The sequence below is a fragment of the Cyclobacterium xiamenense genome (genome assembly GCF_900109255.1).
Taxonomy (GTDB): domain Bacteria; phylum Bacteroidota; class Bacteroidia; order Cytophagales; family Cyclobacteriaceae; genus Cyclobacterium; species Cyclobacterium xiamenense.
This window is the reverse complement of sequence record NZ_FNZH01000001.1, coordinates 922,744-1,038,086: the sequence shown is the minus strand read 5'-3', so window position 1 is coordinate 1,038,086 and position 115,343 is coordinate 922,744. Positions and strand designations below refer to the sequence as shown.

Annotated in this window: 89 protein-coding genes and 1 tRNA gene (2 of these 90 only partly in view); 44 read left to right on the top strand and 46 right to left on the bottom strand. The window is 48.3% G+C overall.

The features are described 5' to 3' along the window. Together BMW71_RS03835 and BMW71_RS03830 are read left to right on the top strand one after the other, a co-directional pair. On the top strand, positions 1-937 hold the 3' portion of the coding sequence (locus BMW71_RS03835) for a Gfo/Idh/MocA family protein (RefSeq protein WP_092169647.1). It extends 257 nt beyond the left edge of the window; the window shows 937 of its 1,194 coding nt (coding positions 258-1,194); its start codon lies off the left edge, out of view; the stop codon is at positions 935-937. A gap of 161 nt (positions 938-1,098) precedes the next feature. After that, positions 1,099-3,288, top strand: a complete 2,190-nt coding sequence (locus BMW71_RS03830; RefSeq protein WP_092169644.1) for a DUF5916 domain-containing protein — start codon at positions 1,099-1,101, stop codon at positions 3,286-3,288. Between the two features lie 2 nt (positions 3,289-3,290). On the opposite strand, the gene BMW71_RS03825 is transcribed toward BMW71_RS03830, so the two are convergent. After that, complete coding sequence (locus BMW71_RS03825; RefSeq protein WP_092169642.1) at positions 3,291-4,235, bottom strand: phytanoyl-CoA dioxygenase family protein; 945 nt, start codon at positions 4,233-4,235, stop codon at positions 3,291-3,293. A gap of 158 nt (positions 4,236-4,393) precedes the next feature. On the opposite strand from BMW71_RS03825, the gene BMW71_RS03820 reads away from it, so the two are divergent. Together BMW71_RS03820 and BMW71_RS03815 are read left to right on the top strand one after the other, a co-directional pair. Then, positions 4,394-6,886, top strand: coding sequence for a PIG-L family deacetylase (locus tag BMW71_RS03820; RefSeq protein ID WP_244891067.1), 2,493 nt, complete (start codon positions 4,394-4,396; stop codon positions 6,884-6,886). Positions 6,887-6,985: 99 nt separating this feature from the next. Beyond that, positions 6,986-8,722, top strand: coding sequence for a sodium:solute symporter family transporter (locus BMW71_RS03815; RefSeq protein WP_092169638.1), 1,737 nt, complete (start codon positions 6,986-6,988; stop codon positions 8,720-8,722). 43 nt (positions 8,723-8,765) lie between these two features. Here the strand turns inward: BMW71_RS03815 and BMW71_RS03810 are convergent, their stop codons facing one another. After that, complete coding sequence (locus BMW71_RS03810) at positions 8,766-9,614, bottom strand: DUF2911 domain-containing protein (protein ID WP_092169635.1); 849 nt, start codon at positions 9,612-9,614, stop codon at positions 8,766-8,768. 236 nt (positions 9,615-9,850) lie between these two features. On the opposite strand from BMW71_RS03810, the gene BMW71_RS03805 reads away from it, so the two are divergent. Both BMW71_RS03805 and BMW71_RS03800 read left to right on the top strand, forming a co-directional pair. Then, the gene (locus tag BMW71_RS03805) at positions 9,851-10,777 is read left to right on the top strand and encodes a 2-hydroxyacid dehydrogenase (RefSeq protein WP_092169633.1); all 927 of its coding nucleotides are present in this window, start codon (positions 9,851-9,853) and stop codon (positions 10,775-10,777) included. A 15-nt stretch (positions 10,778-10,792) separates the two neighbouring features. Beyond that, positions 10,793-11,629: a universal stress protein gene (locus BMW71_RS03800; RefSeq protein WP_092169630.1), complete on the top strand. Its 837-nt coding sequence runs from the start codon at positions 10,793-10,795 to the stop codon at positions 11,627-11,629. Here BMW71_RS03800 and BMW71_RS03795 read toward each other — a convergent pair. Next, entirely contained in the window at positions 11,616-12,314 is a 699-nt protein-coding gene (locus tag BMW71_RS03795; RefSeq protein ID WP_092169627.1) for a tetratricopeptide repeat protein, read from the bottom strand. The genes BMW71_RS03800 and BMW71_RS03795 overlap by 14 nt on opposite strands. 122 nt (positions 12,315-12,436) lie before the next feature. Between BMW71_RS03795 and holA the strand changes: the two genes are divergently transcribed. From holA to trmB, 9 genes are all read left to right on the top strand, one after another. Continuing rightward, positions 12,437-13,459, top strand: a complete 1,023-nt coding sequence (gene holA / locus BMW71_RS03790; protein ID WP_092169625.1) for a DNA polymerase III subunit delta — start codon at positions 12,437-12,439, stop codon at positions 13,457-13,459. A 38-nt stretch (positions 13,460-13,497) separates the two neighbouring features. Further along, the gene (locus tag BMW71_RS03785) at positions 13,498-16,482 is read left to right on the top strand and encodes a tetratricopeptide repeat protein (protein WP_244891080.1); all 2,985 of its coding nucleotides are present in this window, start codon (positions 13,498-13,500) and stop codon (positions 16,480-16,482) included. Next, positions 16,479-18,158 carry a porin family protein gene (locus BMW71_RS03780; RefSeq protein WP_244891066.1) on the top strand — a complete coding sequence of 560 codons (1,680 nt, stop codon included), beginning with the start codon at positions 16,479-16,481 and terminating at the stop codon, positions 18,156-18,158. Before BMW71_RS03785 ends, BMW71_RS03780 begins: the two co-directional genes overlap by 4 nt. 98 nt (positions 18,159-18,256) lie before the next feature. Beyond that, on the top strand, positions 18,257-18,946 hold the full coding sequence (locus BMW71_RS03775; protein ID WP_092169620.1) for an SPOR domain-containing protein: 690 nt from the start codon (positions 18,257-18,259) through the stop codon (positions 18,944-18,946). 1 nt (position 18,947) lies between these two features. Next, positions 18,948-19,649, top strand: coding sequence for a MotA/TolQ/ExbB proton channel family protein (locus BMW71_RS03770; RefSeq protein WP_092169617.1), 702 nt, complete (start codon positions 18,948-18,950; stop codon positions 19,647-19,649). A gap of 1 nt (position 19,650) precedes the next feature. Beyond that, positions 19,651-20,043, top strand: a complete 393-nt coding sequence (locus BMW71_RS03765; RefSeq protein WP_092169615.1) for an ExbD/TolR family protein — start codon at positions 19,651-19,653, stop codon at positions 20,041-20,043. A gap of 3 nt (positions 20,044-20,046) precedes the next feature. After that, positions 20,047-21,006: an energy transducer TonB gene (locus BMW71_RS03760; RefSeq protein ID WP_092169612.1), complete on the top strand. Its 960-nt coding sequence runs from the start codon at positions 20,047-20,049 to the stop codon at positions 21,004-21,006. A 9-nt stretch (positions 21,007-21,015) separates the two neighbouring features. Beyond that, positions 21,016-22,317 carry a bifunctional folylpolyglutamate synthase/dihydrofolate synthase gene (locus BMW71_RS03755; RefSeq protein ID WP_092169609.1) on the top strand — a complete coding sequence of 434 codons (1,302 nt, stop codon included), beginning with the start codon at positions 21,016-21,018 and terminating at the stop codon, positions 22,315-22,317. A 4-nt stretch (positions 22,318-22,321) separates the two neighbouring features. Then, positions 22,322-22,987, top strand: coding sequence for a tRNA (guanosine(46)-N7)-methyltransferase TrmB (gene trmB / locus BMW71_RS03750; RefSeq protein ID WP_092169606.1), 666 nt, complete (start codon positions 22,322-22,324; stop codon positions 22,985-22,987). Here trmB and trpF read toward each other — a convergent pair. Beyond that, on the bottom strand, positions 22,984-23,613 hold the full coding sequence (trpF, locus tag BMW71_RS03745; protein WP_092169604.1) for a phosphoribosylanthranilate isomerase: 630 nt from the start codon (positions 23,611-23,613) through the stop codon (positions 22,984-22,986). The genes trmB and trpF overlap by 4 nt on opposite strands. 51 nt (positions 23,614-23,664) lie before the next feature. Between trpF and BMW71_RS03740 the strand changes: the two genes are divergently transcribed. The 7 genes from BMW71_RS03740 to BMW71_RS03710 all read left to right on the top strand — a co-directional run bounded on the left by BMW71_RS03740 (position 23,665) and on the right by BMW71_RS03710 (position 32,352). Beyond that, the gene (locus BMW71_RS03740; RefSeq protein WP_092169602.1) at positions 23,665-24,354 is read left to right on the top strand and encodes a hypothetical protein; all 690 of its coding nucleotides are present in this window, start codon (positions 23,665-23,667) and stop codon (positions 24,352-24,354) included. Next, entirely contained in the window at positions 24,341-25,966 is a 1,626-nt protein-coding gene (locus BMW71_RS03735; RefSeq protein ID WP_244891065.1) for a S8 family peptidase, read from the top strand. Before BMW71_RS03740 ends, BMW71_RS03735 begins: the two co-directional genes overlap by 14 nt. A gap of 80 nt (positions 25,967-26,046) precedes the next feature. Beyond that, positions 26,047-26,700 (top strand): ribulose-phosphate 3-epimerase, encoded by a 654-nt coding sequence (gene rpe / locus BMW71_RS03730; protein ID WP_092169600.1) that lies wholly within the window; start codon positions 26,047-26,049, stop codon positions 26,698-26,700. Between the two features lie 120 nt (positions 26,701-26,820). Beyond that, complete coding sequence (locus BMW71_RS03725; RefSeq protein WP_092169597.1) at positions 26,821-27,336, top strand: hypothetical protein; 516 nt, start codon at positions 26,821-26,823, stop codon at positions 27,334-27,336. 90 nt (positions 27,337-27,426) lie between these two features. Next, positions 27,427-28,416, top strand: a complete 990-nt coding sequence (locus BMW71_RS03720) for a hypothetical protein (protein WP_241684905.1) — start codon at positions 27,427-27,429, stop codon at positions 28,414-28,416. A 176-nt stretch (positions 28,417-28,592) separates the two neighbouring features. Beyond that, the gene (gyrA, locus tag BMW71_RS03715) at positions 28,593-31,109 is read left to right on the top strand and encodes a DNA gyrase subunit A (protein ID WP_092169595.1); all 2,517 of its coding nucleotides are present in this window, start codon (positions 28,593-28,595) and stop codon (positions 31,107-31,109) included. A 31-nt stretch (positions 31,110-31,140) separates the two neighbouring features. Next, complete coding sequence (locus BMW71_RS03710; protein ID WP_092169592.1) at positions 31,141-32,352, top strand: tetratricopeptide repeat protein; 1,212 nt, start codon at positions 31,141-31,143, stop codon at positions 32,350-32,352. Positions 32,353-32,602: 250 nt separating this feature from the next. Here BMW71_RS03710 and BMW71_RS03705 read toward each other — a convergent pair whose 3' ends face one another. Further along, positions 32,603-34,063, bottom strand: coding sequence for an SLC13 family permease (locus BMW71_RS03705; protein ID WP_092169589.1), 1,461 nt, complete (start codon positions 34,061-34,063; stop codon positions 32,603-32,605). A gap of 228 nt (positions 34,064-34,291) precedes the next feature. Between BMW71_RS03705 and BMW71_RS03700 the strand changes: the two genes are divergently transcribed. Continuing rightward, positions 34,292-37,513 carry a PVC-type heme-binding CxxCH protein gene (locus BMW71_RS03700; RefSeq protein ID WP_092170266.1) on the top strand — a complete coding sequence of 1,074 codons (3,222 nt, stop codon included), beginning with the start codon at positions 34,292-34,294 and terminating at the stop codon, positions 37,511-37,513. 173 nt (positions 37,514-37,686) lie between these two features. On the opposite strand, the gene BMW71_RS03695 is transcribed toward BMW71_RS03700, so the two are convergent. The 8 genes from BMW71_RS03695 to BMW71_RS03655 form a co-directional block, all read right to left on the bottom strand. After that, complete coding sequence (locus tag BMW71_RS03695; protein ID WP_092169587.1) at positions 37,687-38,346, bottom strand: LytR/AlgR family response regulator transcription factor; 660 nt, start codon at positions 38,344-38,346, stop codon at positions 37,687-37,689. A gap of 1 nt (position 38,347) precedes the next feature. Beyond that, positions 38,348-39,493, bottom strand: a complete 1,146-nt coding sequence (locus BMW71_RS03690) for a 6-bladed beta-propeller (RefSeq protein WP_092169584.1) — start codon at positions 39,491-39,493, stop codon at positions 38,348-38,350. A gap of 6 nt (positions 39,494-39,499) precedes the next feature. Continuing rightward, complete coding sequence (locus BMW71_RS03685; RefSeq protein ID WP_092170263.1) at positions 39,500-40,906, bottom strand: sensor histidine kinase; 1,407 nt, start codon at positions 40,904-40,906, stop codon at positions 39,500-39,502. 637 nt (positions 40,907-41,543) lie between these two features. After that, positions 41,544-42,869, bottom strand: a complete 1,326-nt coding sequence (locus BMW71_RS03680) for a purple acid phosphatase family protein (RefSeq protein ID WP_092169582.1) — start codon at positions 42,867-42,869, stop codon at positions 41,544-41,546. Positions 42,870-43,171: 302 nt separating this feature from the next. Further along, positions 43,172-43,444, bottom strand: coding sequence for a hypothetical protein (locus BMW71_RS03675; RefSeq protein WP_092169579.1), 273 nt, complete (start codon positions 43,442-43,444; stop codon positions 43,172-43,174). 522 nt (positions 43,445-43,966) lie between these two features. Then, positions 43,967-44,188 carry a hypothetical protein gene (locus BMW71_RS03665; protein WP_092169574.1) on the bottom strand — a complete coding sequence of 74 codons (222 nt, stop codon included), beginning with the start codon at positions 44,186-44,188 and terminating at the stop codon, positions 43,967-43,969. Between the two features lie 21 nt (positions 44,189-44,209). Then, positions 44,210-44,887: a hypothetical protein gene (locus BMW71_RS03660; protein WP_143057545.1), complete on the bottom strand. Its 678-nt coding sequence runs from the start codon at positions 44,885-44,887 to the stop codon at positions 44,210-44,212. An 11-nt stretch (positions 44,888-44,898) separates the two neighbouring features. Then, positions 44,899-45,858, bottom strand: coding sequence for an alpha/beta hydrolase (locus BMW71_RS03655; RefSeq protein ID WP_092169569.1), 960 nt, complete (start codon positions 45,856-45,858; stop codon positions 44,899-44,901). Positions 45,859-46,123: 265 nt separating this feature from the next. On the opposite strand from BMW71_RS03655, the gene BMW71_RS03650 reads away from it, so the two are divergent. Then, a complete protein-coding gene (locus tag BMW71_RS03650) occupies positions 46,124-47,914 on the top strand; it encodes a helix-turn-helix domain-containing protein (RefSeq protein ID WP_092169566.1) in 1,791 nt (596 codons plus the stop codon). 16 nt (positions 47,915-47,930) lie between these two features. Here the strand turns inward: BMW71_RS03650 and BMW71_RS03645 are convergent, their stop codons facing one another. Next, positions 47,931-49,076 (bottom strand): serine hydrolase domain-containing protein, encoded by a 1,146-nt coding sequence (locus BMW71_RS03645; protein WP_092169564.1) that lies wholly within the window; start codon positions 49,074-49,076, stop codon positions 47,931-47,933. A gap of 276 nt (positions 49,077-49,352) precedes the next feature. Here BMW71_RS03645 and BMW71_RS03640 point away from each other — a divergent pair, with 276 nt between their 5' ends. The 3 genes from BMW71_RS03640 to BMW71_RS03630 all read left to right on the top strand — a co-directional run bounded on the left by BMW71_RS03640 (position 49,353) and on the right by BMW71_RS03630 (position 51,802). Continuing rightward, complete coding sequence (locus BMW71_RS03640; protein WP_092169561.1) at positions 49,353-50,438, top strand: serine hydrolase domain-containing protein; 1,086 nt, start codon at positions 49,353-49,355, stop codon at positions 50,436-50,438. 36 nt (positions 50,439-50,474) lie between these two features. Beyond that, complete coding sequence (locus BMW71_RS03635; RefSeq protein ID WP_092169559.1) at positions 50,475-51,380, top strand: SDR family oxidoreductase; 906 nt, start codon at positions 50,475-50,477, stop codon at positions 51,378-51,380. A gap of 89 nt (positions 51,381-51,469) precedes the next feature. Continuing rightward, a complete protein-coding gene (locus tag BMW71_RS03630; RefSeq protein ID WP_092169556.1) occupies positions 51,470-51,802 on the top strand; it encodes a serine hydrolase in 333 nt (110 codons plus the stop codon). Between the two features lie 798 nt (positions 51,803-52,600). On the opposite strand, the gene BMW71_RS03625 is transcribed toward BMW71_RS03630, so the two are convergent. Beyond that, positions 52,601-53,323 carry a CPBP family intramembrane glutamic endopeptidase gene (locus BMW71_RS03625; protein ID WP_092169554.1) on the bottom strand — a complete coding sequence of 241 codons (723 nt, stop codon included), beginning with the start codon at positions 53,321-53,323 and terminating at the stop codon, positions 52,601-52,603. A gap of 96 nt (positions 53,324-53,419) precedes the next feature. After that, positions 53,420-54,070, bottom strand: coding sequence for a hypothetical protein (locus tag BMW71_RS03620; RefSeq protein WP_092170261.1), 651 nt, complete (start codon positions 54,068-54,070; stop codon positions 53,420-53,422). Between the two features lie 343 nt (positions 54,071-54,413). Here BMW71_RS03620 and BMW71_RS03615 point away from each other — a divergent pair, with 343 nt between their 5' ends. After that, positions 54,414-55,460 (top strand): oxygenase MpaB family protein, encoded by a 1,047-nt coding sequence (locus tag BMW71_RS03615; RefSeq protein WP_092169551.1) that lies wholly within the window; start codon positions 54,414-54,416, stop codon positions 55,458-55,460. A gap of 108 nt (positions 55,461-55,568) precedes the next feature. Here the strand turns inward: BMW71_RS03615 and BMW71_RS03610 are convergent, their stop codons facing one another. From BMW71_RS03610 to BMW71_RS03570, 9 genes are all read right to left on the bottom strand, one after another. After that, positions 55,569-58,130, bottom strand: a complete 2,562-nt coding sequence (locus BMW71_RS03610; RefSeq protein ID WP_092169549.1) for a PAS domain S-box protein — start codon at positions 58,128-58,130, stop codon at positions 55,569-55,571. Positions 58,131-58,313: 183 nt separating this feature from the next. Further along, positions 58,314-58,526, bottom strand: coding sequence for a PAS domain-containing protein (locus BMW71_RS03605; RefSeq protein WP_092169546.1), 213 nt, complete (start codon positions 58,524-58,526; stop codon positions 58,314-58,316). A 151-nt stretch (positions 58,527-58,677) separates the two neighbouring features. Continuing rightward, positions 58,678-59,919 carry an alpha/beta hydrolase family protein gene (locus BMW71_RS03600; protein ID WP_092169543.1) on the bottom strand — a complete coding sequence of 414 codons (1,242 nt, stop codon included), beginning with the start codon at positions 59,917-59,919 and terminating at the stop codon, positions 58,678-58,680. Positions 59,920-59,975: 56 nt separating this feature from the next. Then, positions 59,976-60,848 (bottom strand): 3'(2'),5'-bisphosphate nucleotidase CysQ family protein, encoded by an 873-nt coding sequence (locus tag BMW71_RS03595; protein ID WP_092169541.1) that lies wholly within the window; start codon positions 60,846-60,848, stop codon positions 59,976-59,978. Next, positions 60,849-61,820, bottom strand: a complete 972-nt coding sequence (locus BMW71_RS03590; protein WP_092169538.1) for a phosphotransferase — start codon at positions 61,818-61,820, stop codon at positions 60,849-60,851. Positions 61,821-62,014: 194 nt separating this feature from the next. Next, entirely contained in the window at positions 62,015-63,160 is a 1,146-nt protein-coding gene (locus BMW71_RS03585; RefSeq protein ID WP_092169536.1) for an SO2930 family diheme c-type cytochrome, read from the bottom strand. A gap of 3 nt (positions 63,161-63,163) precedes the next feature. Beyond that, positions 63,164-64,465 carry a parallel beta-helix domain-containing protein gene (locus BMW71_RS03580; RefSeq protein WP_092169533.1) on the bottom strand — a complete coding sequence of 434 codons (1,302 nt, stop codon included), beginning with the start codon at positions 64,463-64,465 and terminating at the stop codon, positions 63,164-63,166. Between the two features lie 71 nt (positions 64,466-64,536). Continuing rightward, positions 64,537-65,112, bottom strand: a complete 576-nt coding sequence (locus tag BMW71_RS03575; protein ID WP_143057543.1) for a Crp/Fnr family transcriptional regulator — start codon at positions 65,110-65,112, stop codon at positions 64,537-64,539. A 300-nt stretch (positions 65,113-65,412) separates the two neighbouring features. Beyond that, positions 65,413-66,321, bottom strand: a complete 909-nt coding sequence (locus tag BMW71_RS03570) for a ceramidase domain-containing protein (protein WP_092169528.1) — start codon at positions 66,319-66,321, stop codon at positions 65,413-65,415. A gap of 359 nt (positions 66,322-66,680) precedes the next feature. Here BMW71_RS03570 and BMW71_RS03565 point away from each other — a divergent pair, with 359 nt between their 5' ends. Beyond that, positions 66,681-67,232 carry a DUF2911 domain-containing protein gene (locus BMW71_RS03565; RefSeq protein ID WP_092169527.1) on the top strand — a complete coding sequence of 184 codons (552 nt, stop codon included), beginning with the start codon at positions 66,681-66,683 and terminating at the stop codon, positions 67,230-67,232. 607 nt (positions 67,233-67,839) lie between these two features. Here BMW71_RS03565 and BMW71_RS03560 read toward each other — a convergent pair. After that, positions 67,840-68,445: an SOUL family heme-binding protein gene (locus BMW71_RS03560; RefSeq protein WP_092169524.1), complete on the bottom strand. Its 606-nt coding sequence runs from the start codon at positions 68,443-68,445 to the stop codon at positions 67,840-67,842. A gap of 234 nt (positions 68,446-68,679) precedes the next feature. On the opposite strand from BMW71_RS03560, the gene BMW71_RS03555 reads away from it, so the two are divergent. Continuing rightward, positions 68,680-70,650, top strand: a complete 1,971-nt coding sequence (locus BMW71_RS03555; protein ID WP_092169522.1) for a right-handed parallel beta-helix repeat-containing protein — start codon at positions 68,680-68,682, stop codon at positions 70,648-70,650. 166 nt (positions 70,651-70,816) lie between these two features. On the opposite strand, the gene BMW71_RS03550 is transcribed toward BMW71_RS03555, so the two are convergent. Both BMW71_RS03550 and BMW71_RS03545 read right to left on the bottom strand, forming a co-directional pair. Next, a complete protein-coding gene (locus BMW71_RS03550) occupies positions 70,817-71,956 on the bottom strand; it encodes an endo-1,4-beta-xylanase (protein ID WP_092169519.1) in 1,140 nt (379 codons plus the stop codon). Between the two features lie 12 nt (positions 71,957-71,968). Continuing rightward, a complete protein-coding gene (locus BMW71_RS03545) occupies positions 71,969-73,159 on the bottom strand; it encodes an alpha/beta hydrolase (RefSeq protein ID WP_092169517.1) in 1,191 nt (396 codons plus the stop codon). A 228-nt stretch (positions 73,160-73,387) separates the two neighbouring features. Between BMW71_RS03545 and BMW71_RS03540 the strand changes: the two genes are divergently transcribed. Continuing rightward, on the top strand, positions 73,388-73,711 hold the full coding sequence (locus BMW71_RS03540; protein WP_092169514.1) for a hypothetical protein: 324 nt from the start codon (positions 73,388-73,390) through the stop codon (positions 73,709-73,711). Positions 73,712-73,716: 5 nt separating this feature from the next. Here the strand turns inward: BMW71_RS03540 and BMW71_RS03535 are convergent, their stop codons facing one another. The 8 genes from BMW71_RS03535 to BMW71_RS03500 form a co-directional block, all read right to left on the bottom strand. Beyond that, positions 73,717-74,145, bottom strand: a complete 429-nt coding sequence (locus tag BMW71_RS03535; protein ID WP_177179564.1) for a DsrE family protein — start codon at positions 74,143-74,145, stop codon at positions 73,717-73,719. Between the two features lie 143 nt (positions 74,146-74,288). Next, entirely contained in the window at positions 74,289-77,408 is a 3,120-nt protein-coding gene (locus BMW71_RS03530) for an efflux RND transporter permease subunit (RefSeq protein WP_092169509.1), read from the bottom strand. Between the two features lie 11 nt (positions 77,409-77,419). Further along, complete coding sequence (locus BMW71_RS03525) at positions 77,420-78,583, bottom strand: efflux RND transporter periplasmic adaptor subunit (protein ID WP_092169506.1); 1,164 nt, start codon at positions 78,581-78,583, stop codon at positions 77,420-77,422. Continuing rightward, positions 78,580-80,043, bottom strand: coding sequence for an efflux transporter outer membrane subunit (locus tag BMW71_RS03520; RefSeq protein WP_143057542.1), 1,464 nt, complete (start codon positions 80,041-80,043; stop codon positions 78,580-78,582). The genes BMW71_RS03525 and BMW71_RS03520 overlap by 4 nt, the downstream gene beginning before the upstream one ends. Before the next feature lie 425 nt (positions 80,044-80,468). Further along, the gene (locus tag BMW71_RS03515) at positions 80,469-80,954 is read right to left on the bottom strand and encodes a hypothetical protein (protein ID WP_092169501.1); all 486 of its coding nucleotides are present in this window, start codon (positions 80,952-80,954) and stop codon (positions 80,469-80,471) included. A 236-nt stretch (positions 80,955-81,190) separates the two neighbouring features. Further along, positions 81,191-85,501 (bottom strand): hypothetical protein, encoded by a 4,311-nt coding sequence (locus BMW71_RS03510; protein ID WP_143057541.1) that lies wholly within the window; start codon positions 85,499-85,501, stop codon positions 81,191-81,193. A gap of 12 nt (positions 85,502-85,513) precedes the next feature. After that, positions 85,514-90,913 (bottom strand): hypothetical protein, encoded by a 5,400-nt coding sequence (locus BMW71_RS03505; protein ID WP_092169496.1) that lies wholly within the window; start codon positions 90,911-90,913, stop codon positions 85,514-85,516. A gap of 124 nt (positions 90,914-91,037) precedes the next feature. After that, positions 91,038-91,733, bottom strand: coding sequence for a LuxR C-terminal-related transcriptional regulator (locus BMW71_RS03500; protein ID WP_218145554.1), 696 nt, complete (start codon positions 91,731-91,733; stop codon positions 91,038-91,040). Between the two features lie 186 nt (positions 91,734-91,919). On the opposite strand from BMW71_RS03500, the gene BMW71_RS03495 reads away from it, so the two are divergent. The 3 genes from BMW71_RS03495 to BMW71_RS03485 all read left to right on the top strand — a co-directional run bounded on the left by BMW71_RS03495 (position 91,920) and on the right by BMW71_RS03485 (position 95,779). Then, positions 91,920-92,153, top strand: a complete 234-nt coding sequence (locus BMW71_RS03495; protein WP_092169494.1) for an MbtH family protein — start codon at positions 91,920-91,922, stop codon at positions 92,151-92,153. Positions 92,154-92,200: 47 nt separating this feature from the next. Further along, positions 92,201-94,381 carry a polysaccharide lyase family 8 super-sandwich domain-containing protein gene (locus BMW71_RS03490; RefSeq protein ID WP_092169491.1) on the top strand — a complete coding sequence of 727 codons (2,181 nt, stop codon included), beginning with the start codon at positions 92,201-92,203 and terminating at the stop codon, positions 94,379-94,381. Positions 94,382-94,468: 87 nt separating this feature from the next. Then, entirely contained in the window at positions 94,469-95,779 is a 1,311-nt protein-coding gene (locus tag BMW71_RS03485; RefSeq protein ID WP_244891064.1) for a sulfatase family protein, read from the top strand. A gap of 865 nt (positions 95,780-96,644) precedes the next feature. Here BMW71_RS03485 and BMW71_RS03480 read toward each other — a convergent pair. The 3 genes from BMW71_RS03480 to BMW71_RS03470 form a co-directional block, all read right to left on the bottom strand. Then, complete coding sequence (locus BMW71_RS03480; RefSeq protein WP_092169485.1) at positions 96,645-97,043, bottom strand: hypothetical protein; 399 nt, start codon at positions 97,041-97,043, stop codon at positions 96,645-96,647. 157 nt (positions 97,044-97,200) lie between these two features. Further along, complete coding sequence (locus BMW71_RS03475; protein WP_092169481.1) at positions 97,201-97,971, bottom strand: superoxide dismutase; 771 nt, start codon at positions 97,969-97,971, stop codon at positions 97,201-97,203. 421 nt (positions 97,972-98,392) lie between these two features. After that, positions 98,393-98,761, bottom strand: a complete 369-nt coding sequence (locus BMW71_RS03470) for a CHAT domain-containing protein (protein ID WP_092169479.1) — start codon at positions 98,759-98,761, stop codon at positions 98,393-98,395. Between the two features lie 157 nt (positions 98,762-98,918). On the opposite strand from BMW71_RS03470, the gene BMW71_RS03465 reads away from it, so the two are divergent. Further along, a complete protein-coding gene (locus BMW71_RS03465; RefSeq protein ID WP_092169476.1) occupies positions 98,919-99,299 on the top strand; it encodes a 3D domain-containing protein in 381 nt (126 codons plus the stop codon). A 224-nt stretch (positions 99,300-99,523) separates the two neighbouring features. Here the strand turns inward: BMW71_RS03465 and BMW71_RS03460 are convergent, their stop codons facing one another. Next, positions 99,524-101,050, bottom strand: coding sequence for an FG-GAP repeat domain-containing protein (locus BMW71_RS03460; RefSeq protein ID WP_092170256.1), 1,527 nt, complete (start codon positions 101,048-101,050; stop codon positions 99,524-99,526). 151 nt (positions 101,051-101,201) lie between these two features. On the opposite strand from BMW71_RS03460, the gene BMW71_RS03455 reads away from it, so the two are divergent. Together BMW71_RS03455 and BMW71_RS03450 are read left to right on the top strand one after the other, a co-directional pair. Continuing rightward, positions 101,202-101,480 (top strand): hypothetical protein, encoded by a 279-nt coding sequence (locus BMW71_RS03455; RefSeq protein ID WP_092169474.1) that lies wholly within the window; start codon positions 101,202-101,204, stop codon positions 101,478-101,480. A 160-nt stretch (positions 101,481-101,640) separates the two neighbouring features. Further along, positions 101,641-102,270, top strand: a complete 630-nt coding sequence (locus BMW71_RS03450) for a YceI family protein (protein WP_092169471.1) — start codon at positions 101,641-101,643, stop codon at positions 102,268-102,270. 384 nt (positions 102,271-102,654) lie between these two features. Here the strand turns inward: BMW71_RS03450 and BMW71_RS03445 are convergent, their stop codons facing one another. The 6 genes from BMW71_RS03445 to BMW71_RS03420 form a co-directional block, all read right to left on the bottom strand. After that, positions 102,655-103,809 carry a TIGR03364 family FAD-dependent oxidoreductase gene (locus BMW71_RS03445; RefSeq protein WP_092170253.1) on the bottom strand — a complete coding sequence of 385 codons (1,155 nt, stop codon included), beginning with the start codon at positions 103,807-103,809 and terminating at the stop codon, positions 102,655-102,657. Between the two features lie 306 nt (positions 103,810-104,115). Then, positions 104,116-105,021, bottom strand: a complete 906-nt coding sequence (locus BMW71_RS03440) for an oxidoreductase (RefSeq protein WP_092169468.1) — start codon at positions 105,019-105,021, stop codon at positions 104,116-104,118. 108 nt (positions 105,022-105,129) lie between these two features. Continuing rightward, a complete protein-coding gene (locus BMW71_RS03435) occupies positions 105,130-105,339 on the bottom strand; it encodes a hypothetical protein (protein ID WP_143057539.1) in 210 nt (69 codons plus the stop codon). Between the two features lie 559 nt (positions 105,340-105,898). Beyond that, positions 105,899-107,422: a TolB family protein gene (locus BMW71_RS03430; protein ID WP_143057538.1), complete on the bottom strand. Its 1,524-nt coding sequence runs from the start codon at positions 107,420-107,422 to the stop codon at positions 105,899-105,901. 143 nt (positions 107,423-107,565) lie between these two features. Continuing rightward, complete coding sequence (locus BMW71_RS03425; protein ID WP_394333674.1) at positions 107,566-108,105, bottom strand: N-acetylmuramoyl-L-alanine amidase; 540 nt, start codon at positions 108,103-108,105, stop codon at positions 107,566-107,568. Between the two features lie 565 nt (positions 108,106-108,670). Then, positions 108,671-108,759: transfer RNA gene (locus BMW71_RS03420), tRNA-Ser, on the bottom strand. Between the two features lie 249 nt (positions 108,760-109,008). On the opposite strand from BMW71_RS03420, the gene BMW71_RS03415 reads away from it, so the two are divergent. From BMW71_RS03415 to BMW71_RS03385, 7 genes are all read left to right on the top strand, one after another. Next, entirely contained in the window at positions 109,009-109,620 is a 612-nt protein-coding gene (locus BMW71_RS03415) for a fumarylacetoacetate hydrolase family protein (RefSeq protein ID WP_092170250.1), read from the top strand. Then, positions 109,607-111,475, top strand: a complete 1,869-nt coding sequence (locus BMW71_RS03410; protein WP_244891063.1) for a M23 family metallopeptidase — start codon at positions 109,607-109,609, stop codon at positions 111,473-111,475. The genes BMW71_RS03415 and BMW71_RS03410 overlap by 14 nt, the downstream gene beginning before the upstream one ends. A gap of 56 nt (positions 111,476-111,531) precedes the next feature. Continuing rightward, the gene (gene bcp / locus BMW71_RS03405; protein ID WP_092169457.1) at positions 111,532-111,981 is read left to right on the top strand and encodes a thioredoxin-dependent thiol peroxidase; all 450 of its coding nucleotides are present in this window, start codon (positions 111,532-111,534) and stop codon (positions 111,979-111,981) included. A 10-nt stretch (positions 111,982-111,991) separates the two neighbouring features. Continuing rightward, positions 111,992-112,843, top strand: coding sequence for a transketolase (locus BMW71_RS03400; protein ID WP_092169455.1), 852 nt, complete (start codon positions 111,992-111,994; stop codon positions 112,841-112,843). A gap of 33 nt (positions 112,844-112,876) precedes the next feature. Then, a complete protein-coding gene (locus tag BMW71_RS03395; RefSeq protein WP_092169453.1) occupies positions 112,877-113,845 on the top strand; it encodes a transketolase family protein in 969 nt (322 codons plus the stop codon). Positions 113,846-113,960: 115 nt separating this feature from the next. Next, positions 113,961-114,893, top strand: a complete 933-nt coding sequence (locus BMW71_RS03390) for a DUF6807 family protein (RefSeq protein ID WP_244891062.1) — start codon at positions 113,961-113,963, stop codon at positions 114,891-114,893. A 161-nt stretch (positions 114,894-115,054) separates the two neighbouring features. After that, positions 115,055-115,343: the 5' portion of an SDR family oxidoreductase gene (locus BMW71_RS03385; RefSeq protein WP_092169450.1), read on the top strand. It continues 443 nt past the right edge of the window; 289 of the gene's 732 nt are visible here — the first part of the coding sequence; its start codon is at positions 115,055-115,057; its stop codon lies off the right edge, out of view.

The following is a 115,343-nucleotide window of genomic DNA, read 5'->3' as shown; positions in this document are numbered from 1 at the left end:
AGGAAAGGCAGTGCTGTGCACCAAACCGCTTGGCAGAAATGCAGCGGAGGCCAAGCGCATGCTGGAAGCCGTGGAAACCGCCGGGGTATTTGCCGGCTACCTGGAAGACTTGTGCTATACCTCAAAGTTTCTGAAGTCGCTGGCAAGCGTGAATGCTGGAAGTTTGGGCAACATTCTGTGGACAAAGTCTCGGGAAGCCCATCCGGGTCCCCACAGCGACTGGTTTTGGGACAAGGAACAGTCGGGTGGGGGAGCCATCATTGATCTAGGCTGCCATTGTGTGGAGATCGGAAGGAATTTTATCGGGAAAGCGATCCGGCCGGTAGAAGTGATGTGCTGGGCAGACACCCAGGTTCACCCCATTGATGCGGAGGATCATGCCATTGGATTGGTTCGGTATGAAAACGGTGCAATCGGCCAATTTGAGGTGAGCTGGACCTTCCGGGGGGGAATGGACCTGCGGGATGAGGTGATGGGAACGGAAGGCACCATCTGGCTGAACAGCTTTTTGCGCACGGGCTTCGAAATGTTCACCACCGGCAAAGGGGCAAATTACGTCGCTGAAAAGGCGGAATCCGACGCGGGTTGGCTTTTTCCTGTTGGAGACGAGGCGCACGAACTCGGTTATCCACAGATGTTTAGCGATATGTTTGATGCCATGGAACAGGGTCGGGAACCCCAGGAAACCTTTTACGACGGGTATGTGGTGAATGCGATTCTGGACGCTGCTTTTCTTTCCGCCAAAACTAAAAAATGGGAGACCGTGCAGTTGGAGGACTGGAGAAGTGCAGCTACGGTTGCAGTGGATAAGGACTGGGTGTCCTACAACGAAACGTACTACCTGATCAAAAAAGAAATTTTGCCGAATGGGGTGGAAAAAGTGATCCTCAAAGATAAGGTTACCGGAGAGATCCGACAGGAGACGGTGGGCGACTGACCACTTATACCCTTCATCAGCAGTCAACGTAATTTTCGCCGCTTTTTCCAAAAACAGCCGGACAAAAAGTTCGCAATTCTATTTTTTAGTCTATTATTGCGCTTTAAAAATTATTTTAAGCTTGGGAGCAGGCAATTGGATGGATTGGCTGCTAATTTCGTATGGGAAAAAAAATAGGGAACGGTTGCTGCATATTGCTGGGGATTCTGCTTAGCATTCCGGTTTTGGGGCAGAAGATCAACGAGGACTACAAATTACATATCAAACGTGCGAGTTCGCCGGTAATCATAGACGGCATCGTGGATGAACAAGCCTGGAAAGATGCCGAAGTAGCCAGGGATTTTTACATGATTTTGCCCATGGATACCAGCTTTTCGCAGGTAGAGACGGAGGTGATGATGACTTTTGATGAGGAACGTCTGTATTTGTTGGTAATCAATCACCATGCCGTACCGGGACCCTACTACGTGGAATCCCTTCGCAGGGATTTTTCTTTTGGCAAAAACGACAATTTCCTACTATTTATGGACACCTTCGACGATCAAACGAACGGGTTCTCCTTTGGCGCCAACGCAGCAGGGGCGCAATGGGATGGCATCATGTACGAAGGCGGTAGGGTGGATTTAAGTTGGGACAACAAATGGGTGTCAAAAGTAAAAAATTACGAAGACAAATGGGTGTTTGAAGCGGCGATACCGTTCAAGTCCATTCGCTACAAAAAAGGCATACGGGAATGGGGAATCAATTTTAGTCGCCTGGACCTGAAGACCACTGAAAAATCTTCCTGGGCGCCGGTGCCCAGGCAGTTTCCTTCTGCCTCCCTGGCCTATACCGGCGTGCTGGTCTGGGAAGAGGCGCCGCCCGAACCGGGTATGAACGTATCGGTAATCCCCTATGTCATGGGAGGCCGGGTAAAGGACCACGAGGGTGGCCTGCCTACCGATTACCAAAACAGGGTGGGGGTAGACGCCAAAATCGCGGTCAGTTCTTCCCTAAATCTGGATTTGACGGTAAATCCGGATTTTTCTCAGGTGGAAGTGGATCGGCAGATCACCAACCTGGATCGCTTTGAATTATTTTTTCCGGAACGAAGGCAGTTTTTTCTGGAAAACGGTGATTTGTTCGCCAATTTTGGGTACGAGACCATCCGGCCCTTTTTCTCCCGGAGAATTGGCCTGAATGCCCCCATACAATTTGGTGCGCGGCTAAGCGGAAAGATCAACCGGGATTGGCGGATTGGGGCCATGAACATGCAAACCGGACAGGTGGAAGAAACGTTAACTCCTGCGCAAAATTTCACCGTCATGTCCGCTCAAAGGCGGGTGGGACAACGCTCCAACATCGCCGCTATATTTGTTAATAAAACATCCATGGGCGAACTTCCAGGCAACAATGGGGTCGATGCCGCTACAAACGGTGCCTACAACCGAAACCTGGGACTGGAATACAACCTGGCCTCTTCCAATAATCTCTGGACAGGGAAAGCCCTCTTTCTGAAATCATTTAGCCCCAATCAATCCGGGGAAAGCATGGTGCATGCAGCCAACCTCAAGTATGCCAGCGGGAACCTTACCTGGGAATGGAAACACGAATACGTGTCCCCCCAATACACGGCGGAGGTCGGCTACGTACCGAGAAACGGCTATTACCGGGTAAATCCCAACGCAGCGTATTTGTTTTTTCCCAAAAGTAAAAAAATACTGAACCACGGTCCTACAGTAAACACCTCCCTGTTTTACAACACGGGTTGGGAACAAACCGATAACATCACCGAATTGGGCTATACGATGCGGTTTCGAAGCCAAAGCACCCTGACGGCCCGGTATACCTATAACCGTATTTTATTGCAACAAGCATTTGATCCGACGAATTTTAGCGGAGATACCCTGGCAGCCTTTACCGATCATACCTGGAACTCGGTGGGGGTGCAGTACGTCTCCAAGCCCCAAAGTCTCTTTACCTACTCGATTTCCTCCCAGTACGGGGGGTACTTTGCTCAAGGCGAGCGGTTCAACCTTACGGGCGAAATTGGTTACCGGTTTCAGCCCTACGTAGGCCTTTCCCTTACTGGAAATTACAACCAATTGGACCTGCCTGAGCCCTGGGGTGACACGCGATTCTGGCTGGTAGGACCCCGGGTGGATGTCACCTTTACCAACACGCTGTTTTTTACGGCCTTTGCCCAGTACAACGAGCAGATCGATAACATTAACCTCAACACCCGGTTTCAGTGGCGTTTTAAGCCAGCTTCAGACTTGTACCTGGTGTTTACCGACAACTACCTGCCGGCTCCTTTTTATGTCAAAAACCGGACGCTGGCTTTGAAATTTACCTACTGGTGGACCTGGTAGTCTTACCAGGGGTCTAAGCCCAGGAGTTTTTTGCCCAGCGGACTCAGTTCGGCTCTGGAATATCGTGTCTGTTCCCAATTCCTGGGATCACCGGGAAAGGCATAGCCCTCGGGTGCAATCCGGTCTCTCCAGGAGGATATGCGCCAGTTTCGCAAGGCTTCGTCTTCGTTGGCTGCCGGCATCATGGTCAGGTATTGGGCCATCCGAACCTTGTTTTCGCTGTAATTGGGGCGAATGCCGTGAGGAAGCCTGCTATTAAATATTAACAAATCGCCTTCTTCCAGCCGTACTTTGGTAAGCTCAAACCCCGAAATGTCGGGTTTAAACCTGTCCCGGTCGGCCGGCTGGCTAACTTTCCAGCTGTCGTAGTTTCGGTACAATTCAGGTACACATTGGAAACCACCCACGTTCGGATCGGTTTGATCATTCAAAGCGACCAGGCCCTGCACGTTGTCCTGGCCCAACTCGGGGTCATAATCCCAATGGATAAATCCATTAAATTCAAAATCGGGACGGGCAGGTAGGTTAAGGTTGGCACGATCGATGGTCACCCATAAATCCTCCCTTCCCCAAATATCCGTGAACGTTTCGTAGACCTTGGGGTATTGGCGAATGTCCCACAGGTACTGGTGATTGTAGATTTCCACCATGCCGCTGTTGGTGAGCTCTTTCATCTGCATCTCGCCCTTTGGGGAGGCATACCAGCTTTCGGGCTGGTTGGGGTCCATCTCCTCAAATTCCCACAAGAGGTCTTGCAGACGACGGGTATAACTTTTGGGAACGGCTTTTTTAATGATCACGTACCCGTTGTCCCACCAAAAATTCCAATCTTCATCCGTAAGCACCTTGAGTGGCCTGTGACGGAATCGATCGTTCAATGTGGCTTGTTTCGCGGCCGAAGTGGACGGATTCCCCGGAATATCTTTGTGTTTTTTCGTTATGGCCATGGCAAAATTTACTTATCTTACAGGCAGAATATAGCGTAAAATAAAAACACATGCAAGGAGATAACCCGAATCGGAAAGTCTTTTTAGATTTAATCTGCTTATTTCTCCATTAATGTAATTTAGTTTTACGATCGCTGTCACAATGCTTAGCTTGAACCATGATACCTACACCAACCCGTTATTTGGCTCCCGTTTTGTCTGGGCTCTTGTATTTTATGGCATTTTTGCCGCTAGTCGGATCGGTTTCGTTCGCACAGAGTAGCTCGGAGATATACCATGAGCTGTTACGGCTCCGTGAAACGAAGCGCGTACTGTATGTAGCGGCTCATCCCGACGACGAAAATACCCGCTTGATCGCCTACCTGGCAAATGGCCTGCACGCCGAGGTGGGCTACTTGTCCCTCACCCGGGGAGACGGTGGACAAAACCTTATTGGCAAAGAATTAGGCATTGAATTGGGCATGATCCGAACGCAGGAATTGCTCAAAGCCCGCGAAACAGACGGAGGAAAGCAGTTCTTTTCCAGGGCAATCGATTTCGGATACAGCCGAAATCCTGACGAAACACTTAGCAACTGGGACAGAAATAAACTCCTTTCCGATTTGGTTTGGGTCATTCGCAATTTTCAGCCGGATTTGATTATTACCCGGTTCAATACCACCCCCGGCACCACGCACGGGCACCACACGACCTCTGCCATCCTGGCGGCTGAGGCTTTTGAACGCTCGGGACAGGCCGATGCCTTTCCCGAACAGTTACACGAGGTCGAGCCCTGGTCTGCCAAACGCATTTTTTGGAACGCTTACAGCTGGGGAAGCCAGTACGAGCCCAAACCGGATATACCCTACCATACATTTCCGGTTGGCGAATACAATGCGCTGTTAGGGACCAGTTATTCCCAGATTGCAGCGGACAGTCGCACCATGCATAAGTCCCAGGGCTTTGGTTCTACAGCAAGTATTGGCGAGGGAAAAGACTTTATCGAATTTGTAGGAGGAGAGCCGTTTGAGTCCGATCCCTTTGAGGGCATTTCCGACCGCTGGCAGCAGTTGTCCGAAGGTCGGGAAATTTTGAATCGAATAGAGGAGTTACTAGCGATTTTCGATTTTGCCACACCCGTCAATAACCTACCCGAGCTGCTGGAAATTCGAACAATGCTGAACCAGGTTCAAGAAAACTTTCCCTGGGTCAGTGAAAAACAACGTCAGGTGGAGCAACTCATTTTGGACGTTCTGGGATGGAAGGCCTTGTTTTTGGCAAATAAAGAGCTATCGTTTCCATCAGACCGGATTAATGCACGGCTGATTGTGAATCAACCCGGCGACGAACGCCTTGAGTTGGACCATTTCGAAGTATTGGGTACCCGCTATCCGATCAACGCAGGTCTTTCCAACAACCAACCTGTCGAATGGGAGCAGGAATTGCGAATTCCGTCCACGCACCCGGTCTCTCAGCCCTATTGGCTGAAAAGTCCGGCCGAAGATAATCTCTACACCGTAGCCGAGCAAAACGCTATCGGGAAGCCTTTTAACGATCCGGCCGTTAGCGGAATCCTTCGTTTTCGGCTTTACGATCAGGAAATGGAAGTACGCCTTCCCCTTCAGTACCGGTACAATGACCAGGTCAACGGGGAAATCATTCAGCCATTTACACTGGTTCCAAAGATTTCTCTGGCAGTGGATCAGGAGAACGTCTTTTTGCTCGGACAGCAGGAAGCCCGTATCGGGGTGACGGTGTCTTTTGAAGGAGCAATCGAACCTGGTGTGTTGGGAATCGAAGGATTGGAATCGGGTGATTACACGGTACTGGATAGCCTGGCTGATCCGAGCAGCAATCGCCTATTTTTTAACGTCGCATTGAGAAACCCAAATGGCGAATCCAAATCACAGCATACCGTGTTTTACAAAACGAGGGAAGGGTCGGTCTACATGCAAGGAAAAAAGCGGATCGTCCATCCGCACATCCCCAATCTGACCTATTTTCCTGAAGCTTCCTTTAATTTAATTCGCCTCAACATGGATCTCCGGAAACAGACCATTGGCTATATTCCCGGGGCCGGGGACGAAATTCCGGATATTTTGCGAAACCTGGGCTATACGGTAGAAATTCTCGAAAGCGGGAACCTGGGAGGATCGGTATTTGGAAAGTACACCACCTTAATTGTCGGCATCCGGGCCTTCAACGTTAACCAGGGGTTGGCCAACCAAACCGCTGCCCTGATGGATTACGTAAAGCAAGGTGGCAACCTTATCGTGCAGTACAATACCAGTTCTCCCTTGCTATCCCGGCAGTTGGGTCCCTATCCGCTGGAATTGTCCCGAGACCGGATTACGGTAGAGGATTCGCCGGTTTCCCTGATCCTGAAAGACCATCCGGTATTGACGCAGCCGAACACAATTGAGGAAAGTGATTTTGACGGTTGGGTCCAAGAAAGGGGCTTGTATTTTCCCGGTAGTTGGGATGAAGCGTACCAGACACCCCTGCAAATGCAAGATCCCAACGAGCCTCCGACAAAAGGATCGCTATTGGTAGCCCGTTACGGGGAAGGGACCTATACCTATTCCGGCATTTCCTGGTTCCGATTGCTGCCTGCCGGTGTACCGGGCGCAATAAAGTTATTTGTAAACCTCATCGAACAAGCCCATGAGTAAGGAGAGAGAATTCCATCACTGGAACCGATTGTACTGGATGCAGGTAGTGGTTTTGACCCTGTTAATCGCGTTTTTTTATTGGTTGACCCGCGCTTTTTCATGAGCTACCTAGACTGGTCCGTCATGTTTGGCACCTTGCTGGCGATTGCTGCGTATGGTGTGTACAAAACCTATGGTCCAAAGGACATGGACAAGTACCTGCGGGGTGGGGATGATCTCAATTGGTGGACCATTGGGCTTTCCATTATGGCCACGCAAGCTTCAGCCATTACTTTTTTGAGTACGCCAGGACAGGCCTATGCAGATGGCATGCGGTTCATTCAGTTTTATTTTGGCTTGCCCGTGGCCATGATCATTATTTCGGTGGTTTTCCTGCCGATCTACTACCGGCTAAAGGTCTATACCGCTTATGAATTTCTCGAATCACGGTTTGACCTGAAAACACGGACCCTCACGGCTGGCTTGTTTTTGGTACAGCGGGGCCTGGCTGCGGGGATCACCATTTATGCACCTTCCATTATTTTGTCCACCCTGTTGGGATGGAACCTGACCATCACCAATGTATTTATTGGCATGATGGTGATCATTTATACGGTTTCTGGCGGTACCAAGGCCGTTTCCATTACGCAAAAGCAACAAATGGCTGTGATGATGGGAGGAATGGTTTTGGCGGGTATCATCGTCATTCAACTGATCCCGGTAAAATTTACCGAAGCGCTGCACCTTGCCGGAAAGATGGAGAAATTGAACATCGTTAATTTCGAATTTGACCTTTCGGACCGGTATAATTTTTGGTCGGGGGTCACGGGCGCTTTGTTTTTGTTTCTTTCCTATTTTGGAACAGACCAGTCCCAGGTCCAACGGTACCTGAGTGGGCGCTCCCTTACCCAAAGCCGCATGGGCTTGATGATGAACGGGTTCTTGAAAGTCCCCATGCAGTTCGTAATTTTATTTATCGGGGTGATGGTCTTTGTGTTTTACCAGTTTTTTCAGCCCCCGGTCATCTTCAATACCATCCAACTGGATAAGCTCAAGCAAAGTGAATACGTCGAGCAACTGCAAGGCTTGGAGGAGGATTACAGCGAGGTATTTGCGCGCAAAAGTCAGCATATACAGGAATTGTTGGGGGCAATTGAATCGGAAGACGATCAGGAAGTTCGGCGGCAGCAAGCGCAGCTTGCGGAGCAATCCCAAAAGCAGGAGGAAGTACGCGATCAGGTGAAAGCCTTGATCGTCCAGCACGACCCGCTGGCAGAAACCAACGATACGGACTATGTGTTCATGCGTTTTGTCATGGATTATTTGCCCCAGGGTATCGTAGGGCTCTTATTTGCCGTGATTTTCAGCGCGGCGATGTCCTCTACCGCCTCCGAATTGAATGCCTTGTCGGCTACTACCACTATGGATATCTATAAGCGGTCCTTGTACCGATCCGGAAGTTCCCGGCATTACATGTTGTCCTCGAAGTGGTTTACCGCTCTTTGGGGCTTGTTTGCCGTGTTGTTCGCTACCTATGCTACCTTGTTTGAAAACCTGATACAGGCCGTCAATTTATTGGGTTCCTTATTTTATGGAACCATATTGGGTATCTTTTTGGTTGGATTTTTCTTAAAGTGGGTAGGGGGTAGAGCTGTATTTTCAGCGGCGATTCTTACGGAAGTACTGATTTTGTTGCTCCATTACTTCAACGGAACAACGGTATACGGTTGGGATATCGACGTGGGGTATTTGTGGTACAATGCCATTGGCTGCCTACTGGTCATGCTTATTTCCATGCTGATTCAGCTTGGTACGGGCGCAGGGCCACAAGGAAAACCGGCGTTAGATAAAGAATAAAAGGTAATAAGAGCTGCCGGGGGTCGGCAGCTCCTGCTGTGGATTATTTTAGCGATTCAATCAATCGTTCGTTCAAGCCGATATAATCCGGATTGTTGGCCTCTTCGGCCATGTTCATGGATTTTTTGGCCGTTTCTTCAGCTTCCGCTTTCATACCCAGTTTGGCCTGGATTTTTGCCATCAAATGTACGGTGTAGTACTTCGGGTCTTTCTCCACCGATTTGCTGATCCATTCCAATGCGGTAGTTAGGTCTTTATCGTTGGTGAAATAGTAATTGGCCGCCTGAAAATTGAGACCGGGATTGTCGTTTTCCTGGTCGATGAGTAATTCTTTAATTTGTTTCATGACAATGGGATCCACTTCCGATTCCAACCGAAACCCAATCTGGGTCTTGTCCCAGGAAAGGTTTAATGTGGCTCCGGAATCGGTTAGGTCTGCAAATGCCATGGTCATGGTTTCCACTGGCTCTTTTAGCTTTTGGGCGGGTACTTGAATCCGCAAGGCGTCGTCGCTGGAATCGTAGCCCATGGCACCCCATAATTCGGTATTTTTGGAGAAGATCACGGTCCACTGACTTTTTCCAGGGATCGAATACAAGGCGTATTTTCCTGCGGGGAGGGCTTGTCCGTTTACGGTTATTTCGGTATCGAATTCGAGGGTACTGGGATTATTGGCCCCGGTACGCCATACTTGTCCGTAAGGCACCAGTTCCCCAAAAATTTTTCTTTCCCGTTTTCCGGGACGGCTGTAGTCCAGGTGGAGTACTGTGAGTCCCATTTGCTGACTGATTTTGCTACTCGGGCTGGCCTGTGGCATGCTGATCTGCGCCGAGACAGAAAATTGCACCAATGACAAAATAGCGATTAGAAAAAGCATTTTTTTTGTTTTCATAGTTATTTTTATTTAGATTGTCTGTATGATTGCCTTGAAATTCAACTCGGGATTGCAGCCTGGGTTTACTTTATTTTAACGGTTCTATAAATGTGGGCAAAGATAGTTAAATTGCAGGAATTACGTTGAAAAATTCAATCTTCCTGCCCGGTATTCGTGTGTGTACAGTGTAGGGTTGCAGGAATTTTGGGCGATCATTTTTAACTTGTTTTATTTCTAACAGGATTATTCTTTCAATGGGACTAGCAATTGTTGCGCCAAATAAATCGGAAAAAGAAATCGCGAACTGGATCGCAGTTTTTAATGAGTTGGACCCGGGTATTGACCTTCAGGTGTATCCGGAAGTCGGCAGGCCGGAGGATGTGGAAGTGGTAGTTCTTTGGCAACACCCAAAGGGGATCCTCAAGAGATTTCCCCATTTGAAACTGATTTGTTCCATGGGCTCCGGGGTAGACCATATCCTGGCCGATTATGTGCCCGATAAGGTGCCGATCACCCGGATCGTGGACCCTCGGCTTACCTATTCGATGACCAATTACGTGGTGATGGGCGTTCTCAATTTCCACCGGCAAATCCTCCGCTACATTCGAGACAAACGGTCCAAAACCTGGGATATGAGCCAGCCCGAGATCCCGATCACGGTAGGCGTGATGGGAGTGGGTGAACTCGGGGGAGATGCGCTCGATAAGCTTGCTGGCTTAGGGATTCCGGTGGTCGGATACGGCAACCGTCCCAAGGCCGATTTCCGGCACCCTTATTTTTACGGAGAACAATTGAAGGCCTTTCTAGACAAGGTGAACGTGCTGGTCTGCCTGCTTCCGCTGACGGAGAAGACGGAGGGTTTTCTAAACAGCGCATTCTTTCAGAAATGTACGCCGGGTACCTACCTGATCAACGTGGCCCGAGGCAAACACCTGGTGGAAGCGGATCTGATCCCGGCCATTGAATCCGGTCGAATTTCAGGAGCCTTACTGGACGTATTTCAGCAGGAACCCTTGCCCCCGGAGCATCCCTTTTGGACACAAGAGCAAATTACCATTACCCCGCATATAGCCAGTATTACCAATTACCGGGCTGCAGCCCCCCAAATTATAGAAAACTATAAAAATTTGCTGCAAAACAGACCCCTGATCAATCAAATAAGTAAGACACAGGGGTATTAAACCTATTGATTCTTTATGAAAACCTATACCATCCTTTGTCCTACCGACTTTTCGGAATGTTCGTTAAATGCGATCGAATATGCCGCAAAATTGGGTGAAAAATGGAATGCAAATCTATTTTTGCTACACGTTCCGGATAAGGAAGACTACGAGAAGCTTTTTCCGGGGGCTGCGCCGGGCGAAGGCCTTCAGACAGCCAAAAAAAAGCTAGAATCCCTGGTGGCGGCGGTGCGGGAAGAAAGCCTTTCCCGGGGCCTTAATTCCTGTAGCGGACTCCTAAAAGAAGGAAAAACCATCTCCACCATCTTAAACTGTGCCGAAGTTGAAGCGGCAGATTTGATCGTGATGGGCACGGAAGGTATCAATGAATTTAAGAAAAATTACATCGGCACCAAGTCAAGCAAGGTGGTGCAAAGCGCAGACTGCGACGTTTTTATCGTTCCCAGAAAAGTCTTTTTCAAAATCCCCAGAAAGGTGGTGTATGCTACCAACTACCAGGAAGAGGACAAACTGGCCATTCAGCGCGTGGTGGATTTTGCGAAAGTCTTTGATTCGGAGCTAGATGTCGTGCACGTAAGTACACGAATTCACACCATCGACAAGGCGCTCCATTTGACTATGGTGGAAGAAGTAGAACCGTTTGTTGCCATGGAAAAGGTGAATTTTGTCCTAAAATCCTACCGGGATGACCCTGGCCTGGGACTAGAAAACTACCTCATCACGGCAAAGGGAAACGTGCTCTTTACGCTGAGTAAAAAGAAAACCTTTTTTGAACAGTTGTTTACAAAAAATTTGTCAAAAAAAATGTCCTACTTCATCAACAAGCCGCTCTACGTGATCAAGCGCCTTTGATTTTTGATCGGATGAAATTTTTAAACTCCCTACGGGTGGCCTTGTCAGTCACCAATTTATTGAGTATCGCGAAAACGTGCCGGATGGTGAGTGGTTTGGCCTTTTCTGGTTTCGGTTGAGAGTCGCTGCCCGGTAGGGACTGTTCGTTTCCATTATCCGGCTGCCGTTGTTCCGGAGGCGTATAGCCGGTTAGTCGGTCCGATTTGGAAAAGCTCTGCCGCGCTGCACCCAGGTAGCCCAACTTTTCCTCTACCAACCCTTTATTATTCAACGATACTGCATCTTCTGGATCCATCTCAATCGCACGTTCGTAATCTTCGATAGCCCCTTTCAGATCGCCGATCCGGTCCTTGAAATAGGCCCTGCTGGAATAGCGGTACGGATTCTGTGGGTCCAGATTTAGGGCCTGGTCGAAGGCTTGCATGGCTTCTTCGTTTCGCCTCAATAAATGCAAAACCACCGCACGGTCACTAATAAAGGTAGTATTGTAGGGCTCAAGTTGTAGGAGCGCATCGAAATCAGCGATTGCCTGATCCAATGCGCCCAACCGGGACTGAATGCGCGCCCGGTAATGCAGGTGCTCAGGTAGCGGCCCCTCCGATTCAATGAGCTGATTAAAGACCTTTAGGGCCTCTTCAAATTTACCCTCCTTGTAATAGGCAATGCCAATTTCCAATGATTTCAATGTCGCTACGTTTTGGTTACGCTATAGATACAAAAGTAAGGAAGGTATTGTTTCCATCCACCCTTGATAATCCTTTATTCTTTTTATATTTGAACTCTTATCGCGATATTTTTAATTCAGGTATGCCCAGTAAACCGGAAAGTATTCTCAAAGATCTGGAAGCAAATAACTTTGCACCCGTCTATTTTCTTCAGGGAGAAGAGCCCTATTTCATCGATAAAATAACCGGGTATATTGAAAACAATGCCCTTGCTCACCAAGACCGTGGATTCAATCAGATCATTCTTTACGGGAAAGAAACGAACATGGCAACTATTCTGACCAACGCCAAACGGTTTCCCATGATGTCTGAACGACAGGTAGTCATCGTAAAGGAGGCCCAGGCCATCCAGGATTTGGGCAGGGAGCAGGCCGATCAGCAACTGATCCATTACCTAAAAAACCCCCTTCCCAGTACCATCCTCGTTTTTGCCCACAAATACAAGGTCTTGGATGGAAGGAAGGCCCTGGCGAAAGAACTGGACAAGCGGGCCGTTTTTGTGAAATCCGATAAGGTACCCGAATACAAATTGGCCCCCTACATTGACGACTATGTCAAAGGAAAAGGGTTTACCATCGAGACCCGGGCCTGTCAGGTGCTTGCCGAGTCCATTGGTAACAACATGGAGGTGCTCACCAATGAAATCGATAAGATGCTTATCAACTTTGATGAGCCGGTAGCGATCAATACCGGGCACATTCAGCAGTTCATCGGAATCAGCAAGGACTTCAATAATTTTGAGTTGACCAATTCACTTAGCTATAAGGACGTACAAAAGGCGAATACCATCATTCAGTATTTTGCGCAAAACCCAAAATCCCACCCCTTGATTCCCCTATTAAGCCTGCTTTATTTGCATTTTAGTCGCCTGCTTCAGGTAAAGGCTAGTAAGGGAATGGGAGACCGTGAATTGGCCGTTGCGCTGAAAGTAAACCCCTATTTTATAAAAGAATACACAACTGCGGCAAAAAATTACCCCTTAGGCAAGATTATTGATATCATCGGATACCTAAGAGAGGCAGATTTGCGTTCCAAAGGTGTCTTAGCCAACAATCTGGACGAGTCACAAATTCTCAAAGAACTCATTTTTAAAATTCTACATTGATCCGAGCGATGAAAAGAAAACGGATAGGATTGCTAGCAGTGTATTTGGTTTTGGGAGTACAGCTGCTTGCTTCAGGACAGGCCACCCTACACCAGCAGGAGGTCGAACCCGCCTTTCAGGATGCATTGGATTTGTTCTACAAAGACCAGTTTGCCGCTTCCCGCGAGGCCTTTGAGCAGTTGCGCCTTCACGAACTGAGCCGGGAGAAATCCATTGAGGTACACTATTACCAGGGACTTTCTTCACTAAGGGGGGATTTTCCGGAGGGCACGTCTTCGCTCGAAGCCTTTGTACTGGATTATCCGGAAGAGCCCCTGGCTCATGAAGCGGCATGGGTTCTGGGTAATCATTACTTTACCGGACGGAATTACCGGGAAGCCATTGAAAATTTTGGCCGCTTGCGCGGAATTCCCCTAAGCCAGGAGCGGCATCCGGAGCTATTATTCAAAACGGGTTATAGTTTTTTTCAATTGAAAAATTACTCACAGGCCCAAAACTACTTCGAACGGGCCAAACGTTACAAAAGCCCTTTTTTAGCCAGCGCGTATTACTATGCCGGTTTTAGTGCCTTTCAACAGAAAGATTTTGAGACGGCTGTCACAAATTTTAAAGAAGCCGAAAAGTCCAGGGAATTTAGCCTGAAGGTTCCCTACATGTTGACGGCACTGTATTACCAACAAGGAGACTTGCCCCAGGTAATTGCCTACGCCGCGCCCATCATCGATAAAGCCGGACTTGAAAAGCGGGAGCAGGTGCATTTATTGCTCGCGGAGGCGTATTACGCGGATAATGCCTACGAACAAGCCGCTTACCATTACCAATCGTTTGTTTCCGCGAAAAAAGGTGCCTTGTCCCGGGACCAACAGTACAAGGCGGGAGTAGCCCATTATGAAATCAGCCAATTTCAAATCGCCAGTAATTTTTTCAAAGAGGTAGCGCTCCTAAGCGACGCTTTGGGTCAGGTATCCAGCTATTTTCTGGGCCATGCCTACATTCAATTAGAGAACTTGCCCTTTGCGGCCAATAGTTTTAGTGCGGCCTATAAAATGGCCTTCAATCCGGAGATAAAAGAAGAAGCCTTGTTTAATTACGCCAAGGTAAACCTGGAAATGGGCAAATTTCAGGAGGCGGTTACAGCGCTGGACCAATACCTGAATGATTATCCCCGGGGAACTCGTTTCGCACAAGCCGAAGACTTGCTCAGCGACGCGCTGATCAATACCAACAATTACCTGCGGGCGATCCAGCACATGGAACGCATGCAGCAGCCGTCGGCGCGTATACGGGAGGCCTACCAAAAAGTAACCTTCTACCAGGCGATGGCCTATTTCCGGGACAATAATCCCTCGGGTACCTTGCAGCTTTTGGACAAGTCGCTCCGTTACCCCGAGGACAAGTCCCTGCAGGTTTTGGCGCAATTTTGGAAAGGTGAGGCAAATGCGGTAGCGAATAAGCCGGAAGCGGCCATACAGGCGTATGAACGTGTATTGGCCATGAACCCCCCCAGCTCTGATCCTGCGCTCATTAAAACCCACTATGGCCTGGGATATGCTTATTTTAACCAGGGGAATTACGATAAGGCCGAAAGGCAGTTCAAAGCCTATACGGACAAGTTGCGAAACAACCGCGAACGCGAAAAAGAACAGTACCACGATGCCCTGTTGCGCCTGGGAGACGTGTATTACATACAGAAAAAATTTGATGCAGCAGCCACTACCTTTCAGCGAGCCATTAAGGAAAGCAGTCCGTATAGCGATTATGCCTATTTCAGGGGCGGCGTTGTGGCCAATTTTCAAAATAGAAACCTCGAAGCGATCCGGCTATTGGACCAGGTGGCAAACCGCTTCCCCAACAGCCTTTACCTGGAAGATGCGCTGTTTCAAAAGGCCCAAATTCACATGGAGGATCTAAATTACCGGCAGGGAAGGGAGGTTTTCAGTACCCTGATAGCCCAGAAACCCAATAGTCCGTTTATCCCCTTTGCGCTGGAGGGCAGGGCGGTAGCCAATTATTCCCTGAAGGAATACGACCAGGCAATTGCGGATTATAAAAAGATTCTGGACGACTACCCCAATGCTTCCAACGGAGAAACAGCCCTGGTGGGACTCCAGGAGAGTCTCTCCCTGCAAGGGAGACCCGAGGAGTTTTCTACGTACCTGTCGGAATACCGCAAATCGAATCCCAGTAGCAGTAATTTGGAAAACGTGGAATTTGAAGCAGCCAAAAGTCTGGTATTCAATCAATCGTACGAGCAGGCAATCCGCTCGTTGGAAAGCTTTCTGCGAAATTACCCGAATTCCAGCCAGGTACCCGAGGCCAGCTATTACCTGGCGGACGCGCATTACCGGCAAGGCAGTACCGACAAAGCCCTGGAGCGCTACTACCAATTGGAAAACACTTCCGATATCAACCTGAAAACCCGGGTATTCCAAAAAATAGCGATCATCGAATTTGAACGGGAAAATTATGCCAAAGCCATTCCGTATTTTGAGTTTACCGCCGAAAACGCCCGAAGTGTTGCGGAGGAATACGATGCCTATTCCGGACTAATGACAGCCACCTTTGAAATCGGGAATTTCCCAGAGGCCGTTAGTTGGGCCGATAAGATCGTTGCATTGGGCAATATTACGGTAGATGCGGTACCAAGAGCCTTGCTAATCAAAGGAAAATCACTGGAATCCAATGGTAATCCGACCGAGGCGGCAGCGGCATACCGGCAATTGGTCGAAAATTATACCTCGGAGCAGGGTGCCGAGGCGTTGTATCGACTCGCATGGATACGAAATCAAGCGGGTGAACACGAAGCTTCCAACGAACTGATTTTCAGCTATTCGCAGCCCTTTGCTTCGTACGAACGTTGGTACGGGATGCAGTTTGTGCTACTGGCAAAAAATTACATCGCCATGGATGAAACCTTTCAAGCGAAGGCAACGCTTGAATCCATTGTCGAGAATTCCTCCGTTCCGGAAGTTGTAAATGAAGCCGAAGAATTATTGCAAACCATCAACACCACCACAGAATGAAGCAGGGGAAACAGCGATTGATCTGGGGAATCTTACTGGCGGCCGTGCTTGGCGGACCCCTACAGGCACAAGATCAGCCCGAATCTCAACGGGGGGAGATTCGGGATACGGAGTTTATCATCCGAAAAGACCGGGTATTGACGCTTCCCAAACAGTCCCGGGTTTTCGAAAATAGCCCCGCATTGCCCCCGGTCTCCACTACGCCCAATTACAGCTACGAGGTAACCAACTATTTTCTTCCCCTTGCTCCGGTGGCGCTAGAAACCCAACCCTTCCAAAAGGATTTTCCCCGGCCGGAAACAGACCAAACCATGGGAACTGCCAAACTTGGATTTGGTAATTATGCCTCACCGTTGATTCAACTGGATCTTTTTCCCCAGGTCGATCCGGAGCTTTCCTACGGGCTCCACTTGAAGCACCAGGGCTACTATACCGGTCCGGTCGATGGGGAAAACTCCGCCGAGACCCATACCCGGGTACGGCTAACCGGTAGTATGTACAAAGACATCGTGGAAATCTACGGGAAGTTTGGCTACGAAAGAGATGCCTATCATTTCTATGGGTATACCCCCCAACCCGAGACACAAGTGCTTGCCGATACGATTCGGCAGGTTTTTCATACCATTCGGACACAGGTAGGTATCCGGAGAATTGAACAGACGGAACCCTTTAACTACGGAGCCAGCCTTTCGTTGCGGTTGTTTGACGATCGGTACGAAGCGCAGGAGACCGAAGCCCTGGTAAACGCAAACGTGGGTTTTCGCGCCAATGAAAACCTAAATGGGGGAATTGAATCCCTGTTGGCCTTTACTTCCCCAAGTGATGTGAATTACGAGTCCATTACCAGAAACTATTTCAAATTGCATCCCTATGCCCAGTACATTCGCGAGGGACTACAGGTAAAAATCGGGGCAAATGTGATTCACGAAAACGACATCGTTCCGAATAAGTTGAAGGAATTTTATGTGTTTCCGACGGTCTTTCTGTCGTACCACCTGCTGCCGGAGTTTGGCATTTACGGTAGGTATGCCGGTGACGTCAACCGAACCACCTATCACGATTTCGTACAGGAAAATCCGTTTCTGGGTCCCTCCGAACAGCTTCGGAATGCCATACAGAACTTTCAGGTAGATGCAGGTATTTCTGGAAAGGTCAACGATCTGGTCAATTACCAGCTGGGCTTCAAATACGGGGACTTTACCAATTTGCATTTCTTTGGAAACAACGCCATGGATAGCACCCGGTTTCAGCTTATTTACGACAATAACGCCAAGGTATTGGAGTACCACGGTACGGTCAACTATACCTACGACAATGCCTATCGACTCGATGCCTCTCTTCATTACTACCAATACACCCTGGATGAAATTGCTTCCGCCTGGCACCGTCCGGAGTGGGAGGCCCGCATAAACAATTCCTTTACCCCGGATGAGCACTGGACCATCCATGCCAACCTTCATGCGATGGGAGGTATCCGGGCCATCAATCTGGCTTCGGACACCGAACGAAGACTGGATCCCCTGCTGGACCTGCACCTGCACGCGGATTATGCATTTACCCGCCGGTTTTCCGCCTTTGTTAAAGGAAACAACCTGCTCAATCAGCGCTACGAACGGTTTAACTACTATCCCGTCCGAACCATTCAGGTTCTTGGAGGTATCGGGTTCAAGTTTTAGGTCGGTTTAGCAGGGTCATTGGTCGGGAAATATGGTGCCATTATTGCCGATTTGATCGTTTTACTTTAGCTTAGCAAATTGAAACAATCTTTTTTGATATGTCTGAAAATAAATCCAAGGATCAAAACAGCCAAGCAGATAACGATGAGGACTTTGGGTTGCCTCCGGTTTCCATCAACCCACTGGAGTCCGCACCTGCTGAAAAGCCTCCGGTAGCCCCGGCAGCGGAGAAAAAATCCGTGCCAACGAAACCGAAGATCGCAGCCACTACGGGCGGAAAAAAAACCAGTGCACCGGAGAAAAAGAAAAGCCGATCCTCCAACTGGGCGTTTGTATGGATTTTACTTTTGGTTCTACTCATCGGATTTGGGGCGTATTATTGGGGTAATTGGGAAGATTTTTCCAGCGACCAAGCAAGCGACACTCCGGTTGCAGTTGAGGAACCGGTACTGGATAACCCCGCTCCGCCAGCCCCTGTAGAGCCGGAGGAGGAAGTACCGGTTGCAGAAGACCCGGTGACCGAACCCGTGCTCACGGAGATTGATGCACGTGGGACCTCGGCCCGTTATTTTTTGGTCGTGGGAAGTTTTATTGACGACGACCTGGCAAGAGATTATTCAGCAAAACTCAATAAAGATGGACTGCAGACGTTTTTGATTCATCCGTATGGAGACATTCATTTTTACCGCCTGGCAGTTGGGCAGTACGAGAATGTAGACCTGGCCCTTGAGGCGAGGGAGGCTTCTCAAGAAGCGTATAATGAAAACTTGTGGGTTTTGAAATATTAATATGATCCTAGCACAAACGTTGTCTACCAGTGACGGCCAACAGGCCGTTGATTCACTTGCCCTGTTAGAGGGATCCGGTTCTGCGGACATTGGCCTTTTGGAATTATTGGTAAAGGGAGGCTACATGATGATTCCGCTGTATCTGCTCTTTATACTGGCCATCTTTATTTTTATCGAGCGGGTGATTACATTGAAAAAAGCCTCAAAAACACCCAAGGGTATGATCGATCAGGTCAAAATGATGGTGCAGAGCGGGAATATTGAGCAAGCAAAACTGATTTGCCAAGGCGAAGAAACGCCGGTCGCACACATGATCGCCAAGGGATTGGAGCGAATCGGTAGCCCCTTAAAAAACATCGAAGTGGCCATCGAAAATGTCGGAAAGATTGAGATCTATAAACTGGAAAAAAACCTGGGATTGCTCGCTACCGTTTCTGGTGCCGCCCCCATGATCGGGTTTTTGGGTACCGTAGCCGGTATGATTCGGGCCTTTATTGGCGTAGCCCAGGAAGAGGGGATGGTTTCCCCAAAACTCCTTTCCACCGGGATTTACGAGGCGATGATTACTACGGCCACCGGACTCGTGGTGGGTATCGTTGCCTATTTGGGGTACAATTATCTGGTAACCCAGGTTTCCAAGTTGATACATAACATGGAGTACACCACCATCGAATTTATTGATTTACTTCAGGACAAGAAATAGCATGGGCCTTCAGTCAAAAAACAAAATCGAATCAGCATTCAGCATGTCGTCCATGACCGATATTATTTTCTTGCTGTTGATCTTTTTTATGCTTACCTCTTCCTTTATTACACCCTCTGGATTGCCGGTCAACTTACCCTCCAGTGAAACCTCGGATATCGTGATGCAGGAGGTAACCGTAAGCATTACCAAAGATCTGAAATATGCCGTCAACGACCGACAGGTGAGCAGAAATGAAATTAAAAACGAATTGACAGCGTTACTAAAAGACAAGCAAGGGTACGTAGTATTGCATATCGACAAAGAGGTGCCTGTAGAACATTTGGTAGAGGTAGGTGGGATAGCGGCCTCGCTGGAAGCCAATGTCACCATCGCAACAAAACCGTTTCAGTAACCCATGGAAGTTTGGGAAGACCGAAAAGAAACCCTGGACAACAAAAAAAAGGCAGTCCTGATTACGTTTATTTTAAACGTGCTGATACTGCTCGGATTTTACTTTATCGTGGTGTGGAAGCAACCGGTGCCGCCCATGTCGCAGTTTGGTCTGGAATTGAATCTGGGCTTTTCCGATACGGGCATGGATAACGAACAAGCAGCTACCACCGCCACGAGTGCCTCCGAAGTGTCGGAAGAGGCACCCGCACCGGGTGACCCTTCTTCTCAGCCTTCTGAAAACATCGTACCCGTCAGCCCTCCCGAATCCACCCCCTCTCCGGCACAACCCAGTCCGAGCCAACCCCGGCAGGAAATTCAATCCAATGTACCCAGTCCCGTAAAGGCCGATACACAGCCTCAGCCCGCTGCCGAGCAGCCCAGGGAAACCCCCGAAAGGCCCGCAGAAACCCCCGTGACGGAAACCCCTGCCGAAGCAGAACCTGCGCCGGAGAAGGTGGAAGAAAAGAAACCGACCGTGGACCAGCGGGCGATATTTGGCGCAGGAGGCAATACCGGCTCTTCGAATCGGCCCTCCTCGGGTGATAACCAGGGAAGCTCCGGTCAGCCGGGCAACGAAGGCAATCCTCAGGGGACCGTGGATGGTCGATCCATTTTGCAATCCGGAAGCGGAAACACAGGAGACGGAGCGGGCTATAACCTGGATTTGGCAGGTTGGGATTTCGCTTCCAGGCCGCAGATTCAGGACAGACTATCCAACCGAAATGGGAGAATTGTTTTTCGGATAACGGTGAACGACAATGGGCGTATCGTTCAGGCTATCCCGCTTGAATACAACGTTAGTAACGAGGTGTTGAATTACTACCGTACCGTAGTCACCGGGCTTTCCTTTAAACGCCAGAGCGACAATCCCACCGCCGATTATTCCACCGGTCGAATTACCTTTATCATCCGGGTAGATTAATCCCTCTCCATGACGTACCAGGAATCCCTTGACTTTTTGTATCAGGCCTTGCCCATGTTTCAACGGGTAGGGGCGCCGGCCTTTAAGAAAGACCTCAGCAATACGCTTATGCTTTGCGATCGGTTGGGAAATCCCCAGCAAGCGCTTCGGAGCATTCATATCGCCGGGACCAACGGAAAAGGCAGTACATCCCATGCACTGGCCTCGGTACTCCAGACCGCCGGTTATAAGACCGGACTGTACACCTCGCCCCATTTGAAATCCTTTCGGGAACGAATAAAAATCAACGGACAGGAAATACCCGAGGCGGAAGTATGTCGCTTTGTGGAAGCCCATCGTGCCTTTTTGGAGGAGTTGAAGCCCAGCTTTTTTGAAATGACGGTTGCCATGGCTTTGGATTACTTCGTCCGGGGAGCGGTAGATTATGCCGTCATCGAGACGGGCATGGGCGGGAGGTTTGATAGCACCAATGTGGTGACTCCTTTGCTCAGTGTCATTACCAACATCGGGATGGACCACATGCAATTTCTGGGAGACAGCCTGGAAAAAATTGCCGGAGAAAAAGCCGGTATTATCAAACAAGGCGTACCGGTCGTCATTGGGCAAACCCAGTCAGAGACGGTTGCGGTTTTCCGGCAAACAGCCGCTCAAAAAAACGCCTCCATAGTATTCGCCGATCAGCACATGGAGGTGGTTCCGAAAGGCATCGTTGCCGGCCAGCTACCTCTTCGGGCGGTTTTTGAGATTCGACCAGTCGGTGGGAAAACCTGGGATCTCCCTATGGATTTGTTGGGCGATTACCAGGCCCGAAACCTTCCGGCAATCCTGCTGTCCCTCGACAGTCTGAAAAGCATGGGCCTACGCATCCGGGAGGAAGCCATCCGAGACGGTCTGGCCAACACACAGGCAAGTACTGGCTTAAAGGGCCGATGGCAAATCTTAGGAAAAAATCCGACGATCATCTGTGATACGGGCCACAATATCGATGGGTTTCGGGTAATCCTGGATCAGCTTTTGAACCTTTCTTACCGCCAGTTGACGCTGGTTCTCGGGATGGTTCGGGACAAAGATGTGGATAAGATTCTGGCATTGCTCCCGAAGGATGCAGCCTATATTTTTTGTCAGGCGGATCAACCAAGGTCGCTGCCTGCCGATGTGCTACAGCAAAAAGCGCTGGCATACGGACTTAGCGGGAGGGTTATTTCGGATGTAAACGAAGCCCTTGAATTTGCTAAAAAAAATGCCGTGGCAGATGACCTGATCTTCGTCGGAGGCAGTACATTTGTCGTCGCAGAAATCAACGGACTTTAAAAAAATGGGTAGAAAAAAACTGGAACGTTTTGCGCAAAACGAAGTCAATCCAAATGTGGTGCAACCGGGAAAGGAAATCTTTGAAACGATTAAGGGGAACTGGAAGCGCCAGCAATTTAAAAACGAGCATCCCCTGGTGGTGGAACTGGCCTGTGGCAGGGGAGAGTTTACCGTCGGTTTGGGCAGACGGTACCCCGACAAGAACTTCGTTGGTGTGGACATCAAAGGCTCCCGTATTTGGAAAGGAAGTTCTCAGGCCTCGGAAGAAGGGCTGGAAAACGTAGCCTTTTTGCGAACACAGATTGAACGATTGGAAGAATCCTTTGCTCCGGGAGAAGTAGACGAGTTGTGGATAACCTTTCCCGACCCCCGGCCAAAGGATCGAGACGAAAAAAAGCGACTTACTTCCCCTCGTTTTTTGCAGCTATACAAGCAAATCATGCATCCCGGTGGACACATCCATTTCAAAACGGACAACACAGGGCTATTTACCTACACCGAAGAACTATTTTCCAGCCGTTCCGATATTCGGGTGAAGCGACAGACCAGGGATTTTTACTCGTCCGAATGGAAGGATGCGCACCATGGAATCCAAACGCGCTACGAAAAGTTATTTATGGACAAAGGAGAAACCATCAAATACCTGGAATTCTCCTTCGTCCCGGATTAATCTTCCAGTTCCAGGGCCTCTAATATGTCTGCCAGCTCGTCAAAATCCTTGATTCCAGGCCGGATTTCGTGCCCTCCCTTCATGCTGATGCCCTTTATTCCGGTAGCCTCCAACAATTCGCCGATGTTTTCAGCATCAAATCCAAAGCCCAACAAAACCTCGCAATTTTGGGCCAGGGAGCGGATGGATTTGATATCCTCGTCCTGAAGTTCCCGGTTTGAATCGGACTCCAGATTGAGTACGATTTGTTGTTTTCCGAGACTTTTGGAAAAGGATAAGATTTCCTCCCAGTCGCCTTCAGCAGGTAAGGTATAACGATAAATAAGTCCGTAACTACTATTATCCAGGAGTTGCAGGTGGTGCTTTTCTTCCACCTGTATCCAGCTGAAGCCTTCGTAGGCAGTCAGTGTTTGCAAAATCTCGTCAGGGTGTGTCAGGGAAAACTCCGCCACGTATTCCAGGCCCGAAAGCCAGTTGGTGATTTCTTTGAATTCAACCGGCGAAACATAGTGTTCGGAATGCTCCTCCAGCGAAAACCCCATTAGGTTTACATACATCCCGGAACAATACCTGGCATCGCTTAAATTATTTACATTGCTTATCTTTACAAAAGTTTTTAAAGCCATTTCAGTTTTGCGTATTATTTGTGTAATTTCAACGGATTTCAAAGATAGAGAATGAATGGTTTGGATAAAAGGTATTGTTTTCTCCCATTCCTGATTTTTACGATTGGTTGTGAGGTGTTGCGAGAAGATCCTTCGGTGATTACGTCGACTTTTTTACCGTTGGCTGTTGGAAATTTCTGGGAATACCGCGTCGAAAATACCCGGTATTTTGGGGAAGATGATTTTGAAGCCGAGACGTTTTTTTACCGGGATCAAATAACCGATCAAACCCTCAATGCAGAAAACGAGCTCGTATTTTGGGTGCGAAGACAGCGATCCGCAGATCGGAATATCTGGGATAATGAAAAGGCATATACGCTGACTTTTTCCGGAGGAAGAGTGATTCGCCAAGACAATAACCTCCTGGAAATCATCTTGGTTTACCCCCTCCATGCGGAAAGTAGTTGGGATGGGAACACCTATAATTCGCTACCTGCGAAATTCTTTTTCGTCGAAAGTGCGGGGGATCTACTGGTGGAAAACACCTATTTTCCGGAAACGATGACCATTCGGCAGAGCGAGGAAGACGATCTCATTACCCTTCGGGACAACCGCTACGAGGTTTTTGCCAGGGAAGTTGGGCTGATAGAAAGCTACTACGAAGTATTTCGCTACTGTTCCAGAAACGACTGCCTGGGACAACAAATCATTCAGGAGGGACGTTTTACTCATTTAAAACTAATCCGCCATGGGAAAGAGTAGCTTGTTTGCATGTGTTTTTGTGCTGTTTTGCAGCGGAACCCAACTGATGGGTCAGGACCGATATGCCGTTCATTACAGCTATAAACCCACCGATCGATACAGCCTCAACCGGCCGCTGGAATTGGTAAGTGAGGCGTCCCTGGAGCGGAGAGCGAAGGAAAACAGTGCGTTGGACAGCACAGATATCCCGGTTTCCGAAAAGTACATTGCCGCAATAAGGGGCGAGGTACAGGAAATCCTATACCATTCCAAATGGCTGAATGCCTCCCTGGTAGCGGCGGATTCCGCAGCAGTGGAGAAAATTGCTTCTTTGCCCTTTGTTTCCAAGGTAGTATATGTTGGCCGTGGGGAGAAGCAACATGGACAAAACGGAACACTAAGTTACACGGGCAACGACCCCATCTTTGCGGAAACTCCCTCGGAAACGACTTTTGATTTTCAAAATCATATTCTGGGTATCCCCGAAATGCATGCGGATGGATTCAATGGGGAAGGCATCAAAATAGCCGTTTTTGACGCCGGTTTTTTAAATACCGATGCCATCGGTGGCCTGCAGCATCTGTTTAACGAAAACCGTGTCCTGGCCACTCGAGACTTTGTACGGCCTGGATCCGGCGACGTATTCCGGACCGACACCCACGGAACAGGCGCCCTTTCCTTGTTGGCCTCCTTTGATCCCAGTCGGTTGATAGGAGGAGCCTACGCGGCATCGTACGTGCTGTGCATCACCGAAGACGTGGATTCAGAATACCGAATAGAAGAATACAATTGGGTGCGGGCGGCTGAATTTGCCGACAGTCTGGGCGTACAGGTGATCAATAGCTCGCTTGGATACAATCTATTTGACGACCCGGAAATGAATTACAGCCGGGAGGACCTCGATGGCGAAACGGCCGTTATATCGATTGGAGCCGGTATGGCAGCCAATAAGGGAATACTGGTCGTCAGCAGTTCTGGAAACGAGGGAAACATCAGCTGGCAGACGATCACTGTCCCTGCCGATGCCCGGGGAATTTTGGCCGTGGGTGCGATCAATAACCGATTTAGTAAGGCTGGATTTAGCTCCATTGGCCCTAGCAGTGACGGCCGTATCAAGCCGGAATTGGTGGCGTACGGATCTGGGGTAACCCTCTGGAGGCAGGTTGAGGGTACCAGTTTTTCCAGCGGTACCTCTTTCTCCGCACCGCAGATAGCTGCTTTGGCAGCAGGGCTCTGGCAAGCCAACCCGGAGTGGACACGTGCCGAACTCAAAGACCGCCTGATACAAAGCGGGTCGCAGGCGAAAAATCCGGATTTTGAATTGGGATACGGGGTTCCGAATTACCTAAGGGCCTTGTATGGTGGGGAGGAGGGGACGTTGGTCGATGTACCTTCCCGGGTTTATCCCAACCCGCTGGATGACCAGGAACTTTTTGTGGAATTTGGGCAGGAAAATTCTTGCCAACTGACGCTCTACGACCTGCAAGGGAAAATGATCAGCTCGCTTCGCCTGGATCGTCCATTTCTACGAGACCCTTATCGGGTGGACATGGGCACCCTCATTCCGGGAATCTATTGGCTTGAGGTAGAGGACAATTCCGATGCTGCCCGCATGAAGTTGTGGAAGAAATAAGGAAAAGAAAATAATTTTTCTTTTTTTTGCAATGATTCACACCAGTTACTTTCAATTTTCAATCGAACTTCCCTGCTCCCATGAACCCTCTGATCGCCCCCTCCGTGCTCGCTGCCGATTTTGCTAATTTGCAACGTGAGGTAGAAATGATAAACGAATCCGAGTCGGATTTTATCCATGTTGATATCATGGACGGGGTCTTTGTGCCTAATATATCCATGGGCTTACCGGTAGTAGAAGCCATCAATCGTCATGCGAAAAAACCATTGGATGTACATTTGATGATTGTGACTCCGGAACGATACCTTAGTGATTTTAAAAAAGCCGGAGCGGCGCACATCACCGTTCATTTGGAAGCCTGTCCTCATTTGCACCGAACGGTGCAGACCATCAAAGATTTGGGTTGCCGGGCAGGTGTGGCGTTGAATCCTCATAGCCCTGTTTCCCAGCTCGAAGACATTATCCGGGAGGTGGATATTGTATTGCTGATGTCGGTTAACCCCGGTTTTGGCGGGCAATCGTTTATAGAAAATACCTATGCGAAAGTTCAGAAGCTCAAAAAACTGATCGTTGAGACGGGGTCCCATGCGAAAATTGAAATCGATGGGGGAGTAAGCATGGAGAATGCAAAGAAACTAGTTGATACGGGTGCAACAATTTTGGTCGCCGGTAACTTTGTCTTTTCCTCAAAAAATCCACAGGAAACCATTAAAAAGCTAAAAAATATTGGTTAAATGTAAGATTCAAGCTGTTCACATAAAAATTGGCGTATTTTTTGCGAATTAACTTGTGAAATAAGTGGATTCTAATTTAATTCGTATGTAGTAAGGGTTTTATAAACAGAAATAGAAATTATGAAAAAAGTATTTGTATTGGCTTTCTTATTGGTTGGACTGATTGGATTTCACACACAAGCCCAGGACGAAGCAGCAGAGGAAATTACCGATGAAGAATTGGCAAAGTTCGCTGCCATGGAAGATTCTGTCATGGCGTTTTACGAGCAAAAAAACGAGGAACTGGTATCCATGATTAAGGATAACGAGGTGATCGATGGTGCCGCCCGGTACAATGAAATTAAAGATGCTTGGGACGACGAAGAAAAAATGGCTGAGATCGAGGTCACCGACGAAGAAAAAGGGGCATACGAAGCAATCATGGAATTTATGGGTTCGTTGAGTAACGAAGTAAGGGACCTGAAAATAGGCCTCATTAAAAACGACGATGTGTTGGGTGTAGCTACGTACAACAAGGTCAACAAAGCCATCAAAGAAAACCCGGAGATCAAGGAAAAAGTAGATACTTTGATTGCCGAATTGAAAGAGAAGCGAAGTACCGAATCTGCAGAAGGAGAAGCAGATGCCAGCGAATAGAATCGCGATTTTTAATAAAAAAACAAAAAAAACCCTCTCGTTATGTGAGGGTTTTTTTGTTTTTTACGTTTAGTAGAAAAAAAAACTGGTATGAACGCTTCCTGGAAACGACTTCTTTTTTTTGTGGGTGGACTGCTTACCTGCCTTCTTTTTCTCCATCCTGCGGTGGCGCAGGAAGATATTTTCGGTATTGAACGTAAATTGAAGGGAAGAAAAAGCGAGAACGAACTGGGAAACGTTTTTCGAAACATGGTAAGCAATTTCTCCTTTGAACTTACCACCGGGGCAGGGTACCAACAAAAGTTGTTTGACTTTGCTAGTGAGACGCCCGGTGCCTATGCCATTAGCGGTAATCCGGAAGGAGCACTGGATCCTGCTGCCGGAGACACGCTCGCTTTCAGAAGTGCCGGTAACCTTTCCTTTCCTTTGGCAGTAGGCGTGCGGGTCAATGTGTTTGATTTTTTGACATTCGGTGCCGGCTACGGCCGGGAGACCGGCCGCATTTCTCCGTTAACCGCCTCTGGATACACGTTTGAATTTCAGGATCAGGCCTACACCTACGATAAATTGTTCGGGACGGTAGGGTTAATTCTCTGGGATGCCGGAAAACGCGGTTCGTTTTTGCGATGGCGGTACCGGAACTATTCGGAAAATAACATTTACATGCAGTCCGAATTAAAGCAGCGGGCGCGTCAGATATACCCCTGGCGGTTTATTTTGGAAGGAGAATTTGGATCCTTGTTTCTCCGAAGATCCCCCGATCCCAACCTTACTGCTCCGGATCCCTATTACGGACTCGCTGCCCGCTTGGAGTACGATTTTTCAGAGTACACCAAGGTATTTGTACGACCCGCCGTGGAATTCCGGCCGTTTACCTACACCAATCCAGCGATTCCGGAATCCCAAAGCCTGCGGCAACAAGTTTATGCCTTGCAGGTAGGGGTTGCCTTGAATCTCCCCGGTACCAAGCGCTGCAAAGTAGGGGGATGCCGGGTAGTTATGAAGCACCTGCACAATGGGGTCGAATACCGGGGAAGTTCCATTTGGCACAGGCAGCACAGAAAAGTAGGTCAATGGTAGAAAACTGTCCAATACGGGGCATTGCTCCCTACTTTTCCAAATTTTCTGAAAAAAAATTGCTCATTAACTCCATGAAAATAAATTGGATACCTGATTCCATAAATGTTAGAAAAATTATATTTTTCTAAACCTGTTCTTTTTGCTATCTTGCAGGTTATTAGCGAGAAATTTTAATTATGGCTCAAGGAGAGAACGAGAATATTATCCCGATCAATATTGAGGAAGAAATGCGCGGTGCCTACATCGATTATTCGATGTCGGTCATTGTTTCCAGGGCGTTACCCGATGTGAGGGATGGTTTGAAGCCAGTTCATCGCAGAATCTTGTATGGGATGCAGGAATTGGGTGTCAGCCACAACAAGCCTTACAAGAAATCAGCAAGAATCGTAGGAGAAGTCCTGGGTAAATACCACCCCCACGGAGACTCCGCTGTTTACGAGACGCTGGTACGGATGGCCCAGCATTGGTCGCTTCGGTATCCGTTGGTGGATCCGCAGGGGAACTTCGGATCTGTGGATGGGGACAATCCTGCAGCCATGAGGTATACGGAGGCAAGGCTGCGACGAATCGCCGAAGAACTGCTGATTGATATCAACAAGGATACGGTTGATTTTCAATTGAACTTTGACGATACGCTGAAGGAGCCCGTCGTACTGCCCGCAAAAATCCCTGCCCTACTTTTGAATGGCGCATCGGGAATAGCCGTGGGCATGGCCACCAACATGGCCCCCCATCATTTGGGGGAAGTAATCGATGGGATTCACGCCTACATTGATAACAACGACATTACCATCCCGGAGCTGATGGAGCACATTACGGCTCCAGATTTTCCTACCGGGGGAATTATTTATGGATACAACGGCGTCAAAGCCGCTTTTGAGACCGGCCGGGGTCGGATTATCCTCCGAGGAAAGGCATCCGTTGAGACCAAGGCGAATGGAAGGGAGATGATTGTCATCACCGAAATTCCCTATCAGGTCAACAAAGCCTCCATGGTTGAAAAAACCGCTCAGTTGATCAATGAGAAAAAACTGGATGGAATTGTGGCCATACGGGACGAATCCGATCGACAGGGAATGCGTATTGTGTACGAACTGAAAAAAGATGCCGTACCGAATGTCATTCTAAATAACCTGTACAAGCACACCCCGCTGCAAACTTCGTTTAGCGTAAACAACGTGGCCCTGGTTAAAGGGCGACCGTATACCTTAAACCTGAAGGACCTGATCGTTCATTACGTCAATCACCGGCACGAAGTGGTGATTCGGAGAACCCAGTTTGAACTCAAAGAAGCCGAGAAACGCGCCCATATCCTGGAAGGGTACCTGATAGCCCTTGACAACCTGGACGAGGTGATTCAGCTGATTCGGGATTCCCGGGATCCGGAAACTGCCAGGAATGGCTTAATGGAACGGTTCGAGTTATCAGAAATTCAGGCCCGAGCCATCCTGGATATGCGTCTGCAGCGTCTTACCGGAATGGAGCGGGAAAAGATCCAGCAGGAGTACGACGAGCTGATGAAGCTTATCGAAGAACTGAAGGAAATTCTTGCCAATGAGGAGAAGCGCATGCAGATCATCAAGGACGAACTCCTGGAAATGAAGACCCGGTACTCGGATGACCGAAGGACTACGATCGAGCACAACGCCGAGGACTTCAATTACGAGGACATGATCCCGAATGAAGAAGTGGTGATTACCGTTTCGCACCAGGGGTATATCAAACGGACCGTGTTGACGGAATACAAATCCCAGAGTAGGGGAGGCGTTGGTTCGCGGGGAGTAAGTACCAAGGAAGACGATTATACCGAATACCTGTTTACGGCACTCACCCATAATTACCTGCTGATTTTTACCGATCAGGGCAAGCTATTCTGGTTGAAGACCTATGCCATCCCAGAGGGTAGCAAAACGTCCAAGGGAAGGCCCATACAAAACCTGATGAATATACAGTCCGGAGATAAAATCCGGTCCATCATACAGGTAAAGGATTTGAACGACGCCGATTACATCCATAACAACAACATCGTGATGGTGACCCGTAACGGGATCATCAAAAAAACCACCCTGGAGCAATATTCCCGTCCCCGCACCAACGGGATCATTGCCTTGAATATCCGGGAGGACGACCAGCTACTGAATGTGGAATTGACCAATGGGGATTCGCACATTGTCATCGCGTCCAGTTCGGGCAGGGCCGTTCATTTTCACGAATCGAACGTCCGGCCTATGGGGAGGACTGCTACCGGCGTTAAGGCCATCAATTTGGGTGAAGAAGACAACCATGTAATTGGCATGGTTTGTGTTCACAGAGAGGATGCCACGCTCTTGGTTGTCACCGAAAAAGGATTTGGAAAGCGTTCCTTTTTATCGGAATACCGGATTACCAAGCGTGGGGGAAAAGGGGTAAAGGCCATGAATATCACCGAGAAGACCGGCGGTTTGGTAGCCATCAAGGAAGTGGTTGATACCGATGATTTGATGATTATCAATCGTTCAGGCATTACCATTCGAACGCCTGCTTCGGGAGTTCGGGTGATGGGAAGAGCCACCCAGGGCGTACGGTTGATTCGACTCAACGACAGCGACAAAATCTCCTCCGTAGAAAAGATAGAAAATATACTGGATGAAGACGTAGAAACGGGAGAAAATCCAGATAGAGCAAACGAAACGAATTCCGACACTGAATCATAAGTAAAACCAAAAAAAGAACAACACTTCGAACATGAAAAAGTTAATTTTATCTTTGGCTTTGGTGGGCATTGCTGCGACAGTTGCCTTTGGCCAGAAAAAGGTGGTTAAATCCGCCGAAAAGAACCTGAGAAAAGGCGAAATAGAAGCCGCATATTCGGATATCAAAACCGCCATCACGGACGAAGAAACCGGGAGCGAATCCGAGACCTATTTTATCAAAGGCAAAATCGAAACCCAGATGTTTGAAGCCGATTCTTCCAATACCCAGGAAACGGTGGCATTGGGTAGAGAGGCCGAGTCCAGTTTCATGAAAACTTTTGAAATGGAAAACATGGATTCCACGAGCAGCGTGAGTAAAGACCTGTTCAAGGAGGTGGTTCCCGATATGCCTGCAAACTTTCAGGGAGAGGGTGTGTATCGCTTAAAAAATGCTTCGTTTAACAAGGCGATCGAGAAGTACGAGGAAGACGACATGGAATTGTCCTACGAGTTTTTCTCATTGGCAGCGGATTTAGATCCCAGCGATACGTCGATTGTGTTTAATGCGGGTTATACAGCAAACATGACCGGAAATACCGGGGGTGCTAAAAAGTATTTCACCCATTTACTCGATATTGAAGACTACAATAAGCTAAATGCGTATTATTTTCTTATTCAAATAGCCAGCGCCGAAGAAAATAACCCGGAAGAGGCGTATCGATTGGCCAAGGAAGCCAGGGAATTGTACCCAGAGGATAAGGGGTTAGCAGAATTCGAGATTCAGTTGTTGCTTCAGTTGGACAAAATGGACGAAGCGATGGCTTCCATTGAAGAGGCACTGAAGACCGATCCGGACAATGCCGCTATCCGCTTGCGATACGGGTATTTGAAGGAGAAGTCTGGTGACATGGAAGGAGCGTTGGAGGAATACAAGCGTACTGTTGAGGCAGATGCCGAGTTTTTTGAAGGAAACTACTACGCAGGAGCAATTTACCTGGATAAAGCCAGAAATATCATCACTGAGGTGAATAATCTTTCGGATGAAGAATGGGAAGAAAAATCAGACACCATGCTTGCCGAAGCAGACAGCTTGTATGAGGAAGCGTTGCCGTACTTTACCAAGGCTTCTGAATTGCAGCCAGACAATACCGACATTATGGAAATATTATTCCAGATGCACACGCGATTGAAAAACGAAGCGAAAGCGGAGGAATACAACAAGAAGCTTTCCGACAAACTCGGCGCCGATTGGTTGGAGCGATAATCGTTCATTGCTTTAGAATTTGCAAAGGGCTTGTCCACATACCGTTGGACAAGCCTTTTTTTGTGCATTTTTATTCTTCGCAGGTTTCTTTGGTGGTGCTGTTTGATTGCGGTCGGTCGCTCAAATAAGCTTTTCTGTGGTAGCACCTGATGCTTCTGTCCTGATGCTTACCTGATTGCCTGGAGGGCTTTAAGTCCACACGGGAATTACTTGCTGCTGATTCCCCCGTAAAAACGGTGCACGTGACGGTCTATTTCCAGCCTTCCGGAAAAACAAGCATGTTGAAGTTCCAAATCCAGGGAAGGTAAAATAATATTAGCATTAAAATGAAGGCGATGGAGAGTAAATTCAAGAAGAAGCCAGTTCGCATCATAACGGGGATGGTCAGGTAGCCAGAGCCAAATACCACCGCGTTGGGAGGGGTTGCCACAGGCAGCATAAAGGCACAGGAGGCAGCCATGGTGGCACCGATCATCAGTCCGTAGGGATGCACGCCCATGGCCAGCGCCACGGCAGCTAAAATGGGTAAAAGCATGGATGCGGTAGCAACGTTTGACGTTATTTCCGTGAGGAAATTGACCGCAGCAATGATCAAAAGTAAAAACAACCAGAAAGGGAAGTTTTGTAGTTGGATAAACTGCTCGCCAATCCAGTTGGCCAGGCCCGTCTCCTGAAAGCCTTCGGCGAGTGCGAGACCGCCTCCAAAGAGGATCAAAATACCCCAGGGAATTTTTTCAGCCACTTTCCAGTCCAGTAATTGTTCCTTTTTATCGTTACCAGCCGGAATAACAAATAGTAGCAAAACACCGGTCAGGGCAATAATGGTGTCCGTCAATGCAGGAACAAATTGCTGCAACAAAAAGCTTCGGCTGATCCAGGAGAAACTGACAGCAATAAACACCCAAAGGACGCGCTTCTCCTGCCTGCTGATGGGACCGAGTTCGGTCAGTTGCCGTTTGATTTCTTCTTTACCTCCGCGTAATTTCAAGGTTTTGGGAAAGTGAAAGGCCCAATTTACCAGGTAGTACCAGCAAATTAGCAGCAGACCTAACGCAATGGGAAAGCCGATGAGCATCCATTCCCCGAAACTAATTTCTATGCCGTACGTACTTTTTACCACCCCCACCAAAATCACATTGGTGGGGGTTCCGATGATGGTAGCCAATCCCCCAATGGACGCACTGTAAGCAATGCCAAGCATCAGCGATTGTCCCAGGGTTTGTTGAACCGCTTCGTTGGATTGACTGACCTGCATCACCACAGCTATCGCAATGGGCAGCATCATCAGCGAGGTGGCCGTATTGGAAATCCACATGGATAAAAAAGCTGTGGCCACCATAAATCCCAATATGATTTTTTTTAAGTCCGTGCCCAAAAAAGAAATGATCTGCAGGGCAATGCGCTTGTGTAGGTTCCATTTCTCAATACTTACGGCAATCATAAAGCCCCCCATATAAAGTAAGACCATGGGATCTGAATACGGAATGGAGGTAGCCTTGATGCCCATGACGCCGGTGAGGGGGAAAATAACCAGGGGTAGTAGCGCAGTGGCAGCGATGGGAATGGCTTCCGTGATCCACCAAATGGCAATCCAAAACGTAATGGCCAGCAAGGAGGTGCCTGATTCGGACAGCCCTTCCGGAGAGGCAAAGAAATAGGTACCCAAAAAGGCGATTGGACCGAGGATTAAGCCGATTTTCTTAGTTTGCATAGCATGGATTAAAGCTTAAGATTAGGTATAAAATGCCCAAATTCAAAAAGAAATGTGGCAGGATTTTGCCGGTAACCTAAATTTCACACCGCCTCAAAGCCCATCTATGGAGTCCACAGGACAGTACAGGATAGAATTTCCTATTTCGTGTACTTTATTTAAGATAAATTGGAAATTTATGTTAATATTGGTTCAAACAAAGCCCGACTACAAATTAAACAGATACTGATGATCAAACTAAATTTAGATCGATTCAAACGAACAGTCACTCTCGTATGGGTGCTGGCAATTGCCTTTTTTGCTTTTCAATGTGGACCCGAGGGGCCGAAATTAGCCCTCAATAAGGGAGACCACATCATCCTTGTGGGGAACAACCTGGGTTCCCGCATGATGAATTACGGGTACTTTGAGACGGAAATGCACGTGCGGTATCCCGACTCACTACTCTATATCCGCAACATGAGTGATGCAGGCGATACACCAGGTTTCCGACCCCATTCCGGCCGGGTTTCGCCCTGGGCTTTTCCCGGAGCAGAGGAGTTTCAGGATGAACTGGCCACGCCTTCTGGTAGCGAAGGGCATTTGGAATCCCCGGACGAATGGATCAAACGCCACGAAGCGGACATCATCGTCGGCTTTTTTGGTTACAACGAGTCCTTTCAGGGACAGGAGGGCTTGGACCGGTACAAGCAGGAGCTGGAAGCCTTTATCAACCATACCAAAAACACCATTTACAATGGAGAGGCGGCGCCTCAATTGGCGCTGGTATCGCCGATCGCTTTTGAAAACCTGAGCGCGGACTACGACCTGCCCAATGGAGAAGCGGAAAACCGCAACCTGAAGCTATACACCGAAGCCATGCAGGAAGTGGCTGCGGCCAATCAGGTGCTCTTTGTAAATGCATTTGATCCTTCTGCTTCCTGGTACGCCGATTCAGAGGAATACCTGACCATCGATGGCTTTCAACTCACCGAAGACGGATACAAGAAATTCAGTAAATTCCTTACCGATAAATTGTTTGGTAGCGACAAGCCGGTAGCCGAAGACAGGCGGGAAGCCATCCGTGGGGCGGTTTTGGAAAAAAACTGGATGTGGCACAACGATTACAAAATACCGAACGGGGTACACGTGTTTGGCAGGAGGTACAATCCTTTCGGACCGGATAATTATCCCTACGAACTGAAAAAAATCCGCCAAATGACGGATAACAGGGATCAGGCCATTTGGAAGGTGAGTCAGGGGGAATCGTTTGACCTGGCAGCTGCGGATGCGAATACCATCGAGCTTCCTGCAGTGGAAACCAACTACAACCCGGAGAAAAACGGGGATTTGGAATACCTGTACGGGGAAGACGCTTTGGAAAAATTTGAGGTAGCCGAGGGCTATAAGGTCGAGCTATTCGCTTCCGAATCGGAGTTTCCCGACTTGGCCAATCCGGTACAAATGACCTTTGATACGAAAGGCAGGTTATGGGTGGCAGTGATGCCTAGTTACCCACATTACAAACCCGGAGATCCCAAGCCCAACGACAAGATCCTTATCCTGGAAGACACCAATAATGACGGGAAAGCGGACAAGCAAATTGTCTTTGCAGACAGCCTGCATCTGCCCATCGGAATGGAAATCGCCGAGGAAGGGGTCTATTTGTCGCAGGGTACCAACCTTATCATTCTCCGGGATAAGGACGGAGACGATTATGCCGAAGAGCGCGAAATCCTACTCAGCGGCTTTGACGACCACGATACCCACCACAATATTTCTGCCTTTGTGGCTGATCCATCCGGAGCCATCTACATGGGTGAAGGCGTGTTTTTACATACCAACGTGGAAACCCCTTACGGACCTGTTCGAGCGACCAATGGTGGATTTTATCGATACAATCCCGCCCGCAGGCGCCTGGAGAGAACCGCTCAACTGCCCATTCCCAACCCCTGGGGTATCGCTTTTGACGACTGGGGGCAAAACTTCTTTGCAGAGACCTCCGGACCCGACGTACGGTGGATGATGCCAGGGTCCATCAAGCCCCGTTACGGTGAGGGTACCCACAAAGGTCCCAACCTGATTGAAGACGCGCACCGCGTACGGCCTACCTCGGGTCTGGAGTTTGTCTCCAGCCGGCATTTTCCAGAGGAAGTCCAGGGAGACTTGTTGATCAATAATACCATCGGGTTTCTGGGAATGAAAATGCACAAAATGATGGAAGACGGTACCGGTTACGATAGTGAGCACCGGGTAGACCTGATTCGAAGCGACGATCGGAATTTCCGACCCGTAGATATGGAGTTTGCTCCAGATGGCTCGCTCTACTTCGTGGACTGGCACAATATCCTGGTCGGTCACATGCAACACAATGCCCGAGACCCGCTGCGGGATCACGTGCACGGACGGATTTACCGAATCACCTATCCTTCCCGACCCTTGGTTACGCCTCCGCAAATAGCCGATGCGCCGATTGAAACCTTGCTGGACAACCTCAAATTGCCAGAATTCAGGGCCAGGTACCGCACCCGTGCCGAATTGCGTGGCCGGGACAAAGGAGAGGTACTGGAAAAAATGCAGCAATGGATTAGCGCGCTGGATGCGAACGATCCCCGGTACGAACACCACCTGCTGGAAGCGCTGTGGGTAAGCTGGGGCTTGAATCAAGTGGATCAGGATTTGATGAAAACACTTTTTACTTCTGATGACCACAGGGTAAGGGCCGCTGTTGCACGAATTCTTCGCTATACCGGGCATCAGGTACCCGATCAGGTAGAGATGCTGAAAACGGCGGCGGCCGATCCTCACGGAAGGGTGCGACTGGAAGCCATCGTAGCGGCATCCTGGCTGGACAAGGAAGACGGATTGGCCATCCTGGAAGTGGCAGACGAGCATCCCAAGGATATATGGATGCAACGTCCGTTTGAAACGGCTTTGGCCCACCTAAACGATATGTCGGTGAAAAACATGGTCGTAAATCCGGATGGCAGCATCGTCTTTCAGGAAGCTGCTCAGGAAGAGAAAGCTTCCAACAGCCGCCTGAAGGGAGAGGACCTGACGCTTTTCCAAATGGGTAAAGCCATTTACAGCCGGGAAGGGTTTTGTATCACCTGCCATCAACCTGACGGCAAAGGATTGACTGCTTCCGGATTTCCACCGCTAGCGGGCACCAAATGGGTAAATGGCAGCGAGGAACGCCTGGTAAAAATCATCCTCAACGGCTTGATGGGCCCCATTGAAGTACTGGGTAAGGAATATCCCGGTCAGGTTCCCATGACCCCTTATGCCGGTATGCTAAACGATAAGGAAGTAGCCGCTGTGGCCACGTACGTTCGAAATAGCTTCGGTAACGAATCTTCCCCTATCAAACCGGAAAAAGTGGCTGAAGTGCGGGAAGCTACCAAAGGAAAACAAGGATTTTATTCACCGGCGGAATTGCTTCAGGAACATCCCATGGAAGCGGGAGAATAGTAACACAAACGAGAAAGAAGCAGGCTGCTCAGGGATTGGGGCTGCCTGCTTTTTTTTATCCGTTTTATTCAAACTGCTCGAAAAAATTCCCCTTTCCCCCTTAAAAAGGAGGAATTAGTTATGGTTGGCTTTTTAACCACTTTTTGCTCGTGCGAACTAGTTGAAAAAGAACACTACAAAAGTCCGCCGTAGGAGAGGCTCACCGGAACGGTGTATTCCCCAAGTTGCACCTGGTGTTTTTCGATCTTTTCTACCCGGTTTTTATTGACTATAAAGGAACGATGGGTGCGGACAAAATGGAAGGGAAGTAACTTTTCCAGCTCTTTAAAGGTCATGCGGGTGATGATCTTTTCCCCCTCCAGGTACAAGGTCACGTAGTTACCGGTAGCTTCACAAAACAGCAGGTCTGCAAAATGGAGCTTGATTTGGCCCTCGGAGGTTTTGATAAATACATGTCCGTTTGCTGCTGCAGGTTGCCGTTCCTTCCAGTCGCGAGCTTTTTGACAGGCTTGCAGGAAACGGCTCAATGAAAAAGGTTTGAGCAGGTAGTCCAGCGCATTGAGCTCGAAGCCCTTGACTGCATACTCCGAATAGGCCGTGGTAAATACCACCATGGTTTCAGCTTGCAACATGCCCGCCAGATCAATTCCGGAAATATCCGGCATGTTGATGTCCAAAAAAATCAGGTCAACCGGTTGGGTTTTGTGAAAGTCAAAGCCTGTAATGGCATCCGAGAAAACTGCCTCTAACTCCAGAAAGGGCACTTTTTCCGCATGAGATTTAATGACTTCCAGTGCCATGTTTTCGTCGTCTATTGCTATAGCTGTGAGCATATCAGTTGGATTTCAATTTGTGCAGTAACAACACGGAACCTTCATTTTCAAAATGACTGATTACTTCCTCCGGATAGTTTTCTGGCTGAGTATCTGACCCGAATGAAATGGGTTCGATCAATGTGACCACTTCCCCGGAGGGAGTAATCGCTGTGGGAAGGATCAACGAAGGAAAATGAACGTCAGAAAAGTCAATTTTATCAACATGTAATTTATCGGTTTTTAAATGAATAGCAAATGTCCAGAAATCATTTTTCGTACTAACAATCACGCCCAAAATCAAATTATTGGCAACCTTAACAGGTAATTGAAGGTATTGGTGATTTAGCCCTTTTTCTTTCAATTCATCAGCAAGTGTGATATCATTGACCACATGCTCCGGCAATTTACTGTCTCCAAAGTCTATTAAAATTTGTTTTTCTAGTTTTCTCGTCTCGGAAAAAAGTCGGATGGTATCGTCCGGAGGTCTATTGTATACGATGTATCCAGAAGTTTCTGACAATAGTCCTGCATGGTAATATACATTGGTATTCCCTCCGATGGCGCTGTAGCCAAAATACAAACTGTCTAACGTAAAAGACGTATCAAAACTCCCAACTTTGGGATAATTCGCAATGGCATCATTTTGATTGTCATTGTTAATGGCGAATAGCCAGCCGGTCGCTGTTTCTACAAAACCTCCCGCATTCACAGGTATGGAAATAGTCTCGACCCAATTTCCTTCAGGAGAGTAGACAATGATTCTATTCTCAAGTGCATCTAAAATCAATACTTCGCCGTTTGGCCTTACCTGGAAATCTTCAATGCCGTTTAGTTGATAGGGACCCTCTCCAAAATCACCAATTTTACGGAGAAAGGTTCCATGTGCATCAAAGACCAATACCCCGGAACTATTGATATGATCAAAAAGGTAAAACTGATCATTGGTCGCTACCAACTTATCCACCCGCGTAAACAAAGCCTCCTCTTCGATGCTCAAAAGAACATAACGTTGATTCTCAACGAAATCCTTTATATCTAACGGTAACGCATCCTCGAATGAATAGGTCTGTACAGGAGATAGGTCGGCTCTATTCGTTTGATTTTGACAGGAAACTCCGCCGATCAGCCAGCAGAAAAAGTAGAGAAATTGGCGTTGATGCATCATTTCGGCTTAGTCTATTTGGACAGAGAAATGGACAAAATGTTCCGTATCGTTCGCTACTATTGCCAGGTCATGTCTGTCCGGATACAGGACCTGCAATCGCTTGCGCACATTGTCCAAACCGATACCGGATTCATCGGAGGGGTCTTTCAGGACTTTGGGCGGATGTAGGGAATTGACCACGTCCAGGTGCACCGATCCGGCCAGGCAGCGCAAGTTAATCTTGATCCAGGATTTGTTTTTTGTGCTGATGCCGTGTTTGAAGGCATTTTCTACGAAAGGGATTAGCAGCATGGGGGCAATGGTTCCTTCGCAGTGTTCTTCATTCAATTTAATGCTAATTTCCAAATTATCCTCCTTTTTAAAGCGCAGCATCTGCAGGTCCAGGTAGTTGCGCAGGTACTCGATTTCCCGCCGAAGGGGGATTTTGTCCAGTTGGTTTTCATGCAGCATAAAGCGCATCATATCTCCCAGTTTTTGGATGCCATCGGAGGTCTTTTCGGCATTTTCCATCAAAGCAGCCCCATAAAGCGTATTCAAAGCATTGAACAAAAAATGGGGATTTATCTGGGACTTGAGGAAACGGAGGTCGGCCGATCCGCGGTCCACCTGATGGCTAAGGGTTGCTATTTTTCCTTTCATCCCAAAGTACTTTTCAAAAGCCAGGTCGGAGAGGGGCAGTACGACCAACTGGATGACCAATCCGGTGCCCAAACCAAGAAAAACTAGAACCGCTTCCCGTCCCATGAGCCCTGCAAAAAGCATAAAGCCGGGGAAAATCAGCATTAGGAGAATATTGAACCAAAGGGCGGCGCGGTGTTTTCCCTGTAAGCGCATTCTGTAGATCAAAAAGAAATTGTATAACACGACCAGAATGGAGGCTGGAAGAAAAAGCGCCAGGATCACCGATATATCCCGAGAAACCAGAAAGTCGAAATTAAATAGAAAAAGAACCACAAAGAAGAATATGCTACTCAATCTGAGCAGGTTATACGTCAGATAGTCATTCATTTTTGGAGGTAAAAAAACTTCCTTTAGCAGCAGTACCCAAACCAGGTAGCCTCCATACAAGGCCATGGCGGTGAAGAAATACGGGGTAAATGGCGTCTGGGTAATTCCCGCCCCCATGGAAAAAAGGGTAACGAGGGCGTAGGAAAGGCAGAGCGTGAGCAAGCTATACCCGATAAAGGGACGTTCTTTTTTTGTGCGCAGGTACCGGGGAATCAGGACCCGGTGCATCAGGTAAAAAACAAAAAACAGGATCAGCGGAATGAAAAACCGGGCAAAGTACCCCCCGGGGGCAACCTGGTACTGCATGTTTCCGGTACTCAAAAGATTGAACAATACCAAGATCAGGAATACAAAGGTAACAGCCCACCATTCTATTTCCGAAAATGCTAACGGTTTGTTTTTCATTTCGTATTCCATTTAAAAATATACATGTATTCCAAAAACCCTGAACTCGGCGTGAGTTGGGATGATTTGCCTGGCCTCACCACATGCGTCACAGGTCAAATAGATATTGTATAACAACCCGGCGAGGATTAGCGCAATATAGGTTCTCTTGGTAGTTTTGCTCATGGTAATTGGTAAAGTTATCGGATTTGGTCATTTCTTTCTGGCAAGTATCCGGAAGCATTGTTTATAACACAAGAATAAACTACGCGGAAATTTCAATCAAATTTAAGTGACGAAATGGTGGAAAGCAGGGATAGAAAACGGGAATAAGATTTTGACCCCGCTTCCAGGCCTGAAGGGGCAGACCAATACTAACCGTGGATATCAAGCCAGAGTTGGCTAACATCCAGCTAACATGTAACCATGGAGGAGCTGACCGCTTATTTATATCTTTTCTAATTGGTAATGGAAATGATTTTTTCATCGATAAACAGATGCTTAGTAGGCTTTAGAGTTAATAACGACAGTTTTGGAAAAGGCTGAAGCCTATTACCAGGCCTGAAGGGCCTGAACAAAAATATCCCTGGGTGTAAACCCATGGCTAGCAAAGTCCTTGATAATTTCCAAGCCCGGAAGGGGTTGAACAGCAAGCAATTTAGGGAGTCACCTTTAAGGTTTCCGGGTACTCGTCGATGATGGTACCGTTTTCATTAATCATTAAAAAATGCTGGTGCGGCCCTTGCAAGGTGACGATAATGGCCGAATTTTCCATGGCGGACTTTCGCAGGTACCAGACTTCTTCCGGGGTTTTAGGCGTCTTTTTCTCCACTCCCCAGGAGCCATCGCCCAGGTAAACGATGCCATTGGGATGGATGGAATTGTTTCTTATCGGATAGCTGCGCTTATAGGTATGGTCGTCATTTTCCAGGGCTACCCGAACCCCATATTCCTCAAACAGCGGAACCCAGTTATCGAGTACTTCTTCGGACCAGAATTGAACTCGCTTTCCTCCAGGCTCCACCCGGCCTGAGGGATAGGCTGGTTTGTGGTAGACTGGAATCAGGTGCGGCCGATCCTGCCGGTCCTGAAGTGTTTTCCTAAGCCAGTCCGTCTGGCTTCCACTAATCAGATTGCTGTGGGAGCTGTCCAGGATGATCAGGCTGAGGTAATTTCCGATATCCAGCACACCAAAGCCCGGTTGCCCGGGAAAGGAAAAAAGGGGATAGAAAAATGGGGCTTTTTCCAAGCGCATGGCATCGGTAGGTTCTTCCATTTCGCCTCGTTTTACCGTCGCAATAAATGCGGGCATGCCGATACCTTTGTCAATATTGCTTTCCGAGGCCGGGTAGTGGTGATTGATAACATCGTGGTTACCCAAGCCGACGACTAAGGGCACCACGCGTCCATCTTCGGTAATCAGGGTTTCCCGGATTCCATCAAACCATTGGTACCAGAGGCCTACGTTTTCCTTGTTTCCATTGGCATAGGCCAGGTCTCCGCCCCAGACGATAAAATCCGGATCGTAATGCATGACGGCGCGGTTCATTTGGCGGAATAGCTCCCCATGAGAGGTATCCCCGCCGGCAGCAAAGCGGAGGGGGCGGTGGTCTTTGGCCGGAAGGGTGCGAAAGGAGTAGACCCGTTGGAACTCCCCTACACGAAATTCATAGTTCGAATCGGGTTTCAGGTCGCTCAGTTCGATGCGGTGAACCTGCCGATCCGAATGGGGGAAAGGAAAGGATTGAGCCCCTGCGGTCTGCCATTCGCTTGTGCCTTTAGAGCGATAGGTAAGCGTTTCCAGTGCTTCGCTCTCCGGAAGCGTATGCCAGTCGATGCTAATGGTCGTAGTAGGGTCATGCAGCCAGGTAAGCAGGATCGCAGCAGGTTCGGTTTGCGCTAGCGCAGCGGCACACAGGCAAAGGAACAACAGTTGACCGGTAAAAAAGCGTAACCAAAGGCTGGGGGTAAAACGGGATGGCATGAGTTTAACGAATTTATTAGATTTATTGGTAAATATACCGGAAACGGAAAAAAGTGCCTATTCCCAACGGGGTATTTTCTTTTACCCGGGTTAATTTCGGATTTCTAGTGTATTCATCTCTTTGTTTTTATACGTTTAGTACTGTAATCTATTTCGTTATTGCTTAACTAATGTACTTGTTAGTTGAAATGCAATAGGATAGGGGAGCTGGGGCTGTTGGTGGAGCTACCGGTAAACAGATAAGCGGTACACGAGGAAAAGGGGCTAGACGGATTTCCACAAATAAAGGTGGTGCGAGGGGCTTATACGCCAAACATCAGCTTGCTATACCATTTGAACCGATAGAAGCCAGCCCATTTCCACATTTTCGGAAAGTCTTTTTTCTCAATGGCCTCCAGGGCCAGTAAACGATAATAATCCACCACAGGTCGGTATAAGAAGGGATAGATAAAGGCAAATAGTATAAAAGAAATCGATCCCGGTGTACCGGCTTCTACCCAAAACCAAATAAAAATCAACGCAGGACCGTCGGCAATCAAGTGATACATCCAGACATTCTTAACGTAATTTTTCATTTTCTTTGATTGTTTTGGTAATTTAAACAACCCGGTACAGTCAGACAAGCGGTAAAGGAATTTTAGTGTAAAAAGACTTTATTCAGATGAAATGTGGAATGGAACACAATACACACCCTGGGGAGGTGTTAATTGTAGAGGTTATAGGTCCAGGCGTATCAATAGAGAATACCGATTGGTTAATGCGATATCCGGAACAAAAAGAAGGGACCGGAAGTGTACCATTATATAATGCAGGTTTCATTAGTAAGGGATGGCGTGGGATCATCAGTATTTAACATAATATAAATTATATAACAAATATATGGATTTGCCGTATTACGAGCACAGCGAGTATTTACACATAAGATCAGATATATAACTGTGTGTTGGCTCTAGCGTGGCTGAGTTGTATATCGGTAGCGATCTTATGTTAAGGCAAATACATAATCATGATACGGGAAAGCCGCTCGGCCATCGGACAAACCCTGCGCTCTGCCGTTACCTGACCAAACGGCTATTAATAGTTTCCCCAATGCTCTTTCAGGCTAAGACCTGATGATCAGTCCAAAGCTTGTCGTTCAAAATTTCGTTATCCAGGCAATTGTTCAACTCGATTTCAAATACGCCATTCTCAAGCGTTAGGTTTTTGCCTGTGATACACTTGCTTGCTAACGCTTTGTTTGGCTCACAGCTCAGCTCCAGTACTTCATTCAGGAAGTAGCGCAGCGGAAATAAGGATAAAATGGGATTGGATCCTGTCATACTTATGATTTTCAAACTACCTCAAAACCTGAAATTAAAGGCAAGATTGGTAAAGTAAGGCTGAATGTATGGTTGATAATTCGTGAAGTCGTAGTAAAACCGGTAACCAGCTCTAAAATCAACATCCACATTTTCACTCAACTTTGCGCCGGCATTGAGTGATAAATATCCGTAGGTATTTTTATAAGAATACCAACCATTCTGCACCTGCGGGAAGACCTCCCTGTAAAAATCTGTATGATCATATTTCACTTTAAAAAGCCATTTATAATGTAACTCTGTACCAAAATACCATCGCTCTGTAAAATATCCTGGCATCATACTTACTGTCCAGTTATAAACGTTGGCCTGATGAACCTTATTTTCAAGGTATTTATTTTCAGCCCCAAAATTGAGAATGACATTTGATTTAGCCTGGTGATGCAAAAGTGTAGTTTGAAAATTGAGGTTTAGGTCGTTATAGTTAAACTGAAACGTCTTCCATCCGATCTGACTTGTCAATTTTCTTTCGAAGCTACCTAGCCTGACATTAAAGCTTCTGTTGTAAGTAATCCCCCAAAAGAGCGCCGGATCAAACTCAAGATTAAGCATCATCGAATGCTTCTTTTCTGTTCTAAAAGCAAAGACGTTATTGATATGCTGGGCATTTGTGACCTGTACGATGACAAGCAACATCCCTGTGATTAATAGTTTTTTCATGTTTATTTGATTCATTGATTGAAGTAAGCCCGGATTTTAGGAAGGGTAAGCGGATGGTCAATAATCTCGTAGTGATCCGCCCCTTCAATGACAAATACATCATTTTCATACAGGATAAAATATTGGGCCTGAAACTCTCTCTGGTAAGCTACACCGAGCCGTTGGGTCGATCCTGAAATAAATAATACTTCTTCTGCAAAGTTTTCTTTGATTCCGTCGGTAAAGTCTGCGGTGTAGGACTTATCCCAGAGTCCCCTCCAGTCATTGAGGTAATAATTACATCTGAATCCCTGCCTGGTGTCAGTATATTCTATCCTTTGTCGTTCAAACTTGCTGGTCATTCGAAAGTAATCTCCAGCTTCATCATTGCCAGGAAACAGATAATCGGAATTATTCAGGAAGGCCTGCAAATCTTTGTTAAAGAAATCAACTGCAGCTGCTGTGGTATTTTCCATGGCAGGTTTATTCATTGGACCCGGTTCCATCAATACCAGCTTCTCTACCCTGTCAGGATGATTTTGCACATAGTAGGCAGCAAAAGCTCCTCCCCAAGAGTGACCGATGAGGTAGAACTTTCGTTCGGGGCTGAAATGATTGCCTATTTCATCCAGGTCCTTGAGATATTGAGGTCCCGTTAACTCACTGTTGGGCACTCTTTCAGACAGACCTGCTCCACGCTGATCCCAAAATACCATGAAATATTTATCACTTAAGGGTTGCCAAGCCAGGTAAGGTTTATAGCTGTTTCCCGGGCCTCCATGCAGGATGATCAAAACAGGTTTTGTTGGATCTCCAAACGTTTCGAGGTGGAGCTTGGTACCATCTGACAAGGTAAAGCTTGGAAGTGTTGGGTCATTGGTTACCGTTTTCGGCACTAATGTACCCATTTCGCTTGCATCCTGCTCGCAAGCACTGATCACAATTGAAAGGGTCAGCGCTAATATTAGGTAAGTTTTAATTTTCATTTTCATAAATTTGATTGTTTAATGGTTTAAGTTTTTGATTTTGACTGAAGCTTGGCCTGCTGGAGGATTCACTTCACGTCAATCCATAATCTTTTAATTGTGATTGACCATGCAAAAATGGGAAGGAATAGCAGTGCATTCGTCCTAAAATGAAATCGTGGACTTTTTGATGAATATTAAAACCTTTTAGAAGGTCTTTCATGAGAGATTCACCTACCACCTTGCTATTACGGCTGTAAATACCTTATTTTAACTACTTATTAACAAATCATTGATCAACCAAAAATCCATAGTCGTACTCCCTCTTGAGAATTTGAGCTCAGATCTGGAAAACGAATACTTCTCAGATGGTATGACGGAGGAAATCATTGCTGCACTGAGCAAGGTGAAAGGGTTGAAAGTAGCCGCCAAAACCTCTTCTTTTGCTTTCAAGGAGATCAAAAAAGATGTCCGCCATATCGGCAATGAATTGGGTGTATCGCTGGTTCTGGAAGGGAGTGTGAGGAAGTTTGGTGACCAGGTTCGAATCACGACCCAGCTCATAAGAACGGACAATGGCTTTCAGATCTGGTCTGAGAATTTCAATAGAAAATTGGATGACATCTTTGCTTTACAAGATGAAATCAGTCTCTTAGTTGCAGAGCGCATAAGGGAGAATTACGGACACCTGGAGCTCGACGAACATCTTGTCACGCCCAGCACGGAAAGTATTGATGCTTATGACACCTTTTTAAAAGCAAAGTTTTTTCTTAAAAGATGGAACCTCAAGGATATTCAAAAAGGTGCCTTGCTTTTTGAACAAAGCGCAAAACTCGACCCGGCTTTTGAGATGTCACTTTTTGGTGCAGGTCTGTGCTATAGTCTGCTTGGCTCCTGGGGTGCTATGGAAAAAGAATATGCATTTAAACGTGCCGAAAGCTATTTCCAGAAAGGTGGCGAAGGTCAGCGACCAAAGTCTGTATATGCCTACCACAGTCTGGCTACTCATGAATTTTGGGGGTTGTGGGATTATCATGCTGCCAACAAATTGATCCTGGAAGCATTGAAAATGGATCCTTATGAACCGGATGTCCATGAATGTCTTGCTGAATTGCTTACAGCCCTTGGTGATTTCGATGCAGCTCTGTCATCTATCAATACCAGCATCCAACACAATCCTCTCTCCCCTAATCATTTTTATACCCGTGCCAATATATATTATCAGCAAAAACAGTATGATTTAGCGCAAAGTGACCTGAACAAGTCCTTAGAAATTGATCCGGATTTTGCACTGTCTATCCAGCTGAAGTTAGCCTGCTGCATTCAACAACATAATCTGGAGGCTTTGAAAAAGTTGATTGATTCTCGCACAGATCTGAAACATCCAGCGCAATACCTGATGCTATTTCATCTGACTCATGGTGATGAAGTAATCAAAGAATCAGCAGTACGAGCAATGATAGAAAAACTGGGAGAAGTACAACCTCGACCGTTGATGGCATATGACCTGTATCTGATGGCTCAGATCTCATCCACCGAGGCGCTAGACATGCTTAAAATGAAATTAAGTATGCAAATGGGACAGGTGGTTTTCTTTAAACATGAAAACTTTTTAACACCCCTTCGAACTGATCAGGAGTATCAAAAGCTGGTTAGCCAGTATTTTCCGGATGATCAATTAGAACACCCGGAAATCCTGCAAAACGCCACTTCAAAATCACTAATGGCTGCCGCAGAGGTAAATCATTATACAGATATTTTGGAAGACCTAATGCAAAATGAACATCAGTACCTCGATACTTCACTGACCTTAAGAACATTGGCTGATACTATCAACCTGCATCCAAACAAACTTTCATGGTTACTAAATGAAAGACTTGAAAAAAACTTCAATGATTATGTGAATAGCTATCGACTGAAAGATTTCCAAAGGAAAGCGATCGATCCACAATACAGCCATCTGACGTTGCTTGGTCTTGCCTATGAAAGCGGTTTTACCTCCAAATCGGTTTTCAATGAATTCTTCAGAAAAAACACCGGGGTAACTCCAAAAGCATGGCTGAAGAAGCAAAAAGCAAATTAAGCTTTCTCACCTCTGATTATATTTTTTTACACAGCATCAACACTTTGACCATGAGTATGACCGCATCCTTCGAAGCACTCAATTGATTCAAAGTACCTGCGAGATAAATATCCAACTCCGGACAATAGTACATAGAAGTGCCGTTTAACCCAGAGTGACCGATCACCGTCCAATTAGGTAAAACGGGAGAAAGCTCCTTAAAGTCAATTTTACGGAGACCGTAACCGTACTCCATGCCTTTGGTCTCATAAGTCCAGCTTTGCATTGTGGTTAGTGTTTCTTTAGATACCAATTCGCCATTCATTAAGGCCATCTGGAATTTGATCAAGTCTTTCCCGGTAGAAACTATTGCCCCTCCTGCCCAGTCTGCACTTAAACTTCTCAATTGACTGATCTCATAGTCATCTGCATACATCTCTGCCATTTTCAGCGAGGGTTTGTTTGGTTCTGATCGTGTATTGAGATAGGTCTGATCCATCTCTAGTGGCCGGAAAAGATGCTGATTAAAAAACTCATGCAATCTTATCCCACTAACTTTTTCAATGATAATACCCAACAGCACATATTCCGTATCTGTATAAGAGTAGCCATGACCTGGAGCAAAAGACGGATAAAAATGATCTTTGGCAAAAGTGATTAATTCTGCCGGCTCCCATAGGTGATTCGGTTTCATCATTATCAAATCAAACATGCTGGGCGAACCATCTAGCGTTTCTTCTCCAAAATAGTCTGGCAGTCCTGATGTATGCTGCAACAAATGTGTGACTGTAATGGAGTCTTTGTAATTGATTCCATTCAGGATATGTAAGTCTTCAATCATACTGGCAGGCAAATATTGCGCTATTCGGTCTTCAAAACCGATAAGCCCTTGATCTACCAGCAAACCGATAGCAGTGGCCGTGAAGGTCTTACCTACACTTGCGGTGTAAAAGGGGTGCTCAGTTGTAACTACTTCACCATCTTTGAATTTTCCTTTGGCCGTATGCCACTCAAAATCTGCGGATGGAGAATAAAGAGTCAAAAACAGATTATGTATGTTTTCATTCTTGAGTTGTTTGTCTAACAGTTTGTCAACTCTGCTGATCGTTTTCTCATGGTCTTCTTGTGCTAAAACAGCTATTGCAAGTATGACTCCAATTATTAATAATCCTAGCTTTTTCATATTCTTTTAAATTCAGTTTTGAAGGCAAATTTTATTATTAGAATAACTGCCATCGTCCGAGATCTCATACAAATGGAAAACCGGACGTCATTTACTTATGGCATCATATGCTATTTCCAAATCCTCTCAAAATATTGTCAAAACTGATTGATCATTCATTTCTCAAATCAGAAAACTCCTGAATTTCATTTAGCCGTCCCATCATATAATCCAAGACGAATAGCGCAGTTCGTTATTTCAATTTTGAGCCATCATTCAATCTTAAAATGAAAAATAATGACGACTTTAAAGAAGAAAATTACACTTTTAATGACAGTAGCACTCGTAGCAGCTATGAGTGCTTGCAGCGACTATGACAGCAATCCACAACCCAATCCAACGAAGTATACTTCTGCCGAAGCATACTTGGAAGAAATCGGATTTTCAGGAAGCGTATTGATCCGCAAAGGAGGTAACGAAATAGTAAGGAAAGGATTTGGAATGGCTGACATAGCGAACGGCATTTCAAATGATCCTTCACTCATCTATCGAATTGGATCTGTAACCAAATCTTTCACTTCAGCAGCGATAGTCAATCTCAAAAGAGATGGTCTGATTGAAAGTTTTGATCAGCCGCTAAGCGATTTCGATGACGAATTTCCTCACGGTGACCAAATAACCATCAGACACTTGATGACGCACCATTCTGGGATTCCTGATTACGTAGGGGCCGTAAAAGCCTTTGCAGATGAGAATAACTATTTCTTCGATGCGGAGGAAATCTTTGATATTATCATGGAATCAATAGTAGAAGATGGATTGATCTTCACACCAGGAGAATTTTTTTCCTACTCCAACTCCAACTACCTAATCATGGGTATTCTGATCGAGGAGCTCACAGGAAAAACCTATCAAGAATACTTACAAGAAAAGGTATATGTACCACTCAACCTGCTCCATACTGGAAAGGGCCCTGATGCAATATCTGGAGCAGAAAGAGCAAAAGGATATAATGACGGTTTGCAGGTAGGAGCCTATCAAATGCAGATAGCTTACAGTGCAGGAGAAATCGAAAGCAACATTTCGGATCTGGAAAAATGGGGTGATGCCATGCTGGGAGATTACTACACTGCAGAAGAGAAAGAGGCAGTATTGGTCGCACCAACTGGCCAGGATGGTGTCAATGCACCAGGTGCAGGTTGGTTTACACTGAATATTGAAAATCAGGTGATCTATCATCATGGTGGTAACATTGATGGGTTTACCAGCTTCTTAGCCCTAGTTCCAGAATCCAATGGACTTATTATCCTACTTAGCAATGAGCAAGATAAAGATGAGCAACGGAACCAGATTTTGGAGACCATCATGAAAAACGAATTCTAAGAAACACTTGCAATTAATCATTCAAATTTTTAAAAAATGAAAAAGATAATAGTAGCAGGATCGACAGGGTACTTAGGAAGTCATCTTGTCAAAGAATTACAAAATCAAAAAATCCCTTTTCAAGCAATAGCGAGAAACACCAAGAAGCTTGAGCAACAAGGGTTACAGGAAGAGCAAATCATTAAGGCGGAAGTTACAAATCCAACGACACTTACAGAAAAACTTAAAGGAGCTGATGTTTTGATTTCCACTGTTGGCATTACACGACAAAAAGATGGACTCACCTACAAGGATGTAGACTATCAGGCCAATATGAATTTGCTAAATGAGGCGAAGAAGGCAGGTATAAAAAAAATCATTTATGTATCTGTAATTAACGGAGAAAAGATGCGAAACCTAAAAATCATGGAAGCCAAGGAGAAATTCGTAGACGAACTTAAGCGATCAGGGCTGTACTACCTTATTGTTCGTCCAAATGGCTTCTTCTCTGACATGAAGGATTTCCTAGATATGGCCCAAAAAGGGAAAGTGTACCTTTTTGGAAGTGGGGAATACAAATTAAATCCCATTCATGGAGCTGATTTAGCAAAAGCGATTGTAGAATCTATGGATACTAAACAGCATGAGATTATTGTGGGGGGACCAGATATTCTCACTCAGAATGAAATTGCAGAGTTGGCACTTAAAACGTGGAGGAGACCCATCAAAATCGTTCACCTCCCTGATTGGATCAGAAAACTAACCATACCAACGATGAAGCTATTTACATCATCCAAGACCTATGGTCCTATAGAATTTTTTCTCACTATGATGGGTCAAGACAACATAGCTCCTAGATATGGCATACATCGTCTAAAATCACATTTTGTTTGGGAAGTAGATCATATCAATGAGAAACATGGCTCCAGGCATCAGGAATCAGATAAAAAAATGAACGACTAATTGCATCATGAAAGTAAAAACATTTCTTCTCGTCGGTATGTATTCCTTATTCAATCCCTCTAACACCACTTCGCAGATCAAATAAGTTTATGGTTTGGCTTGCAGCAGAAATTCGAGTGAAATATGCCATACCTGCCATGGCTATAGGTGTTATCAAATCAGATACCTGCAACTATAGCGTTCAAGGACCGACAAAGGAGAATGGTCACAAAGAAATGGTGCTTAAAAATAAATCTCACTTAGGTTCTAACTCAAAAGTTATCTCTTCCTTTATTGCCATGAAAATGGTGAATGAGGGAAAGCTTCAATTTCATACGAAATTCATAGACATGTTTCCTGAGATGAAAGATTCAATAAGGAAAGAATACCAACTTGTTTCGCTTGGGGAATTACTTTCCCACAGGGCTAAGGTGCAACCATAGACTGGTGGTTTAGATTTTGAAAAACTGGCCCAGTTTTAATGTAATGTTTCTGAAAGAAGATACGTCTTTTCAAAATACGTTCTAAAAGAAAAGAGTGTCCGGAAGGGGATTTACCCTATCGCAGGTTATGTGATGGCTTCCCTTATGCTTGAGAAAGCTTCTTCTCAAACATTATGTGGTAAATGACCATTTGAGAAATCTTGGTCTCGATTGTTACTTTGGATTTCCCAATAAAGAAAGAAAGCTTAATCCCTGAGGACATTGGAAGCAAAACGAAGAACTTATTCCTCTCGAAGAATCTCACACCTACAATACTATATATTGCATCGGCATATCAGTACTTGGTTTACTCGGTGTTAGTATGCATTCTCAATTAGTATATTGGATAAGCGCTGCAATTGCAATTGTTCAACTCGTTTTCAAATACGCCATTCCAAGCGATGGCTCACAGGCTTGTTCGGTTTTGTTTGTTTTCGTAGTATGCCCTTAGCCTTCCTCCCCAGGTTATTTCATAGGGAACAATTTTTAGAAGAATACTCAGATGGAAAAGCAGGACTGCTGCTAGCATCCAAAACATTATTTTAATCGCTATTTTGGGTTTCATCATTTCTATGCCTGTTAATGATTAATTTATTTGTTTAAATTATGAAAATCTATTTATGATTTTAAAGATTTTTGGTGTTTGTATGAATACCAACCCTCTTCTATCTCTGGAAAATTTCACGAGGGGAAACGACACATTTTTTTTGCTTTAAATAATCATTTGTTAAACCATGATTCAATTTCGGTGATGAAGATCTATACACGCATAAATGTGCCAGTCAATATGATCACATCCTGTAGGAAATGTATCAGCCAGGCCCAAAAGATGCCTTTGGTTTCAAGTATGGACTTGGTAAGTAACCATCCAAGAAATCCTGCCGCAAGGACGCCGGCTATACCTCCGGGACTCCCCCAGTAATGCACACCGCCAAAGATCGCTGCCGAAATAAATGGTAAGCAACCTTCGCTTATAACTCCTTTCAGGGCCACAATAACCCCTACCCTTGTAATGCTTTCTTCAATGAACGAATTGGTGACAGAAAATACCAAGCTGAATGGCAAGATCTTCCATAATAAATCGTAATTCATTCCCTCCCCACGCATTACCTGCAGGTAAATGATGATGGCTGTTACCACTGAAATCACCAGGGCGAAATCCCGTCCTACATGAAGCCAGTTTCTACCTGGTTTGGGATTGATAGATAAAGCAGGTACCGGGGTAATCGCTGCGGCAATGTTTCCCTTTTGGAAATATGCGTTAAATATCGTCGGCCGTCTCGTCCTGAGGAGCGAAAGAAATCCCATGCAGATGAGTAAGGTAATGGGCTGATACATCAGGTGCCTGTTGACCATTTCTGGGAGTGAAGAAAGTATGGTGATACCTTCGACCCATCTTCCTATCAAAGGCAACAAGAATGTGAGCACCGTGACGCCTGCAAATAGCAGATAACTTTGGACCGTATATTGGTTGAATCTCATTAATCGTGGAAGGTTTTTTAAGGTGATTGCCGGGCTGTTGCCTTTGGTATCCCCAACTCAAAGCCCATGGCCTGGCAACCACCTCCTGTTTTGGGCTTAGAATTTGAATCCCAGGTAGAGATTGGGTTCAAAAAGGAAATAATCTCTCCATTGATCATCCAGCTGCTTAAATGCTTCAGGCGTATTGGTATCTAAAACCCAAAATTGGGAATGTATCTGGGGTTCAATGAAAAACTGCTTTTGCTTTCCAAAGGCAATATGATAGCCGAGATGAAAGGAATTATACAGTTTAAAGCCATTGCCTAACTTGTTTTTGTCTTCATCCCGGTAGGTTTTAAACTGTGGCAGGACTTCTACAGTAGCAAATAGTCCTTTCCATAACATGCGTTGATAGCTTAATCCTATTCCTGTTTCCCGCACGTGTCCGGGGTAGAATTCGCTTTCAGCTTCTAGTTTATCCAAAAGTCCGTCCCACCAAAGAATCCCCATAGGTTGAAAAAGCCGCCAGGAGGCAAGCTTTAACCCAATGATATTCTTATCATCCAGGTTACGTTTGACATGAAGTTCTATGTGCTGGGTATGTGTCCGATCGTTCCAGGATTTGGTGGCTAACTGGGGTAAAATAATGGTCGGCAGACTCACCCGATATTTGTGCATTACTTTACTTTCCGAATTAAATTGTTGGTTGCGCTGAGCAAATGTACCGAAGGACAAGAACGATAAAAGAATGATTAGTAGGTTTTTCATAATTCGATTGTTTTTTTTGTGAAACTTTAATTTTTGAATTGAAGTATGGTATAAATAAATATCCATTGCTAATGGCCATTTGTCGGTTTAATTTTTTTTGACAATTCAAAATTGGGCTGGAAAAACTGCCTAATCGTCCGAAAATGAAACTTCGGACTTTTTGGTGAATTTCAGGACATTTTGCCCTTTATCGTTAGTTTTACCTGCTAAAATAAATCTGATTAAGCGGAAGGCATCAGGGAAAACTTTGGCCATGCCTGCACTTTTCCTGACCTGCATCGAACATTTACAATTATTAAAGGTTCTTGAGATAGACATGTACAATGGATAATTGCTGCAATAGATGAATATGACATTAGATGACAAGCGTTTGGATGCTTTTCGACTTACAGGAGATCCTGAGGCGGATAAATTGGTAGAAACCATATTAGGTACAGATCAGAAACAGAAGTTGTATATGGCTTTGCGCTGTAAGTCCTGGGAGGAAATCAAAACTTCAGATATTGATGATCCATTGAATGACTATTTCATGATTGGCAATGTACTTCCCGATTGGGCCTATGAAGAGGAGATGGAGAAGGCAACTGCATTGTTTAGAAGCAATGGCAATGAGTTTTTGTTTATGCTTGGAATAGTCTCCCTTCCCTACTGCTATGCTGCTGCAAAGGGCGCAATATCCCTATACTATACCGAAAAAATAAGAAAGAATACCGATGCCAGGTTACTGGAAACCACGGCATTTATTGTGGAAATTATGAAACCTGATGCCTTTAGGAAAAATGGGACGGGGTTTTTGGCCTTGAAGCAGTTGCGGATCAGACATGCGATGGCCAGGTACTATTTGAAAAATATTAATGCAATCAATGAGCTGAATGAAAAGCCTATCAACCAGGAAGATATGGCCGGAACAAATCTGGCCTTCGCCTATATGGCAATCCGGGCAATGCCGAAAATTGGTGTCCGTATCCCAAAAGACAGCGCCAATAGTTACATGCATTTTTGGGCGGTGGTGAGCCATTTGATGGGTATTGAAGAAGAACTACTGCCAAAAACGATGATAGAAGCATTTCATCTAGAGAAAAAAATTTCCGAGCGACAGTTCAGGTCAAACCGCGAAGGGAAAGAGCTAACCAAACAGCTAATAGGACACTACAAGACAAATATCCCTAACATCGCTACCGTCCAACTTATCAGACCCATGATCAGGTACATGGTAGGAGATAAAGTAGCAGGAACCATTGGGCTCAAAAACAATACTTTATGTGATCCGATGGGACGGTTGATGGGACTACTACCACTTTTTAAACGACTTGTTTTTCCACCCTTTCAGTCCTTTGAAAGCATCGTGAAGCAAATAGAAGCCAGGCTTCAAATACTCGCAAAAGCTTAAAAGCCAATCGATTAATGAGGTTACTCTGAGTAACCTCATTAATCACGTCAAGTAACCTCCTCAATCGGCTTGGCCACCCTATTCCGTCTAAGAAACGGGAACTGTTGGTCAAATTCTTTGGTCCTGGGAAAGGTTGAGCGACCTTGTTTCATCGACAATCTTTCTTATGATCCCGTCCAACTCCTCTCCGGAAAATTTAATGTGACTAATCCACGTGTCGAGGTCGTTCCGAAATTCATTACTATCTTCCAGTAATTTTACTATGCCCAGGATTCTCGCTACGGGAGCCCTTACTTCGTGAGATTGGGACCAGGCGATATTAAGAAGTTTTTTATTTTGTTCTTCGATCACATTCAGATTGTCCAAAATTCGCTTTTGATCCTCCTTCCTCTGCGAAATATCCTGAGTACTGCCAAAGAGTAGGACCGGTTTTTTGTCTACCATTTCTGTTTTACCAATTACCCGTACCCACTTTTCCTTTCCGCTTTTAGTAACTATTATGGCCTCAAAATCGATTTTATTCCCATTTTCAATGCTACTTTCAACTTGAGACCGGACCATATCCCGAAAGTCTTCACGGTAAAAATTAATGGCGGTCGCAAGATTAGGTTCAAACCCATCTGGGTTCGTTTCGTGTAAATTATGAACTTCCTCAGACCAGGATAATTTATTGGCAACGATATCCAGTTCCCAACTTCCAATTTTGGCCATACTAAAGCTCTGCTGGGTTAGCTGCCGAAACTTTTTTTCCTCCGTAATATTTTTAGCGATGGAATAGATAATACCCAATTTTATATCTGGTTTGCACGACCAGCTTGTCCAGATAACCTTCCCATCTTTAGTGATGAATCGCGTTTCGAAGTTAACCGTATCTTCTCCGTTGGTGAGATCGTAGAATTCTGCCTTCGATATTTCTTTGTCCTCAGGATGGATCCATTTTTCAAAGGAATGGCCGATGATTTCATTTTCTGCATAGCCCAACATGTCACATCCCTCCTTATTGATGGACAAAAATCTGCCCTGAAAATCTCCCACGCTGATTAGTTCGGGAACAGAGTTGATCAGGCGATACAAATCCTCCTCCAATTTTTTTCGGTGAATTTCTGATCCAATAAAACCTTCCAGATGGCTAAAAATGGATGTGAAATTAGGAAACGCATGACTTATCTTCGAACCCACCACCAGAATGCCATAGGTACTTCCTGAAAAGGTCAAAGGAATTCCCAGAAGGGTTTTCAGACCAATATTTTTGGAAATCTCACTTCTCACAAAATGCTTTTGAACCGAATGGTCTCTCCAAAGTATTAGTTTTCCTTCAGCCCATATTTTTCCAGGAAGGCCCTCCGAACGGTCAAACACAGTTTTTTCAACAGAAGCGTCGTAGAATTGCTGATCCTTTGGGGATGGCAAAAAACATCCAATTAAACGTATTTTTTTATTTTCAAGGTCTGGAGCCCATAATTCTACCAGGTCAAATGCGCCATATTTACCAACGGTTTGGCAAAGTTTTTCTGCACAAACTTCTATTTTGCTCTCCTGCGTGAAAATCTCACTGATTTCTGTAACTAGATCTTTTTCTATTTCCTTGTTTTTCCGCTCGGTAACGTCCCTTTCGATGGCGATAAAGTGCGTAATTTTACCCATCTCGTCGGAAACGGGATTTATGGTAAAGTTGACCCAAAATTGCTCGCCATTCTTCTTGCAGTTGATCGTTGTCAATTCTGAAGCCTTCCCTTTCCGTAAATCATGACCCATTTTGGAAAGTGCTTTCCTATCTGAAAGGGGTCCCTGGAGTAGTCGGGGTGTTTTGCCCAGAACCTCCTCCGAAGCATAGCCGGTCATTTTTGTAAATGCCTCATTTACATACAAAATCTTTGGTCCGGGCTGATCCATAGGTTCAGCTTCGGTGATCAATACCACATCATTGGTGTTGGTAATGACACTCTCCAACAGTTTGAGCCTGTGTTCCTCCTCTATCCTTTCGGTAATATCCCTGGAGTTGGCAACGATTCCTTTGATGACCGGGTTTTCCAGCATATTGGTCAAAACGGTCTCTATCCATCTCCATTGATTTTTATGATTACGAAAGCGAAACGGCTCCACCTGTACCCGATGATTATCCACAATGCTTTTCAGGCTGTTTTCTGTTCGCTTCGCGTCTTCAGGATGTATAAATTCAAAAACATTTTTTCCTAAAAAGTCTTCCGGGGCGATTCCGAGTATTGGGATGCTGGTGGGACTCACATACTTGTATTTGCTTTCTTCGTCCAGAATAGCAATCAGGTCTGAACCTTCCTGGACCAATGCTTTAAACCGCTCTTCACGTTCTTTTAAAATTTTTGATTTTTCAAACGATTCCTTAGCATCCTTTGCTACACAATAGATCAGCTTTTTATCTGGAATCCACCGAGCAGAGCAAAGGTTGTACGCAATCCCGCCGTCTTTCCTTCGATACCGGTTCAGAAACGTGTGTATTTCTTTTTTCTGAACTATCTCTTTTGCTAATTGGTTGGTTTTCTTTACGTCTTCGGGTACGATCACGTTGACAAAGGGTGTACCCACTAAGGCTGAAGGGGCATAACCCCAGTGCCTTTCGGCAGCCGCACTCACGAAGGTGAACTTTCCCTGCTCGTTAATGGTGCAAAAAACGTCCAGGGAGGCCTCCAGCAATTGGACTGCTTCTGACTCACTGCTGACGATATTGGTGATATCCCTAGCAAAGCAACAAACGCGTGGTGCAGCATCCTGGTTGTCATCTGAAAAGGGCTCAAATAAAGTCTGGAATTGCCGTGGGTCACCCTCACGTTTTCCAAAGAACGTTTCATCAACGTCAAACCGCTGACCCTGCAGGGCTTACTTATAATAAGCTTTCCATCGCTGTACCTGATCCGAACCAAATTTCGAAATAAAGATGGACTCCCATGGCTTTTTTACTATGCTAAGGTTTTTCTTCATCAGGGCATAGAAGGCAGGATTGGCCTCAACCAGGTTTAATTCCGCGTCTACAATCCAAACCGGATCGTTCGTTTTATTCAGTAATAGTTCCGAAAGCGTTTTTCCTGCCATATTTAAAATTACTACATGCCCGAGTAAATTCCAAAACTAGCCGCGATGGCCGGAAATCCCCTACCGATTCTAAGATTAAAGAGGTTACTTCAAGTAACCTCCTTAAAAGCGTTGGTCAGTTAACCTTCTATAAACTCACTCCAAAAACCAACTACTCCCAACCCTTCACCTCACTACTCCTCCTGTTGCCTGATTTATCTACCCAATAAATATACCAAAGTTTGGCATCCTGTGGAATGATGACCTGCCCTTTTGCTTTATCGAGTGGGATCAGTTGCCAGTCCCTTTCGGGACTCCGTTTCGCATCTGCGGTGTATGCCAGGTAAACTTCTTTCGGCGCAGGAGCAATCGAATACCCAACCTCACTCCCCTTTTGGCTCAATTTAATTAAACTATTAAAATCGTTCTTATCTTCTAGTATGGTACTGATAAAGCGGTAAATTTCCCCGGGTTCTGCTCCGTGAAAATGGCTGTGTTTCAGTTCCGGTATCATCGCATACTGCGCATTTCCGGCTAGAATAGCTGTTTTTTGCCAGTTTTCAACGAAATAGGCAAAATCATTGGTGCCGTTGATAAACAGCATGGGCACCCTTGCATGGGCCACATAGCTGGAAGGATCCCATAGTGCTACCCAGCGTTGGGTTCCTTCTATACCAAGGGAGTCAAACTGCCGGTCCCAGGCGCTTCCTTCGTGAAGAAAGCCCGCTCCATATACCGGCACGGCCGCAGCAAAACGGTGGTCTACTCCAGCTACCAGGTTGGTTAAGTAACCGCCCCAGCTGATACCTGTTATCGCTGTCTTATCCGGGTTTATCTCCGGAAAGGACCGAATCAGGGAGTGCGCCCGGATAATATTGGATACCGAATGGAATTGCCATTGGACGGTAAAGGCTTCGTCCAACCGGAAAAACTTATGCGCGTCGTCCTGCTTTGGACCTCCGGCGGCCGTCTGCATGCTTTTTGAACCCCAGGGGTTGTCCTGTTGGGCTTCGGGTAAAGGCTGATTACCACTCAGGTCCATGGCAATAGCGGCGTATCCCCTTTCCGCCCATTCCTGTGCCCAGATTCGAAAGGCCGTCCCTCCCCCACCGTGTACCAGCACAACTGCGGGAAACTCCCGGCTTCCCGGGTTTTTTTCACCCAATGTAGCCGGGCTGGCATAGTACGCAAATACTTCCGTCACATTCCCTTCATATTCCTCACCGGTATAGATCAGCGACCAGACAGCATCGGTCTGATTTACCCATTTATAGTTAGGGGCAGTAGCTAAAGTCTCTAAATTCCAGGGAATTCGCCCTTCCAGATTCGGAGGGAGAGCAAGTTCGGTTTGCGCAATAACAAGGCCTCGGAAAATTAGGAGGGTTAAGGCGATTAAAATGATCCTTTTTTCCATACAAATGCCATTCTATTTGTTTATAGCTACTACGAAATCGATGATAAAGTAGGAACTTATACTTTTATCTCCAAAACCATTTCTGCAATGCGGTCCGTTGTCGCATACAGCACCCCTTGCTGATGCATAAAGGTCGTTTCCGGTGTATTGAGGCGTAGTTTTTCGCCCTTGCTATTGGATACCGGTACGCCCAATTCTTCATAAATCAAGCGGGTGGCGGCAAAATCCCAGATGCTGCCACCCCCCTGTTGCGGCCTGGGAAATTTTACGTAGCAGGCATTCGCATGGGACAAGACAGCCAACGCATTCCGGACTGCACCAAAACCTACGTGGTATACCACCTCCTGGTAATTTTCGGCTTTAGCCCATTGCTTCATCTGTTCGATAAATGCGGTAAAGCAATCGGCCGACTGCATGCTCCGGTCCATATAGACATGCAATAGGCGATCATCGCTGCTTCTGTCTAAGCGAAAAGGTTGGCCGTTTAATGCAATGCCCTCGCCTCGGATGGCGCTGTAACACAGTTCCTCATCGGGAAGATAGACTACCCCGATCACTGGATCTCCGGATTGAGAAACAAGCGCAATGGAAACGGCATACCCCGACCGCTGCTCCGTAAAGGGCAAGGTGCCGTCCAGTGGGTCAATGCACCAGAAATAGTCGGTATGCAAGCGGGATCGATCATCGGCGGCTTCTTCGGTCAATAAGCCCAGATCATATTGGCTACTACCGGGCCGTAAATGTTTGAGAATGATTTCCTGTGCCTGATAATCAACCTCGGTCACGACTTGGGAAGCCTTGGAATATCCCCCCTGCTTATCCTGTAGGTCATGGGGTTGATCGACCTGCGATTGAATCAGTTGCCCCGCTTCGATACTTGCGTCGACGGCGCCTTGACAAAGTGTGGAAAGGGTATTTTTGTTCAGCATCTAAACGTAAGTTAGTTCTTCCAATACGGACCGTGTCAGTCGTTCGCTGTACCCATGCATCTTCCAATGACCGGTACTCCAGCCATCCAGAAAACGATACAGATCGGCCCAGGCGAAGGCGTATAACTTCGTCCACTCTTTTTTAACCAATTGAAAATCAATAGACTTACCAAGCGCCCTTTCAAGTGCATCAAAATAATGCGAAAGTAATTCATCCTCATAGTTTTCGCAGGCTTCTTCTGCAAAACAGCTACTGATAAAATAGGCAACATCTTTTATGCCACAGCCCTTTCCAACATATTGAAAATCCACGGCTGCCACCTGTTCTTCCGGGCTAAAACAGAAATTTGCCAGCTTGGCATCGCCGTGCACCAGGGTCTGAAAGGTAGCTTCATGGAGCCGTTGATCGATCGCAGAAGCGGCCTGTTGCAAGGGAATGTTTTTCATTTTCGCCCACTCATCGGGGCGGGTTCCCAGGTGCCAATAGGTGCCGACTTCCCAGAGGCCTATGGGCGGAACCTGCATATAGTTGGCATGGAAACGGGCCAGCCATGTCAGGCAGTTTTTAGCAGCTGCCAACGAAACCGTATCGGGTGTCAGACGTTTGGGAAAGCCTAAGGTATTGAGGTCTTCCATAATCAAGAGTCGCATGCTGCCTTTTCCTTCGGCACGCAATAATTGAGGCACTTTACACGCTGCTTCCGTTAACCGGGCATACTGCTCGTACCAGTAGCTTTCCACGGCATAGGATTTGATTTTACGTTGATGGGACAAATCGGTATTCCAACCCCGGGGGTGTTTACCAGATTCAGGTAATTGTATATGCTTGACAATAACCGACGGATACCTCCCTCCTTCTAAAACGTAGCGTTTGATCGAGCCGTACCCGCTCCATAGGGTTTGAACATGGGCGACTTCCCGGATGGCGGTGGCGCCGATACAATGAAGAATTTGGGAGGCTATGGGAGACATGCTTGGTATAGGAGTTCAATCGGTGTGTTTTTGATGAATGAAAAGGCAAAGACAACCAGTTAACCGGACTAACCGATCCTAAAGTTAGGGAAATTTTCGATCTTACTGAGGCTTCTAAATTCCGTAAACCCGAACGTACATAAATCCCCCTTGCTAAGGGGGAAAAAGGGGGATTTTTTCGAGCCCGGACCATTTTATCGCTTACCGGCACTTAGGTGGTGAAACGATTCCTCGGGCATGGCATCAATCCAGGCTTTTATCAGTTCCATTCCTTCCCGGTGCACCAAACCCCGACCAATTTCCGGCATGGCCGCTCCCACTTGATTGGTACCCATCCGATAGGTCAAGATGGATTCGTTGCTTTTCCCCGGCCAAATGGCATAGGTAAAAGACCCGGCACCAAAGCCTGCTGCCACCGGCGTTTTGAACACCCCCAGTTTTGCGGGATCCGTTTCTTCGTAATTCAAGAATAAGCCAGAGGTACTTGCCGGACCTTCGGCGCGGTGGCAATGTGCGCAGTTGCTGTCCAAATAGGCCTTTGCCCTTAGGTTCAAATCCGATGAGATGTCGCTATAATCGACCATGGCGGGGTACGCCTGCAGTGGTTTCAACTCCTCCAGGTACCCGGCTTCTTCCCAGGCGATCAATTGGTTTCCTTTTCCAGGCAACGCATGGTTTAGCTGCTTTGCCTTCACACCCAGAGGCACCATTACCTCATTGCTATTGTGGCAGCTTTTGCATTGGGCCTGATTGGGAACGATGTATTTGACGAACTGTGCCTGCCCCTGTTGATCTACCCAGTCTACGGACACCTCCGCCCCGACGGCTTTGTAAATGGCGTCCGTCTGCTCCTCGTTCCAAAGATAGGGAAAAGCTTCCCAGGCCCCGTTTTTCTTGACCATAATCCGGGTCTCGATGACCCGGATCTTTTCCAAAGGGTTTCTGAAGTCCGCCGGATAATAAAAATTTTTAATCAGCACCGTATTTTCCGGGAAATCGATGGTCCCCTCAGAATCGTCCTGAATAGTGGCACTTGCTCCTTCAGGCATCCAAATGTATCGGGTTTTGAATGCATAATCGGTAAAGAGAGACGAGGCAGGTTCATACAAAACAACACCTTTTCCCGGATTAAATTCCCTGATTTTACCTTTGAAAAATCCGTAATCGGAAAGTTTACTGAAAGGCATCTGATCAAAATTTACCGTATTGATGTCCACATCAGGTGCTTCCCATTCCCCATAGACCATCGGTTGATCTGTTGTTTCATGTTTAGTGGGCGCACTGCAGGCGCACAAGACAAAAAAGGCTGCCAGAAGGCTGTATATTAGATTGGTATTCATGGACTACCTGGTTGAGAGGGCACGGACCTGTGTATGCACCTCCGTTTGACAATCAAAGGGCGCGTAATCACTGGAGGATTTGATGTTTTCTTCACCTTCCCAAAGATCAAAGAGGGTAAAGCGGAGTTGGGACATATCGGCTTCGCGAATACACACATTCATAGGGTTGGTTTTGATATCCGGACTGAGGCGCTTGTCCCAAAAACCATCATAGATGATGTCCTGTGTTTTTCCTGTTCCATGGGCATTGTAAACAGCGATTAATTGGCCGAATTCCTTGGTTACGTCCGGGAGTTGTGCCGATCGTTTATACTCGTTACCGTGGATATAAATATCGGAGGTAAAGGGCGACCAATTGGGAGCATCGGTAGGAAAACCCGTGATTTGATAGTTCGAGATGGCAATACCTACCGTTTTATTGTAATGGATGCGGTTATTGAAGATCTCCACCCCTTTCGCCGCCATCAAAATCAGCCCCGAACCGGGAGGGATTTGGGTCACCGTGTTGCCATTGGGCTGCTCGTTTAACGCAGTCGCAAAATTCACGTGATTATTGGAAAGGATGTCATTGTCGTAGATTTTAGTCCCCCTGCCTTCTGCCTTCGGTAATCCGGGGAGGTTGAAAACCAGGATACCGCCGGTATTGTCCCTGGCTGTGTTGCCAAACACTTCGGCGTTGTCGGAATTTTCGATTTCGATCCCCGCCACGTTTCCAAAGGCCAGGGAATTTTTTACAACAATGTTTTCCGATTGGCCTACGTAGATTCCGGCGTCCTTCGAATGAGAGGCGATACAGGCATCGATCAGTACATTTTTGCATTGTACCGGGTAGATGGCATACGTTCCATTTTTGGACTTGTCGCCATTGGTCCAGGTGACATTCACTTTTCTAAACGTGATGCCATCGCAATGTTGGCTTTTGATCCCGTCTCCGGGCGCATCTTCCACACTGAGGCCCTCTATGGTTATGTTTTGCCCGACGAGCTTCACGCCTTCGCCCCCCGATGTCAATTCTTTGAAAGAGAGTACGGTCTCTGCCATGCCGGCTCCTTTTATCGTGACGTTTTTTTTGTTGTCAAGGATCAGTTGGGTCTTTACGTTGTAAAACCCGGCCGGAATTGCTATCGTATCCCCGTCCTCCGCAAAGATAAATGCCTCAATCAATCGGTCAATTTCTTCCGGGCTTGCCCGAGGAACCTTGCTCGAATCGAAAGACTGCTCGGAGCTGCTGCGTTGACAACTCAGCAAGATAGTGGCCGAAAGCACTAATCCCAAAAGAATACGCAAAACCTTGATTTTTTGCACGAGTGAAGATGGTTGGTTATCTCAAAAATAGGTTAAACGAATTAATCTATCGCTTGACAAATATCAAAAAATCACCGTTCCGACCGGATTCGGCTCAGCGTTTCTATATTAATCCCCAAAAAAGAAGCTATTTGTCCAATGGAGGCTTTGTGAATGATCTCAGGCTTTTCGTGCAATAATTCGGCATATCGTTCCCTGGCCGTTTTAAACTTGGAGAAAATCAAATGCTCTTCCAGTTTCACGTAATACGCCTCCAATACCGTTCGGTAAATGGTTGCCCATGTCGGCTCTCGTTCAAATAGCTCGTTGAGTTGTTCTTTACCAAATTCCAGCACAACGGAATCCTCCAAAGCCTCGATGTTTTCATAGGTGGGCTGTTGGGTGATAAAGCCAGACATGGAAGTGATAAATTCTCCGGCAAGGCTAAAACTAATGGTAACATCCTTTATTTCTCTGTGGTAGAAACTCCGTACCATTCCTTGTTCAATAAAAAACAGTTTGTCGCAAATATCCCCTTCTCTAAGTAGCAACTCGCCCTTAGTAAATCTCTTTACAACGGATATGTCCAAAAATGTACCGATGGAACGGCCTTTCAACCCGCTGAATTGGTTGAAGGTTTTCAACAGCAAATTGTGATCCGTTCGCATGATTTTTGGGGCTTCGTATTTTCGGGGGGCTTCCAGGAACAATTATCTCCGAATATATCGAAATTACCGGAATAATGGGGTACCCCCCTTCCCATTTGCACAAATTGTTGCATGAAACCTTAAACACCGTTCTCCGTAAAAAGAACGCTATCCCCCTTTCTGACCCCGTAATCAACTATATAGTTAGATTCGGAAAACCGGTGGGTCGTTTTAAAAGCGATAAAAACGCCGGCGATGTGGATCGGAATTGTACCGACTACCCTTGCTTCCTCCGAAAATTTTCCCCGGTGCCCGTATCCGTTACTTGTCTTCCCGTTCCTCCGAGCGAAAATAGGCAAACAGAAACACATAAAATAGACAAGAAACCAGGTGCCAAAGGGCGTGGCCCTGAAAGATGGCATCCGGACCGGAGAATTTACCGGCAATATCCAGCTCCCGAATCCTTGAACCCAGCGTTATGGCGACCACCGCTGCCACAAACCAGCGGAACTGCAGGTATCTACCCGGCTGAATCAGGCTAACGCCTGCAAAAAGCACTAAAATACCGGTGAGGTAACCGGATATTTCGGAAAAGGAATAGTCCCATTTGTAATACGAAAAATAAGCAGACCCGTAAACGACCATTACCGCAAGCACTGGCCAGCTGGGCATTGGTCGGCGGGTTTGGGGTACCCGCAACCTCGGCAGCCAACTTCCGATCGCAAACGCAGCCAGGCAAATCATCGTGGCATACATCCCCCCTACGTCACATTGCTGCCCGTACCGGGTCAGCGAGGCATGAAAGAAGCCGCTTCCCAGGCCGAGGTAAATGCCGGCAAGGCCAAAGAGAAACGTCTGTACAGGAGCAAAGGTCAGATACCCCCGCTGCAGGGGAAGTTTTCGTTTCCAGTCGTATATCGCCAGCGCAACCGCGTAGAAGCCAAAACAAATGTATACAAGGTTGGACCAGGTATTCATCCGTGTTCGGAAAATACTATCCGGATAGACGCGCTCTGCGTATTTTGGAGCGGTGAACTCGCTTGCCGGCACCCAGTCGGCCCATACCGGCACATCTTTGAATGCAGCAAAGGCAAGCACAGCCAGCAGGAAAACCAGACCAGTACCCCCCAGGCCAATCCCATGCACCCAAAGGGGAAGCCGATTGAGCTTCAATCGTTCAGCCATACCGACGTGTAAACGCTTTTCTACGGAAACCTGTTCCTGGGACATGGTTTATGTGCTTTGGGAATATTGACGGATACGACCATTTATGTTTACCAGAGTTGTACTGGAATGGTTGGGCTTATTGCAAAACAAGATCGGATAATTCAACAATTTTTCCAATGTAACGAAAATGAGTTTTACTCAATGCTATTTTTGATAGTTTATTGCGAGTAAAGTAAGCAACGGACGGATCGGTCTGGTAAAGTAAAGGTATCGTCCGATGGAATACGCTGTTTACGAACATTTTGGTCGTATCACTGACCGATTGATTCTAAGAATCGCCAAAATTAGCTGGAGACCCGCGGGATTCCTCGTCCGCATTTCCCATTTATTTCGTACCTTCATCCGAAAAAAAACACAAAACGATGAAAAAAAATATCCTTATTGGTGCCGGAGTCCTTGTATTGATTTTTATAATCTGGGTGGTGTACGGTTTGTTTTTTGCCACGCCGGCAAGTCCTCCGGCCACGGCTTCCTACAGTCAGGGCGGTCTGGAAATAAGCATCGACTACAGCCAGCCCTCCAAAAAAGGGCGGCTTATCTTTGGGGAAGAACCTGCCGGTGCCTTACAGCCCTACGGGAAATACTGGCGCCTTGGTGCCAATGCCGCCACGGAGATCACCTTTAATCAGGACGTAACCTTCGGCGGGAAACCAGTAGACGCTGGCACCTACCGCATGTATGCAGTGCCGGGAGCGGACGCATTTGAGGTGCGACTCAATAGTGAAACCGGCGTATTCTTTGGTGTAGCGGAACCGGATTATGCGTTGGATGTAGTGACCGTTCAGGCTCCGGTCCAGAAAATCGATTCCGTGGTGGAGACCTTTACCATCGACATCCGCTCCTCGGATAATGGAGCCATTGTAGTCTTTAGCTGGGATGATGTGCTGTTTACTGTACCGGTAACCCTCCAATAATAAATTTACGCCACCGCTGCTCTCCCCCTCCTGAAACCAGGAGGAGCCGGGGGGAGGTTCAGTCATTCCCGTTCATCCCAAATTATCCCCTGAAAACTGCTCGTATTAAATACAAAAGTACTTTCGGGATGATTCTGATCGACTGATAGATTTGAAAATTCGTAGGGAATATCGGTTTGCCTCCGGTCTAACGTGACGATCTTTTCCGGAAAATGAGTAGATGCATTGATCCAAATATTGATTCGATGAAGACCCAGGTCGGTATTGCCGGAAGAAAGGGAAACCTTTTCTTAAATCGTACCAGCAAGAGGTTCATTTCCCAGGTATTCGGGCTTCCAATTTGAATCAAAGATCATGGAAAATGGAAGCGATGGTCCGCCATCCTCCTCGGGATCATATGCTAAAATTTGTAATTCTTCAAAAGAAGGAGATTCGCAGCATTTGATCGAGAGAAGCAGCGAATCCCTGCTGTCTTAAGGTAGCTGGCGTTGATTGGTTGACGGCCGTTCGGGAAATCTGCCTTTCCATAACCCAAAGGAACGATTCAGTAACCAGAAGAAATCGTAAAAGCGGCCTACACCTACGATTCGCACATCCTTCTGAGTACCTATTCCTTGGCGATTTGTTCGGGGTCCAATTCCACAATCACTTCATTTCGGCGATTGATCGCTTCAAAGGGAGCATTGTATCCCAAAAAATAAAATTTATTCGTGTGTTCAACCCCTTCAGCGGCTAAAGCTACCAGTAACTTCTCCTTGTACTCCGCAATTCGTTCGTCCGATGCCCAACCGCCAAATCGAATTGCCGCAACCGTTTTGGCAGGTTCCTCACTAAATTTGATCTCGGATCGGTCTGGCTGCGGAAGGGTCTCTTGGGTATACTCCTTGGGAACCATAAACATCATCGTCATCGAGTCTTCCAGCGACATGGCAACGGGCGTGGTCATGGCAATCTTTTGCTTTTGTTCATTTCCTCCAAAAATGTATCCAGCCAGGATGGAAAACCCGCGGTTGGAAGCGGCTTTGTAGCTATCGGAAGAGAGTTTGACAGAAGTAAACAGTCTTGCCTCATAGGAGCGAAGTTCGAAATCCGTGTAGGTTTTGAGAACTTTGTAGGGGTAGGTTTCCGTATTTTTTTGTTGCGTCATGGCATAAAGCTGTATCGCGATACCGATAAATAAGATGATTCCGAGTAAGACAACGATTGTTTTCATAGTAAGGTATTGGCTGCTGATCCGGTTTTCCTAACGCTTCACCGCTTGTATACCTAAGTACTTTAGTACCGAATTTGTTTGCACGGTGGCTGATCAACCACTCTTTTTCTCCTTTGTACCGGTTAAACACTGTCTCCCCCGCTATTTGTTCCCCAAAGACAAGCTCGCCTAAATGGCATTTAAGACGCACATCTCCCAGGAAATAAGTATCTTGTGGTTTAAAAAAAGTCAGCCATGAAACCCAACAACAGTAGCTTTGAAGGCATTCTATACGCAAACCTTTGCTTATTTTTTCTTTTTTTCTGCTCTGTTTCTGCCCTAAACGCACAAGACGGGGTCATTTCCGGTGAGTTTGTGGTCGAACCTCCTACCCTCCTAAACCTGGGATTCGAATGGAAAATTTCCGGTGACGAAAACCGCAATGCAAAAGTAGCGGTCAGCTACCGCAAGGAAGGCAGTTCGCAATGGCTGAAAGGCATGCCCCTACTTCGGATCGGAGGCGAGAAGATTTTCCGCGAAGCAGAACAGTTAGCATATATCGTGCCTCACCAGTTTGCAGGTAGCATTCTTGACCTCGAACCCGGAATCACCTATGCCTGTCGTTTTGAACTTTCAGATCCGGATGGTGTGTCAGGAACTACCCTTAAGGAAATAAGCGTCACGACGCGAACGGTTCCAAAAGCCTACGAACAAGGACGAACGCTGCATGTGTATCCTCCTGGATTTAACGGAGAAAAGATACAACCCGCCTTCGAGGGGCTTAAACAGGCGTATTATGGATCCGGGCTGGGAGACTGGTCGGTGGTAAGCGAGAGAACGGTACAGCCTGGAGACATTATTCTGGTGCATGCCGGCACCTACAAAGCCGATTTATTGGACTATGTGGACCCCCACGGGATTCCATTTGACGGGACGTATGTTTTGAATGTCAAAGCCACGGAAGAAAAGCCCATTGTCATTCGTGGCGCAGGCGATGGCGCAGCGATTTTTGATGGCAACGGCGCCCACCGGTTATTTGATGTGATGGGTACCCAACATCATATTTTTGAGAATCTTACTTTCCGGAACACGGACATCGTGTTTGCAGCCGGCACGAAAGGAGTAGTCGGAGCGAGCAACCTAACGATCCGCAATTGCCGGATGGAAGACGTGGGCTTGGGACTGATCTCGGAATTCGCGGGATCCAGGGATTTCTACGTCGCCGATAACGTGATTTTGGGAAGGGATCCGCGCAATCATCTGGTAGGCTGGGCCAATCCGGCCCCCTATCCCCCGAGTCCGTTGAAGAGTTATATGGGAATTAAAGTTTACGGTTCAGGCCACGTTATTTGTCACAATGCCGTCGCTTTTTTTCACGACGGTATCAATGTTTCCACCTACGGAACGCCAGAGGAATCACAGGATTTAAAGGCTGTCTCCATCGATATATACAATAACGACCTGCACCTGATGGTCGATGACTTCATCGAAGCAGACGGGGGCGTACATAATATCCGGATCATGCGAAATCGCGGGGTTAATTCGGGACAATGTGCATTGAGTGCCCAGCCGGTTTTTGGCGGCCCAGCCTATTTTATTCGGAATGTTGTCTACCACATACCCAACGGATTTGCATTTAAATTCATGGCCAAACCTGCCGGGCTGATCGTTTACCACAACACCATCATTGCAGAAAATCGGAATACCCAGACTTTTTCAAACGCCCATTTTCGGAACAACCTGTTTATGGGTACCGACGTTCCCGGCAGGCCGGTAAATGCCTTTCCCTTTGCGACGGCTTATTCGACTTCCGATTACAACGGGTACCGGCCCAACCCCAATACCGAAAACCATTTTCTTTACCTGGGACCAGGGAAGGATAAGGCTTACGATTACGAGTTAAGCAATGAGGACCTACACCGCTTTTCCTCGCTGGAAGCCTTACATGGCGCCAGCGGTTTGGAGGCCAATGGCGTACTGGTAGGCTACGAGGTTTTCAACGAAATGACTGCTCCCGACCCCGAAAACCCCCACGGTATTTACCATGCCGAAGACTTGAATTTCACCCTGCATCCATCCGGAAAAGCTGTGGATAAAGGCACCGTGATTCCCAACATTAACGATCAGTACTCGGGAAAGGCTCCCGATTTGGGGGCCCTGGAAGCTGGTGATCCGCCTCCCATCTATGGCCCGAGGAGCTTGAAGGACCGAAATTGGTACCGATAATCGGTGTATTTTGGGCATCGAGAAACAGAGGAGGTATCCGTAAAACTACCGCATCGTTGCCGGTTTACCTGTTCTTTTCGGGATTGCACGAGGCTCGGTCCACTCACGCTTTTACTAGGCGGTGCAAAGCGAGCAGAAACGCACCATGCTTTTGGTTTCGGGGTAATCAGTTATCGGTCAGGTATTCCGCCAGGGCCTTTACAATCGGTTTTGGTAGGTAGTCCCGGTCAAATAGCAGAGGATAATCTGTTCTACCCCTAACGGGCCAGTTGTTTTTCCAGGAGTGCCTGTCGGTAATACCCCAGGTGGTGACGCGACTAATGTTATCGGCATGTTTCAGAAACAACTGGAAAAAGTCCAGATACCGTTGGGTAAAGGCGGCTGACACCTCTTCCGGCAAACCTTGGGTATAGGGATTCAACGTTTCCTGATAAGCCTTTGTGTCAGAAATTTCCGCACTCGATCGATTCCCGGGCGAAGGCAGCACCGTCAGGTCCAGTTCCGTAATCATCACAGTTACTCCCAGATCGGAAAAGGCGACAATGCTTTTTTCAAATTCATCCAGGGAGGGGTAGTTCATGCCTACATGCCCCTGCATGCCAATGCCGTCTATTCGCAATCCTTTTTCTTGTAAGGTTCGTACCATTTTCACTACTCCTGCCCTTTTGCCCGCATTCGCCATGGAATAATCGTTGTAATACAAGGCCGCCTGTGGGTCCGCTTCATGGGCAAATTGAAAAGCCAGGTGGATAAATTCCTCGCCCAGGATCTGATAAAATTTACTTTCACGGTAGGAGCCGTCGTCCAGGATCGCCTCATTGACCACATCCCAGCCATGGATTCTGCCTTTATACCTCCCCACCACGGTCTTTATATGGGTTTCCATGCGCTGTTTCAACTGCTCCGCAGAAACTTCATTTCCCTGTTTGTCGGTAAAAAACCAATCCGGTGCCTGGGAGTGCCAGATCAGTGTATGGCCAACGATGTGCATGTCGTTCTTCTCTCCAAATGCGACAAATGCGTCGGCGAGGTCAAAGGCAAACTCCCCTTCCCGGGGCTGGATGCGTTCACTTTTCATCACATTCTCCGGAGTGATGGAATTAAAGTGGCGCTGTAATAAATCGATTGCCGGCCCATCTTCTCCGGTAATTTGCCGCCGATTCATGGCTGCACCCACATAAAATGTATCGGCAAATAGTTCTTTTAGCTGCAGGTCGGCACCTGCTAAAGAAGACCCATCGGGTTCGGTTTGCGCCTGGCTCCCAAACATGGTAAAAAAAATAACTACAAGTAATGCTGCTTTCATCAATTCGGTAGTTTAGTAGAAAATGGCATCGAAAAATGCCTTCATTTTTGCCGCATAGGGTACCCCATACCGTGTAAACGTCTCCCTGGTCTGAGCATCCGGCTTCCAATCGAAAAACGCATGCCCTGCTCCCGGCACCTCCAGGTAGCTAACCTCCTGCCCTTTTGCCTGCAACTCCGTCACGTATTGCTGAACCATCCGCTCAGTGATAAGGGAGTCGTTTGCTCCCCGAACAATGAAATGGGGTAGTTTTCGTTTTTCGGCCTTGGGTACGTGCCGGATCGGAGACACAGCATCCCAGTAGGCGGCATCCGTTTGGCGTAGGAAGTTCTTGAAATCCGCCGCATCGGATGGGCCATAGCTGGGTGCAACCGCTTTTATTGCTGCCGTAAGTTCCTGTTTCACCTGCTCCAGCGATTTGCCATGCGGTACGTACACGGGCTTGAATTCGTAGATTCCCTCTTTTTCGCCGAAGCCAGCCGTACCAATGGATGGGCTGAATACGGCCGCGGCTTCTGAAAGATGTCCGCCGGCACTGTCACCCGTTAGGGCAATTCTGCCTGGATCCGCGCCGTATGCTGCTGCATGCGTTTGTATGTGGGCAATGGCCCCAAATACGTCCTCGATCAATTGGTGCATGGAATTGGGTGTTTCGTCCCCATCCAATGTATTGATCCAGCGGTAGTCGATGCTAAAAACCACGTAGTTGCCCCCTTTGGTCAGTTCCCGTGCCAAACCGCGCATGATGTCTTCGTTATTGGAAGACCAACCCCCGCCGTGGACGATAATTATAGCTGGGAGCTCTCGGGCACCAATGGGGGAATACACATCGTATTTCAGCGGCTTTTTTCCCGGTCTTGCATAGATAACGTCCTGTGTTACCAGAAGATGCGCGACCAGGGACGTTTCGATAAAGGTTGCTCCCAGCAATAGGTCATCGTCTACGGAAATGGTCACCTTGGGGATAAAATACTCCGTACTTGTCGTTCCCCACATACCGCCCTTTAGGGTGCAATAAATCGCATCCAGCCTGTACCCGGCTTCTGGATAGGCGGCGATGGTCAGTTCGGTACCGGCCGATACCCTGCCATCTGTGGGAAGTTGCGGGTAGAGGGTATAGCTGCCCTTTTCCGACGGAACCAGCGTTACCTGAAAGGTTTGATTTCCTTCCTTACCAATCGTATCGGGATCGAGTTTTGTCATAGATTGTAAAAATAGCCCCGGTATAAACGGGGGAATAACCTAATAAACTAATCGGTTCGGGTAGTTCATTCGGAATCTTTCCCTACGTGATACTGGAATTAGTTTCGTCGCCCTTCGCCACTGAAATGGAGACATTCACCGGGTTGGACGATCACCGTTCGTCTACAGTAAATGGATCTTTTCGCAAGAATGCCTATATTTATTCCTGTTTCATCAACTTGACCGAATATGTCAGAAAATGTATGGATCGCATTTATTGGCTTTTCCGGAGCGATTATCGGTTCGTTGGCCACGCTAGCCGGCACCTGGCTCTCCCATTACCTACAGCAGCAGGCAGCGGCAGAGAAGGAGCGCGCTCGCAAAGACCTGCTGCTGGCACTTCTAAACGATGATGCACACGATTGGCGGGAGTTGGAGACGCTTCAACACGTGATTGGTGCCGATGAGGCAACCACCAAGCGTTTGCTTATCGATATCGGTGCGCGGGCCTCCGAAAACGGCAAACCTATCTGGGCGCTGATCAGCAAACAACCCCTTCCCCGGAAACGCTGAGCCGATTAGTTCCCGGCCTTGATGTAGGCCCAGCCTTGCTCCTGTTTGAGGATGATTTCTGCCAACGCAGAAGGTACCGTAATTACCCCGGAAATCAAGTCCTCCTTGGACGCTTTAGCTCGACGCATGGTATTTTCGCAGGCAGCAAATACCACCCCGCGTCCAAGCAAATCGGTCACACCCGCCGCTACCTGACTTTCCGCATGCAGCACCAGCGGCAGGGCGGTTCCATGGCAAATAACTTCGATTTCTGCATTGGGCAGCGCACGGAGGATATTGTTTAGTTGGCCGATAACCTGCTGTTGATCGGAATTTTCTCCTTTGGTCACCTGAAAGATAACCCGGTGTTTTTCCTGGTCCACAACCTGAGCGGACAAGAGTACTGGACTTGCCAAGAACAGTACGAATGCTACAAAGCGAAGGATTGGTTTCATAGAATGATGATTTTTTTGACGCCTGCAAATTGGCAGACTGGGAATCGCGTAAGGCTTGTCGGTGTCATTCCAGGTGTCCAGCGTCATGCGAGATTCCGTGATGTTGACCTAATTTGCCCGAATATACGGTTATTTTTTAATTATTATGCGTTCAATTCCCGCTCCTTTTTCGGCGTGGATGCCTGCACCAGGTCGTCGAATATCAGGTACAAACAGGGTACGATCACCAAAATGATAGCCGTAGCGAAAATAATTCCAAAGCCCAGGGAGATGGCCATGGGGATCAGTTGCATGGCCTGACTGGAAGTCTCCAAAATAATCGGGGTCAGGCCACCGAAAGTGGTCAGGGTGGTCAGGACGATGGGGCGGAAACGGCGTACCCCGGCCTCATGGATCGCCTCGTATGCCGAAGTCGCCTTGTCCCGGTTCTTATTGGCATAGTCGATCATGATCAACGAGTCGTTGACCACTACACCAGACAGTGCAATGACCCCCATCAGGCTGACCAACGACAGGTCGTATCCCAGGAGTATGTGCCCGATGACCGCGCCTACAATACCGAAAGGAATGGCAAGCATGATCACAATGGGCTGGGTATAGCTGCCCAATGCAACAGCCAGTAAACAGAAAATAAGCAGCATGGCAATAATAAATCCAGACCACAAGGCATCCGTTGATTCCCGCATCTCAGCCTGACTACCTTCGTAAGTCCAGGAGACACCCGGAAAGTCGGCACGCAATTGGGGCAACACGCGCTCGTTGAGCGCCTTTAGCACACGGGTTTGAGCAGCGGGTGGTTCCACGTCCATTCCTACATTTACTACGCGCTTGCCATCCCGGCGATTGATATTGGTAAAGGTCTCCCCTTCCTTGATGCGTACCACATCCAGTAGCGGCACGGCAATGCCATTGGGCGCCTGAATGATAAAATCTTCCAGGTAGTCCATGTCTTTTCGTTCTTCCAATGGCAGTTTTACCCGTACTTCAAATTCGTTGATCCCTCGCAGCTGCCGCATGGCCAATGCCCCGAAAAAGGCATCCCGGATTTGTTGGCCCACGATGTTTGGCGTAAGCCCTAGATTGCGCCCTTCCGGAAGCAATTCAAAGCCCAGTTGCAGCTTTCCCTTATTATAGTTGTCGCTGACATCCCGGGTCTCGGAAAAGTCCTGCACCCGTTGCAAAAACTCTGCACTGGCCCGCTCCAGTACGTTGATATCGGGATGGCTTAAATCCACGCTGATATCCTGCCTGGCTCCTCCCGGACCCCGCTCGGCCTCAAAGTTGATTTGGTCCACGCCTTTGATATCCCCAATATTGTCCCGCCAGAGTTCGATCAGTTCTTTCGGGCCCATCTCCCGTTCGTCTGGTGGTTTCATGACGATTTCCACATCAATAAAATCCTTTCCCCGGACATTCGTTTTTACCCCATAGGCCACCTCGTACAGGTTGTGCGTTTCAAACATCTTTCGGGTATTGGTGGTGATTTCCTCCGCAATTTTCGCCGCCTGATCGTTGGTGGTGCCCACCGGAAGGCGAACGGCGGCTTCAATCTCATCGGCAGCTACTTCCGGCATCAATACCATGCCCATGTGGTCGCTGTAGCCAAAACCGCCGACCAGGATCAGCAAGGAGATAGCCGCCGAAAAGGTCAGGTAACGGTTCCGTAGACAAAGGTTGAGAAATGGTTTGTAGGTACGGTTGACGAAGCGATTAAAACCAGCAGCAATGGTACCCTGCCAGGTCTCCAGCGTTAAAATCCAGCGGTGTTTTCTTGTTTTGGGTGCCTGGGTCACGTGGGAAGGAAGTATAAACAACGCTTCGAAGAGGGATACAAAAAGCACGACGATGACCACGACGGGGAGTGGCCACCAGTATTTCCCGGTTTCACCCGGAATAAACAGCAGCGGAACAAATGCAATGACCGTAGTCAGGATGCTAATAATCACCGGTTTGGAGACATCCCTGGCTCCGAGTATGGCAGCATCCATGTAGGAATAGCCCTTTTGGCGGTATTCGTAGATGTTCTCACCTACCACAATGGCGTCATCCACGACGATTCCCAGCACGATCAGAAAACCAAACATGGAAATCATGTTGATGCTGATTCCTACTGCGGGAAAGAACAACATGGCCCCAACAAAGGAGATGGTCATCCCCATCATTACCCAGAACGCAAGCCGATATTCCAAAAACAACCCCAGAATAACCAGAACGATCAAAATAGCCATCAGGCCGTTTTCTGTAAGCAGGGACAGGCGTTCGCGGAAATCTTCCGCCCGGTTGCTTTCGATCCGAACCTGAACTCCCGGTGGCAGACTGGATTCAAATTCTTCGAGGATGGTCTTGACCGTGGCCTCGATTTGCAGCGGGGATTGGTTTCCGATGCGAAACACCTCCAGGTCCACGGTATTTTGTTGCTCAAATTGCCCGTGAAATCCTACCTCCTCGAAGCCATCCCGGATACTGGCGATGTCTCCCAGGGTAACGGTAGACCCGGATTCGGAGGAGATAATGTCGATTTTGGCAAATTCTTCTGCTACCAGTTTTCGCTCCTCCATGCGGAGCAAAATTTCTCCGGAAAGGGTCTCGATGGAACCAGCCGGAATATCCCGGCTGGAATTTTCGATCAGGTCGGCTACCTGCCCCAATGTAAGGTTGTATTTGAGCAGGGTGTTTCGGGGAATCTCCACATGGGTGACAAAGTCGGGGACATTGCCGATCTCTACCTGCGTGATTTGATCGTTGCTGAGCAAACGTGTGCGCAGCCTTTCTGCCAGAATCCGCAGGGTCCACACGTCTACATCTCCGTAAATCCCTACCTGCATGACGTCCATTTGTTGGTTTTGCAGGATGATCTGGGGACGCTCGATGTCATCGGGAAACGTTTGGACCCGACTTACTGCCTGGTTGATATCCTGCAAGGCCTTCATCCGGTCCGTTCCCGGAATCAGCCAAATTTCCACCGTACCAGAGCCTTCGTTAGCAGTAGAAATGATCTCTTTGATGCCCTGTACTTCCCTCACCTTTTCTTCCACCGGAAGTACAATGCCTTGTTCCACCTCCTCTGGCGCCGCTCCCGGATAGACCACCGAGACTTCCACGATATCCAATTGAAATTGGGGAAAAACCTCCTTTTGGATGGAATACATCGTATAGATGCCACCGGCCAAAAAGATGATCATCAGCAAGTTGGTGATGATGGGCCGCCTGGCCATAAAGGCAATGGGGCCTTTTTCGGTTTCAAGGTTTTCGTGTTCCTTCATGCGTTTGCTTGTTAATCTTCGTCCAGACGAAGCGGTGATCCATTCACCACGGTGGCCAAATCGGTCGCCACCACCCGGGCATTTGCTTCCAGACCGCTGTCGATGTAGGCAAACTCCTGATCCTCAAAACGGATGTTTACGTTCTTAATAGCGAGTTCCCCTTTCTGCATCACCCAAACGGTATTGCCTGGACGGATGTATTGCCGTTCCAGGCGGGTTACATTCTTCAGTTGCCGTGCCTGTATCTGTACTTCTACAAAAGTCCCGATGATCAGGGGCGGTTTGCTTGGATCCGGTGTTCGCCGCATCAGGGGATCGTTCACCCGGATGATCACCCTCGCCAGCCGGGTTTGGCCGTCCAGCGAGCCTACGAGGCGAGATACCCGGCCTTCTCTGTATTGCCCTATCTCCCAGGCAGCGGGATGCACGATTTTTACGGGGGCTCCACTTCCGGCTGCATTTTCGTCAATATCCAGCCAGTTGACTTTGGAAAGGGGTACGTTGGCCATCACCCAGTATTCATCGATTCCTACCAGTCTTCCCAGATCTGATCCGGGAGCGATTTGCGAGCCCAGGTTGACGTTTCGGGAAAGAATGTGCGCGTCGAATGGAGCCCGGATACTGGCGCGTTCCAAATCCAACGATGCCTGGTTGACCGCAGCTTCGGCCGCCGCCACATTTGCCCTGGCCGCCTCCAGCTGGGGTTTGCGCAATACCAGGTTTCGGTTCTCCGGAGAGAGTTCGTCGCCAATTAACTCGTAATCCTTTTGGGCAACGTCCTGCCGACCCAGCTCCACCTCGTAATCCGATTGGGCAAGCGCCAAATCGCTTTTCCGAAGCATGAGTGTATTCTTAAAATCGGCAGGATTAATCTGAACCAGCAGCTCTCCCTTTTTCACATAAGCCCCGGGAACAAACCGGGAAGCAATTTGGGTGATCTCCCCTCCTACCTGATTGCTGAGCGAAATATCCGTCGCCGGTTGGACAATTCCCGTGGCCACCACGGTAGGCGTAAAATCTCCCTGTTCGGCCTCGACCACATCGACCAACATGGCGGTGGTTTTGGAGGCACCCTCCATTTCTGCTTCAGGGGCGGTCCAGAAAAAGATCATGGCCGCCAGTATGCTGCCGGCAAGTAGTCCCAGGCTAATCCATACGGTTTTCTTTTTCGTCATTTTGAGGGGATTGGGTTGTCATTTCGAGTAATTTCTCCACCGTTTTCCGCGGGCGTTTCAAATCCGCCAGCCAGCGCCCGGTATAGCGCCAACCGAAACAGTAGCTGATCCAGCCGAGCACCTACCAAATCCCGCTTCAGCTGCTGCATTTGGTCCAGACTGACCAGTACGTCCAGGTAAGCAATGGAGCCGTTTAGGTATTCCACACGCAATTGTCCAAACGCACGCTCAGCTAGATTCAATTGGTTTTCCAGGTACCCGATCCGCTTTTTTTGCAGGCTTTCCCGCACCAGCGCGTCTTCTACTTCTTGAAGGGCTTGCAAGACCGTCTGACCGTAGACCTGAACTTGCTGCTCCCGGAATGCTTCCGCCCGGTCCTTTTCGGCGTTCAAGCGCCCTCCATAGAAAAGCGGCATCAGCAAACTGCTTGTCAAAGATGCAGCCTGGGATTCCACCAGATTTGTAAGCGTATTGGAGCGAAGGGCTCCCGTCAGATTGAATGTCAGTCGCGGATAGGTGTTGCTAATTGCCACCGCCACTTCCCGGTCAGCAGCCACCATGCGGTAAAAACTGCTTTGTACGTCCGGTCGGCGATTGATCAACTCCATGGGTAACCCCGCATCCGGTAAAGGACTCAAATCGGGAAGCGTTCCTGTCTGCTCCCCGGAAAGAGTTCCCGGTGCGGTTCCCAGTAGAACAGCCAATCGATTGCGGAGCGTTCTAACCTCCATTTCAATGGCGGTCGCTTCTTCTTCGGTATTTTGTATCAATTGTTGCTGTCGAAGAATGTCCACCCCCCGCACCTGACCGCTGGCGAATCGCGCCCGAATCAGGGCCAAAACCTGCTCGTTGTATTCGGTTTGCTCTCGGATAAGGGCCAGTTGTTGCTGAAAGGCCTGCAAGGAAAACCAGGTCAAGGCTACTTCTCCCGCCACGCTAATAGCCAGCGTCTGATAGTCCAAAAAACTGGCTTTCAGGCGATCTTCCGCAGCCAACTTGCTTTGTTTTACCCTTCCCCAAAGGTCTACCTCGTAACTGCTACGAAGAGATAACTGGGTATTTTCACCACCCACGAAATCCGGAACAGGTCTACTGGCGCCACCTTGCAGTTCCAAGAACACCTGCGGTACCCGTTCCGAAGCAATAATGGCCACATCGCTTGCATTTTGGGCTACCTGAAACCAGGAACTCTTCAGGTCAAGGTTTTGCCTGAGTGCGCTGTCAATCAACAAATTCAACTCCGCGTCGCCAAAATTGACCCACCACTCCGCCTGCATTTCGGATTCTCCTGTGGGTAAGGAAAAGTCTTCTGGAACGGTCACCGGAATATCAGCGGTGGTTACTCGATTTCCGCATCCAGTCGCAACAGCGATTAGAACTACCGGCCAGACAAGGTGGCTAGCCAACATCCGAAAATGCCGGACCAAAGGAACATAGTGGGTATAAAAGCTATTGGGCAAAATAGAGTTGGTTTTTATCGAAGTTACACATGATATCCCGGTAATCCCTAACCGCTCATCCACTTTCGGCAGGGGTATTGGCCGTAATGACGCCAAAACTGCACGGCACGTTCCCACCACAGATAGGTACTCACCGGGGCAAATCGAAATGTAGCGGAACAATTTGAAGGAAATCTGAATAACGGAAGTACTCCGTGAAATGCAACTTCCGAAAATAGAGGTAATGGATTGAATACCAAGGGATACGACAATCGGTAAATCGGTTGGGTTCCGCGGTATTCTTTTGTTCGCCACAGTAGTTTCAACAGACTTTTCTTAAAACCACCTTCATGAAGCGATTCCCGGTGCCAGGGCTAGCCTGTAAATCTTCCATTCAGATCATGGTATTGGCTTTATAACGCTTTCTTCGGAGCAGCGGTGCTGGTTTATCGGATGGGTTCTTTTAGCTTCGCCAAAAGTTCTTCGTAGTCAAATTGCAGATCTTCGTGCAAATTGGCAAGCAGCTTTTCAATTTTCCCGACCTGAAGGGCATACAGGTTGTCGATGACCGGATAGCGGTAATCCAGGTATCCCAATTCCTCGATTTTCTGGCAAAAGAAAGCAATCAGTTCAATTTTTGCGATGGGGTCTTTGGTCAGTTTTAGGTTTTTGTTGAGGATGCGCCGCACGCTTTGAGCGGATTTTTTGGCAGCATAATAGTTCCGGGTGTTTGCGGAGAAAAAGGCGGTTTCCAGGTCTTCTTTTACCGTAGCCACAAAAAGGGTGGCATCCTCGCTATCAAACAGCTTGAAATAGAGAAAGGTCTTATTGTCCCGGCTGAGTTTGCTTAGCTGCAGTATCAATTCAACCAGTTCCTTCGGTTCCTTTTGTTGAAGCTCTTTCTTTAAACTGCTTAAACTGGGTAATTGCATGGTATGGTTTCGCTAATTTGGTGAACATAGCTTAGCTCGTAAAAGTACATTCTTTTCCAAAAATACGAAGCCACATGCTTATTTATTATTGGGACAGTCAAGTAACAAGCAGGCCCGCATACCCCCTTACCGTCGGTAGGTCAAAGCACCTCACTTTATGATTACATTATAGTTATAAATAGTTGAAATATAATTATTTAAGTATTTTTATACGCATTTTACTTTAAATAAGTATGCTAGTCGCAATCCGTACAACAAATATCCGGTACTTTGGTTAATCGTGAGCTTCGCAAGATACGGTGGTGCCCCAGTTCCTCGTTTACCGGGCTGTTCGTTTGTACGGGAGCAGCTGAACCGGACGCATTCGCTGCGTAGCGCTGTTGGTAGCTTTGGGTAAAGGACTCCTGTTGACTGGAATTCATGAAATTCGCTGTTGATTGGGCCACCAGTGCATCCTCCAATCCGGAAACATGGTCAAAAACGTTGGTAATCCGGGGCAATACTTCCACGACTACCACGCTCAAGGAGGCCGTCACTGGCAACCCGTACAATCGAAGCAATTGGTGTACTTCGGCATTCGTCCAAATGGTGGTGCCGTATTTGGTGGCATGTTTATTCCTGGAAGTCAGCGCTTTTAGTTTTAAGAACTTGCCTGCATTTCCCGTCACTCCCTGCCCTTTGACGGTTTTCCAGGTGATCTGTTGTAGCAATTGCATTTCTTGCTTGCTGTAGTTTTCCAGGAGACTTTCTGGCAGCTCGTTCGTTACCTGTACCCGCCAATCCAACGGACGGTCATCCAATAAAATGTTTCGGTAATCCCGATTATCTACCCGCTTCACCTGCGCATACAATAGCGCCCAAAGCTCGGTGCGGGGCGGGTCTGCGGTTACATTTTTACCTTTGTGAACAGCCACCGCATAGGGTGCCGTTACCCAGATTTTGTCTTTGTCCCGGTTTGGCATGCAGGATAAAATGGGGGCCGGATGCTGAATCCCCTGCATTTTCAAACGCCGACCAAACCGACCCTGTGCGGTGGTCCATACCTTTTCCGGTGGATCTGCATCCGTGGCTCCCGTCCGCTCAAAATGCCCGACTCGAAACTCATAGGTAAAAAAGCCAAACATCTCATCGCTATTGGCGTGCATACCGGGAGGCAGCGGTAGGATGTAATGAACATCGCTGTCTTTGCTTTTCAGCATGGGCTGCATGGCATTCAAGCCGGCAAGGTCGTTGGAGGAATCCGGCGAGACGATGCGGATCGGTTCCGGGTCCAGGGGCAAACGGGGCTCCTCGGGAGCTTGTAGTAAGGAAGGATGATTGTTGCTAAGCAACTGGTCCGGAGCTTGCGCCAATACCCGCGCAAAATAGCAATCCTGGGGATCTTCGATGGGCTTGTCAAATTCAATCCACAAAAAGCGCTTTCGGGATTCGCTATTTTCGTATTTCTCATCCCGTACGTAGGGGGAAAGCGCATAGCCTGCCGAAACAATTTTGGGTACCTGTGCGGGCGGGCTCGTAATCGGCAGGATCATTTCCACCGGTTCCAGGGGATCGTTTACCGTGCCATGGTCTGGTTTGAACCGCGGCTCCAGTTGGTAGCTCAGGCTGATGGTATCCGGAAAAGCGCCGGGTTCATCGCGTTTGGGTTCCACTGCATCAAAAAATACCAGTCGTGTACTGGTACGCTGCGGGCCATCCAGGGACTCGAAGGAAGCCGTACGTATCAGTTTGAGCGTTCCGACAAGTGCATCGACCTCCCCCTCTTCGGTATCGTGGGTAAATTTCTTGGACCGTCGCAGCTGGAATGCCTCGGTTTCCAGGGCATCCCACATCCAGTCCCGGTCCAGTTCGTAATTCATGCAAACCAACCAATGGTTGAATAAATCGCCCTTTGACGCAAAGGTGATGGAAGAGCCGTCCGGTGCCAGGCTATGGCGGATACGGCTACTGCAACCAAAAACCACTCGCTTTCCTTTGGGGGCATACAGGGTCAGGCCGTTGCTCTGCAGTTGCAAACGGTCTGCCAGGTGCTGAATATTACTGGTCCGTTCGTCGCGCGATTTTCCGAGCAACAGACTGTTCCAGGTTCCATCAAATACGGTACGCGCATCCGATCGCATGTAGATGCCCTGCAACGCGGGAATACCGGCGGTTTGCACCAGCAATCCGGTCTCGTCCTGAGAGGGTTGGTACAACAGTACGGTAAAAGAGGCGCCATACCGCACGTCCATTTCGGGGTTGGCCTCATCCAAAACACCGTAGTAGGCCTCCGTCTGTGCTTCAGTTTCTTTGTCCTCACAAACTGCCCGAATGGTCAGCCGGGCCGTTCTGGAGGTGGGCAGTACCAATTCGGTGAGTTCGTCGATATCTGCCGTCAGTCCCAGGTCCTGTACCAGGTTTTGGGTGGATCCGGTGCCGAGTACCTTATCGGTTCCCTGTATATCCCGGTATACAATGGGAATGGGTAGGCTGGCCTCGTACTGCGTTTCGTCGTTCCCAATGGCAGGAAAATAGCGGTAGGTGGTGTACAGGTGCACGTAATCGTCCTTGCCCGAGACACTGTCTAATTTATCAAGTTTAAGGCTGGCGATCTCCACGACAATTTCCACCCGGTCCACGTCCGGATCGGCAATACCCAGCCCCACCCGGTGCTCGGCATCTGCCGCCGCGGTACTCAGTCCCAAATTGGACTGCGCGGATAATCGCCCTATCGGGTCGTCATATTTGCCGGTATAGACCACGGCGGGATAGCTTAGTTTGGGACGTCGGATGGTCAGTATTTCCAGGTCGTTGGGCCCGTCTATCCCCGTGACCGGATGCACCTCTCCTGGGGCCGCCTGTGGGTTGGACTCAATTTCCAAAATTCGGGGTTGGATTGGGGCTATATACCTTTTGAATCGGCAAAATCCTATATCCGAGGGGGTTTCGTTGATGGGTTGCCGCTCTATGGCCGGGCTACCCCCACTGATATCCTGTAAGCGCACCCGGAATTCGTAAGCTTCGCCGTACCGCAACTGCGCCGTCAGGTTTCCCGCCTGGTAGATTTCATTGAGCCGGTTTTGCGCAGCTCCGGATACTCCGGTTCCAGTGGTCACTGGATTACCGGCTTTGTCGGTTGCCGGCTGCCCGTCCGGATCGGCGTCCACATTGGGGTGGGTCGTCTGGTAAACCGTGGCGGCGTCGGCATCGGGTAGCACCATGCTGTGTCCGGTCCAGTTTGCAAAATACATGGGCAGCCAATAGGGCTGCGGCTGCCCCAGCACCTGCTCGGTTCCATCAAGCTGCATGGGGTAAACCTGGTAGGGCAATTCTCCGGAAAAATCACCCAGCACAATGGCATCATTGGGGGTATCCGGATCCCGGCTGAGGGCAAAGGCATTTCGGTTGCTCACCTGATTCAGCGATTCCCAGGGACCCGGCGTCCCTCCTTCCCCGGCTTGTTGGCGAACGTCGATGACGAACCCATGTACCCCGATGGGCGCGTCCAGCCGTTTAACCGGACCGCTTACGCTGGGGTCTTCGGAAAGTTGGCGAAGGTACCAGTTGAGCAACTGCAAATCGTCCCAGCCCAGTTGAATGCCCGCATCCGTGAGGGGGTATGAACCATCCGGTTCTTCGATCAGGGGATCGCGGTGTGGCGCCTGGTGGCAATGCACGGTTTTGGCAAAGCCGTCGTCGTAAATGGCCGTTTCTATAAACAAATTGTCGTAGTTGCCATCGTGAATGGAAAGCACCGGGTACAGCTGCGGTGCAAAAACCTGGCGTGGCTCACCGGGCCGCAAGATAGGAATGCGGGCCGCATACCGTTTGATAAAAGCGTCCTCTGCGGCAAACTGAGGGCTAAAGCTGCTTCCTTCGGCCAGGTCCAGGTACAGGAAGCCCCCGTCCGGAAACGTATCGGCGGCAATAGGCAGGCTGAAGGAATAGATAAAGCCGGCCGCCCTCGCAAGCAGGGGCTGACGCAGGATATGCGCGAATACCTTTCCCCAGCTGACGGAGGGACCGCTTTGCTGAAATCCCGGATGGAATTTGGCACCCTTCACGGCACAGTGGTAGGTATCGTCGGTAAAGGCATTTTTGTTGTTGATGGCCTTCAATCCGGTTGCTTTTAGAAACGTCTTGGGTAGGTGCTTGTAGACAGATACGTTCCTGGGCCGGGGAGCCTGAAATTGCCGGGACTGGGGTATGGCTGCCAGGCTGGCATTGGTATTAACCATGTTTTGGTCCGCTATCTGAAGGTGATTGGCCATGGCTTCGAAAATCTCCCTGGGGTTTGCCGGAGATTGGGTGCTTACCGGAATGGCATCGGTAAGGGCTTGGGGCTGCGGCAGTGGGTTGGCCCCAAATCCTTGTATCACCTGAGCTCCAAAGGAGAAATTCGCATCCGCAAACGCGACCGTGGCATCGGGAATTGCCGGCTGCTGCCCGGTGATGATCGGGCTGAGCGGGTTATGGTCCCGGGGGAGCACCACGATGTTTACCTGCAATTCGTTTCCGTCAAAATACTGCGGAAAGGTCATGATGGAGAGTCGTTGATTCGGATTCATGGTAAAAATGAATTAGGCAATCCGGCGTTGCTCCTGCCAGGATTCGGTGAAATTGATATTGATGATAAAGGCGATGCTTATATCCAGGCCAAAGGTGACCTGGCATTGCATATCGGTACGGGAATCACCCCCGGGCAGTGCCTTTTTGGCATACGTACCTTTGGCTTCAATGCGAATGGTAATCGACACGATGCCGCCCAGTATTTCCGCATGCCCCTCGAAAAGCAGAAAAGCGGAGACTTCCACAATTCCCTCGGCAATAAAGATTTCCGCTCCGACGACGAACAGGACGCTGACATTTCCGGCAACCGGTAGCCCTACCACGATTTGTGCGCCGAATCCAAATTTCATCCGTAAGGAAGGACCCAGCTGGGTATCCGCGGCGATGTCCACCTCAGCCTGTCCAATGGCGTAAATGGTCGCTGCAGAAACGGAAACACACATTACGGACAACCGCCCGTAGAATCCCAACACCCCACCGGCCGAGGGCAGCAATTCGTTGGCATTGGTGGTGACTTTCAGGGCGGCATTGAAATAAGCTCCGATTTTTAGGCCGGCCTCTAGTTTAAAGGGGGTATTCGGATCGTTGTAAACCGCATCTGGTACCGGGAAGCGAATGACTGGAATTTCCTTGGAGGCCTCAAATTTGTATTCCCAGCTGCCTGCTTTGTTACTCATGGCCAACTGCAGCCCATTTTGCACCGCTTCTCCGTAATTGCCTTCCTGCAGGCTTTGCAGGATCTCCAGTAGGTCTACCAGGGGATCCAACTCCGGAGCAAACTCTAAATCGGGTTTGGGATAGGTGGCTTCCTTTCCCTTTTCGGAATCCCAATTTCCGCGGATGGTCATGAGCCGCTTGATGCCTGCCAGGTCGATCACCAGCCCGATATTGTTCATTTTGCTTTTCCAGCTTTCGGTGACCGAGTTGATGTCAAAATCCAGCGAACCGGGTTCTTCTATCGTGCCATTTTTATCCTTCTTTGCATACTCGATGTAAATCCGGAAATTGCCCTCACCCACATCGATCAATTCAAACTCCGTGGGTAGGTCAAACAATTCCTCCGGATTGTGCAGGAGCTGAAGTCCCTGCTCCTTGACATTATTGAGCGTATCCTGCACGTCCATCAGTTCGAAAACATCCTGGCCCAAATCCTGAAGCGCATTCAAATCAAAGGGGATGGAACCGTTTTTCTTCATGAGAATGGCCTCTCCCAGTGTTTGCAGCGAGAAATCGTCCCCGGCCCCGATATTGGGGAAGATGCCTTTGGTATTGACTATGCGAAAGGCATCCACGAATAACGGCGGTGTTTTGCTAAGCAGCTTTTTCAGCCCATTTTGAAAAGAGGGGGTCAACAGCAGTGCCTTCTGCGTATCCGTGCTTTGTAGAAATCCGTAATTCACGGTACCGTTTATCGGTTGCCGGAATAATTCCAGCGGTTCGGCTATTCGGGTAAGTACGGCATTGACAGGCGTATCGATTTTTACCGATTCCCCGTCTTTGATGATCTTTCCGGGCCGGATTACCGGAATCCCAAAATTGGGAGGAACCGGGCTCACCTCGCCGTTGGCACGTTCGTGTCGGACCATCGACCAGCTGCCGTCTTTTGGGAGCAATACGTTGCCCCTGCCTGCCAGGCAAAAAACCGGGTCGGAGCCGTTTTGTGCAAACGAATTGTTGAAATCAAAGTGGCTGAAACGCATTTTCTGCGCACTACCGACCAATTCAACTTCGCAATCAATCGCTCCACCAATTGTTCCTTGCCGTTGGACCAGTTGCCTCAAGGCGGCATTATTAAGCGGAAAACCTTTGGGACCCAGCTGCACGAAGCCCAGGATGCGGCTAGAGGGCACCAGTTCCTTCTCCCCCTCCGCAGTAGTTTTGGTTTGCATGCCAGCCGTAGCGCCTTCGATCTCTACGTCGGCGTCGAAATACACCGGCTGCAACTTGACATCAAAATTTTGGGGGGTGTTTACCTCCATACCCAGCTGGTCTACCGATTCTGCGAATAGCACGTTTTCTTCAAAGGGAGCGACTTCCGCCGTTTCAACGATATTGGAGACGTTGTATAGCCCCTTAACAAGGCCAGGGTGAATGGCAAACTCCGCCATTTTTTCTACGGCAATCAGCTGGGGTTCGGGATTTTCTGGTGGGCCTCCCGGAAAAGCTGGATTTGTTTCGTACACGTAATACCTGAAATCAAACTTTCCGTCGCTTTCTGCACGCCAGCCACTGTCAAACCGGTAAACGTAACCCGAACTAACCCGGAACAGGGTGATTGTTCGCACCACCTTGATGGCCCAGGGGTAAAGAATGCTTTTGACCTGAATGATCTCGTGGGAGCAGCGCCCCAGCATTACATCAAATTTTGCCTGACTGGTTTCCGCAACCGCCGCTTTGGTATTCAGCCAATTGCTAAACATGCTGGCACCGTACCCGCTTAGGTCCATGCGCGTGACCGGCACCCCGCGTTGCTTGAATAGCTCAAAGGGATAATTGCTGTCGTAGAAAAATTCCCGGTTAAAGATATCGGTCACACTACCTCCCAGGGTACTGTTGCCGGTGGCATTTCCCAAAAAGTCCAGCACGTTGTTCAGCTGTACCGTGGTGCCCATAAACATGTCACTATCGCCCTCTCGTAGGGGTGTTCCGGCATCCATGCGAAGCTGCAGGCCGGATTGCATGGCATTATCAAAATTAATTTTGGTTTCCCGCAGGTTGCCACCTTTCCGATCCACGTTATTAAACCGGTAGTTTTCGGTAAGCAAGGCGGCAGCCTTCATGCCAAAAGGCAGGGTAAAAAAGGAAAAGGCTTGAAACGCGGTGTCCTTTAGACGCTTTTCCAACAGAAAATCGGTCAGCGGGAGTGGCGCGAGTACGACTTTTTCCTTGCTGTTATTAGCGATACGGGTAGGGCCTCCGTCGTTGGGATAGTAGTTAAAGCCTCCGGCCGGATCGCCGGGAATGGGCCCATCTGGCGGCGGGGCCGGAGGAGAAAGGTTGATCACGGGCTCCCAGGATATCTGGGGCACGGTAAAGGCCCGCACATTTTCTCCGTTGCTCACCACATCCAATCCTTGTACCTGCAGCGAAAAAAAGCTGTAGGAAATCTCTCCCGTAATGGGATCCCTTTCGGTGTCTACACGGAACTGCCGGCGGTCAAACAAATCAAAGCTGATGCCGAAAAGATCTGCATTGGTGCTGACATCCAGAAGGGCGAATACATCTCTTCGGTACCGGTTGGTCTCTTTTTCCCATCGGTTCCCGTAGTCCGGTAAGGGTTTCCTGACGGGACTTGCGGCCGGGGTGGCAGCGGATGCGAACTTGGCCATGGCCTGTGGCTCCACCTGTTCCAGGGAATTGGAGAAGCTCATGGCGGAAAGCCGGTTCGCGGGATTCTCCAAATCTGCCTGCATGGCAAAGGAATTAGTGGCATTGATGACCGTTCCCGAAAAATTCCCCGGGCTGCTTGTGTCCGGTGCAGGTGTTGCGGAATCGGATGTGCTCTCCAGGGAAATCCCTCCGAAAAGTTGTGCTAACGGAGAAAAGTGAAACGTCACCTCTACCTCATCGCCTTCCGTTGCTGCGGACCAGCTTGTTTTCCCCAGGAGCCAGCCTTGCATGGAGGCCGCTGCCGCGCCGGGAAGGCCGGCACTATCCGGACGAAATTGATTTCGAATCAGGCCCAGATTGGCAGCATAGGGATCGGGTAAGGTGGGAATATAGGCCAACAGGCCGAAGGAAAGAAACAGGGATCCCTCGTAGACCTTGGAAAAGTCTTCGGTGACCTTACCAAATAACAGGCAGCCATTGGGTTGGGTGACCTTGAACAGCGCGTTGCTCATGGCCAGGGCCATTTGTTCCGGCCGGTAGGGGTCCTGATTGGTGATTTCCCCTGTGTCGGCAATCAGGTTATCGTCGTATAGGTAAGCGAGCCGGTCAGCGGAAGTAGCCGACAGGATCAGCAGGGAATGTTTGGATTGAACCGATGGAGGACTGCCGTCTACTTTTACCGGGCGGTCCACCTGAAAATCTGCATCGCAAAACCGCATGAGGATTTCGCTCCCATTGGCATTGCTTAGATAGAGCAAAGGCCCAGCTTGAGGAAAGGTCAATTGCACATGGGAGGGTACAACTTGCTCCGCTTCTCTCCAAAGCTCCAACACCTGGCTTGCATGGGGATTGGCTACATTAAAATCAGCCAACAGCAATTGCCCGGGTGAAGCCAAAAAATGAGTTTGGGACAGCTGGAAGCCATTTCCCGCCAACCCCTTCCAGGAATTTACCAACCCAGGACCTGTGCGCAGGTAAAGTTGTCCCGTTCCTTCCGGGAGGGTCGGCTGATTTAGGTTCAATTGGGTCAGCGGCAATAGCCAACCGCTTAGTTCCAGAGGCGCTTTGTTTCGCAAGAAGTTAAAATCCGACTCGGGCTGCTGCACGACTATTTCACTGACTGAGGACTGAAAGGGAATAAGAATCCGTTGAAGTTGCGGATGGTAGCTTAGCGGTTCATTCTTTGACCAGGTAAGGGAAATTTTTTGTCCCATCAATTGCCAGCCGGCTTTTCCGATTCGCATGATGGAAGCAGTACTACCTGAGATGCGAAAACTAAACGTAGACGGAAAGTTCAAGGACATGCTCGCCGCTGCTTTTCCGTAGGTAGTAGCGGTTTTGTCAGAAGCCGACGACTCCTGCTGCGCCAAGGTTAGGGCAACCTCAATTGTGGCGTTGGCCGGTAGGGTTAGCTTTTTGTTCGTATTTTTAGCAACATGGCTGAGCTTTAATGTACCGGACTGAATCGTCAGGCCAGTATAGGACCCTTCGGGGGCATTTGGGGAAAACAAACGAGCATTGATCCAGATACCGCCTTTTGCCAGGTTGTATTGGATTTGTCTGCTGCTTAGTACGGCTCTGGTTCGAATCCCTTCTACCTTTTTTGCTGGCTGGAAAAGCAGGATTGGGGAGGCAATTCCCTGCTTGTACAGGGCAGTGAAGGTGCCTATGGGCAAAAAATCAAACCAGAACTGCCTTCCGTCGATTCCCTGCAGGGGGCCAACCGTTTGGTCCACCTTCGAACCTGCCGACCAGGAGGCCACCGACTGCGGAAGCAGCGGATCCCGCAAGGGCAGATCCCGGCGAAAAACAGTAAACTGGGTCTCCGGTTCCTTCTTTTTCCGTGCTTTTTCGATGGTTTGGATCGACTTTTTTTGGGTATCGCTAAGCGACTCTGCCTGAAACAAGTCCGACTTTTCAATGGAAAAGGGATTGGGCCGCAGTGCCAAGGGGTCGCCTTCCAGGTGGGTCCGGGTAAGTAATTTATTCAACTGCAGGGATGCTTTTTTATCTTCGGCTGTGCTTAGGCGCAGGGGCCCAATCAACCCGGATAGCAGGGCATTGATGGCTGGTTTCTTCATGGTATGGGGTTTACTAACCGAAAAGTCAAAAACGGTAGGTTGCAGTTACCGAATTCTCGTACACGACGAAAAATAAAGCTAGCCGTATCACCGGAAAGGCGCAATCCCCAAAAAAGGGGATTTTTTAGATCAAATCATATTTGGAAGCTTCCTTGATAAGTTGGGCGGTATTTTTGACGGCAAACTTTTCGATCAAGTGCTTGCGATGAGTGATTGCCGTATGGATGCTGATGTACAGCCGATCGGCGATTTCTTTGGAAGAGTACCCTTCTCCTAGTAGAAATAACACTTCTTTTTCTCTCGCGGAAATATCACAACTTCGTGTTCGTGTAGAGAAGCGAAACTGGGAAAGCGTGTTTTCGATCCGCTCTTTATTTGATAAATCATATAAATAGCTAATTAACAGATTCTTATAAGGCTTCATCAGAAGCGTTACCTGATGCTGTAGCAGACACCATTTGCGCTGCGAATCTTGAATATGGTACGAAAAGATCGGTCCCAATAGCCCACGATCAAAAAAGTTGGACGTAGAGGTGATGCTTTCGATTGTCGTTCGGATGCCTGGTAATTCCTCCGGCTTGATCCGGTTAAACCAAAACTCCCAGCCACCTTCGGTCATTTCCTGCTTGCTGTAGCCCAAAATGGCAGCGAACGAATTGTTGTGGTACAAAAACTTTTTTTTTCCATTATCAAACACACTCACCATTAAATCTCGCTCTCCCTCACAACAACAGGAAAGTGCATGCATTTCCTCCAGGGACAAGGTTTCATTGCTTGCGTTTTTCGATTGCATCTGCGTAATAAAAAGTCTTCTAATCAAGGGTTTACAGCGAAATATACACATTAAATCAGATAAAAGATAGTACAGGGGAAAGCATTTCGAACAATTGGTTCAACTATCTGAGTTGCGAACCATTCTCGCCTAATTTGGCACTGCTACCGTATACTACCTTGACAAATCGGGGATAATCCGTACATTTAATAGACAAACAAACGTTTTGAACCAATGTGGGACGACGACGACGATACCCGACAATACCTGGTGGTGGTTAACCATGAAGAGCAATACAGCATTTGGCCGGAGGGCCGTGAACTGCCGCTTGGCTGGCAAGCGGTCGGAAAAGCAGGAACCAAGCAGGAATGCCTGGATTATATAGAAGAAGTTTGGACCGATATGCGGCCGCTTTCTTTGCGAAAAAAAATGGAAGAAATGCAGCGCAATCGGGAAAAAGACAGCTAAATATCTTCGTAAAAGAAACCCGTTTCACCCCCAAAATACCAAAATTCATGCTTGTACGCGCGAGACTAACGCCTTTGCTGCTAACGGCTCTTTTGATCCTGGTGCTAGCCTTTAGCGGCAGGGCCAATGAACTGGATACCATTCGACATCGAGTAGTAGCCGAATTGCTAAAAACCGAGGTTTCGGAGGCAAAGGTACAGGATATTCTGGACCGAATGCGTTCGGACGGTTCGTTTCCAGATATCAACTACGAAGATTTGAGCCGAACGGCAGGCTTTCCCCACCGACACCATACAGCAGATTTGGTGTATTTGGCAACGGCCTACCGTAAACCCTCCTCCTCGTTTTACCAGGATCCGGAGTTAAAGCAAAAAATTACCGTTTCCCTGGATTATTGGGTGGAAAACGATTTTTTTGGCGATAACTGGCACAACAACCAAATATCCACCCCGACCAATTTGGTAAACCTGATGCTGCTGATCGGAGATGAATTGCCGGAAGATCTGGTGGAAAGTGCGCAGCCCATCATTGGACGGGCGCACATGAATGCTTCCGGAGCCCGTCCCAGTGGGGACCGCATTGTTATCGCTGGAATCCTGGCCAAGAACCTATTGTTTACCGGAGATAAAGCCGCGTTTGACGAGGTAATTTCCATCATTGCCAATGAAATCAAGTTTTCTACCGGAGAGCGGGGCATGCAACACGACTACAGTTTTCACCACCGGGTGGATCGGGTAAACAATACCACCTCCTATGGCTACGGTAAGTACGCCAATGCCTTCGGCGAATGGGCAGATTATGTGGCCGGTACCTCCTATGCCTTTGACACCGATAGGATCAATCAGCTGGTGGATTATTACCTGGACGGGGTCTACAAGCAGCTGGTCTACGGTATCTACGAAGACATCAGCGTAAAGAACCGGGCCATTTCCAATCAAACCAGCTTTCAGCCGAAAGGGACGGTGGAGATCGAACGGCTTTTGCGCAGTACCGATTACCGGAAAGCAGAACTCGAGGAAATCATACAGCTACGTAAAGGCGAGCGCTCCCCTACCCGCGCTTTTGCAAAATTTTTCTGGCAAACGGAACATTTTGTACTGCAGCGACCGGATTTTTATACGACCGTGCGGATGTTTTCCGCCCGCAACCGCAACATGGAAATCCCCTACAATGGCCCAGGCATTACCACCCACCATCGGGCAGACGGCACCAATTACCTCCAGCTAACCGGCAACGAATACCACGATATCTGGCCCGTATACGACTGGCAGAAAATATCCGGTACCACCATTCTTCAAAAACCCGAATTACACGGTCCCGATGATATACAGATGGATGGGTTGACGGATTTTGTGGGTGCTGCCGATGACGGCTATTTCGGTGCGGTAGGCTTTGATTTTATCAGTCCGCACGATGGTACCAGGGCAAAAAAGGGATGGTTTTTCTTTGATCGGGTCTTTGTTTGTCTGGGGGCCGGAATTGCCTCGGACAAGCCCCATTCCGTAGCCACGACGGTGGATCAGGTCTTGCTCCGGGGCCCGATCCGGGTACAGCAACAGCACAGCGATCCCCGGGTCTTACCTGAGGGGGAACACAAACTGGAAGAGTTGGAATGGTTGTACCACGACGGTGTGGGCTATTGGTTTCCCGACCGACCTACGCTGCTGATAAAGAATCAAGAAGAGCGCGGAAGTTGGGCCGATATCACCGATCAGAAAAATATTTCCACGGAAGAAATACAAAAAAAGGTTCTGACCGCTTATTTCGATCACGGTATTCGCCCTCAGGAAGCGGGATATGCCTATGTGGTCGCGCCAAGAGTCAATGCGAAAGAACTGGCTTCCCTTTCACGGTCCGGATTTGCCATTCTGGCTAATAATCATCAGTTACAGGCGGTACACCACCCTGGCCTGGAGCAAACGCAAGCCGTATTTTACGAGGCAGGCTCCCTTTCTCTGTCTGATGGAAACGAAGTGACCGCAGCCCAGCCGGGGATTGTACTGATTAAAAAGAACGACAATTTCATTCAATCCCTGACCGTAGCAGATCCCTTGCGATCGGCGATGGTTTTTGTGATCCACCTTCCCGGCCGGTACGAGACACCATCAGAGGGCGTGACGGCTGACTGGGACAGCGCTACGAACAGCACGCGGCTCGACATTGAATTGCCTCGAGGAGTTTATGCCGGGAAATCCGTAACGCTAGAACTGCAGCGCCGTGACCAGTAGATTTTTTCTGGTGATCATTTGCAGTTGGATACCTTAGGGAATAAAACCGATTACTGTACTACTTCTTTAGACAACTAATTTATGCGAATGCTACCTGTCAAACTCTTAATTGCTTGTTTTTGGATTCTCATGTTTCTGGGGATTCATTCCCTCCAGGCCCAACAGCCTCCAAACATCATCCTGATCCTTGCGGATGATCTGGGCTACGAGGTCTTGCCGGCCTATGGCAATAACGAACATCAAACGCCCTCACTGGACCGCATGGCTGCCGGAGGCATGGTATTTGAAAACGCCCATGCCATGCCCTTGTGTACACCTTCGCGGGTACAACTGATGACGGGGAAATACAATTTTCGCAATTACATCGGTTTCGGCTTGCTGGACCCTAGTGAAAAAACCATGGCCCACTGGCTTCAGGAACAGGGCTATGCCACCTGCGTGGTCGGTAAGTGGCAGTTGTATGGCAATGCACGGCAGCGGGAATTGGCCGGGGGAAAGGTTGGCAGCCGGCCGGAGGAAGCGGGCTTCGATTCCTATCGGCTGTGGCAGGTGAGCGATCTGGGTTCCCGGTATAAGGATCCCCTACTGGAAACCAAAGGCAATGGCCTGGAAAAGTTTGACGGGCAGTACGGTCCAGACCTTTTTACCGACTACCTGGAGGATTTTGTAGAGCAGCAGGCAGGTGATCCCTTTTTCGCTTATTTCCCCATGGCGCTGACCCACGATCCCTTTGAGCCGTACCCCGGTTCCCCTGATTTTGCATCCTACGATCCCCAAAAGCGGGTCAACGATCCTCAGTATTTCCCTGGGATGGTGACCTATATGGACAAGTTGGTGGGACGGATTATCGACAAGGTGGCTGAACTGGGCATTGCCGAAAAGACCCTGATCCTGTTTGTGGGTGATAACGGCACCGACCGGGATGTGGTCACAAGTTTTAAGGGACAGGATTTGCGCGGTAACAAAGGCTATACCAACGATTTGGGAACGCATGTGCCGATGTTGGCCTATTGGCCGGGGACGGTCGCTGCGGGCAGCAGAAATGAAAATTTGATCGACCTGACGGATTTTTTACCCACGTTGCTGGAAGTATCCGGCAAGGAACCCAATGCCTTGCCCGGACCCCTGGATGGGATCAGTTTTTATCCCCAATTGACGGATTCCGGGTACAGCGGACCGGTGCGGGAATGGGTATTTTGCCACTACGACCCCAATTGGGGCAATTTTAAGGCCCGAACCTTTGTCTACGATACCGACTGGAAGTACTATGCCGATGGAGAAATTTACGATCTCTACAACGATTTGCTGGAAACCCGGCCGCTCGATTTTGCAGCGTTGGATGCTACCGGTAAAAAAGCGATTCGCACATTCCGTAAGGTGCTGAAGCAGATGCGGTAGTAGACGGTTGCAAAAAAAAGAACCATACAAGGCATTGAAGGTCATATAAGAGGAGTTTAAGGCAGAAAAATAACCTTTCCCTTGATTTACAGATGGATATTGTAAAAAAAGTAGGCAGCAATCCATATTATCAAAAAAGTCTTATACGCCCTTATATGGTTTATAAAATTTGAGGCGTTTAAGATCGAAAATCACCCTTCCCTCGCTTTAAAGTTGCGTATTACACAGAAAATTATCAAAAAACTTATATGCTCTAATATGCCTTATATGGTTTAATAATAAGTGGACCCATAGACGTGGCAGTCAAAGAGTAGGGACTGCGTATGGATTGACGTCTATATTTCGCGCCTTCAGCGCTTGGGATGCTGCTATCCGTATTGTTGTCACAGGGCTACACCCTGCGCTGTGGTATTTTGCGCCTTCAGCGCTAGGAATTCAAAACTCGTCTTTTTCCTAATATGGATTGAAAATAAGTGGAACCATATAAGGGCATAGAAGAGGAACCCCGGCAGATTACATAGTCTCCTTTGGTTTCAAACTCATATGGTGCAGAACCCATAGTTAAGAAGATCCCTATGCGCGCTCATGTGCCCTATGTGGTTAAAAATGAAACTTATACGGCGCTGAAGGGCATAATAGAGGGATTTTATTGGGGGATAATTTTTTTTGAAGCCCTAATATCTCGAAAAAACGGGAACCATCAATTCAACCGATGTAAACCCCTTAAATGACCTTATATGCCTTATATGGTTTAAAAAAAACTTGAACACTATAAAGCGAGAATGGGATCAAAAAATGTAGGTGCCTTTCATTCAATCCAGGTCATGTTGAAAAAAGATATGGTAAAAGACCTGAATAAATAACTTCATCGACTGTTATACGCCAAAACCTCCTTAACCCATACTTCCGCTTCGCCATTGGTCTCGAAGACCTGGTAGGGAATCGGCTGCCGTTGGAAGGAAAAAATCATTTTTAGCAGGGTCCGGATGGCGGCGCTGGGAATGACATAGGCCGTACCCAGGCAATAGTCTTCCATCAATTGCTTATTCTCCCGAAGCCAGTCTCCCTGCATTTTCTGGTGCGCAAAGGAAGGAACACTCGCCTTGCTGGCATCGAAGATCAGGACAAGTTTTCGTTTGTGCCGGTAGCAATTCTTGGTTTCCTCCAGATAGTCCTGGAAATTACTGTCACTGCTTTTACTCCCCGTAAAGGTGATGCGCACCAGAGGGAAAGCCGACTCGTCGACGGTTGCGTACTTCTCCATGGATACCCAACACCCATCGAGGCAAATGGTTGCAAAAGCGACGAAGAATTCAACGCATTCGCGTGTAAATGCTGCGTAACGTGCCAATCAAAAACCCCAGCAGCGGTTACAACAAACCCTTGAATGTACGACTCGATTGCTTGATGGAGAAAAACGACTAGACCAGGCTTTCGTACCGACTGCCCACTTGCTCCCAATCCACCAGGTTCCAAAAGGCAGTTACGTAATCCCCCCGTCGGTTTTGGTAGTTCAGGTAATAGGCATGTTCCCATACATCAATTCCCAGCAAGGGAATACCTTGAAAATCAGACAGGTTCATTAGAGGATTGTCCTGATTGGGCGTAGAGCCGACGGCCAATTGTTGATTTTTATCCACTACCAACCAGGCCCAGCCGGAGCCAAATCGGGTGGCTGCCGCAGTTTCGAACTGAGTTTTGAACGCTTCGAAATCGCCGAACGTGGCGTCAATCGCCTCCGCTAGTTTTCCTTCAGGGCTGCCTGGTGCATCGGGGCGCATATGCTTCCAAAACAATTCGTGGTTGTAGTGCCCCCCCCCATTGTTGCGCATTTTGGTAGAATAGTTTGAAACGTTCATCAAAATCTCCTCGAGGGGTTGGTTTGTATCCACGTTTTCTTCCGCCACAGCATCCCGAAGGTTTTTTGCATACCCCGCTGCGTGCTTACTGTAGTGGATTTCCATCGTATTCGCATCGATGTGCGGTTCCAGGGCGTCAAACGCATAGGCAAGTGGCGTCTGCTCGTATCCGGTACTCAAACTGCTACTGCCACCTTCTGCGCTGCGGTCGCTCCCACATGCATGTAAAAAAGCCGTTCCTATCAGGCTGCTTCCGATACCAAAAGCGAGGGTTGCACGGCTACCCTGTGCTAAAAACAAACGTCTGGATACTGGTGCGGTTAATTTCTTCATTCGGTTACTACTATTTGGTTGGCAAAACGTATGAATCAATGGGGCATACCGGTTTCTTTTCAATCAAGCATTTATCCTTTTCAGTTTTTCAACCATTGCGCCCCGTAGTAAGAACCAAGAATGCCCGATTTGGTTTTAGAAAATTAGGGTATTTACCCGTGTTTTTTGATTCAAGTTGGGTGAGGTTTGTTATCCGCTTTTCTCAACCAATGAATTATACTCCCGCTTTTTCACGGGTTGGTCTTGCCTTACTTGGTAAGGTCATATTGGCCGCATGGTCGGGAAGGGATCTTTTTCTGCACTTCGCAAGGGCTCGAAGCGGTATTTCGGCTGTCTAGGTACCTACCGAAGCACTCGAGAACGGACCGCTCCTTTTTCGAGCCGTCAATTTGTGTAGCAACATGTGTCTTGACTTTAGGGCTTATCCGCGCTGTTGACGTAACTTCTTTCTACTCAGTACTAGCGCAACAAGCAGCAAAGCAACAATCCCTGCCAGCCACAGTTGCCAGCGATTGCTCCGATGGAGACCGGCAATTAGTTCGGGATCGCCAATCAACACCAATCCAGCCCAGTAATCTGGAGAAAGTGCCCTGACGCTAGCACCAGCAAGGTCCCGAAGCTTGGCCTCCCGCAACGCCCCCTGTTTCTTTCCCTTTCCTGTACCCAAGGAATATAAGAAACCGTCGGTGATTTCCATGCTGGATTTTTCGTCCAACTTCCACAGATCGGTCAACAGGCTCTCCGATCCTGCATACCGAAAGGCAAGTGCGCGGGAAACGATTTTTTCCATGTTTTTGTTACTTTAATAGCTCAGGCTACTGCCCTTTCAGCGAGCAACCAAGGTAAACGAACAAGGTAGACAAAGAATTTACACACGCTTCTCGTTTCAAATCGCCTCTATTCACCTGTAGGTTTCCTAAAAAGCTTCACGCTAAACCAAACGACTGATGAAATTGCCCCTCCTTTTCCTTTCTTTTCTGTTACTTTTAACGATTTCGTGTACCGAAACCAAAACGCTGGAAGTGACCGCTACGGCCTACAACTCTGTGGAAAGTCAGACCAAAAAAGGAGACGCCGTGACAGCCGCCTGGGGAGATCAACTCAAGCCGGGAATGAAAGCGGTTGCTGTATCCCGTGATCTACTGCAAGAAGAAGGAATCGAACACGGTTCGGAATTGCAGATTTCGGGACTTCCTGGAACCTACCGGGTACTGGACAAAATGAATAAACGCTGGAAAAAGAAAATCGACATCTACATGGGTGAAAACGTAAAGCAGGCAAGAGCATGGGGCCGGCAGAACGTCGAAATTACCTGGGAGATCGATTGAATTTACCAGTGCGTAATTGGGTTGCCCGCAAGGTGTACGAATCCCGGATGTATCGAAACACGCAATTGGTTGAAAAAAGTTAGCGTTGGAACACGGAAGCGATACTGCAGTCCTATTTTCGACAGCCATTCCAGGCTCTAACCGGCCTTCGTCCGTAAAAAAGCAGCCGATACTGCCTAAAACCCGATAAGGCAGCCGGGTGGAATAAAGGCGCTATATTTTTCTCAAAACCGGCCGTTTTCCAGAATCAATGCCGTAGGAATCTCCTCAATTCCCCGAAGCAAGAGATTCGAATATTCGAGTAGGTTATGGGCATAGGCACCCAACACGATATCCTCGTCACCGTCTCCGTCCAAATCTCCGACATCCATGGTCAACCATTTACCCTGTGCTGCCTCGGGCAGGTACCTGGGTGCAAACTGCAAGTTCCCTTTGTTTTCAAACAAAAGAAATTGGTGCTCGGGCTGCTCAAGCTCGTCGTAGAAGGCAATGGTGGCCAGGTCCAAGTCTCCATCTCCGTCGTAGTCAACCGCCATCGCTTTCGCTGCGCCGTACTGCGGGTAAAACCAGGCTTCCTTAAATGCCGCCCCACCCGTATTTTCATAGATTCGAAAACCATGGTACGGTTTTGATACGGCGGAATAATCCCAATTATCCCCGTTGCTGATCAGCAGGTCCAACTCCCCGTCCCCATTCAGGTCTTGCAGTTCGAAGTAGCTGCTACCCATGACAGGAGAAAACTGCAGCAAGATTTTTTCGGGTGCAAATTGACCATTTCCCTGATTGTAGAAAACGGATAGGCGCTCGTTTCCCTGGCAAAACAGCGCCACGATATCCGGTTTTCCATCCCGATTGAGGTCGCGGATTTCGACCTTTCGTGCCCCGGCCCCGCCCAGATAAATCGGCTTTACAGAAAAATCTCCGTCCATGAATACCGACAAGTTGCCGCCATTGTGCCCGTAATTGCATAGCAATAAGTCGGGTTCCTTGTCCTGGGTAAGGTCCGCCCAAACACCATACACGGGTCGGGGCAGCTGGGCCAGAACTCCTTTCCACCTATTGGCGGGGATATCCATTTCGTAGACTGCTCCCTGGGAAAGATCACTGGGTGCAATGGAACCGATAGTAAGGAACTGGTAGACATGTGGGGCTTTTCGGAGGAAATGTACGGCAGGGCTGCTGATGGGAGGAAGGGTAAAGAGTTCGTTGTTTCGCGCTACTGCATACAGCTGACTGGTACCCGCATCCGAAAGCAGGAGTTCGCCTCGTTCCTCGTTAATGGCTACCAGACTGGTTTTCGGACCTTCTATGCCTTCAATAAACAGCTTCTTCGCAGTAAAGCCAGCCAATGGCTCCGGCGCTACTTTGGGAGCCTGCGGGGGTAAGGTGGTTGGTGCTTCGGTAACGTAAAAATCCACGATCGCCTGGAAATCTTCAGGGGATAGCAGGCTGCTTGCAGGGTACACCCCCAACTTTTTGCGTATGGCAATCTCCTCCTCCGTTCGGTCTTCCCAAACCCCCAACTTCTTCTGTGCAGACGGGTCACCCATGAGGGCGGCCATCTGGGGCAAGACCTGTGTTTTCCACACCTCTTTCGGCAAAAGGGATGGGGAGGGATAGGCATGGCAGCTCCCACAATGGCTTTTTACCAAATCCCGCCCACGCAAAAGTGGTACTTGTTGCGCCAGCGAAAAACCGCCACTTAGGAACAGCGACAATGTGAGCAGGAGGCAGGTACGTATGTGAATCATTTGTTGCCGATGGCTGATGGTTTGGTAACCCTTGGAATCTGTACAACCGTTACAGGCAGGTTTTATAGCGTCCGGAGCTTGATTTTTCATTGATTGTTTGAATATAATTCCTGCAAAGCGTATTTTAGGCGTTTACTTGAAAAATTTTGTTATGACTGAAATACAAGAATTCGTCGCCACCTACGCTGATTTGTTGAAATCCGAGGAGGTTATTGTGCATTGCGACACCGAAGGAAACATTTATTCTTCCATTGAAGCTGCCTATGCGGCCAAAAAATCGGGAAAAACCATCGAGCTTATCAACCTCCGGGAGACAGCGATGGAGGACTTGAAAGACATGGGAATCACCAAATCCGAGGCAGAGCAAATGATTCGCCTGCTGGAATTGCTTTACGCCGGTAAAAAAAGAGGTCGAAAGTCCAACCGCTAAGCGGGAAAGAACTTTCCATATCCGCATGGCCGAGCCATATGGCCATGTCGTTTTACTTACCCGTACCGGTTGGTTGCGCATCACTGGAACCAACCCGGTACCCTCGGTGGGCTTTTTTATTTGATCATCCATTCATACGTTTATTAGATACGCTATACCCATGAAAAAACAATCCCTCATTGCAGGCAGCCTTTTACTGCTTGCTGCTTTTAGTTGCAACAATGCTACAAAAGTAGCCGAACAAGAGACCCAGGCTAGCGATGCAAGCTACAGCCTGGTGCAGGACTCAACAAAAGTAAGCTTTGTTGCCTATAAGACGACCGATAAAGTACCCGTTGGTGGACAATTTACCGCCATTTCCATCGCTGATTTGGGCTCGGGAGATACGGCTCTGGAGGCCATGGACGGAACTAAATTCAGTATTCCGGTAAGCAGCCTGTTTACTAACGATCCTACCGGCACCCGAGACCCAAAAATCCTGGAGTTTTTCTTTGGGTTCCTGGAAAATACCGAACTGATCTCTGGGGTATTCAAGGTGGGTCCCGATAAACAGGCCGCGATCGACGTTACCTTAAATGGGAAAACAGAAAGCATCCCCCTGACCTACACCGTGGAAAACGACAGCAAGTTTGTGTTTGACGGAGTCATGGAACTGGCCAATTGGGATGCCCTGGGAGCCGTCGCATCCATCAACAAAGCCTGTGAAGCCTTGCATACGGGTGCCGATGGCATCAGCAAAACCTGGAGCGAAGTAGCCGTGCATGCAGAAGTGTTGTTAGCGAAAAAATAACCGATGACAGGCACCTCCTGTAAAAACAAAAATTCTTCCCGCGTCAGGTGTTCTGGCGCGGGATTATTTTTGTAAGCGAAAAAAAGCGACCAAAGATCCCTGCCATCGAAATACTACCTAAGCTGATTCGTTTGAGGAAATTTTAGCAGAAGTCGCTGGAGTATGCCGGTGCGGTGCCTCACTTAACAACACGGACCTATCCTGCGAATTGCCGCATGCTTCCTTGCCGGAAAATAGTCCGGACGAAGGAACAAGAAACCGACAGTTACGGAGTTTTACCGAAAAACGGTTAAAACAGTTGGTAAAATTGGTGACTTGATTTTTAGGCCTGTACAAGCCATCCTCGATTTCCTGCAGCAAGCAGTGCCGCTTTTTCCTACCGTTTTAACCCAGGATGTCCTGCAAACTCGCAAGGGCATATCCGATCCCCGTGGTCATGCCCTTGCCTCCCAGGCCTGTGCGGATGTGGATATTTTTTGATACGGCCTCTTCGACGATTGCAGCTTTTTCGGATAGGTAGTAATAGCCGGCCCAGGTAGATGCCATGTGCCGCAAGTCCAATTCGACGATACGGCCGGCCTCTTGCAGGATACGTTCGTTTATCTCCAGGTCAATACCGTAACCCAAGGTATCGATTTCCTTCGGATGTGCATACCGGTGGGAATCGCCAATCAGCAGACTCCCGTCCCGTGCCTGGTTGAAAAGGATATGTATCCCCTGCTCCTGCAAGGCGCGGTACCGTTCGACCGGGCGAAGCCGTGGGTAGGATGGACAATAGTGGGAAAAACTTTCGTACCTGCGTATGGACAGGCCCGTTAGCATGTTTCCCGTTAAACCTATCGTGCCAAGCGGACGCGTACGCATCATTTGTAGCTTGCACACCTGCCGCCCCGGGGCAGCAAATCGTTCCGGGAAAAGGAGATGAACTTCTGCTCCGTTGCAGATAACGACTTTATCCGCCGACCACTTTGCCCCATGCACGTATGCTGCTGCCCCATCGTTGGTGTCGGTACAAGCAGTAACCGGAGACCGGTACTGCAAGCACAAGCCCGGAAAACGACTTTTCATGTAGGCATGTAGCCGGCTCAACAGGCTTTCCGGTTCCAGGCTAAGCTCTTGCGGAAAATGCAAGGCCTCCCGAGCATAGCTGCCTCGAATGGCCGGATACTTTTGTTGTAGATTTCTGCCGGACAAAAGGGAACAGGGGTATCCTTTTGTATCGTAATGGGCCTTTAGCTCGTGCAGGAGCTGCACTTCTTCGGCATCGGAAGCCAGGTAGGCCGAACCATTTTCCTGTAGGGGAATACCGGCGGTTTGTTTGAGTTTGCGGTACCCCTCCAGGCTGCTGCAACCAAAGTCAAACCATTTACCTGCGAGACCGGAGGGAATCACTTGTCCAAAATTGCGCACCGTAGCTCCCATCGGTAAACTGTCCTTTTCCAGCAGGGCCACCCGCAAGCCCATTTCCAGGGCATGGTAGGCATGAAAGGTACCCAGGATGCCTGCTCCAACGACGATTAAGTCAAATCGCTTTTCCATTGCGTATCGTTTTGGCGGGGCCGTATTGGATTTTTTTTCAATTGACGACTGATTTCTGGGCAAATTTACCCGAATCCCCCGGATAAAGCCAAGCCTTTGACGGATGCCGAAAAGAAAAGGTCAGGGACTCGTTTGGGTAAAGAGGCAAACTAGGAATTGCCCACTACTGCCCTGCGTTTCTTTATCGAGCGCCAATCACCGCAACCAAAGAAGAAGTCCGTGCCCTAGCCCATTCCTTTCAATCCTGACCGGGCGTACGAAAGCGATTCGGCCTACCTGTGATCGGACTATCCATCGGCACTTCTTTTACAGGTACGAAAGGCCAACCAACTCCTCCGACACCTCCCACAGGCGTTTGGCCAGGGCCGCGTCTTTCGACAAATCCGAGCTGCTGGCTTTACCTGGTTTTCCCTTGAGTTCCCGAAATCCTGTCGGCCCGAAATAGTCTCCCCCGGTTGCCTCACCTATTGCGGCCAGAAGACTGGGCTTGGCCCCTTCGCGGGAGCTATGCGCAATAAATGGACCGATGGTGTTGGTCAAAAGGGCAAAGAGGAAGCGAGGCATATGCCTGCCCAACTCCGTCGTGGCTATTCCGGGATGGGCTGCGGTGGAAAGGGTGTCCGTATGTCCGGCCTTTTCCAGTCTCCGTTGCAATTCGTACGCATACAGCAAACAAGCCAACTTTGATTGGGCATACGCGTTTTGTGCCGAATAGCTTTTTTCGCTTTGGAGGTCCTCAAAATTGATTTGCCCGCGTTTGTGGATGATCGAGCTCAGGGAGACGATTCTCGATGCGGGTGTTTTCAGAATACTGGGCAGCAAAAGCCCGGTCAACAAAAAGTGGCCCAGGTAATTGGACATAAACTGCAATTCGAAACCGTCTTCCGTCCGGGTGTAGGGAGGCATCATCACCCCCGCATTGTTGATCAATACATCCAAGCGGTCGTACGATGCCTGAAATTTGGCAGCCATGTTTCGCACCGACTGCAGGCTGCTCAAGTCGAGCTCCAGAATATCCAGCTCGGCATTGGGCGCTTCCTTGAGAAGGGCTTCCCTGGCGGTGCGGGCTTTGGAACTGCTGCGGCAGGCCATAACTACCCGAGCCCCTTTTTTGGCCAATGCCAAGGTGGTCTCGTAGCCAAGACCTGCGTTGGCCCCCGTAACGACGATGACCCGCCTCTCCTGCGAGGGAAGAGTGCTGATGGTATCCATAGGTAATTTTCTTTTATTTTTTACTGGCTAATTGAAATGAAATCGAAGCGTTTATGAACCAGGAAATGGTAGGCAACGGTTAAGGACGATTTTCTACAAGACCAAGCGTTACCATTTATAACCCATTCCCTCTATATCTTCCTGGAGGTAGCGCGCTCCCCTGTCCATCCCGACTTTAGCGTCTTCCAATTCCTGATTGCATTGCTTGATACCGACAGGGCTTTCCGACAACCGGAGTATAAAAGTAGCTAAATCCGTGAGCTTTTCCTCATCTTCATGAAAGACCTTCTCCATTATCGCCCATTTTCCGTTATCCATTTTTTCCATCGCTATATAATTCTCTTGTATTGCCGAATCGCAGGTTTTAAACCAATGCCGGTATTTCTGATATTTTTCAATAGCGCTTTCCAATGTTTTTTACTGTTCGATTTTGTACTACTAGCTGCTTGATGAGGTGTGGACCGATCAAGCCTGGTCCCCGGCAAGCCCTGCGCCGAATAAAGATTTACTGTATGTTAGGCTTCATTCACATCTCGGCTGGACTCGTACGGGATACCGGCAGAGAGGATAGGTACCTACATCCGGGTTGCCACCGGGTATACCGGTGAAAAGCGCGGTTTTTCTGGTATAAGAATCAAGTGTCAATGAACTAAATAGGAAGGAAATCCTGCGCGTTGGGGATGGATTTCGGGTTCATGTACCCAAATCATTTCCATGCCTATGGTTTTTGTTAGTTATTGCGGCATACGGCCAACCCGAGCTCCCGAAGTGGCGGCATTGGGTAGGTACTCTTTTTTTCTCCCGTGCTTCTTGTGCCCGGTATTCCCAAGGCGGATACACCTGCTACTCCTGTTCCAAAAATTGATCGGTTACCTACTCAATGCAATACACCTATCATTAGCTCGTCTCCCGGCGTATCGGTGACCATCTGCAGATCGTTGCCGTTGGCGTCGATACTCCAGAGGTTACTGTTGTCCTGATCCTGATAGCCATTCATCATGATGCGGGTGCCACTCGCATAATAGTGCGGATACCCGAAGCCGGTATATTGCGGGTCGAACCGATATAGCTCCATCGGTTGGGCGCCGTCGACAAGTTCGAGACGGTAGATACCTGCTGTAGTCTGGGTACCGCTTATGAAAATAAGGTCCTTGCCATCCGGTGAAATGGCCGGCTGATCGACAAAGATACCCTGAGCGCTCATGTCGATGAAATCACGAGCAGCGCCCGTCTCTGGGTTTAGGAATCGAAGCCTCTCAAACTCACCGGTTTTAGCATTAGAGTAAATGATCTCACCTGTTGCCGGGGACACCACAAAGTCAATGACCTGTGATTCTTCCTTCCAGTGCTCCGTAAGGTAGCGCCAGGTTCCGGATTCGATGTCGTAGGCGGCCAGGTCTCGGTATTTGTACTCATTCCCAACGCCAACGACACCGGGTTTGCTAGTATCATAACCCTGCGCAGGGTTGAACCGCATGAAGTAAACGGTCTTGCTGTCCTTGGAAAAACGAGGCCTACCGGTATCATAAAGGGTTTGCCAGGTGTGCCCGGGCCACCGCGTACCATCGGATGGGATCAGGATCTCTTCGATTGAGCTACAGCGTCTAAGAACCATGCCCGTATAATTTACAGAATCTCCATTAATCCGATCAAAGTCTTTCTGATAGGCGATCCACTCCCCATTCGGCGAGATGTCGACAGCCGGGAGGTTGCCACTGTTGTAGATGCTCTCCCGGCCACTGCCGTCAAAGTTCATCACGTAGGTAGCTATCTCGTAATGGTAAATGATTTTGGGCTGGTCGAAGCAACCCCGGGCCAAATCAGGATCGATGAAACCAGCGATATCAAAATCAGCAGACCTTTCTGCAAGCACCTTGCCCTCGGCATCCAGTATTTCTACCGTGATCGTTTCTTCGCCTTCCCTCACACCTACACAGTTCATTACCCTACCCGCTACCGTAGGGTTGGTTAGGGCTGTACCGGCATCCTGCATCCGTACCCGTTCCTCGGTCAATGTCCATCGGTATTGCAGCTCGTCCAGGTCGCCTTCATGACCCACTACATTGAGCCGGAAGGTGGCTACTCCATTGATTGGAAGTTTGTTATCCCTCATGTCACCGGTGACCAAAAAACCGGTCGAGAGATTATTTGCCGGAACCTCTTCCTCAATAGGTTCCTCCTCGTCTACGTCAGGGTCAGGCGCTTCCGTTGGTTGGCAAGCAAACATCAGCGCAAGAAGGGAAAAAAAGATGCCGGTGTAGAAGATATTTAGTCGGAAAAAACCCGTCACCCAGGTCGTGAGAACTGGGTTTTGAACGAATGCGGATCGAAACTTCTTTGAAATCAGCCCCCTAAATGAAGCAGGGCCACTCGTTGGGTGAAATAACCGATTCTGTTTCATAAGAACCTGTGGTGTAAACCTAAGGACCAGCGAATGAATGATAAATTAGCAATTGAATATACGAAACGAAAAGCCATTTCCAATCAGAATTTATAAAAAAGTGACTCTTCTACTATCCACCTTTTTGTGTACCAATTGGAAAATTACCGTTCAGGCCTGCTCTTAAAGGAAAGATCGGACAGTTCTTTCCGTAGGCGTTTCATGAACCTGTCACCGGGATCTTGTTTTTGGGTGATGTAGTTTGGGTCAGATTCTTTCCAAAGAGGGCTTCCCTGGAACGCATCGTACTCATGATGGCCGATGAGGAATTCGATCTCGTGTTTTTTACGCAGGTAACGGATTAATTCAGCGTTTGCCTTGACCTGGGCCCTCGTCAAAGGTGCAACCGGGCCGCCGATGTTTTCGATACCAATGGCCATGTAATTCAGTCCAATGGTATGCCTGGCAAAGGTAGTATCCGGAAGCAGTCTAAAAATTGTCCCGTCCCGATCTACCAGGAAATGCGCAGAAACATTCAGCCGGCTTGCGGAGGTAAGCTCCGGCCTGCCAGCGAGTTGCACCGGATTAAAAACATCAAAGGTTGCCTCCAACGAATAGACGGCTGTCCAATGGACAACCACCATTTTGGGCTCGATCGTGGCGGTTTCCTGAAGGATACCGTGCCTTTTCTCCAGGTATTCCAACGATAGTTGTTGTCGTTCCTCGTTAAAAAGGATTGGTTTCTAGAAAATACGAAAGATTTGGGCTTCTGCGTAGGAAGTCAGGGCCAGAAACAGTAGTAAAGCAGTCGTTTGAATAAATTTTATCATGGGACCGGATATCAGAAAGATTGTAAATTTAAACCAAATACTCCGGAATTGCGCCGTTGACCGAACAGAATGTTCCGGAAATTAGCTTGCGTGCAGTCCCATAATCGTCCACATCTTTCTGGCAGCGTCCATCGGTATTGGAGAACATCCGTATTACTGGTGTAGGCTACGACCGTTTGCCGAAAACTAACCGACCCGTTTATGGGATGTATGTTGAACGGCATGTTCCAGGTACGCAAAAAAAGGTCAAAATTAGGTTGTTAGCAGTTTCTCCGACAAGATCGTGTTTTGGTGGGTCAAATAAATGGTTTCAGCCACTCAGCCTTCGCAAGTTATCGCATTAAAAGCTGATCACAGCTCATCGAATTCATCAAAACGGCCCCTTTCACAAAAAAAAACCTGTACAACGCATCGTCTTTGCTTTGTACAGGGTCTTTCGTAGAGAGTGGGGGATTCGAACCCCCGGTACGCTATTAGACGTACGACAGTTTAGCAAACTGCTGGTTTAAGCCACTCACCCAACTCTCTATTTGGCTTGGAACTTACGTGAACGATTCAACCTTTCAGTGAATAGTGACGCAAATATAAACCAATATTCCCCAATTTAACAAAATCAATTCTCGAAAAATCCGCATTTTTTTGGGCCCTTCCGGCTAACCAATTTTAAGCCAGCAGCCTATCCCCCTGCCTTTTTTGGCAAAAGGAACCAATCACGTAATCTGGCTTTTGAAATCCTCCGAATATGCGTTTATTTGCAACTCGTACACGCCGTTACCTATGAAAATAATCGCCATCGGCCGCAATTATGCCGCCCATATCGAAGAATTGCAGAACGAAAAACCGTCCGAACCGGTAGTTTTTATGAAACCGGATACCGCCTTGCTTAAAAACAACGCCCCGTTCTACCATCCGGACTTTTCCCAGGACATCCACCATGAAGTGGAATTGGTGCTGAAAATAAAAAAGGAAGGCAAGTACATCGACCGAAAATTTGCCCATACGTATTATGACGAAATCGGCATAGGCATCGATTTTACCGCCCGGGACTTGCAGCAGAAATGCAAGGAAAAAGGACTTCCCTGGGAAATCGCCAAGGCCTTCAATGGCTCCGCGCCCGTTGGGGCCTTCCGCCCGGCCTCGGACTTTCCGGATGTAACCAATATCAATTTTCACCTGGATATAAATGGAGAACGCCGCCAAACGGGGAATACCTCCCTGCTGATTTTTCCCTTTGATGTGATTTTATCCTACGTATCGCAGTTTTTTACCCTAAAAACGGGAGACCTCATCTTCACCGGTACCCCGGCCGGTGTAGGAAAAGTAGCAGTTGGGGATCGGTTGGAGGCCTATGTGGAGCAAGAAAAATTACTGGAAGTTGAAGTTAAATAAATCCCGCACCCTACCCGTACTCCTTCTTACCGCATTTGCCCTCCTTTCGCAGACGGCAACGAATGACTACCTCTTCCCGATCAAGCCGGGGCAGCGAAATTTCCTGGCGGGAAACATGAGTGAAATCCGCCCCAATCACTTCCATACCGGACTGGATATCAAAACCGAGGGAAGGCAGGGCCTCCCAGTATATGCGGCCGCGGACGGCTACGTATCCCGCATGAAGATTTCCTCCTTTGGCTACGGCAACGTGGTCTACCTCAAACACCCCAACGGTACCTCGACCGTGTACGCCCACTTGCGGGATCTGGAAGAGCCGCTGGCAAGTGCCATGAAAGCCAAAATCTACGAGGCCCAACTAAACGAGTGGGAGTATTTTCCGGAACCCGGCGAACTTTCGGTCAGGCGGGGCGACGTGATCGCCTATTCCGGAAACACGGGGAGTTCGGGCGGTCCCCACCTGCATTTTGAAATCCGGGATTCCCTGGACCGGGCCATTGACCCCTTGCACGTCGGTTTTTCTGAAATCAAAGACAGCACCTCCCCCATCGTACGGCGGGTGGCCATCAGCCCCCTGGATGCCGATAGCCGGGTAAATGGCCTATTTGAGCGGCAAGAGTTCTACCTCACCTACCGCAATGGCGCCTTCCGTGTGGCAGAAACCATCCGCATTTCAGGGAAGGTCGGCATCGAACTCTGGGCCTACGACCAGCTGGATGAAATGTACAACCGAAACGGCTTTCCCATATACGAAATTCTCGACGGTGCGCAGCCAATTTTTCGATCCGAAGTCAATAAAGTCGATTTTAGTCTGGGACGCCATATCCTGTTGCATACCTACCGCAACCGCTACACCCGCCTGTACAAGTTGCCGGCCAATAAATTTACCTTTTACGAACCGGATTCTGCTTTCAGCGGGGCCATTTCGGCCCTTGCCGGAGAGGCCAAATCCATTACCGTCCGCCTGGAGGATGCCTACCGGAATGAATCCCGATTGGAACTCAATTTCCTGGGTGAGGAAGCCCCCACCCAGCTTCGTAGGTACAACCGCACTTCCGGTCGGCAATCCGTGGAATACCGCGAAAACAAGTTGATCATCCACACACCGGTGCACGATCAGGGAAGCCTGGCCAGATTTTACGTACACGGCTACAGCATGGAAATTCCCTATGCCTATGAGGGCAGCGACAAGCGAACCTACCTTTGGGACATGCGGCTGGGAGTTCCCGATTCTGTGGATCTGTGTTCAGAAACCCTGATTCCGGAGGTAAACGCCCGCATTCCGGCTGGCAAAGAAATTCACTTCAACGACGGTCAGGTGAGTATGCAGTTTGGGAAAGAAACGCTCTTCGACGACCTCTACCTGAGGCTGCAGCCGTTTCAGGAGGATGGCTTTCCCGGCCTGGTCATCAACGATCCCTATACATACCTGTGGAATTCCATGCAGGTACAGCTGTATTTGCCCGAATTTAGGGGAAAAAAAGCCCAAACGCAGGTGTACCTGCTCCACGACAACGGCTACAAGAGTTTTCAGGGAGGCGACTGGGAGGGCAATCAAATACGGTTTTCCACCCGGAATTTTGGTACCTTTGTGTTGGCCAGAGACTCCCTCCCTCCCAGCATCCGGGCCGTCCGGGTCAACAGCCGGGGCTTGCGCTTTGTCATCCGGGATGACTTGTCGGGAATAGCCGATTTCAATGCCTGGGTAGACGGAGAATGGATTCAACTCCGGTACGAACACAAACAATCCCTGATACAATCGGACCCTCCTGCGGGCAAAGTGCTCCAAGGCGACGTGCTTTTAAAAGTGCGGGACCGGGCAAATAACGAGGCCATTTATAGGGGAAAAATTTAATTTATTCCGATATTTGGGGCGTCAAATCAATCAACCAACCGAAAAAAACAGGTATCATGTCAGTAGAAAAAGGCCAAAAAGCTCCGGATTTTGAATCCGTAGACCAGGATGGAAACCCCATAAAGCTTTCCGATTTTAAAGGCAAAAAAGTGGTCTTGTATTTTTATCCCAAAGACAATACACCCGGCTGCACCACCCAGGCCTGCAATTTGCGGGACAACTACGAGGCACTTCAAAAAGCCGGCTACGTGGTACTGGGCATCAGTTCGGATTCAGCAAAATCGCATCAAAAATTTATTGAAAAACACAGCTTACCTTTTCCGCTGATTGCTGACGAAGACAAAAGCGTTCACGAAAAATACGGAACCTGGGTAGAAAAAAGCATGTACGGCAGAAAGTACATGGGCACGGCCCGAACTACCTTTGTCATCAACGAAGAAGGCCTTATCGAAGAAGTCATCGAAAAAGTAAAAACCAAAGAACACACCAATCAAATACTTAACTAATTCCAAATCAATGGAAAAACACACAACTGAACAATTGCAAGCCGTATGCTCTCAGGTACGAAGAGACATTTTGCGCATGGTGCATGCCTGTCAATCGGGTCACCCGGGCGCTTCTCTGGGCTGTACCGAATTTTTTGTTGCCCTGTATTTTGACCAAATGAAGCATTCCAACTCCTTTAATCCCGACGGAATCGGCGAAGACTTATTTTTCCTCTCAAACGGACATATCTCTCCCGTGTGGTACAGTGTGCTTTCCAGAAGTGGGTATTTTGACACGGAGGAGCTAAAAACCTTTCGAAAAATCAATAGCCGTCTGCAGGGGCATCCCGCCACCGAAGAGGGACTTCCGGGCATCCGGGTGGCCTCCGGCTCATTGGGGCAGGGACTTTCCGTAGCCATTGGTGCAGCGCTCGCCAAGAAACTAAACGGCGATGAGCAACTGGTGTATGCATTAATGGGGGATGGCGAGCAGCAAGAGGGCCAAATATGGGAAGCCGCCATGTGTGCCCCGCACCACGGTGTGGACAACCTTATCGCATCCATTGATGTAAACGGACAGCAAATCGACGGCCCTACCCGGGAAGTCATGAACTTACTCGACCTGAAAGCCAAGTGGGAAGCTTTTGGCTGGGAAGTGATCGTGACCGAAAACGGCAACGACATCACCGAGGTCATCGCTTCGCTGGAAAAAGCAAAAGGTCTACTGGGCCGTGGAAAACCGGTACTCAACTTGTTGCATACCGACATGGGTTACGGCGTGGATTTTATGGTGGGAACCCACAAATGGCACGGCGTCGCTCCCAACGACGAGCAACTGGAAAATGCCCTGGGACAATTGGAAGAAACACTGGGCGATTATTGATCCCGGACAGCTACGATAAATTTCAGTAAAAGAATGGAAAAGACACTCGATACCAAATATACCTACACGGAAAAAAAAGATACCCGCTCCGGTTTCGGAGACGGCTTTCTAGAGGTAGGTAAGAAAAACAAAAACGTGGTTGGCCTTTGCGCCGACCTTATCGGCTCCCTGAAGATGGGTGCCTTTCAGAAGGAATTTCCCGATCGCTTTTTTCAGGTGGGCATCTCCGAGGCCAATATGATGGGCATGGCAGCGGGACTGACCATTGGGGGTAAAATCCCCTACACGGGAACCTTCGCCAATTTCTCCACCGGTCGGGTCTACGATCAGATTCGCCAATCCATCGCCTATTCGGAGAAAAATGTAAAAATATGCGCCTCCCACGCCGGCCTTACCCTGGGCGAGGACGGTGCCACGCACCAAATCCTGGAAGACCTGGGTATGATGAAGATGTTGCCCAACATGACGGTGATCAATCCCTGCGATTACAACCAGACCAAGGCAGCGACTATCGCCATTGCCGACCACGAGGGACCGGTTTATCTGCGTTTTGGCAGGCCTAGTTGGCCCATCTTTACGCCTGCAGACCAGCCCTTCGAAATCGGAAAAGCCTGGAAGATGATCGAAGGATCGGATGTCACCCTATTTGCTACCGGACACCTGGTGTGGGAAGCAGTAGTGGCGGAAGCGATGCTACGCGAGGAAGGCATCTCCGTGGAGCTCATCAATATCCACACCATCAAACCCCTGGACACAGAAGCTGTCCTGGCATCCGTTGCCAAGACCGGCTGTGTGGTTACCGCCGAGGAACACCAATTTAACGGTGGATTGGGAGACAGCATCGCTCAGACGCTAGTTCGAAACCACCCCGTTCCACAGGAATTCATTGGCGTAGACGATTCCTTCGGTGAATCCGGAAAGCCCGTGGACCTGTTGGAAAAATACGGATTGAATGCGGAAAATATCGTGAAAGCAGCGAAAAAGGCCATTTCAAGGAAATAGGATATAAAATTATTACCACAAAAGCCGAAAAAAGACATTTTTTCGGCTTTTGTGGTTTAACATACACTAGGTTAATTCCAGGCAATCTCGTATTTTTAACGTCTAAGCCATACAAATGCCTACACCGCTCTTACTTCGTATCAAATTTGCCTGTTTTGTTGTCTTTTTGCTGCAAAATCCGTTTGAGTCGATCGGACAACAATTGATGTTCGAGGAACAGGCGGACGGCTGGATGCTGTTGGAGGATGGCCAGCCCCGGTATTTTTACCAAACGGCTATGAAAAGCAAAGATGGCATGTATCCACGCGCCAACTACATCCACCCCCTGTACAACACCGATGGAGAGGTCATCACGGAGGATTTTCCGGCAGACCATCCCCATCACCGCGGAATATTTTGGACCTGGCATCAGCTCTGGGTAAACAAGCAGCGGGCGGCAGACCCCTGGATTTGTGAAAACATTGTCTGGGAGGTGAAAAAAGTAAAAACAGCGGTAAACCCCAATGGTTCCGCCAGTCTGGAAGCAACGATTATTTGGAAGGGGACCGGAGCCATTAAGAAAAACCTGATCGAAGAAAAGTTGAGCGTTACCTACCAGCGCGTTTCTTCCTCGGCCTACAAACTCGCCTTTGATATTGAATTAAAGCCCCTGATGAAAGGCATTCGACTGGGTGGATCGGAAGATCCAAAGGGCTATGGAGGCTTTTCCCCGCGCATACGACTTGGAGATACTCCCGGTTTTTATGACGAAGACGGGAAAGTAATGCCTCAGGAACTTCCCATAGCCGCCGGGCCTTGGATCAACCTGACCGCCGCAGGACCGAACGATCCCGGTACCGTAATTATGGGAGAACCGGATGAACTTCCCGCTTACCAGGGGTGGATTTTACGGGCCAAAAACAGCATGCAAAACCTGGCCTTTCCTGGAAAAGAGCCCATACTTCTCGACGCGAAAAACCCCCTACGGTTCCGGAACCAGCTGCTGGTGCACCGGGGAATCGGACGACAAGAGATTATTGATCAGTACCGTATTTTTAGAAATCAATAAATACTTCTGCTGCTTTCGCGTTGCCTTGCTAATGATACAATCCCTCCATTCGGGACCCGTGGTTTTCCTCCCACTGCCCCTCCGATGCAAGATCGCTGGACCAAAATTAAAACTTGGTACACAATTCGCATACGTTTGTTTGTCTCCAACCTAACCGACCGATGAAAACACAGCAACGGCTAAAGAACCGGGTAGTCCTTATCACACGGGGAGAATCCCAATTCGCCGGCGTCCTTTCAAGGAAATTCGCCCAAAATGGAGCGGATGTATTGCTATGTGCGTCGGAAAAGAATGCCGATTGTTTAAAAAACAAACGGGCGGTTGAGCAGGAAAATCGACACTGTGAACTGGTAACAGGTGATCTGCTTCAACCGGGTTTTTGTCAGGAGGTGGCTTTCCGGGTCCACAGCAAGTTTGGAAAAATTGATTTCCTGATCAACAACTCCCTGG

Bases quoted from the DNA above. Each gene is read 5' to 3' on its own strand.
- BMW71_RS03505 (WP_092169496.1), bottom strand. From the start codon at position 90,913: ATGAAGAAACCAGCCATCAATGCCCTGCTATCCGGGTTGATTGGGCCC.
- trpF (WP_092169604.1), bottom strand. From the start codon at position 23,613: ATGGCTTTAAAAACTTTTGTAAAGATAAGCAATGTAAATAATTTAAGC.
- BMW71_RS03550 (WP_092169519.1), bottom strand. From the start codon at position 71,956: ATGAAAGCAGCATTACTTGTAGTTATTTTTTTTACCATGTTTGGGAGC.
- BMW71_RS03575 (WP_143057543.1), bottom strand. From the start codon at position 65,112: ATGCGAACGGATCACAATTTGCTGTTGAAAACCTTCAACCAATTCAGC.
- BMW71_RS03810 (WP_092169635.1), bottom strand. From the start codon at position 9,614: ATGAAAACAAAAAAAATGCTTTTTCTAATCGCTATTTTGTCATTGGTG.
- BMW71_RS03515 (WP_092169501.1), bottom strand. From the start codon at position 80,954: ATGCAATTACCCAGTTTAAGCAGTTTAAAGAAAGAGCTTCAACAAAAG.
- BMW71_RS03640 (WP_092169561.1), top strand. From the start codon at position 49,353: ATGACGACTTTAAAGAAGAAAATTACACTTTTAATGACAGTAGCACTC.
- BMW71_RS03725 (WP_092169597.1), top strand. From the start codon at position 26,821: ATGAAAAAAGTATTTGTATTGGCTTTCTTATTGGTTGGACTGATTGGA.
- BMW71_RS03625 (WP_092169554.1), bottom strand. From the start codon at position 53,323: ATGAGATTCAACCAATATACGGTCCAAAGTTATCTGCTATTTGCAGGC.
- BMW71_RS03450 (WP_092169471.1), top strand. From the start codon at position 101,641: ATGAAAAAACAATCCCTCATTGCAGGCAGCCTTTTACTGCTTGCTGCT.
- BMW71_RS03490 (WP_092169491.1), top strand. From the start codon at position 92,201: ATGCTTGTACGCGCGAGACTAACGCCTTTGCTGCTAACGGCTCTTTTG.
- BMW71_RS03615 (WP_092169551.1), top strand. From the start codon at position 54,414: ATGAATATGACATTAGATGACAAGCGTTTGGATGCTTTTCGACTTACA.
- BMW71_RS03455 (WP_092169474.1), top strand. From the start codon at position 101,202: ATGACTGAAATACAAGAATTCGTCGCCACCTACGCTGATTTGTTGAAA.
- BMW71_RS03740 (WP_092169602.1), top strand. From the start codon at position 23,665: ATGAATGGTTTGGATAAAAGGTATTGTTTTCTCCCATTCCTGATTTTT.
- BMW71_RS03655 (WP_092169569.1), bottom strand. From the start codon at position 45,858: ATGAAAATGAAAATTAAAACTTACCTAATATTAGCGCTGACCCTTTCA.
- BMW71_RS03830 (WP_092169644.1), top strand. From the start codon at position 1,099: ATGGGAAAAAAAATAGGGAACGGTTGCTGCATATTGCTGGGGATTCTG.
- BMW71_RS03510 (WP_143057541.1), bottom strand. From the start codon at position 85,501: ATGAATCCGAATCAACGACTCTCCATCATGACCTTTCCGCAGTATTTT.
- BMW71_RS03595 (WP_092169541.1), bottom strand. From the start codon at position 60,848: ATGCTGAACAAAAATACCCTTTCCACACTTTGTCAAGGCGCCGTCGAC.
- BMW71_RS03775 (WP_092169620.1), top strand. From the start codon at position 18,257: ATGTCTGAAAATAAATCCAAGGATCAAAACAGCCAAGCAGATAACGAT.
- BMW71_RS03430 (WP_143057538.1), bottom strand. From the start codon at position 107,422: ATGAAACAGAATCGGTTATTTCACCCAACGAGTGGCCCTGCTTCATTT.
- BMW71_RS03565 (WP_092169527.1), top strand. From the start codon at position 66,681: ATGAAAAAAAATATCCTTATTGGTGCCGGAGTCCTTGTATTGATTTTT.
- BMW71_RS03710 (WP_092169592.1), top strand. From the start codon at position 31,141: ATGAAAAAGTTAATTTTATCTTTGGCTTTGGTGGGCATTGCTGCGACA.
- BMW71_RS03770 (WP_092169617.1), top strand. From the start codon at position 18,948: ATGATCCTAGCACAAACGTTGTCTACCAGTGACGGCCAACAGGCCGTT.
- gyrA (WP_092169595.1), top strand. From the start codon at position 28,593: ATGGCTCAAGGAGAGAACGAGAATATTATCCCGATCAATATTGAGGAA.
- rpe (WP_092169600.1), top strand. From the start codon at position 26,047: ATGAACCCTCTGATCGCCCCCTCCGTGCTCGCTGCCGATTTTGCTAAT.
- BMW71_RS03760 (WP_092169612.1), top strand. From the start codon at position 20,047: ATGGAAGTTTGGGAAGACCGAAAAGAAACCCTGGACAACAAAAAAAAG.
- BMW71_RS03560 (WP_092169524.1), bottom strand. From the start codon at position 68,445: ATGAAAACAATCGTTGTCTTACTCGGAATCATCTTATTTATCGGTATC.
- BMW71_RS03660 (WP_143057545.1), bottom strand. From the start codon at position 44,887: ATGAAAAAACTATTAATCACAGGGATGTTGCTTGTCATCGTACAGGTC.
- BMW71_RS03695 (WP_092169587.1), bottom strand. From the start codon at position 38,346: ATGCTCACAGCTATAGCAATAGACGACGAAAACATGGCACTGGAAGTC.
- BMW71_RS03495 (WP_092169494.1), top strand. From the start codon at position 91,920: ATGTGGGACGACGACGACGATACCCGACAATACCTGGTGGTGGTTAAC.
- BMW71_RS03470 (WP_092169479.1), bottom strand. From the start codon at position 98,761: ATGGAAAAAATCGTTTCCCGCGCACTTGCCTTTCGGTATGCAGGATCG.
- BMW71_RS03805 (WP_092169633.1), top strand. From the start codon at position 9,851: ATGGGACTAGCAATTGTTGCGCCAAATAAATCGGAAAAAGAAATCGCG.
- BMW71_RS03665 (WP_092169574.1), bottom strand. From the start codon at position 44,188: ATGACAGGATCCAATCCCATTTTATCCTTATTTCCGCTGCGCTACTTC.
- BMW71_RS03480 (WP_092169485.1), bottom strand. From the start codon at position 97,043: ATGGAGAAGTACGCAACCGTCGACGAGTCGGCTTTCCCTCTGGTGCGC.
- BMW71_RS03475 (WP_092169481.1), bottom strand. From the start codon at position 97,971: ATGAAGAAATTAACCGCACCAGTATCCAGACGTTTGTTTTTAGCACAG.
- BMW71_RS03645 (WP_092169564.1), bottom strand. From the start codon at position 49,076: ATGAAAAAGCTAGGATTATTAATAATTGGAGTCATACTTGCAATAGCT.
- BMW71_RS03390 (WP_244891062.1), top strand. From the start codon at position 113,961: ATGCCTACACCGCTCTTACTTCGTATCAAATTTGCCTGTTTTGTTGTC.
- BMW71_RS03460 (WP_092170256.1), bottom strand. From the start codon at position 101,050: ATGATTCACATACGTACCTGCCTCCTGCTCACATTGTCGCTGTTCCTA.
- BMW71_RS03600 (WP_092169543.1), bottom strand. From the start codon at position 59,919: ATGGAAAAAAGGATCATTTTAATCGCCTTAACCCTCCTAATTTTCCGA.
- BMW71_RS03605 (WP_092169546.1), bottom strand. From the start codon at position 58,526: ATGGCAGGAAAAACGCTTTCGGAACTATTACTGAATAAAACGAACGAT.
- BMW71_RS03440 (WP_092169468.1), bottom strand. From the start codon at position 105,021: ATGGATACCATCAGCACTCTTCCCTCGCAGGAGAGGCGGGTCATCGTC.
- BMW71_RS03465 (WP_092169476.1), top strand. From the start codon at position 98,919: ATGAAATTGCCCCTCCTTTTCCTTTCTTTTCTGTTACTTTTAACGATT.
- bcp (WP_092169457.1), top strand. From the start codon at position 111,532: ATGTCAGTAGAAAAAGGCCAAAAAGCTCCGGATTTTGAATCCGTAGAC.
- BMW71_RS03815 (WP_092169638.1), top strand. From the start codon at position 6,986: ATGAGCTACCTAGACTGGTCCGTCATGTTTGGCACCTTGCTGGCGATT.
- BMW71_RS03705 (WP_092169589.1), bottom strand. From the start codon at position 34,063: ATGCAAACTAAGAAAATCGGCTTAATCCTCGGTCCAATCGCCTTTTTG.
- BMW71_RS03690 (WP_092169584.1), bottom strand. From the start codon at position 39,493: ATGATGCATCAACGCCAATTTCTCTACTTTTTCTGCTGGCTGATCGGC.
- BMW71_RS03800 (WP_092169630.1), top strand. From the start codon at position 10,793: ATGAAAACCTATACCATCCTTTGTCCTACCGACTTTTCGGAATGTTCG.
- BMW71_RS03530 (WP_092169509.1), bottom strand. From the start codon at position 77,408: ATGAAGGAACACGAAAACCTTGAAACCGAAAAAGGCCCCATTGCCTTT.
- BMW71_RS03765 (WP_092169615.1), top strand. From the start codon at position 19,651: ATGGGCCTTCAGTCAAAAAACAAAATCGAATCAGCATTCAGCATGTCG.
- BMW71_RS03825 (WP_092169642.1), bottom strand. From the start codon at position 4,235: ATGGCCATAACGAAAAAACACAAAGATATTCCGGGGAATCCGTCCACT.
- BMW71_RS03555 (WP_092169522.1), top strand. From the start codon at position 68,680: ATGAAACCCAACAACAGTAGCTTTGAAGGCATTCTATACGCAAACCTT.
- BMW71_RS03540 (WP_092169514.1), top strand. From the start codon at position 73,388: ATGTCAGAAAATGTATGGATCGCATTTATTGGCTTTTCCGGAGCGATT.
- BMW71_RS03620 (WP_092170261.1), bottom strand. From the start codon at position 54,070: ATGAAAAACCTACTAATCATTCTTTTATCGTTCTTGTCCTTCGGTACA.
- BMW71_RS03485 (WP_244891064.1), top strand. From the start codon at position 94,469: ATGCTACCTGTCAAACTCTTAATTGCTTGTTTTTGGATTCTCATGTTT.
- BMW71_RS03755 (WP_092169609.1), top strand. From the start codon at position 21,016: ATGACGTACCAGGAATCCCTTGACTTTTTGTATCAGGCCTTGCCCATG.
- BMW71_RS03780 (WP_244891066.1), top strand. From the start codon at position 16,479: ATGAAGCAGGGGAAACAGCGATTGATCTGGGGAATCTTACTGGCGGCC.
- BMW71_RS03585 (WP_092169536.1), bottom strand. From the start codon at position 63,160: ATGAATACCAATCTAATATACAGCCTTCTGGCAGCCTTTTTTGTCTTG.
- BMW71_RS03525 (WP_092169506.1), bottom strand. From the start codon at position 78,583: ATGACGAAAAAGAAAACCGTATGGATTAGCCTGGGACTACTTGCCGGC.
- BMW71_RS03680 (WP_092169582.1), bottom strand. From the start codon at position 42,869: ATGCCATCCCGTTTTACCCCCAGCCTTTGGTTACGCTTTTTTACCGGT.
- BMW71_RS03820 (WP_244891067.1), top strand. From the start codon at position 4,394: ATGATACCTACACCAACCCGTTATTTGGCTCCCGTTTTGTCTGGGCTC.
- BMW71_RS03435 (WP_143057539.1), bottom strand. From the start codon at position 105,339: ATGGATAACGGAAAATGGGCGATAATGGAGAAGGTCTTTCATGAAGAT.
- BMW71_RS03675 (WP_092169579.1), bottom strand. From the start codon at position 43,444: ATGAAAAATTACGTTAAGAATGTCTGGATGTATCACTTGATTGCCGAC.
- BMW71_RS03700 (WP_092170266.1), top strand. From the start codon at position 34,292: ATGATCAAACTAAATTTAGATCGATTCAAACGAACAGTCACTCTCGTA.
- BMW71_RS03635 (WP_092169559.1), top strand. From the start codon at position 50,475: ATGAAAAAGATAATAGTAGCAGGATCGACAGGGTACTTAGGAAGTCAT.
- BMW71_RS03570 (WP_092169528.1), bottom strand. From the start codon at position 66,321: ATGTCCCAGGAACAGGTTTCCGTAGAAAAGCGTTTACACGTCGGTATG.
- holA (WP_092169625.1), top strand. From the start codon at position 12,437: ATGCCCAGTAAACCGGAAAGTATTCTCAAAGATCTGGAAGCAAATAAC.
- BMW71_RS03395 (WP_092169453.1), top strand. From the start codon at position 112,877: ATGGAAAAGACACTCGATACCAAATATACCTACACGGAAAAAAAAGAT.
- BMW71_RS03535 (WP_177179564.1), bottom strand. From the start codon at position 74,145: ATGAAACCAATCCTTCGCTTTGTAGCATTCGTACTGTTCTTGGCAAGT.
- BMW71_RS03590 (WP_092169538.1), bottom strand. From the start codon at position 61,820: ATGTCTCCCATAGCCTCCCAAATTCTTCATTGTATCGGCGCCACCGCC.
- trmB (WP_092169606.1), top strand. From the start codon at position 22,322: ATGGGTAGAAAAAAACTGGAACGTTTTGCGCAAAACGAAGTCAATCCA.
- BMW71_RS03415 (WP_092170250.1), top strand. From the start codon at position 109,009: ATGAAAATAATCGCCATCGGCCGCAATTATGCCGCCCATATCGAAGAA.
- BMW71_RS03720 (WP_241684905.1), top strand. From the start codon at position 27,427: ATGAACGCTTCCTGGAAACGACTTCTTTTTTTTGTGGGTGGACTGCTT.
- BMW71_RS03400 (WP_092169455.1), top strand. From the start codon at position 111,992: ATGGAAAAACACACAACTGAACAATTGCAAGCCGTATGCTCTCAGGTA.
- BMW71_RS03735 (WP_244891065.1), top strand. From the start codon at position 24,341: ATGGGAAAGAGTAGCTTGTTTGCATGTGTTTTTGTGCTGTTTTGCAGC.
- BMW71_RS03445 (WP_092170253.1), bottom strand. From the start codon at position 103,809: ATGGAAAAGCGATTTGACTTAATCGTCGTTGGAGCAGGCATCCTGGGT.
- BMW71_RS03685 (WP_092170263.1), bottom strand. From the start codon at position 40,906: ATGAAAAACAAACCGTTAGCATTTTCGGAAATAGAATGGTGGGCTGTT.
- BMW71_RS03630 (WP_092169556.1), top strand. From the start codon at position 51,470: ATGGTTTGGCTTGCAGCAGAAATTCGAGTGAAATATGCCATACCTGCC.
- BMW71_RS03545 (WP_092169517.1), bottom strand. From the start codon at position 73,159: ATGACAAAACTCGATCCCGATACGATTGGTAAGGAAGGAAATCAAACC.